94 protein-coding genes, 3 tRNA genes and 1 pseudogene are annotated in these 115,343 nt (G+C 40.0%); 53 read left to right on the top strand and 45 right to left on the bottom strand.

Annotated elements, in window-relative coordinates; translation table 11 throughout:
* Positions 1–587: 587 nt before the first annotated feature.
* Positions 588–905 (top strand): DUF167 domain-containing protein, encoded by a 318-nt coding sequence (locus BP861_RS07875; RefSeq protein WP_394339168.1) that lies wholly within the window; start codon positions 588–590, stop codon positions 903–905.
* 138 nt (positions 906–1,043) lie between these two features.
* Positions 1,044–1,475, top strand: a complete 432-nt coding sequence (locus tag BP861_RS07870; protein ID WP_292374170.1) for a toprim domain-containing protein — start codon at positions 1,044–1,046, stop codon at positions 1,473–1,475.
* Between the two features lie 104 nt (positions 1,476–1,579).
* On the opposite strand, the gene BP861_RS07865 is transcribed toward BP861_RS07870, so the two are convergent.
* Positions 1,580–1,996 (bottom strand): DUF356 domain-containing protein, encoded by a 417-nt coding sequence (locus BP861_RS07865; RefSeq protein WP_292374168.1) that lies wholly within the window; start codon positions 1,994–1,996, stop codon positions 1,580–1,582.
* Between the two features lie 1,075 nt (positions 1,997–3,071).
* On the opposite strand from BP861_RS07865, the gene BP861_RS07860 reads away from it, so the two are divergent.
* The 3 genes from BP861_RS07860 (at position 3,072) to proC (ending at position 6,755) form a co-directional block, all read left to right on the top strand.
* Positions 3,072–4,415, top strand: coding sequence for a glutamate-5-semialdehyde dehydrogenase (locus BP861_RS07860; RefSeq protein ID WP_292374166.1), 1,344 nt, complete (start codon positions 3,072–3,074; stop codon positions 4,413–4,415).
* A gap of 140 nt (positions 4,416–4,555) precedes the next feature.
* Positions 4,556–5,713, top strand: a complete 1,158-nt coding sequence (proB, locus tag BP861_RS07855) for a glutamate 5-kinase (RefSeq protein ID WP_292374164.1) — start codon at positions 4,556–4,558, stop codon at positions 5,711–5,713.
* 223 nt (positions 5,714–5,936) lie between these two features.
* Positions 5,937–6,755, top strand: coding sequence for a pyrroline-5-carboxylate reductase (gene proC / locus BP861_RS07850; protein ID WP_292374162.1), 819 nt, complete (start codon positions 5,937–5,939; stop codon positions 6,753–6,755).
* A gap of 851 nt (positions 6,756–7,606) precedes the next feature.
* Here the strand turns inward: proC and BP861_RS07845 are convergent.
* Positions 7,607–8,296, bottom strand: a complete 690-nt coding sequence (locus BP861_RS07845; protein ID WP_292374160.1) for a peroxiredoxin — start codon at positions 8,294–8,296, stop codon at positions 7,607–7,609.
* Positions 8,297–8,711: 415 nt separating this feature from the next.
* On the opposite strand from BP861_RS07845, the gene BP861_RS07840 reads away from it, so the two are divergent.
* The 4 genes from BP861_RS07840 to BP861_RS07825 all read left to right on the top strand — a co-directional run bounded on the left by BP861_RS07840 (position 8,712) and on the right by BP861_RS07825 (position 12,571).
* Complete coding sequence (locus BP861_RS07840) at positions 8,712–9,695, top strand: YbgA family protein (RefSeq protein ID WP_292374158.1); 984 nt, start codon at positions 8,712–8,714, stop codon at positions 9,693–9,695.
* A 35-nt stretch (positions 9,696–9,730) separates the two neighbouring features.
* Positions 9,731–10,822 (top strand): hypothetical protein, encoded by a 1,092-nt coding sequence (locus BP861_RS07835; RefSeq protein ID WP_292374156.1) that lies wholly within the window; start codon positions 9,731–9,733, stop codon positions 10,820–10,822.
* 605 nt (positions 10,823–11,427) lie between these two features.
* On the top strand, positions 11,428–12,069 hold the full coding sequence (locus tag BP861_RS07830; protein WP_292374154.1) for a serine O-acetyltransferase: 642 nt from the start codon (positions 11,428–11,430) through the stop codon (positions 12,067–12,069).
* Between the two features lie 313 nt (positions 12,070–12,382).
* A complete protein-coding gene (locus BP861_RS07825; RefSeq protein WP_292374153.1) occupies positions 12,383–12,571 on the top strand; it encodes a PspC domain-containing protein in 189 nt (62 codons plus the stop codon).
* A gap of 144 nt (positions 12,572–12,715) precedes the next feature.
* Here BP861_RS07825 and ftsY read toward each other — a convergent pair whose 3' ends face one another.
* The 9 genes from ftsY to BP861_RS07780 all read right to left on the bottom strand — a co-directional run bounded on the left by ftsY (position 12,716) and on the right by BP861_RS07780 (position 17,688).
* Positions 12,716–13,981, bottom strand: coding sequence for a signal recognition particle-docking protein FtsY (ftsY, locus tag BP861_RS07820; RefSeq protein WP_292374150.1), 1,266 nt, complete (start codon positions 13,979–13,981; stop codon positions 12,716–12,718).
* 109 nt (positions 13,982–14,090) lie between these two features.
* Entirely contained in the window at positions 14,091–14,522 is a 432-nt protein-coding gene (pfdA, locus tag BP861_RS07815; protein ID WP_292374148.1) for a prefoldin subunit alpha, read from the bottom strand.
* A 5-nt stretch (positions 14,523–14,527) separates the two neighbouring features.
* Positions 14,528–14,704 carry a 50S ribosomal protein L18Ae gene (rpl18a, locus tag BP861_RS07810; protein ID WP_349681008.1) on the bottom strand — a complete coding sequence of 59 codons (177 nt, stop codon included), beginning with the start codon at positions 14,702–14,704 and terminating at the stop codon, positions 14,528–14,530.
* Between the two features lie 48 nt (positions 14,705–14,752).
* Entirely contained in the window at positions 14,753–15,412 is a 660-nt protein-coding gene (locus BP861_RS07805) for a translation initiation factor IF-6 (RefSeq protein ID WP_292374146.1), read from the bottom strand.
* A 32-nt stretch (positions 15,413–15,444) separates the two neighbouring features.
* Positions 15,445–15,714 (bottom strand): 50S ribosomal protein L31e, encoded by a 270-nt coding sequence (locus tag BP861_RS07800; RefSeq protein WP_292374144.1) that lies wholly within the window; start codon positions 15,712–15,714, stop codon positions 15,445–15,447.
* Positions 15,715–15,732: 18 nt separating this feature from the next.
* A complete protein-coding gene (locus tag BP861_RS07795; RefSeq protein WP_082086800.1) occupies positions 15,733–15,888 on the bottom strand; it encodes a 50S ribosomal protein L39e in 156 nt (51 codons plus the stop codon).
* A 258-nt stretch (positions 15,889–16,146) separates the two neighbouring features.
* Positions 16,147–16,764, bottom strand: coding sequence for a DUF7411 family protein (locus BP861_RS07790; protein ID WP_292374140.1), 618 nt, complete (start codon positions 16,762–16,764; stop codon positions 16,147–16,149).
* A gap of 5 nt (positions 16,765–16,769) precedes the next feature.
* Positions 16,770–17,138, bottom strand: coding sequence for a DNA-binding protein (locus BP861_RS07785; RefSeq protein WP_292374138.1), 369 nt, complete (start codon positions 17,136–17,138; stop codon positions 16,770–16,772).
* 100 nt (positions 17,139–17,238) lie between these two features.
* The gene (locus BP861_RS07780) at positions 17,239–17,688 is read right to left on the bottom strand and encodes a 30S ribosomal protein S19e (RefSeq protein WP_292374136.1); all 450 of its coding nucleotides are present in this window, start codon (positions 17,686–17,688) and stop codon (positions 17,239–17,241) included.
* A 1,082-nt stretch (positions 17,689–18,770) separates the two neighbouring features.
* Between BP861_RS07780 and frhA the strand changes: the two genes are divergently transcribed.
* The 4 genes from frhA (at position 18,771) to frhB (ending at position 22,361) form a co-directional block, all read left to right on the top strand.
* Entirely contained in the window at positions 18,771–20,141 is a 1,371-nt protein-coding gene (gene frhA / locus BP861_RS07775) for a coenzyme F420 hydrogenase subunit alpha (protein ID WP_292374134.1), read from the top strand.
* Complete coding sequence (frhD, locus tag BP861_RS07770) at positions 20,135–20,626, top strand: coenzyme F420-reducing hydrogenase, FrhD protein (protein WP_292374132.1); 492 nt, start codon at positions 20,135–20,137, stop codon at positions 20,624–20,626. Before frhA ends, frhD begins: the two co-directional genes overlap by 7 nt.
* An 87-nt stretch (positions 20,627–20,713) precedes the next feature.
* A complete protein-coding gene (gene frhG / locus BP861_RS07765) occupies positions 20,714–21,493 on the top strand; it encodes a coenzyme F420 hydrogenase subunit gamma (RefSeq protein WP_292374130.1) in 780 nt (259 codons plus the stop codon).
* The gene (gene frhB / locus BP861_RS07760) at positions 21,483–22,361 is read left to right on the top strand and encodes a coenzyme F420 hydrogenase subunit beta (RefSeq protein WP_292374128.1); all 879 of its coding nucleotides are present in this window, start codon (positions 21,483–21,485) and stop codon (positions 22,359–22,361) included. The genes frhG and frhB overlap by 11 nt, the downstream gene beginning before the upstream one ends.
* A gap of 514 nt (positions 22,362–22,875) precedes the next feature.
* Here frhB and BP861_RS07755 read toward each other — a convergent pair.
* The 7 genes and pseudogenes from BP861_RS07755 to BP861_RS07730 form a co-directional block, all read right to left on the bottom strand.
* Complete coding sequence (locus BP861_RS07755) at positions 22,876–23,160, bottom strand: hypothetical protein (protein ID WP_292374126.1); 285 nt, start codon at positions 23,158–23,160, stop codon at positions 22,876–22,878.
* Positions 23,142–23,429 carry a TIR domain-containing protein gene (locus tag BP861_RS16105; RefSeq protein WP_394339167.1) on the bottom strand — a complete coding sequence of 96 codons (288 nt, stop codon included), beginning with the start codon at positions 23,427–23,429 and terminating at the stop codon, positions 23,142–23,144. The genes BP861_RS07755 and BP861_RS16105 overlap by 19 nt, the downstream gene beginning before the upstream one ends.
* Positions 23,430–23,434: 5 nt before the next feature.
* Positions 23,435–24,060, bottom strand: a pseudogene (locus BP861_RS07750) (macro domain-containing protein).
* Between the two features lie 976 nt (positions 24,061–25,036).
* Positions 25,037–25,228, bottom strand: a complete 192-nt coding sequence (locus tag BP861_RS07745) for a hypothetical protein (protein ID WP_292374122.1) — start codon at positions 25,226–25,228, stop codon at positions 25,037–25,039.
* Between the two features lie 1,247 nt (positions 25,229–26,475).
* Positions 26,476–26,844 (bottom strand): DUF2283 domain-containing protein, encoded by a 369-nt coding sequence (locus BP861_RS07740; protein WP_292374120.1) that lies wholly within the window; start codon positions 26,842–26,844, stop codon positions 26,476–26,478.
* On the bottom strand, positions 26,831–27,151 hold the full coding sequence (locus tag BP861_RS07735; RefSeq protein WP_292374118.1) for a hypothetical protein: 321 nt from the start codon (positions 27,149–27,151) through the stop codon (positions 26,831–26,833). The genes BP861_RS07740 and BP861_RS07735 overlap by 14 nt, the downstream gene beginning before the upstream one ends.
* 943 nt (positions 27,152–28,094) lie before the next feature.
* On the bottom strand, positions 28,095–28,505 hold the full coding sequence (locus tag BP861_RS07730) for a hypothetical protein (protein WP_292374116.1): 411 nt from the start codon (positions 28,503–28,505) through the stop codon (positions 28,095–28,097).
* A gap of 818 nt (positions 28,506–29,323) precedes the next feature.
* On the opposite strand from BP861_RS07730, the gene BP861_RS07725 reads away from it, so the two are divergent.
* Positions 29,324–29,581, top strand: a complete 258-nt coding sequence (locus BP861_RS07725; RefSeq protein ID WP_292374114.1) for a hypothetical protein — start codon at positions 29,324–29,326, stop codon at positions 29,579–29,581.
* Between the two features lie 578 nt (positions 29,582–30,159).
* Entirely contained in the window at positions 30,160–30,480 is a 321-nt protein-coding gene (locus BP861_RS07720; protein WP_292374112.1) for an antibiotic biosynthesis monooxygenase family protein, read from the top strand.
* Between the two features lie 272 nt (positions 30,481–30,752).
* Here the strand turns inward: BP861_RS07720 and BP861_RS07715 are convergent, their stop codons facing one another.
* From BP861_RS07715 to BP861_RS07690, 6 genes are all read right to left on the bottom strand, one after another.
* Positions 30,753–31,331 (bottom strand): HPP family protein, encoded by a 579-nt coding sequence (locus tag BP861_RS07715; protein ID WP_292374110.1) that lies wholly within the window; start codon positions 31,329–31,331, stop codon positions 30,753–30,755.
* Positions 31,332–31,611: 280 nt separating this feature from the next.
* Positions 31,612–32,703 carry an alkene reductase gene (locus BP861_RS07710; RefSeq protein WP_292374108.1) on the bottom strand — a complete coding sequence of 364 codons (1,092 nt, stop codon included), beginning with the start codon at positions 32,701–32,703 and terminating at the stop codon, positions 31,612–31,614.
* Between the two features lie 13 nt (positions 32,704–32,716).
* Positions 32,717–32,995, bottom strand: coding sequence for a glutaredoxin family protein (locus BP861_RS07705; RefSeq protein WP_292374106.1), 279 nt, complete (start codon positions 32,993–32,995; stop codon positions 32,717–32,719).
* Between the two features lie 66 nt (positions 32,996–33,061).
* Positions 33,062–35,245 (bottom strand): amylo-alpha-1,6-glucosidase, encoded by a 2,184-nt coding sequence (locus tag BP861_RS07700; protein WP_292374104.1) that lies wholly within the window; start codon positions 35,243–35,245, stop codon positions 33,062–33,064.
* 45 nt (positions 35,246–35,290) lie between these two features.
* Positions 35,291–36,307, bottom strand: a complete 1,017-nt coding sequence (locus BP861_RS07695; RefSeq protein WP_292374102.1) for a TIGR03557 family F420-dependent LLM class oxidoreductase — start codon at positions 36,305–36,307, stop codon at positions 35,291–35,293.
* Positions 36,308–36,735: 428 nt separating this feature from the next.
* Entirely contained in the window at positions 36,736–37,611 is an 876-nt protein-coding gene (locus BP861_RS07690; protein ID WP_292374100.1) for a hypothetical protein, read from the bottom strand.
* 669 nt (positions 37,612–38,280) lie between these two features.
* On the opposite strand from BP861_RS07690, the gene BP861_RS07685 reads away from it, so the two are divergent.
* The 5 genes from BP861_RS07685 (at position 38,281) to BP861_RS07665 (ending at position 46,587) form a co-directional block, all read left to right on the top strand.
* Positions 38,281–38,955 (top strand): nucleotidyltransferase domain-containing protein, encoded by a 675-nt coding sequence (locus BP861_RS07685; protein ID WP_292374098.1) that lies wholly within the window; start codon positions 38,281–38,283, stop codon positions 38,953–38,955.
* 1,013 nt (positions 38,956–39,968) lie between these two features.
* Positions 39,969–40,925, top strand: a complete 957-nt coding sequence (nadE, locus tag BP861_RS07680; protein WP_292374096.1) for an NAD(+) synthase — start codon at positions 39,969–39,971, stop codon at positions 40,923–40,925.
* A gap of 1,090 nt (positions 40,926–42,015) precedes the next feature.
* On the top strand, positions 42,016–42,180 hold the full coding sequence (locus BP861_RS07675; protein ID WP_349681007.1) for a cation transporting ATPase C-terminal domain-containing protein: 165 nt from the start codon (positions 42,016–42,018) through the stop codon (positions 42,178–42,180).
* 299 nt (positions 42,181–42,479) lie between these two features.
* Positions 42,480–42,608, top strand: a complete 129-nt coding sequence (locus BP861_RS07670; protein ID WP_292374091.1) for a hypothetical protein — start codon at positions 42,480–42,482, stop codon at positions 42,606–42,608.
* 325 nt (positions 42,609–42,933) lie between these two features.
* Positions 42,934–46,587, top strand: coding sequence for a PAS domain S-box protein (locus BP861_RS07665; RefSeq protein ID WP_292374089.1), 3,654 nt, complete (start codon positions 42,934–42,936; stop codon positions 46,585–46,587).
* A gap of 254 nt (positions 46,588–46,841) precedes the next feature.
* Here the strand turns inward: BP861_RS07665 and BP861_RS07660 are convergent, their stop codons facing one another.
* The 3 genes from BP861_RS07660 to BP861_RS07650 all read right to left on the bottom strand — a co-directional run bounded on the left by BP861_RS07660 (position 46,842) and on the right by BP861_RS07650 (position 49,234).
* Positions 46,842–48,116, bottom strand: coding sequence for an adenylosuccinate synthase (locus tag BP861_RS07660; protein WP_292374088.1), 1,275 nt, complete (start codon positions 48,114–48,116; stop codon positions 46,842–46,844).
* 507 nt (positions 48,117–48,623) lie between these two features.
* Positions 48,624–49,004, bottom strand: a complete 381-nt coding sequence (locus tag BP861_RS07655) for a TIGR00304 family membrane protein (protein WP_292374085.1) — start codon at positions 49,002–49,004, stop codon at positions 48,624–48,626.
* Positions 48,986–49,234 carry a TIGR00304 family membrane protein gene (locus BP861_RS07650; RefSeq protein WP_292374083.1) on the bottom strand — a complete coding sequence of 83 codons (249 nt, stop codon included), beginning with the start codon at positions 49,232–49,234 and terminating at the stop codon, positions 48,986–48,988. Before BP861_RS07650 ends, BP861_RS07655 begins: the two co-directional genes overlap by 19 nt.
* A 762-nt stretch (positions 49,235–49,996) precedes the next feature.
* Here BP861_RS07650 and BP861_RS07645 point away from each other — a divergent pair.
* Positions 49,997–51,238: a proteasome-activating nucleotidase gene (locus BP861_RS07645; protein ID WP_292374081.1), complete on the top strand. Its 1,242-nt coding sequence runs from the start codon at positions 49,997–49,999 to the stop codon at positions 51,236–51,238.
* Positions 51,239–51,453: 215 nt separating this feature from the next.
* Positions 51,454–51,528: transfer RNA gene (locus tag BP861_RS07640), tRNA-Glu, on the top strand.
* Positions 51,529–51,632: 104 nt separating this feature from the next.
* On the opposite strand, the gene BP861_RS07635 is transcribed toward BP861_RS07640, so the two are convergent.
* A complete protein-coding gene (locus BP861_RS07635) occupies positions 51,633–52,199 on the bottom strand; it encodes a hypothetical protein (RefSeq protein ID WP_292374079.1) in 567 nt (188 codons plus the stop codon).
* 371 nt (positions 52,200–52,570) lie between these two features.
* Between BP861_RS07635 and BP861_RS07630 the strand changes: the two genes are divergently transcribed.
* The 4 genes from BP861_RS07630 to BP861_RS07615 all read left to right on the top strand — a co-directional run bounded on the left by BP861_RS07630 (position 52,571) and on the right by BP861_RS07615 (position 59,997).
* Positions 52,571–56,545: an OmpA family protein gene (locus BP861_RS07630; RefSeq protein ID WP_292374077.1), complete on the top strand. Its 3,975-nt coding sequence runs from the start codon at positions 52,571–52,573 to the stop codon at positions 56,543–56,545.
* 217 nt (positions 56,546–56,762) lie between these two features.
* On the top strand, positions 56,763–57,731 hold the full coding sequence (locus BP861_RS07625; RefSeq protein ID WP_292374075.1) for an ADP-ribosylglycohydrolase family protein: 969 nt from the start codon (positions 56,763–56,765) through the stop codon (positions 57,729–57,731).
* 58 nt (positions 57,732–57,789) lie between these two features.
* Positions 57,790–58,314, top strand: coding sequence for a GIY-YIG nuclease family protein (locus BP861_RS07620; protein WP_292374073.1), 525 nt, complete (start codon positions 57,790–57,792; stop codon positions 58,312–58,314).
* Positions 58,315–58,449: 135 nt separating this feature from the next.
* The gene (locus tag BP861_RS07615) at positions 58,450–59,997 is read left to right on the top strand and encodes an MBL fold metallo-hydrolase (RefSeq protein ID WP_292374071.1); all 1,548 of its coding nucleotides are present in this window, start codon (positions 58,450–58,452) and stop codon (positions 59,995–59,997) included.
* A gap of 312 nt (positions 59,998–60,309) precedes the next feature.
* On the opposite strand, the gene BP861_RS07610 is transcribed toward BP861_RS07615, so the two are convergent.
* The gene (locus BP861_RS07610; RefSeq protein ID WP_292374069.1) at positions 60,310–60,645 is read right to left on the bottom strand and encodes a DUF2795 domain-containing protein; all 336 of its coding nucleotides are present in this window, start codon (positions 60,643–60,645) and stop codon (positions 60,310–60,312) included.
* A gap of 466 nt (positions 60,646–61,111) precedes the next feature.
* Here BP861_RS07610 and BP861_RS07605 point away from each other — a divergent pair, with 466 nt between their 5' ends.
* On the top strand, positions 61,112–61,345 hold the full coding sequence (locus tag BP861_RS07605; protein WP_292374067.1) for a DUF2795 domain-containing protein: 234 nt from the start codon (positions 61,112–61,114) through the stop codon (positions 61,343–61,345).
* Between the two features lie 431 nt (positions 61,346–61,776).
* Here BP861_RS07605 and hdhA (BP861_RS07600) read toward each other — a convergent pair whose 3' ends face one another.
* The 4 genes from hdhA (BP861_RS07600) to BP861_RS07585 all read right to left on the bottom strand — a co-directional run bounded on the left by hdhA (BP861_RS07600) (position 61,777) and on the right by BP861_RS07585 (position 64,575).
* Positions 61,777–62,544: a 7-alpha-hydroxysteroid dehydrogenase gene (gene hdhA, locus BP861_RS07600; RefSeq protein WP_292374065.1), complete on the bottom strand. Its 768-nt coding sequence runs from the start codon at positions 62,542–62,544 to the stop codon at positions 61,777–61,779.
* Between the two features lie 617 nt (positions 62,545–63,161).
* Complete coding sequence (gene hdhA / locus BP861_RS07595; protein WP_292374063.1) at positions 63,162–63,941, bottom strand: 7-alpha-hydroxysteroid dehydrogenase; 780 nt, start codon at positions 63,939–63,941, stop codon at positions 63,162–63,164.
* Between the two features lie 395 nt (positions 63,942–64,336).
* Positions 64,337–64,421 (bottom strand) — tRNA-Leu (locus BP861_RS07590).
* 82 nt (positions 64,422–64,503) lie between these two features.
* Positions 64,504–64,575: transfer RNA gene (locus BP861_RS07585), tRNA-Gly, on the bottom strand.
* 1,185 nt (positions 64,576–65,760) lie between these two features.
* On the opposite strand from BP861_RS07585, the gene BP861_RS07580 reads away from it, so the two are divergent.
* From BP861_RS07580 to BP861_RS07515, 14 genes are all read left to right on the top strand, one after another.
* Positions 65,761–66,648 (top strand): geranylfarnesyl diphosphate synthase, encoded by an 888-nt coding sequence (locus BP861_RS07580; RefSeq protein WP_292374060.1) that lies wholly within the window; start codon positions 65,761–65,763, stop codon positions 66,646–66,648.
* Positions 66,649–66,790: 142 nt separating this feature from the next.
* Positions 66,791–67,972 (top strand): radical SAM protein, encoded by a 1,182-nt coding sequence (locus tag BP861_RS07575; RefSeq protein WP_292374058.1) that lies wholly within the window; start codon positions 66,791–66,793, stop codon positions 67,970–67,972.
* Positions 67,973–68,726: 754 nt separating this feature from the next.
* Positions 68,727–69,056, top strand: coding sequence for an ATP synthase archaeal subunit H (ahaH, locus tag BP861_RS07570; protein ID WP_292374056.1), 330 nt, complete (start codon positions 68,727–68,729; stop codon positions 69,054–69,056).
* Positions 69,049–70,995, top strand: coding sequence for a V-type ATP synthase subunit I (locus BP861_RS07565; RefSeq protein WP_292374054.1), 1,947 nt, complete (start codon positions 69,049–69,051; stop codon positions 70,993–70,995). Before ahaH ends, BP861_RS07565 begins: the two co-directional genes overlap by 8 nt.
* Positions 70,996–70,999: 4 nt before the next feature.
* On the top strand, positions 71,000–71,245 hold the full coding sequence (locus tag BP861_RS07560) for a V-type ATP synthase subunit K (protein WP_292374052.1): 246 nt from the start codon (positions 71,000–71,002) through the stop codon (positions 71,243–71,245).
* A gap of 203 nt (positions 71,246–71,448) precedes the next feature.
* Positions 71,449–72,000 (top strand): V-type ATP synthase subunit E, encoded by a 552-nt coding sequence (locus BP861_RS07555; protein WP_292374050.1) that lies wholly within the window; start codon positions 71,449–71,451, stop codon positions 71,998–72,000.
* A gap of 6 nt (positions 72,001–72,006) precedes the next feature.
* Positions 72,007–73,089 (top strand): V-type ATP synthase subunit C, encoded by a 1,083-nt coding sequence (locus tag BP861_RS07550; protein ID WP_292374048.1) that lies wholly within the window; start codon positions 72,007–72,009, stop codon positions 73,087–73,089.
* Positions 73,089–73,391: a V-type ATP synthase subunit F gene (locus BP861_RS07545; RefSeq protein ID WP_292374046.1), complete on the top strand. Its 303-nt coding sequence runs from the start codon at positions 73,089–73,091 to the stop codon at positions 73,389–73,391. Before BP861_RS07550 ends, BP861_RS07545 begins: the two co-directional genes overlap by 1 nt.
* Complete coding sequence (locus BP861_RS07540) at positions 73,382–75,118, top strand: ATP synthase subunit A (RefSeq protein ID WP_292374045.1); 1,737 nt, start codon at positions 73,382–73,384, stop codon at positions 75,116–75,118. The genes BP861_RS07545 and BP861_RS07540 overlap by 10 nt, the downstream gene beginning before the upstream one ends.
* Positions 75,119–75,120: 2 nt before the next feature.
* Positions 75,121–76,503: an ATP synthase subunit B gene (locus tag BP861_RS07535; protein ID WP_292374043.1), complete on the top strand. Its 1,383-nt coding sequence runs from the start codon at positions 75,121–75,123 to the stop codon at positions 76,501–76,503.
* Between the two features lie 5 nt (positions 76,504–76,508).
* Complete coding sequence (locus BP861_RS07530) at positions 76,509–77,135, top strand: V-type ATP synthase subunit D (RefSeq protein WP_292374042.1); 627 nt, start codon at positions 76,509–76,511, stop codon at positions 77,133–77,135.
* A gap of 7 nt (positions 77,136–77,142) precedes the next feature.
* Positions 77,143–77,310 (top strand): hypothetical protein, encoded by a 168-nt coding sequence (locus BP861_RS07525; protein ID WP_292374040.1) that lies wholly within the window; start codon positions 77,143–77,145, stop codon positions 77,308–77,310.
* Positions 77,311–77,561: 251 nt separating this feature from the next.
* Positions 77,562–79,859, top strand: a complete 2,298-nt coding sequence (gene hypF, locus BP861_RS07520; RefSeq protein WP_292374038.1) for a carbamoyltransferase HypF — start codon at positions 77,562–77,564, stop codon at positions 79,857–79,859.
* 225 nt (positions 79,860–80,084) lie between these two features.
* Positions 80,085–80,540 (top strand): DUF1699 family protein, encoded by a 456-nt coding sequence (locus BP861_RS07515; protein WP_292374036.1) that lies wholly within the window; start codon positions 80,085–80,087, stop codon positions 80,538–80,540.
* Between the two features lie 33 nt (positions 80,541–80,573).
* Here BP861_RS07515 and BP861_RS07510 read toward each other — a convergent pair whose 3' ends face one another.
* Positions 80,574–81,848, bottom strand: coding sequence for a chromosome segregation ATPase (locus BP861_RS07510; protein WP_292374034.1), 1,275 nt, complete (start codon positions 81,846–81,848; stop codon positions 80,574–80,576).
* 561 nt (positions 81,849–82,409) lie between these two features.
* On the opposite strand from BP861_RS07510, the gene BP861_RS07505 reads away from it, so the two are divergent.
* From BP861_RS07505 to BP861_RS07485, 5 genes are all read left to right on the top strand, one after another.
* Entirely contained in the window at positions 82,410–83,204 is a 795-nt protein-coding gene (locus BP861_RS07505; protein ID WP_292374033.1) for a corrinoid protein, read from the top strand.
* Between the two features lie 75 nt (positions 83,205–83,279).
* Positions 83,280–84,314, top strand: coding sequence for a uroporphyrinogen decarboxylase family protein (locus BP861_RS07500; RefSeq protein ID WP_292374032.1), 1,035 nt, complete (start codon positions 83,280–83,282; stop codon positions 84,312–84,314).
* 176 nt (positions 84,315–84,490) lie between these two features.
* Positions 84,491–85,864: an MFS transporter gene (locus BP861_RS07495; RefSeq protein WP_292374030.1), complete on the top strand. Its 1,374-nt coding sequence runs from the start codon at positions 84,491–84,493 to the stop codon at positions 85,862–85,864.
* A gap of 868 nt (positions 85,865–86,732) precedes the next feature.
* On the top strand, positions 86,733–87,587 hold the full coding sequence (locus BP861_RS07490; protein WP_292374028.1) for a helix-turn-helix transcriptional regulator: 855 nt from the start codon (positions 86,733–86,735) through the stop codon (positions 87,585–87,587).
* A gap of 694 nt (positions 87,588–88,281) precedes the next feature.
* Positions 88,282–88,689: a DUF1699 family protein gene (locus tag BP861_RS07485; protein ID WP_292374026.1), complete on the top strand. Its 408-nt coding sequence runs from the start codon at positions 88,282–88,284 to the stop codon at positions 88,687–88,689.
* A gap of 459 nt (positions 88,690–89,148) precedes the next feature.
* Here the strand turns inward: BP861_RS07485 and BP861_RS16100 are convergent, their stop codons facing one another.
* From BP861_RS16100 to BP861_RS07450, 8 genes are all read right to left on the bottom strand, one after another.
* On the bottom strand, positions 89,149–90,243 hold the full coding sequence (locus BP861_RS16100; protein WP_394339166.1) for an acyltransferase: 1,095 nt from the start codon (positions 90,241–90,243) through the stop codon (positions 89,149–89,151).
* Positions 90,244–90,916: 673 nt separating this feature from the next.
* Positions 90,917–92,098, bottom strand: a complete 1,182-nt coding sequence (locus BP861_RS07480; RefSeq protein WP_292374024.1) for a glycosyltransferase family 4 protein — start codon at positions 92,096–92,098, stop codon at positions 90,917–90,919.
* Positions 92,098–93,147 carry a glycosyltransferase family 4 protein gene (locus BP861_RS07475; protein ID WP_292374022.1) on the bottom strand — a complete coding sequence of 350 codons (1,050 nt, stop codon included), beginning with the start codon at positions 93,145–93,147 and terminating at the stop codon, positions 92,098–92,100. Before BP861_RS07475 ends, BP861_RS07480 begins: the two co-directional genes overlap by 1 nt.
* A 2-nt stretch (positions 93,148–93,149) precedes the next feature.
* A complete protein-coding gene (locus BP861_RS07470) occupies positions 93,150–94,319 on the bottom strand; it encodes a glycosyltransferase family 4 protein (protein WP_292374020.1) in 1,170 nt (389 codons plus the stop codon).
* A gap of 64 nt (positions 94,320–94,383) precedes the next feature.
* Positions 94,384–95,736: a class I SAM-dependent methyltransferase gene (locus BP861_RS07465; RefSeq protein ID WP_292374018.1), complete on the bottom strand. Its 1,353-nt coding sequence runs from the start codon at positions 95,734–95,736 to the stop codon at positions 94,384–94,386.
* A 188-nt stretch (positions 95,737–95,924) separates the two neighbouring features.
* On the bottom strand, positions 95,925–97,178 hold the full coding sequence (locus BP861_RS07460; protein ID WP_292374017.1) for an ABC transporter ATP-binding protein: 1,254 nt from the start codon (positions 97,176–97,178) through the stop codon (positions 95,925–95,927).
* Between the two features lie 25 nt (positions 97,179–97,203).
* Positions 97,204–97,992: an ABC transporter permease gene (locus BP861_RS07455; protein ID WP_292374016.1), complete on the bottom strand. Its 789-nt coding sequence runs from the start codon at positions 97,990–97,992 to the stop codon at positions 97,204–97,206.
* 76 nt (positions 97,993–98,068) lie between these two features.
* On the bottom strand, positions 98,069–99,166 hold the full coding sequence (locus BP861_RS07450) for a glycosyltransferase (RefSeq protein WP_292374015.1): 1,098 nt from the start codon (positions 99,164–99,166) through the stop codon (positions 98,069–98,071).
* 794 nt (positions 99,167–99,960) lie between these two features.
* On the opposite strand from BP861_RS07450, the gene BP861_RS07445 reads away from it, so the two are divergent.
* Positions 99,961–102,450, top strand: coding sequence for an oligosaccharyl transferase, archaeosortase A system-associated (locus tag BP861_RS07445; RefSeq protein WP_292374013.1), 2,490 nt, complete (start codon positions 99,961–99,963; stop codon positions 102,448–102,450).
* Between the two features lie 238 nt (positions 102,451–102,688).
* Here the strand turns inward: BP861_RS07445 and BP861_RS07440 are convergent, their stop codons facing one another.
* Positions 102,689–104,155 carry a DHH family phosphoesterase gene (locus tag BP861_RS07440; protein ID WP_292374219.1) on the bottom strand — a complete coding sequence of 489 codons (1,467 nt, stop codon included), beginning with the start codon at positions 104,153–104,155 and terminating at the stop codon, positions 102,689–102,691.
* Between the two features lie 454 nt (positions 104,156–104,609).
* On the opposite strand from BP861_RS07440, the gene BP861_RS07435 reads away from it, so the two are divergent.
* The 6 genes from BP861_RS07435 to BP861_RS07410 all read left to right on the top strand — a co-directional run bounded on the left by BP861_RS07435 (position 104,610) and on the right by BP861_RS07410 (position 109,978).
* Complete coding sequence (locus BP861_RS07435; RefSeq protein WP_292374218.1) at positions 104,610–106,118, top strand: NAD(P)H-hydrate dehydratase; 1,509 nt, start codon at positions 104,610–104,612, stop codon at positions 106,116–106,118.
* Between the two features lie 22 nt (positions 106,119–106,140).
* On the top strand, positions 106,141–106,326 hold the full coding sequence (locus BP861_RS07430) for a hypothetical protein (protein ID WP_292374011.1): 186 nt from the start codon (positions 106,141–106,143) through the stop codon (positions 106,324–106,326).
* A gap of 186 nt (positions 106,327–106,512) precedes the next feature.
* Positions 106,513–106,980: a cyclic pyranopterin monophosphate synthase MoaC gene (gene moaC, locus BP861_RS07425; protein ID WP_292374009.1), complete on the top strand. Its 468-nt coding sequence runs from the start codon at positions 106,513–106,515 to the stop codon at positions 106,978–106,980.
* A 76-nt stretch (positions 106,981–107,056) separates the two neighbouring features.
* A complete protein-coding gene (locus BP861_RS07420) occupies positions 107,057–107,908 on the top strand; it encodes a ribose-phosphate diphosphokinase (RefSeq protein ID WP_292374007.1) in 852 nt (283 codons plus the stop codon).
* Between the two features lie 60 nt (positions 107,909–107,968).
* Positions 107,969–108,682, top strand: a complete 714-nt coding sequence (locus tag BP861_RS07415; protein WP_292374005.1) for a hypothetical protein — start codon at positions 107,969–107,971, stop codon at positions 108,680–108,682.
* Positions 108,683–109,189: 507 nt separating this feature from the next.
* Positions 109,190–109,978, top strand: a complete 789-nt coding sequence (locus tag BP861_RS07410) for a C15orf41 family protein (RefSeq protein ID WP_292374003.1) — start codon at positions 109,190–109,192, stop codon at positions 109,976–109,978.
* Positions 109,979–110,147: 169 nt separating this feature from the next.
* On the opposite strand, the gene BP861_RS07405 is transcribed toward BP861_RS07410, so the two are convergent.
* Together BP861_RS07405 and BP861_RS07400 are read right to left on the bottom strand one after the other, a co-directional pair.
* Positions 110,148–113,372, bottom strand: coding sequence for a DNA double-strand break repair ATPase Rad50 (locus BP861_RS07405; RefSeq protein WP_292374002.1), 3,225 nt, complete (start codon positions 113,370–113,372; stop codon positions 110,148–110,150).
* The gene (locus BP861_RS07400; RefSeq protein WP_292374001.1) at positions 113,369–115,294 is read right to left on the bottom strand and encodes a metallophosphoesterase family protein; all 1,926 of its coding nucleotides are present in this window, start codon (positions 115,292–115,294) and stop codon (positions 113,369–113,371) included. The genes BP861_RS07405 and BP861_RS07400 overlap by 4 nt, the downstream gene beginning before the upstream one ends.
* Positions 115,295–115,343: the final 49 nt, after the last annotated feature.

Below are 115,343 nucleotides of genomic sequence, written 5' to 3'. Positions count from 1 at the left end.
ACGTTCTCAGGTTGCTTTATGTTGCTCTTCGAGTTGAAACCATTATCTCTTGAGATAAATAGGTCTTTAATATAAATGCCTCCTTAAAAATATATGCAACATAGTAAATCCATAGTTCTCCGATATTTTTATATATTATTGTGTATATAATATAGTTTCGTCGCATTGTATAGGTCCTTGCACGAGGTAATGGAAAATCCTGACTGTGAGTGTACAGACAACCCCAATGCGGTACATCGATAGTGTGACACTGCGCCCGGCACGAGGGTAACTGAAAGTGACTGCGGAAAACCAGAGGATGAGCTTTCGGAGTTAGTGCGCCAGGGCTACAACACTATTTCTACCCGTTTTCTAATCTTTTCAGATATGCTTTGAGTAATGGAATCTAATTTTTATCTCAGCCTAATATTCCGCTAGCTTGTAGGAGGTGCACCAGCGTAATTTTGATTCCAGAGGACTTCTACAGAGCCAATTTTACCCGTCTGAAATCTTTTAATTTTATATCTTCCATTGTTTCCAGTTATTTCTTTACTTTAATGGGTCAATCCGTTATTGATTTATATAATACCTCCAGAAAGATAATAGATATGTCCTTTGAAGAGGCAATAACAGATCTGGGATCCGGTATAATTGTTGATATAGAGGTTACCCCCGGTTCTAAGTCGATTTCAGTTCCGAACGGTTATAATGAGTGGCGCAAGCGAATTGAAGTAAAGCTAACTAAAAATGCCCAGAAAGGAAAGGCAAACGAACAGCTTGTAGAATGCCTAGCTGAACTCTTTGGAATTAGCAGTTCGAATATTCTTATACACAGCGGGGCAACAAGCAGTAAGAAGTCCTTATTGTTAAAAGGAGTTTCATATCAACAGGCAATTTCAATTTTTGGAGCTTATTTAAAAAAATAACTCCGGATTCAAAAAGACAGTATTTAAAAAAGAACCGGATTTTAAGAGTAACTTTTCTATCTCCTACCAAGCAAAAGGAAGTTCTCTTTAAATTGCAGTTCTTTTACAGTTTTAATTAATAAAAAGGTTGCAGACAACGTGGCTGATGTTGAAACTTACCGAAAAAGGCTTGAAAGAATTGAAGAGATACTCTCCGAACTCTCCGAGTATTCAGAAAAGGGAGCAATTATTATTGTTGAAGGAAAAAGAGATGTCCTTTCACTAAAAAGGCTTGGAATTGAAGGCAATTTTGAACTTGCAACTCAACACTCTCTTTTTAATTTCTCCGAGAGAATTGCCCAGCTTGGTAGCGAAGTGATTATATTAACCGATTGGGACAGACGAGGTGACATACTGGCTATAAAGCTTTCAGGATATTTCCAAAGTTTTGGTTTGAAACCCGAGCTTGAAATCCGAAATAAACTCCGGTTCATCTCTCAGAAAGAAATCAAAGATGTAGAAAGCCTATACTCCTATGTTTCCAAACTGAGAATGAAAACTGGCTCCCGCTCAAATAAGGGTTTCAAATAATTTATATCTTAAAAAAGAAATTTAAGAGTCAAACTCAAAAATTAATATTAAACTTAGTATTTAAATTTGTATTTAAATTTATATCTATAACTGGCGAAGTTCTTTCATTCTTTATGCATGGGATTGGAAGTTTCTCCTTTTTCCTGAATCATTTCCATACTTTGTGGATTCTTCTGATGATTGAATGTTCGGTCAAATTCCGGATATTTTGGAAACTTGCCAGCCAGCTCTTCAAACATTTTGTGTCTTGGACTGATAATGATTATATGAGCAGGAGGATGAATTTTCTTTAACCTACTAATTGCCGCCCCTGCATGATTATTCAATTCCACAAGTGCTGCAGAATTACATTTTGACTTAAGGGATACACCCATTACACTAACAAGAAGTTCATCAGCATAGTTTGGTTCTATGCATTTTGGAGTAGCTGAAAATTGAATATGTCCGTATCGTTCTAGATCATGTAAGGCTATTTTTACCTTATCCGAGTCGTCTGCCCGGACTAATGCGAATGATTTCATTTTTTACACACCACCAATATACTGAAGTTATCCCCATTTCGATATGGATTTACCCCTATAATAATCTTTGTGTATGAGATATGCTGAACAGCCAGGGTTTCGGACATTACTGGTTTCCTATGACCTTTTTAGCGCTTTTACGGCGCTATAAATAGTCTGGGCTCCGGGCTGTAAAATTTATTTCTCTCATTTATGAGATTTTCAAAAATTATAAGGGTTCCTTGCAATTTCTTTTTTCAGATGTAGTATACGCTTCCAGTTATGGAGTCACGTATTCTATACTTATATTCCTCGTATATATATTCGTTTTGAAATAATATCGGCTCTTAGGTGTTTAGAATGAGTGAGTTATAGTTAATCTCTAGATATGGGCAACATAGAAAACAATTCGTTTACAAAAACATATCCAAGAGAGATGTTTTCCTATTTAGAGTGATCACTTTTTAACTGGGTAATTATTTCCAATCCTCCCAAGACAAGAAAACCAATAATATTTCTCAATAAGAAAGTTTTCACCTCCCGATAAGAAATATTTTTTTGAGTTTCTCCATTTCTGGGTTTCTATATATTATTACTTTTTAATTCTATATAATAAGATTCAATTTCACAAATTATATAATTATATTGATTTTACTAAAATTATCAGAGAGTAATTTTATTTGGTTCATCGAGCTACTTAGGGTTAATTGCCAACCTTACTAAAATTAAAAATAAACTTTAATAAGATAAAGCCCTACTTCAGATGAATTTAAAATATAGAACTTTCTTTACTCTCTTTTCTTCCATATCTATTCCTAAACGCAGCGGGAAGAATTAATACATCAACAGAATTATGAGTATATCATTAATATTTAAAGAAAAAAATTATCTTTAGTTTAATTACAATATTCATTACAATATTCAATCTAGTTCAACACTATTATTCAATAATGAATCTGTAATTCAATAATCAGATGTATTACTTATACGCAGTAGCACCAAATCTCCTGTGAGTTGACTGATACAATTGATATATTTGGCTGCTCAGCTTCCGAATTAGGGCATTCAGAAGTTATTATTATCAAATGGTGATTATATGGCTGAAGATATTAAAGCTAAAGTAATAAAGGCAAAAAAGGCATCGATTGAACTTTCTAGTGTCAGTACGGAAATAAAAAATAGAGCGCTTGAGGCCATGGCTCAGGCTCTTGACAATGAAAGGAAAGCTATTCTAGGCGCAAATTCAAAAGATCTTGAATATGCAGTGGAACTGAAAAAGAAAGGGAAGCTCACTCAGGCTCTTGTAGACAGGCTTAAAGTGAATGACTCAAAAATTGACGGAATGATAGCAGGAATCAGAGATGTAATTAAGCTCAAGGATCCTGTAGGCGATACCATTTCTACTCTTGAGCTGGACAAAGATCTTATTCTCTACCAGGTGAGCTGTCCAATCGGCCTTATAGGGGTTATTTTTGAATCCAGACCTGACGTGGTGCCTCAGGTCATGTCCCTTTGCCTTAAGAGTGGGAATGCGACCATCTTCAAAGGCGGAAGTGAAGCAAAAGAGTCCAACCGTACTATTTTTCAGATTCTTGTAAAAGCTATAGAATCTACCGACGGCATGCCGGCAGGGGCTTTCCAGCTTATGGAAACCAGAGAAGAGATAATGGATCTTTTGAGTCTTGATGCCTATGTAGATCTCCTTATTCCCAGAGGTTCAAATGAATTTGTCAAGTTTATCCAGGAAAATACGAAGATTCCGGTACTTGGGCATACCAGCGGGATCTGTCATATCTATGTGGATGAGTATGCAGATCTCGATACAGCCTGGAAGGTCTGCTTCGATGCGAAAGTACAGTATCCTGCAGTCTGCAATGCCATTGAAACCCTTCTGGTAAACCGTAAAATTGCGGATGCTTTCCTGCCGAAAATGGCAGAGATGTACCTTGGTGCAGGGGTTGAATTGCGCTGTGATGAAGACAGTTATACTCTGCTTGAAAAAAGAGGGCTTTCTCCTCTCTCAAGAGCTACGGAAGATGACTGGAGTCTTGAATACAATGATCTTATCCTTTCGATAAAACTCGTTGATACGATAAAGGAAGCCATTGATCACATAAACACGTTTGGTTCCCATCACACCGATGGAATAATAACCGAGAATGCTTCACGAAGAAAAGAGTTTACAGCGCTTGTTGATTCGTCAAGTGTTATGGTAAATGCCTCAACCCGTTTTGCAGACGGCTATCGTTATGGAAAAGGAGCCGAGGTCGGAATCAGTACAAACAAAATCCATTCCCGTGGGCCTGTAGGCATGGAAGGTCTACTGATCTATAAATATATCTTGCTCGGGAAAGGGCAGGTTGTTGCAGACTACGCAGGAGAAAATGCAAAGCCCTATACACACAGGAAACTTGATCTTAAGTTTGAAGATGTAAATTGAAAACCATATTGAAAATTATGATATATTTATATAGCTGAATTGAAATACCAGCGCAAATTGAGTGAAAGCGATGGAACTCCAGATTGCGGCTGTTACTTTATTTCAACTGCAGTTCCAAAATACTTTACGAGGCCTTGTGATTGACAGATAGAAATGAATTCCTCAATGATGTTAATAAAATCGTTCTCAAGATCGGTACTTCCTCAATTACAAAACAGAACTGTGATAGTACAAAAGAAAATTGCAGTATTGATCCTACCTTTATGGAAAGTATTGCAGCCCAGGTCTTTGAACTTCGAAAGCTCGGAAAAGAAGTTATTGTAGTAAGTTCGGGGGCAATAGGTGTAGGACTTTACGAACTAGGCATTGCCCCAAAGCCTCGTGAAATTCCTATCAGGCAGGCAGCGGCAGCGGTCGGACAGAGTATCCTGATGCAGTACTGGAGCGAAGCTTTCTCAAAATATGGGATAAAAGTAGCTCAGATCCTTCTTACTTACGAATTCTATTCTGATCGGGTATCTTACCTTAACCTCAGGAATAGTATCTCCACCCTTCTAGAATATGGGGTAGTTCCCATAATAAATGAAAACGACTGCACCTGTACAAACGAGATTGACGCGATCTTCGGAGATAATGACAGGCTCTCTGCGATGGTTGCAAGCAAAATCGATGCTGATCTCCTGATAATTCTCTCGGATATAGATGGCCTTTTTGACAAAAACCCAAAGACGCACAATGACGCCAGACTCATATCCCTTGTAGAAAAAATCACACCAGAAATCGAAAGTTATGGGGGTGACCCTACTAGCTTCAAGGGCGTAGGGGGAATGAGAACCAAAATAAAAGCTGCAAAGATCTGTAGCATGGCAGGTTGCTATGTCTTGATTGTAAATAGTGAAATTAATGATGTACTTTTGAAGGTTCTATCGGGAGAAGATATAGGCACTCTTTTTCTGGCTGAAAGGCATATCCAGAAGAACCGTGCACGTTGGATCATTCTTGCAAGGGCGTCAGGCACTGTCCGTGTAGACACAGGGGCAAAAGCCGCAATCCTCGAGAAAAATAGTCTTCTTCCTGCAGGAGTTGTCGAAGTTGAGGGAAATTTTGATAGAGGCGATGTGGTTAGGCTTGAGTGCGAAGGCATGATCTTTGCGAAAGGAATTACCGACTACACCTCTGAAGAACTTATGAAAATTAAAGGAGCCCATACCGATGAAATTGAGGGTATTCTGGGCTATAATAATTACAGTAATGTAATAAAAAAAGAGAATATTGGCATACTTAAAGAATTTAATTAACTTTCCAATGTATCCGAGGATTAAAATGATTTTATCGGGATTCTTGAAGGACTTGATGTAATTTCTTGTATTCTGGAATCCCTTATTAATCTGTTAAGTTCCTTTAAACTCTAAATTCCTTTGAATTACCAAATCTCTTGAGATTACTCGATATTATCTGCAGATAATTTTGGGGCAACCGCCTCGGTGTTTAAATTTATCTCTAAAATAGGAGAAATGATATATGACAGTTCAGAACCGAAAGATAGGATTTATCGGAGCAGGAAAAATGGGTTCTGCTCTCATGCAGGGAATTCTAAAGGCTGGAATTGTAAAGCCTGAGAATCTTGGTGCAAGCGATGTGTACGAACCTTTTTTGAACGATCTTAAGGCACAGCTGGGCATAAACGTATCGACTGACAATGCTGTTATTGCTCAGGCATCCGATGTTCTTATTCTTGCGGTAAAACCCCAGACTCTGGGCTCGGTACTCGAAAATCTTAAACCTTACATAACTTCCGATAAACTTATAATCTCAATTGCAGCCGGTGTGCCTCTTGCAACTTACGAGAGTGCCCTTCCCGAGGGCACAAGAGTTGTACGTGTAATGCCAAACATTGCAGCCACAGTTTCCGAAGCCGCTTCAGGAGTTTCTCCTGGGAAGAACGCTACTTCTGAAGATATGAAAACTGCTCTTGAGATCTTTTCTGCGGTAGGTACTGCAGTCCAAGAGCCTGAGTCCCTGATGGATGCCGTTACAGGTCTTTCAGGCAGTGGGCCGGCATTTATCTTTCCAGTAATTGAGGCAATGGCCGATGGAGCAGTTCTTGAAGGAATGGACAGGAAAAGTGCCCTTACTCTCGCAGCCCAGACTGTACTTGGGGCTGCAAAAATGATGCTTGAAACAGGCCTGCATCCCGGAGAACTCAAGGATATGGTTACTTCTCCTGCCGGAACCACCATTCAGGGCGTCCATGCCCTTGAAGAAGCCGGAATCAGGGCTGCATTTATGAATGCAGTTATAAAGGCAACAGAACGCTCAAAAGAGCTTGGAAAGAAGTAAATTTTCTTTTTTCCACTTTATTCTACTTTTTATTTCCTTTTATTTGCTTTTTGTCTACTTTCTTATTGATCTCATCCTAAAACTAATTTTATTCTCACTGTTTTTCAGTTCAAGTACGTATGTCCTACTTAGAAAATAACTATAATGGGCTTGAAATTTTTTACGTTAAACAATTTTTTGCTTGAATATAATTTTTAATATAATTTATTTTATATAATTTACGCTATTACTATGTGCTGGAATTGGGGAATAGAGCTGGGGTATCATCAAAAAGAAAAGAATTTCCTGGGGGTTGCTGATCCTTCTTCGAATCAATGTGCTTGGGGGAGCATAAATTCGGAGAGACTGTATTGGGGGATACAGTAGATACAGTACCTCTGGGATTCTTCTTGCATTAAATATTCAGAATAAATAAGTAGAAAATTCAATAGGTTTTATTCATGAAACATCTAAAAATATGTCCAAAATGCCACTCTAATCTGAAATTGCACTCAGATGGCGAGACCCAGTATTGTAGTGTTTGCAGTTACTGGACAAAAATAGGTACTGCAAGACTTGACTCAATAATGATTTATGGATAAAGATTCTTCAATTAAAGGATACTCAATTTTCTAAAATCTGAAAGAGTAAAAACTTATATTTATTTTTAGAATCTAAAGACTAAAATCAATCAAAAAATAGAAAAATGAACTGATCCCAGACTCAAAATATTCTTTCTTGAATTCTGTACTTTAAGCGACTAATTTAGTTTTTGATCATAAAAGTCGTTCTAAAAAATCCCGTTGATTAGGCTTGATCATGGGTTTGAGATCAGCATATTTACTCTTTTCTTTTTTGTAGTTTTTTCCGAATTATTCTTTGCTTTCCTTCTTCAGGCATAAAAACCAGTCAAGACAGTACATGTTATCTTTTGACTTACCAAGTCTTTCTTTTAAGGCTTCCATTGAGCTAGGAGCCGGAATTATGACATCATCTCCAGGCTGCCAGTTTGCAGGCGTTGCCACTTTCTCTGCTTCATTTTTCTGCAGAGCGGTCACAAGTCTCTTTATTTCTTGCATATTTCTTCCGGCTGACTGAGGATAATAAAGCATTGCTCTTATCTTTGCCTCGGGATCTATAATGAATACGGCTCTTACAGCCTGCGTGGTTGAAGCATTTGGTTGGATCATTCCGTATTTCTTTGCGACTTCCATTTTCAGGTCAGCAATTACCGGGAACTTGATCTCTATGTTTTTCATCCCTTTATATTCGATTTTTTCTTCAATCCTTTTAAGCCATGCAATATGGGAGAACACGCTGTCTATAGAAAGTCCTATAAGCTCAGTATTTATTTCTTGGAATTCATCCTGCATACTGGCAAAGGTCATGAATTCGGTAGTGCATACAGGTGTGAAATCTGCAGGATGGCTGAAAAGTATAACCCATTTGCCTTTGTAATCATCAGGAAAATTGATTTGTCCCTGAGTTGTCACTGCTGTAAATGAAGGTGCATCATCCCCAATCAGAGGCATGTGTATCTGTTCATACTCAGCTTCTACCATATTTTCACCTATTTTTTATCTCATGCAGTTTTCTTTCAGGATCGGAAACTGAGTGCAAGTTCAGAAGCTTACCCCTTAAAAGCCTTCCTTCCCTCAACCGTCCCCAAAATTACCTTATTATTACTTTCATTCTTATATATCTGTTCTGAAAAGATGACAAAAAATTTATTTTGTTAAAATTACTCTTTTTAAAATCTTATTCTCTTCTACATTTTATTTTTTTCCAAAATAAATACTATACACTTATTTTTGAGTCATTTTCTATTAATACTTTTTATTTTTCTTATTTATGTATTTTAACGCATCTTTTAAAAAATTCTGACCTCCTAACATCTTATTTTTAAAAAACAAGTCTTCTACTCCTTTCTTTTGGAAAATAATTTATCCTAGAACTTCTTTGTTATATGGGGGTTAAATGAGGAAGTTTGTTCGGCCAAAGGTTGTGGTTAGTAGGTGCCTTGGGTTTGACCACTGTAGATATAATGGGGGTATAATCAGCAGTCCGATAGTGGCGAACCTCATGGAGTATGTTGAGTTCCTGCCGGTCTGCCCGGAAGTGGAGATCGGGCTTGGTGTCCCAAGAGACCCGTTAAGAATTATTCTTGAGAACGGGGAACACAGGCTTATCCAGTCCACAAGCGGCAGGGATGTAACTGAAGCTATGGAGGCATTTTGTACTGATTTTCTCGGTTCCGCAGGAGAGATTGACGGTTTTATCCTGAAATACAGATCTCCTTCCTGCGGCATTAAGGACGTAAAAGTTTACCAAAGTGCAACGCTCAAATCAGCAGTAATTGGGAAATCTTCAGGGTACTTCGGAGGGGCAGTCCTAAAAGCGTTTCCTTACCTTCCTGTCGAGGATGAAGGAAGGCTAAGAAATTCTCGTATAAAAGAACATTTCATGACCAGGCTCTTTATGCTTGCCGCTTTCCGAAATGTAAAATCTGAAGGTCGCATGAGAGATCTTGTCACATTCCATTCAGAAAATAAGTATCTGCTCATGGTGTATAGCCAGGAGGAACTCCGGAAACTAGGAACTATTGTTGCAAATAAAGAGAAGAAGACATTTCAAGAATTGGTTTCTGAGTATGAAAAGCATCTTTACAGTGCCCTTTCCAGACCTCCGAAGTATACTTCAAGTATAAATGTGCTCATGCACGCCTTCGGGCATTTTTCAGAGAAGCTCTCAAGCCAGGAAAAAGCGCTATTTTTTGATTGGATCCAAAAATATAGGGATGGAAAAGCTTCTCTTTGCCCTGCAATTAGTACCATCAGGTCGTGGGCCGTGCGCTTTCAAGACCAGTACCTTACGAATCAAACTCTATTTGAACCCTATCCAGAAGGCCTGATGGAAGTCGACCACATAGACTCTCACCTCAGGGCAGACCTCTGGGAATGAACTTGCAGACTATGGAATTCTGGATGGGATAGTTTATGAAAAGTGTAACTGCTTTGCTTTATTTCTTTTTACTCTTTTATCTGGGAGAATCTCTCTTAAGCTGGACTTGCTCTGAAACTTCCGTGGATTCCTATATAGGCGATCCTGGGGAAAGTCTGATAGGAGTAGATATTGTAAATTCTGAACCTTACGGTGCTTCAATTACAGAGGAGTCAATTACTTCTGATACCTTTTCCCGAACTTATTCTTGGGACTACGAAGGTAGCCGCTGGCAGCTTACCCTGCCTCTTGACGATCAACTGTATGAAATGTATACATCTAAGACTAGAAACCGGGATTATGACCTATTCGCTTCGGATCCATATGATGACTGGCTAATTGAAGACATTGCAGAGGCTTTACTTTCTCTTTCAAAAGCTCACGGGCTTGAAAAATGGCAAATTCCGGGACTCTGCATTTCTTTTGTACAATCCCTGAACTATACCTCGGATCTAGAAAGTTCGGGTTACGCTCAGTATCCACGTTTCCCTTATGAAACTCTCTATGAGAACGGCGGGGACTGTGAAGATACCTCAATTCTCTCCGTGGCAATTCTTCAGGAGATGGGTTACGATGCTGTCCTTCTGGAACTTCCCGAGCATATGGCTCTCGGGATAAAGTGTGACACTGAGCAAAAAGGCAGGTGTTTTGAGTACGAAGGCAGTAATTATTACTATCTGGAAACTACAGGCAACGACTGGCAGATAGGGGAAATCCCTGAAGAATATGCAGACCAGCCTGTACAGGTTGTGCCTGTTTACAGAAGGCCTATGATTAAGCTTGATTTCAAAGCGCAATGCGAATACTCAAAAACAGAAGGAATTGTCGATGTTAACGTAACAATAAGAAACGTGGGTTCGGAAAGATCTGAAAATACAACCATCTACGTTTCCCTTCAGGCTGAAGACAAGCTCTCCTTATGGGATGAAATTGAAAGTTCTCCAGTTACCGTTGAACCGGAAGGGGTTTATAATTATACTGCAAAAGGCCTTACAGTTCCTGCAGGAAAAAAGTTCAGGGTATACGTGCAGGCATCTGGAGAGAACTCAGTACCTGAGAACATAAATAGCGAGTGGGCCATTGTCTGAGAATCCGGATCTCTGGAAAGAGTTGTATAAAAAAGAACGCACGTAACAATCTAACTTAGAAAGCTTTGTAAAAGCCTAAATTAATTAGAGACTTCTAACTTTTACGATGCCTTCGAAAAAAAGAGAATTCAAAAGAGAAAGATTGTTAAGAGTGAGGCTTTCTCGGTTGATGAGCATATTTCAATATTAGCGAATTATTCTTGAGATTGTAAACAAGAAGGAACCTGACATTACACGAAGACAAAGTTCCTCATATCCACATTCTGGATTCTGGCTTCAATTTAACTGGATAAAGATGTGATATTGGCTTCCAACATGAGGCGAAGTTTGAAAATAATGTTCAGAATACGAAGTGAGAGAGACTTTCCTGCCAATACGTACAAATCTAAAAACGCAACAATACAGATTTTTTATTGACATCTTTTTCCAGATGCGTATTTCTGGCATAAATATTAACAGTTTAAATAGAAAAATTGACTTATGTTTATTTAATATCCATTTGCTTGATAAACAGCTTTATATAATTATAACTAAAAAACTAGAAAAATATATATCCTAAAAAATTATTTTCAATGACTATCTAGGTAATTAATGGGCGAGTTTTTATGATTAAATCAAAGAAGGATTATATATTTCACTTAAAAGCAGATGAGATTGCACTTAGGAAAAAAAGAGGTACAATTCAGTATTATAGGGATTATTTTTTGGATGATATCTGGAAATTTGAGAGATTACTAAGGAAAAGAGAGTACTATATAAATTGTAAAAAAAGTATTATATATAAACCGTATCATCTGTATCTTTATTTTAAATTCCAAAGATTAAGCACGAAATTAGGATTTACTATACCTCCAAATGTATTCGGGCCTGGATTATCTATTGCTCATAAAGGTACTTTAATTGTAAATAGCAATGCAAAAATTGGTGAAAATTGTCGCATTCATACTGGCGTAAATATTGGAACAAATGTCTTTAGTAGGGAGTACAAATTAAGACCGGATTTTGTATTGCCTGTGCCAAAAATAGGAAATAATGTATATATTGGTCCCGGCGTTAAAATCTTTGGAGATATTGAAATTGCAGATAATATCGCAATAGGTGCGAATTCAGTAGTAAACAAATCCTTTAAAGAAGAAGGTATTACAATAGCAGGAGTTCCAGCAAAAAAAGTTAGTAATGAAGGATTTGATAAATGTTACTATAAAGCTACGGATATTTTAAGAGGATTCTATAAGCCTCCTCAGTAGTTTGCTTGTTATTACGTGAAGACGAAAGGTTTTAATGTCCACATTCCGTATCCTAGCTTTAATTCAACCGGACAAAAATGCAACATTGGCAGCATAACCGAGAGTTGGGAATAAGGTCAAGAATTAAAAATAAGAGCTACTTTCATGTCAACTAACTTATACCTGCAAAAGTATGGAGAACCTGCAAACGTATGAGTTTCTCAATAAATTTCTTATTTTCGGAGTTACTTATAAATCGAATATAAGCAATCTATTATTAGCTTACTAAAGCATTATTAGTTTATTAAAGCATTTTGCATTTAGGGGTGGTCAAATGAACAAAAAACTGTATAGATCAAAGAAGAACAGAATTATTGCAGGTGTATGTGGTGGGATAGGTGAATACTTTAACGTTGATCCTACGCTTATAAGGCTTTTATGGTTACTCATTTCTGTAATGAGTGTGGGAAGCGGTATAATCGCCTATGCAATAGCATGGATTATAATTCCTGAGGAGCCCTGAACTTTTGAGAAAAATCTAAGTACTCTTCTGGAATAACCAAAATTTTGGAAAAAGCCAAAATTTCTCTAGCATAGTCCGCAGAGTTTATGAAATAGTGCTCCCGAAGTAATTCGGGAGATTTATCATTTTCTGTTGTTTTGAAGCTTAAGCGGTTTGCTGGTTGAAAAGCTGGTCTATAAACCATTGGGGATCGAACTTTTTTAAGTCTTCATAGCCCTGTCCTATCCCGAAAAAGAGGATGGGTTTGCCTGTAATATAAGCAATGGATATCGCAGCTCCTCCTTTTGCATCAGCGTCTATTTTTGTCAGAATGGATCCATCAATTGGGACAGCTTCATTGAACTGTGCAGCCCTTTCAACTGCATCGTTTCCTGCTACGGCTTCATCTACAAAAATTATAAGGTCCGGAGTGCTTACCCTGCAGATTTTTTCCATCTGCGACATAAGGTTAAGATTTGTATGCATTCTACCTGCGGTGTCGGAAAGCACAAAATCAATTTTATGTGCTTTTGCATACTGCACAGCATCGTAAATAACTGCAGCAGGATCGGCTCCAGGCTGATGTTTAATCATCTTTACTCCAAGTCTGTCAGCATGGATTCCAAGCTGGTCAATGGCACCTGCTCTGAAAGTATCTCCTGCAGCGAGAACTACCGAATAATCTGATTTGAGCAGGTAGCGCGTCATTTTTGCAATAGATGTCGTTTTTCCTGTCCCGTTAATTCCTACAAAGACTATATGGACAGGTTTTTCCTTGTCCCTTACATATTCATCAAAATCAAAAGTATTAGCAGACACTACATCAAGGATAGCTTTTTTCAGGGCTTCCTCTACAATTTCTCCGGTATTGCTGCCAATGCGTTTTGTGGTTCCTGTGAGCTGTTTTTTTACGGACTCCACAATTGCCTCGGAAACTGAGAGGGCAAGGTCGCTTTCAAGAAGTCCCATTTCAAGTTCCCAGAGAGGCTCTTCCAGATCTTTACTGTCCAGATAGACTTCTCTATTAAAGACTAGAGCCTTTGCTTTTTGTGTAAATCCGATATTTGAGAATCTTTTAAAAAAGGACTTTTTTTCTTCAGGTAAGTTTTCTTCCTCAGGTTTGCTCTCTACCGTCTTTTTTCTGTCTTCAAGTTTCTTCCTGTATTCAGCTTTTTTTCTGTCTTCTATCCCGACAGTTGCAGGTGCAGTTGCTACAGGTTTAACTTCTACGGGTTCGGCTTCGTAACTATCCTCTTCCGTTAGCTTTTCAAGAGCTTCTTCCTCTGGAATGGGCTCAATATCCTCTTCAAAGCCTTCTTCGGCCTCAGGTACAGGCTCAACCACCGGTTCGATATCTACTGCTTTATCGTCAATAGTTTTGCTGAGCGCCTTTTTAAAATTCCCAAGTTTCTCTTTGAATTTGTTGAACACAGGATCCCATCCCAAAAAATTCAATAAAAAATAGTAATTTATTCAAAGTAAAAAGTTCGTCCTCAAATCTGGGTTTTGAGCCCATCCTTTTTTATTTGAGCCAGGTCTTTTAGGCCTGGCCAGGTTGCTGAAGCCTTGCAGCCTCAGATTCCAGGGCCTGCATACCCTGTACATAGTTAGTCAGTGAAGCATTCATCTGTTCGAGAATTTTCATAAGCTGCTCTTTGCGGCGGTTCAGGGTTTCAACGGCTTCATCAGCAGTCTTTTCAGCACTGAAGCCTGCTCCAAGGTCCACAACAACCTTATCTGCATTTTTTATTTCGGCATAAACGAATGAGCCAAATCCAACCGATACCATCGTTTCGGCAATCTTGTCTTCAGCTGAGGCGGTCTTAAGCTCGTCGATGGTTACGATTGTCTGGTCACAGCTTGTAATAGAAGCCTGAACCATGTTCATCTGCTGCCTCAAGGCTTCGGCCTGTCTCTGGAATTCCTGATGCCTGGCTGCTATATTTCTAATATCTTCACTGACTTCTGCCATATCCTTCACTCCTCAGCAATGCTTTCGATCTGGATCTGGCTTCTTTTAATTCCATGCTTGCTTCCGAAGACAGAATAGACCTTATCTGTTGCGTTCTTTTCATTCTGACTTTCGATTTGCTTTGTGAATTTTTCCCAGGAATGTCCTGCTTTAAATTTGCCTTTAACAATAAAACTCTTCATCTTGGTCACCACTCTTGCTGTAATTTTTACGAAACAGGTGGATTAATATCACTCTAAAAATCCGAGGGCTTCCTCGATTCTCCCAAGTTCGGGTCCTGTAGTGTCTGAACCTGCCAGATAGCTTTTTGAATTTGCAAGCAGGCCTGAGCCTAGCATCTGAGTCCCAAAGTTCGTAGTCCCTATATTTACTGGAAGCTCGAAAAGCTTTTCCAGAATTTCTATTTCTGAAGATGTTACTTTCGGGTGCACCAGAAGCCCTTTGTTGGTAACAACGCCTGCCATCCCTACATTCTTTATCCCGGCAATCGTTCCCCTGTAAACTTCTACTTTGAGGGTACTGGCAATTGTCTCAATAGCCTTGTCTGACAGTTCGGGATGGACAAGGGCCGCGGAATCATTTGCAAGTACAATGTTTCCGACTGCATTCAGCTTGTCCGGAAGGATCTCAGCCTTAACTCCTGTTAGCTCCTTCATCTTCTTGGTATCAGTTCCGTATGAAAAAAGGAAGCCATTTGAGTTTCCTCTGGAAAGGGCTCCGATAACAACGCTTCCGTTTACAAGAGTCTCAATGACATTTACATCGAGTGAATCCTCTAGTATGGCACAGGTTTCGGGTTTTGTTCCGGGAGGAACGAGAATAACATCTTCTGTGCAGGTTGCAAAGACCCCTATCATTGGGGTGTCGTAGATATCCACTGTTCTAATCATATTCTTTGAAGCTTCGCGTCTTCTAGTATATTTTACTGGGCGAGTTCTGCCTGTACCTCGCCATCAGCGAATTTTACAGCTCTGACCCGGATGGAGAGAGGAGGCTTTTCACAGCCTTTTTCCCAGAGGCGCTCATTAATTGATTTGTCCAGTTTGACCTGCACAGAATCAACCTTCATGTGCTTTACGAGAAAACCTCTTACTTCAGTAACTGCTCTGTTTGCTCTTTTCCATGCAGGTACGTTCTTTACCTTCCTAAGAGGGATTGTGTATATCTGTTCTTTTACCATGTCGTCGGCCATTTTTCCCACCTTCCTCGCTTACTTCACATCCAGGCTTCTTCTTCTCCAGTGCCTGCGTCTGGGATGACTCACGACCTTCCGGTTAGTTTTCACAATGACCCACACTGGAACGCGTGTGTTCTGTTTGTGCGCCTTTGCAAGACGCCTCTTCTGTCCTTTCATGTTATGACTCAAGTGGATCACACCTGTTGACCTGTAAATGACTTAATTTCGTTAATTTCCGGTTATATCCGATAATTAGCTGATTGTGATTTTAACCCTTGGATAATCGAGGTTTTTTTCCTGCCAGTTAAAAGGCAGTTTTTAAAACCATATCCGGTAAATTCTATGAGGGTCTCGGTTAATATGCAGCAGTATAAGGGTTGAATATAACTCGATTATTGTATAAATCTTTATTCCAGAATTTTTCCCCTTCCGGAAGACTTCCTGATTTCAAGACACACTTTCTTCAGGGCAGTTTTTCCTGGAAATCACATGGGACTGGATATGGGCAGGAAACAGTTCCTTTATTTTTTCCTCACCATCTCTCTGCCTGATTAGCTCCCTGAGTTCGGTTTCATAATCGGCTTTTTGAGTATTCTCACTCGGGCCCTCTTCAATTTTTAGATAATGCTCTACAAGAATACTCACGGTTTTTTTACCATATCCCTTTAAAGGGCATATATACTGAACTCCCAATCGATCTTCAATACTTCGTATCTGTGAGATCGAGAGTACAGGAACTCTATCATCCCTTCTGGTCCCATCAGCAATTAGTTTAACTTCCGGATCCAAAGCAAGAGTTTCTACGGCTTTTTCGTGGATATAATTAATTGCACTTTTTGGGAACCCGTCTTTCATTATTTTCTCGTAAGCTTTTTCAAGGATTTCCCATTCCAGAGATATAACTCTGTGAGGGAACCCTAAGTTTTTTGCAGTTTTTGCTGCCAGCTCGCCATTGGGGAGCAGACCGAAGCTGCAGGTTACGAGTTCAATCTCAAAAAACGGTTCCATTATAAGGGCAGAGAGCGAACTGTCCTTGCCTCCGCTAAATAGGACCGAAATTTTCATTGCTTTTAAACCCTGGTTATAGACGTCTTACGCTTTTTTGGCTGCATCCTCATCAGGAGTGTTTTAAGCTGTTCGTCACTGATTTGAGACGGGAGCCTTCCACTCTGAGCAAGCGAGATCAGCTGCATTTCAAGCTGTTCCCCAAGAGCCGGTCTTGACATTTTTAAGGTTGTAAGGCGTTCTCTAGCTTCTGGAGTCAGGATCTGTCTCAGGATGGACTGTTTCTGAGCTTCCATTTCAGCTTTGGCCTGTTCCTGCTGGTAAGCTGCCTGGATGTCAGATGGCTGGTTCTGTGCCTGCTGTCTCTGGATTTCTGCAAGCCGTCTCTTCCGAATTTCGTTGAGTTCGTCATCCATTGTAGACATGGCAATCATCTAATAAAACCGGTTTTCCGGAGCAATCGAGATTAAGATTAATAATATTTGAAAGGGAATCCTAAGTAATTTTCAGGCCCCCTTCAGATGGAAAATATTCTCAGTATTTTGCAAGTTCAGGGATTTTCTCAAGAAGTTCGTGCTTGAGATCATTGGCTGCATTATCAAGCATGGAACGTCCCTTTGCAGATACAGTTCTTCCGTCCTTTACTTTTTGCAGGTAACCTGCAGCCTCAAGCTGCTGTACTGCCTTTCTGGCAACCGAACCGCTGCCTTTTGCTTTGGTTCCTGGTTTTGATCCGTTATCCTTTTTTCCACCGTATACTGAGCGAAGCCTTTCAATTCCTACAGGCCCATCGGTATAGATTTTCCTCAGGATCGCAGCGGTTCTGATATACCACCAATCATCATTGTTCGGTGGGAGTTCCTTGTGAACCCCGGTCTTTACGTTCTTTGCCCATTCAGGGGGAACGATATTTTCATTTTCTTTAAGAATGCCTGCAACCTTTTCGATGAGTTCCATTGCAGGGACATCAAATACTGTTGTCATGCTCTCCACACCTTTTCTAAATTAGGTTTTCTTTGCAGATCCTGAGAGATAGTGCCGATTCTTCTCCCTGGCTGCCAGAAATCTACTTTTTCCCGAAACGAGGTAACTCATTCTCTTTCGAGAGGTCCTTTCTTATCCTTATAGCTGGATTTATGGACTCTAATGGTTTGGGCTTTCAGGCCCGATAAGCCGGTAAATGTGATTTTAGTTTAAACTGGAAGGAAGTTGACATATTTATCAATTACTGTGTTTAGATATCTATTAGATATCTGTATACAATCGATCAGGTAACTTATAGCGTGAAAAATTTCAAACTGAAAAACGATCTAATTGTATCGAATTGACTTTTGTCGATTGACGCAAGTGCGAACATCCAGCGTAATTATTTTCAAGATATAAAAGCATTTTGCGGATTCACAAAAACCTCAGTTGAACTTATTCTGGAATCTGAAAAGGGAATTACGTCTGGCTTATTGATGAGACAGAGTCGCATTAAAGTGCATATTATTAATTTTTAAAGATTTCTGCTTCGGTAAGACCTGCCTTTGACCTTTGGACAAAGGCATTACATTATTATCGTATTCTTTATTTTTATCCCTTATATTAACTTATTTTATTATGTCTTACCAGGAGTTTAGTAATTATACTACATGCTATACTACATGCCGTTTTATCGTATTTTTCAAGATAATATCTTCTTCTGTAGGCTTCAAGCTCTGACAAAGGCTCAATGCTGCAATATTATTTATTGCGTATATTTATAACTTTTATGTTTTCATAATTTTAAGGGCTTCCTTACCATAGAAAGGACAAATATTAATATGAAACTCATTTATGAATCAGAAAAAATATAATTTTTATTATATTTTCTTTCATTATATAGATAGAAGGATTTATGTAATATCATGTTTTCAACTATTTTTCATTGTAATTAAATATTAATTACTGAGGTACTACGCGCTAGAGAAAGAAAAGGGTTAACGTACTTTATGTATGGACAACTACTTTTACAATAATTGCACAGAGAGTGCCTTAATCAGGGTACAGCCTGAAGAATATCAAATAGAAAACGAGGCATACCATTGACGAAAGTTGTAGAAATCTCTCCAACCACGAGACATGAAGGCCACTCAAAGCTCACCCTGAAAGTAGATGATCAGGGTATTGTCGAGCGAGGAGATTGGCTCTCCATCACCCCGGTTAGGGGTATTGAGAAGCTCGCCATAGGTAAGACGATGGAACAGGTCCCGAAGATTGCTTCTAGGGTCTGCGGTATCTGTCCTATTGCCCACACCCTGGCAAGTACCGAGGCCATGGAGGCCTCTATCGGCTGCGAGATCCCTGAAGACGCAAAGCTTCTGCGGGTAATTCTCCATGCAGCGAACCGCCTCCACAGCATCGCCCTGCACAACATTTTGATCCTCCCAGACTTTTACATTCCTGGAACAGAGACAAAGTTCAACATGTTCACCAAGGAGGAGCCTGCCAGGAGCGTTATGGCAAGGATTTCCCGCATTCGCGAGATCGGACAGACAATTGGAGCCATCGCAGGCGGCGAGGCGATTCATCCCTCCAACCCTAGGATCGGCGGGATGTACCAAAATGTGAGCTCCCGGGCAAAGCAGAAAATGGCGGACTTGGCAAAGGAAGGTCTTGTCCTTGCCCACGAGCAGATGGAGTTCATGCTCGAGGTCATAAGGAACATGCAGAACCGGGGTTTCGTCGAGGTAGGGGGCAAGCAGATCCCTATTCCAAAGACACTCGGGTATCACAATCAGGGAGTCATGGCCACATCTCCTATGTACGGCTCATCTAGTCTGGATGAGAAACCCATGTGGGATATCGCCCGGTGGAAGGAAACCCGACCATGGGACTGGTACATGGGTGAAGTAACCATCGATCTTGAGGATCCGAGCTACCCATTCGGAGGCACAACTAAGGTCGGCACCAAGGCCAATCCCCGGATGGAGGCCTGCAACGGTGTTCCTATGTACGACGGCCAGCCAGTTGAGGTCGGTCCGAGGGCAAGGCTATCCACCTTCAAGAACTTCGACGAAAAGGGCACCTTCGCTCAGCACATCGCTAGGCAGATGGAGTACCCTGACTGCTGCTATACCATCCTCAAGTGCCTTGACGACCTGAATACCTCGGGCAAGGTACTCGCCGACAACATTCCCCTAGGAGACGGATCTTTGGGATGGGCTGCAAACGAGGCCCCACGCGGGACCGATGTCCACCTTGCAAAAGTGAAAGATGGACGGGTGCTGTGGTACGAAATGCTGGTGCCCACTACCTGGAACTTCCCTACCTGTAGCCGCGCTTTGGCTGGAGCGCCCTGGGAGATCGCCGAGATGGTCGTTCGGGCCTATGACCCGTGCGTCTCATGCGCAACCCACATGATCGTGCTAGACGAGGAGAACAAGATAGTCGCCCAGAAGCTCATGCAGTGGTGAAGGGAATGGAAACGCTGTACTCCGAGATCGTGGTGGCAGGCTGCGGGAACCCTCTTTTTGCGGATGATGGGTTCGGACCCGCAGTCGTGGAGAGTCTCAAGGATATTAAGCTCCCCGAGAACGTCACGGTAGTTGACGCAGGGCTCGGGGGCCCCCATTTTATCTTTACTCTCCTCAATCCTGAGTCCACAAAGACTCTTATCATCGTGGACATAGCGGACTTCGGGGGGGAACCTGGCGAGCTCAGGTGGCTCGATGTTGACGAGCTCCCCGTGGGGAGCTACCGGGATGCCCACTCATGGGATCTTACAGAGCCGCTCCAGCTTATCAAGGACAATATCCGGATCCGGATCCTTGCATGCCAGAAGAAATACGTTTCTGACCCTGAAATGGTCATCGGGATTACAGACGAGGTACAGAGAGCCATTCCCGGAGCCGTATCCGAGATACTGAAAGAAATCGGGATGAACTATGAAACTGCTTAACTCCATCAAGAAAACCATATGCGGGGGAGCAAATCCCGTTCAGGTTTCGATGGAGAAGAAGGTGGAAGCTACAAAGGAGACAAAACAGTGACAAATAAGATCAAGATCGGGCATGTGCACATGAGTGGCTGTACCGGCTGCCTCGTGTCCTTGGCCGACAACAACTTAGGACTCATCAAGATCCTGGACGACTACGCCGATCTCGTCTACAGTCTCACACTCGCCGACGTTCGTCATATCCCAGAGATGGATGTGGCGCTTGTCGAGGGGTCGGTCTGCATCCAGGACCATGAATCGGTAGAGGAGATCAAGGAGACACGGAAGAAGTCCAAGATCGTGGTGGCTCTCGGTTCCTGCTCGAGTTATGGGAACATCACGCGGTTCTGCCGCGGCGGGCAGCACAACCAGCCACAGCACGAGTCCTTCCTCCCTATTGGAGATCTCATCGATGTGGATGTCTACATCCCCGGATGCCCTCCGAGCCCGGAACTCATAAGGAACGTCGCTGTCATGGCATACCTGCTCCTTGAGGGGAACGAGGACCAGAAAGCCCTTGCAGGCAAGTACTTAAAGCCCCTCATGGACCTTGCGAAGCGCGGCACGACCGGATGCTTCTGCGACCTGATGGACGATGTGATTAACCAGGGACTCTGCATGGGCTGCGGCACCTGCGCTGCATCCTGCCCTGTGCGTGCGATCACCATCGAGTTTGGGAAGCCGCAGGGAGAACGTGACCTCTGCATCAAGTGCGGCTCCTGCTACGGCGCCTGCCCGAGGTCGTTCTTCAACTTCGAAGTGATTGATGAATTCGAAGGTATCAACGAGATTATCGCTGAAGCGCTTAAGTTAGGTGAGAATGATGATTGAAGATCCATATCTCGGTAGATACGTGACCTGCGTCTCAGCACGGAGCACGGACAAGGAGATTCTCAAGAAGGCACAGGACGGCGGTATCGCCACTGCTCTCATGGTCTATGCCCTCGAGCAGGGAATCATCGACGGGACCATTGTGGCAGGCGAGGGCGACCGACCCTGGCAGTCAAAGCCGGCCGTCGCGATGAGCCGTGAGGATATTCTCAAAGCACAAGGGACAAAGTACAACATCAGCCCGCAGATCTCCTGGCTCAAGGAGGCAACCCGGTCCTACGGTCTTGATAAGGTAGGGATCACCGGTGTCTGCTGCCAGATGCAGGCCGTCAGGAAGGCTCAGCTCTATCCCATCAACATGCGTGATATCCCGGGCAAGGTCGCCTTCACAGTAGGGCTCTTCTGCATGGAGAACTTCCCATATAAGTCTATGCAGAGCATTGTCGAGGACCACGCGGCTCAGAGCCTCAGCTCCGTGAAGAAGATGGAGATCACGAAGGGCAAGTTCTGGGTCTATACCGAGCGCGGAAACGTCGCTACCGTGCCGCTCAAGGATACCCACAAGTACGAGCAGCCCGGCTGCCACGTCTGCCTCGACTATGTCTCTAACCTAGGCGACATCTCGACCGGCTCGGTCGGAAGCCCAGATGGCTGGTCTACGGTCTTTATCCGCACCAAGGTAGGGAACGAGATTTGGTCCAGGGCGGTTGCAGACGGCATGTTCGAGACGAAGCCCATCGAGGAAGTTAAACCCGGCCTTGATCTCCTCAGGAAGCTTGCTAAAGAGAAGATCGACAAGAACCAGAAGACGATCGAGGAGCGCAAGACCTTCGGCGTCAACAAGGCGTTGCGGAACCCCTACGCCTAAAACTTTTTTCACCATCGAAAAAGTAATACGCGTTATCTACGCTGAATACGGGGATGGGACAGGTTCTCATCCCCAAATTATGATTCTAGAGAAACTCTTTTTTATTTCCTTGATATTATTTCGGCTCTTCGTCATTCCTTATGGATAAGATAATTTCAATTCAAGACCGCGTTGGTTTTTGTGAGAATATTATGAGAATATCCACACAAAACAACGAAGAGCCATTATTTTAAACTAAAAATCAACATCAATAAACATTGAAAAATGCGCCTATATATTTCTTACACTATTTTTGTATTTTATGAACGGTTATCGACCAAATATCTCCGATTCCATCTGGAAATAAGATATTATCAAAGAAAGCAGAAGGAATTAATCTGGAATTGACCTAATGAGAAAATAGCAACATTTTATGATAAAATATTGCTGTTTGTCTTTTATGCACAGGTTTTAAGACAAAATCTATGCGTAAATAATTTGGTATTACCAATATTCATTTTTTAGTATTCATATACTAGCCAGATGAGCCAAATGTACGATAATCTGCCTTGCTGTAAGTATCCATAGCAGTCGCAGGCATATTGTAAACATTAAATTGTTCGATAGATCTAAGAATAGTATCTTTGGTAAATAGGATGTGAATAGCTTTGGCAGTACCATCTTCTATTCTTGAGCGAAGAGCTTCAGGCCAGTATTTAGATAATTTGTTCGGCTTAGCAACAACCTGATAGTCAACATAAGTAATTATCAAAGGAATTTTGTAGCGATCAATAGCCTTCTCTATTTCGTATGAGAGCATACTTCTTGCTTTGCGGGTATCATAACTGAGAGTATAACTACCATATTTTTAGAGTTGGATAAACGCTCTCTTATCCTAGCCTCAAGGTTTGTTCTTAAGCTACTATCTCTTACTGCGCATGTTTTGTCGTGACTGTCAACATATTTGAAATCTATATTTTTGTTCTCATTCCAAGCCTGAATAGTTCCATAATACTTGAAATCAGATAGCGTTGGATTAGTTTGACCGAGACCATCAAATGCAATATATGTACCATTACAACATGACATTCATTTTATCTCCAGTCTCTTAATAAATTGCTTAAATATATATCTTCCTTCCTATTTTTAAGGAGAATTATTCTTATTTCATTAGTAATTTTACATATCCTACTTTCCTCGAAAATAGCTATTAAAATAAGATTAACAATGATGTTTGCCTTTACACCAGTTCTCGATAAACCTGTACCAAATAAAGGAATATTTAGCGGTGATCCGGAACATACCTCCCTTGATTTTCTAAGTAATCCAATAATAGACTGATATAATTCACAGGGGCCAGACGATGCCTGTAAAGTTGAGAGGTCTGTTTTTGATAATACAACACATAGGAAACACTCATTATTTTTTTAGTTATTGCTGTTGCTCCAATTTTATATTTTTTCGATTTTCCTGAATCCCGCGTGACACTTTCAATAAAATCGCAATCAGACAATGACCTGATTATCTGTTGATCCCAATCATTAATATTGTTACTCCAATATTTTTTTAAAATAGCACCATGAAGACTTTTAAAAGATACATGTCTTTCATCAACAACGCTATCAAAAAATTCATTTACAGGAATTGGTTTCCATCCATCTTGTTTGAAGAGATCACCAAATTTAATAATTATTTTCGTATCAAACGCATTGCTATTCAAAAATATTCTTTTCTTTAAGAATCCGTCTAAGAAAAGTCCATTAAATATAAACCAAAGGAACGCAATACAGCGGTATCCAAATAGAACAACTTATTTTTTGAGGCATTAATCCATTGTATATTTCAACAAAAAGCCATATGGTACCTAAACTAGAAAGAGAATTAGAAAAATATTTTTTGAATAAAAAAATAAATTCATGAAACGACATTTTTTACTTCAACTATCTACCTTACTGCATACTACATTTTGGATATAATTAAATAACCTCTTCAAATTTATGCAATAATAAAAAATCGTAACCAATTGTAACTAGTTATATACGATTAACAAAAATCTCAGCTTAAATCTTTTTTAATCCGTTTATTACTGATACACAACTGAATTAAAATCATGTACTAAATGAACTATCCAGAATAGCAACATTTCATGGTAAAATGTAACTATCTTGCTTCATTTGTATTGTTAGGACTTATACAGTTGAACTGAAAAATCGACAGCATCTGACCACACTGTCTAAAACGTGATTTTACTACACAGTCTTAACATGGTTGATTTCGTTCATCAAGTGCGTAAGTCCTAATTGTTTTCCTTTTATGTCATAGATCAAACTTCTAAGTACATAAACAGAATATTATCCAAAAGAAGTTTTTAAAGCTGTAATTTTCTTGTTACTCGTTCTATGAACGCTTTACTAAGCATCTCATCCCAGTTTTCAAAAGAAGTTTTTTCCTTAATTAGATGATTTAATTTTTCTTTATCTGAATCTATTTTTATTTTCACTTTCCATTTCCTTAGCTCTTGACGAAAGCTTTTCCAAGTTTTTAAGAACTTCATTCATTCCTTTTACTCGAACTTCTATATTTTCACCTATCCCAAAGAATTAGACATTTTTAAATTCAAAATAAGCATATGTGTCACACTTAATACTTTTCGTCGCTGTATTTAATGTGGACTTGGAAAAAAAAGAATAATGAATTTAAAATGTATCTTTTCCCTCTTCATAAAATACTTTACCATTGCCGTCACGGAATTCAAATCTCATATTATCTTTATTACACGGGATCATTTCCCCACCTACAGGGCAGGTTGTAAGGTTACCACTCGTGAATGCATTGCAAGTACAGTTGAGGTGTACCGAAGTAAATAGGGGAGTTAAACCAAATGCCATGTTCTTTACATTTTATCTGGCATCTTACGAATTCGAATTCAGTCATTAAGTTAAATTCCTCTTAATTTATTTTATGCAGAAACAATACAATATTTTGTATTATATTTCCAGTAAAATATACGCATTCATATTATATAAATTTTAGGGAGTTACAACGTTAGTATATACGTTCACTGGGGTATTATCAAGTCTACGGGCACTAAGGAGTTTTTCAAGATACGGTTGAGCCTATAAAGTGCCCATTATCCGTCAACTTTCTAGAACCCGTTCAAGAACCTCATTGAAAAAGTAACAACATATAAATACAAAGCTCAAAAAAGCCTCTCGTTATCGAATCCAAAAAATCAAAAAATCAAAAAATTCAATTCGGCAACGGGAGCCCACATTCAAAGAAAACTATTGTATACTTTAAAGTACTTTTGAAAATGTAAAAACGGATTCAAGAATAGTTCGGAAGACACGGCAATCCCCACCGCAGTGTCCACCGAACAAAACCAAATAAATATTAAAATTGATACCAATGGAAATACTGAGCATAAACTATAAAAAACTATCAGAAGGGTTCACCCTTATAGTTAAAGGAGACCGCCGCACAATGGCCGTAATGATGAGTTCACTGTTTGGATTCATCGGACTGATTTTAAAGACTCATTTTTAAAGTTGACAGCTTCGGTTGTTTTTCTTTTTTTATTAGAATTCATCAAGAAAGGCTTCAGAGATACTGAATTTTTAAAATATTCTAATTAAGTATAGAAATCAACAAACTATATTCTCAAAGCCTGTATTCCGTTAAAGGAAATAATAACCCTAAACGGTTTAGTTTGAGCAGAAGTTAACAACCGAAAAATGGAATTGATAGTATCCTCTTCAAATTGTATGGGTAAAAGTAAATTTCATGTATTTACTGAAAATTTGAAAATTTACCTAAGTTTAAGAAACAACTTCAAGCGATGCATTCAACTTTATAATTGTATGATAAAATTGTTGCACGTTTTTCTAGTTCGAAAATTCTCTATTGAATTTGAAGAGGATACAATTTTATAAACAAGTTATTCGGTATAGCTGCTTAAATCTGGATGTTATCTGAGAAATATTCTGCTTTTTTATATTCTTTGCTGCGAAACTAAAATTTTGCTTCAATATTAGGATTTTTTGCAACGGAAACGCCGATGTTGATTCTAATGCTTGAAAAGCCAAAATTGAAAACTGCTGGGTAATAAAGTAAAAAGAAGATAACATCGATTTATTTAACAAGCCATTGCGGTTTGCCCTGGCTGTAAATTTATATCGTTTACACCATGAGAAACACTTACTTTTTCAACTTTAGTGTTTCTGAGTTTAACAAATGCCGTTATTGTTACTTTTATCTCTGTTTCTGAAACGTCTATATTTGCATTAAAGCCTTCAATTCCTTTCATTACAATTTTTGAAACTTTAAAATTTTTTGAGGCATCGAGTAATTCTACGCCAATGGGAGTCCCATCTTCACCGATATCTATTATTAAATCTCCCATATCTATCGATGAATGGTACGGTATACTTTTATCACGGAAATAAAACGTATCTGTTTCGAAATCGTATTTCCATTTATCGATATTTTTTTTAAAGTGTGGCATCGTTACCCCTTCTCCTTTTTGCTTCTTGTTGGTGAACCGTTATTATAGAAATCTTATCAGGATTAAAACTTTTGTGAACTACTACTGTGATTAAATCGTACTTGTCATCTATGCTGTAAAAGAGTTTAAATTTAACGTTTGATTGTTTTTCTACATATACTGGTAATTGAGTTGACAACAAATTACGGAGTCCATCTTTATCTGGAACTATACGATTCTGGCGTAGCTCCAGCATGTCGATAGAATGTGATGTGAAAATTAAATTGTTACTTTTTGCACAAGACATTACTATATCAACGATACTCAAAAAAGCGCCCTCTTAGTTTCTTGTTTTTTGATTTGAAAACTCAATTTCTATGATTAAAACTTTTCGTTTAATTTAATTTTTAGCAGACTTAATTTCTTTTCCACGACATCTATTTTAGATTTATCTTTTCTCTGATGAATAAACGCCTTGATACTTGGAGATAATTTTGAAACCTTCGTAGTGACATCGGAATTTTGAAGCCATAGATTAGTTTGACCAAAAACGACAAAATACTAGATCAAAATGATCTAGCAAATTAAACAACTGGCAGTGTATCAAAAATTCTGTAAAATATGATTTCCCGTATCTAAACGCATGGGATCATAACTGCAGGACTAGACAGCAACCTTTATTGAAAATTATCTATCAAGATAAGAAAAAGAATACAGTATTTTAGTGGAAAATTATCGCTTTTCTTACCTGCTCTCTGGTAGCTCCTGATCTGATTTTCTACACGATTATTCTGTATGCAGAAGAATAGTTAATCAGGCGGATCTGGCCTGTCTCTGGTAGATTTTCTTCTACCAGGGAGTTTGCCACACAGACCAGATGCTCGCCTACCTTCTTTTGTGATTAGGCAAAACTGCAGAATTATTTTGGGTTCTGTCAAGTTGACGGGTTCTAGGCACTTTATAGGCTCAACCGTATCTTGAAAAACTCCTTAGTGCCCGTAGACTTGATAGTACCTTTTACTGCACTAATTTTAATTTCTGCAGAGAGCATGAAGAATTGACAAAAATAGATGAAAAAAGGTCAGATATAAGGTGACACCTGCACAGGAGTGCGGAATTACTCAAAAAAATGGACTTTAACAGAGTTATTGAATTACAGACCGTAAAAACATCAACCGCATAATGATGGACGACCTAAAAAGTTGTAGCCTTTTAAAAGGCTACTCACGTATTTCTTTTATTATGCTGTTAACTCAAGGCTTTTGAATTCTTTACTGGCTGACGTTTTGTGTGCCAGAACTCTTCTGGTGAGATTGTGCTATAGCCATTTTGCGCTGAGCGCTATTCATGTGAGTGACGTTTCCAGTTACATTTTCAGTAGTGTTGTTTGTCACTACAGGTGTTTCTGTAGATGTTTCAGCAATAACTGGTGATGTATTATTATCAATATTACTCACATTTGCAGCCGGGGTGGTATTATCAGTTATATTTGTATCAGTTGGAGCGTTAGCTACATTTTCGGATTCAGTCATATTTTCATTGGCTGCTGCGCCTTCATTATTCGCTTCTTCTGCAGCTCCCTTATCTGTACTATTAGTGTCAGCCTTCTCAGAACAGCCGGCTGCAAAAACAACAGTAGCAATAACAAGGAGCATTGCCATAATCTTTAACATTCTCTTCATAATAGTACCTCTAAAATTCTCTTCCTTTTTTCATTTAATTATATAAAATTAAAAAAAACTCTAATGTAATATCGACTGACTAATAAGATTAAAGATTTTCGATTTTGAATTCTGCTACGTTTTTAAGGTCAAGTCACTATAGAGATTTGATATACACTGAAAAGTGGTTTCAGTATGGAATAAGCCGATCCCAAAACTCAAGATTTGCTTCTTTGGATCTCATATCTTAAGTGATCAATCAGGCTTCTGATCATGAAAGCAATCCTGAGTAATTCAAATAATTAGGAATAAAACTAGGTTTTGGGATAAGTTTAATATCTGTAGATTATCTACTCCACATTTTTATTATTTTTTAATTTAATATTTTAAAATTATATTAATCTCTCAAAAATTATTACATAGTCAATATATATATAGCAGAGCATAACATAACAAATTGTTCGTAGTATATTTGGATCATCCTCTTACAGTAAACATGCCTCGGGTTTGTTCTCTTCCTTTTGCCCGGGGTTCCCTTCCCAGGTGCTGTTATGGACCTCTGTGCCTGGTTTTAATCCTTCTCATTTTTAATACCTTACTTTACGCCTTCTATTTTTGCAACGAAACCAGATTAAATGCCTGAGTTTTATCTGATGAATCTGATAAACTATGTGTATACACAAAAAATTGAAATTCCATTATATTTTTAGATCCTTAAACGTTAAATAGAGATCCGGAGAAACGATTTATCATTACCGAAGTTGTGCCATTCTCGGTATTTGAGGAGTAATCAAGGAGTGTTTAGCGGTTCAAAAGTTAAATTATAGAGTGGTGGGATTATGGTATCGGTGAGTAAGAGATGGATTTTAGATAATGTTCAAACGTTGTATTGTTCCAGTGGAATGTTTGACCTTGAAGATCTCAAGGATTTCGAGGACCCTAAAGAGGGTTTTGAAACAAATCTGAATCATATTGAAAAGCTGGAAGTAGAGAAAGGGGAAAGAAGGGAAACTTTCCATATTCTTATTCCTGGCGGATTTGGATGGGCTGAAGCGTTCCCTTTTACTGCACACCCCGAAGAAACTAGTGAATATTAAATATTGTAAAAATGTTGAAACCGAATGGCTGTGAAGAAAGAAAAGCAAATACTCCAAAAACGTATCCGTAATTTTTACAAATTTTTGGTGCATAACTTTTGAAGTAAAAACTATGCATATGCCCACATATTCCTACAATTTGCTCTGGAATTCACGCAGAACGTGCTAAAATGCATATATTTTATGAAAATAGTTGTTGCACAGAGGGTCATTGTTAACCTAAACATCAGGACGGCAAACAGGTCTATTTTTCACGAGTTCTCATTTCTAATAATAAAACGCTTTTTATGGCAGCTGACAATTCTCTTTTTCTTTTTTACCAGTGTCCGCCCGACATCTGCTCACTTGGTGAGCATGCGGTTGTGGAAGAAAGTTTGTCTATTTTATATACTGCCTATTATTAAATACAGAGGGAAAAATAATTTCCTTATAGGCTCTAAGTTTCAAACAGAAAAGGGATTATAACTAACATGGGAAACGCGAAATAACTTCTGGATAAAATAACAGCCATAAGTATATGTATGCGTATTTCACAAGCCTATATGGGGAAATGAAATTGCTGATGTGGGGAAAATGATATGGCTGACGAATTTACATATGCTGTTGAAATTTGGTCTGTAAAACAAGGGAAAGAAGAAGAATTTCTGAAAATTTGGACAGATTTGGCTAATTGGACTAAGGCTAATGAGATGTGTAGCATTAGCGTTATCTTGTTGCAAGATTTAGAGCAAAAGAATCTGTTTATGTCATTTGGTCCGTGGAAAACTTCAGCATGCGTGCAAGCATGGCGGCAACAACCAGAATTTAAAGCAGCCTTTATGAAACTAAAAGAAGTATGTGACGAGATAAAAACAAGCACGATGAAAAGTGTGTATAATATTCCACAAGACACTATGTGATGTAAAGCTGACGATGTATTTATGAAAAGAAAAATAAGGGCTAAAAAAGGATTTGTCCAAATCATTGATTTTATTTTATACAACTTTGGATCTATCATTACTTGGGGGCTTATTCTTTCGGAGCGTTGGAATCATTTATAGCACCTTATCTCTTCTAAGATTGCGTGAGACAACGCCGTTGAAATAATGCCATGAATTTAGATATCAACCTAAAACTCTATAGAATCTTTAGGTGTCAACGGAAGATTCTATAGAATCAATTGACATCATCCTTACCCACTCCCTATTACTTCTATAAGGCCGCGGCGCTCCATGGAAAGTATCATGTGCCTCGTAATTTCACCGGCGATGGCTATTATCACTATGCCTATCAGGATCGCAGACAGATCGTGCCACGTCGCCTTAAAACTACCAAGGGTAATCAGAAAGGTAGTGGCAACAGCCGGAGGGTGTGATGCTTTAAGAGGTATATGAATTAGTATTACAAGCGCTATGGCAATGCATGATGCCACAACATGCGATAGTTGTAGATGACCAACCGCGAATGGAGATTGAACGTAAGCAGCGCCGGTTATGATCGCAAGGGTGTAGCCGCTAATGATGCCGACCACGTGGCCTACAGTCATATTATATAAGCTGGATGACTTCAGATGGGGCGATTCAACCAACATGAAAATGGACGGGCCAAGGCTGGGGAAGAGCCACAGATTTCCGGTAATATATCCTAGCCCGCCGGCTAAGAGCACAAGCAAGCCAACCAACACTGACCTCAACAGAATGTTGAGGGCTCGCCGTGCTTTTTTCCTTAGGGGAAAGTTTTTAGCCTCATATCGGCCACTGGTCGGACTCATATATTAAAATTCCTCTATTCCATTACACTCCATTGGAAAGCTGCTTGATATCGGGATTACCAGATTATGAGGGGACTTAAGATGTAGATGCGCTCTTATCCAGCCTATCATTTAGAGATCACTTCCCCCTTAAAGATAATAAGGATAAAAACGAGGCACTATATAGTCTACTTAGTCTACTGGAGCTGTGATAAATTTTCAGTAATTTCTGAAGCCAGTCCGAAAGCCATCTTTCGTAAACTACACAGTACCCTTTTACAGTACCATGTTTTGAACCACATTATCTATTGACCAAGGCCGGATAGTCCGTGTAACCTTTCGCGCCGCCCGCATAAAAGGTAGCCATGTCCGGTTCGTTCAGGGGTGCATTCTGCCTGAGACGCTCTGGCAGATCAGGATTGGCCAGGAACGGCACTCCGAAGGCTATCAGGTCGGCCTCACCCCTGGCAATTGCCTCGTTTCCACTTTGAAGGCCATAGCCGCCGTTTAGTATGAATGTCCTTTCGAAGATCCTGCGCAGGGTAGGTCTAAGCCGTGCTTCAGGTGGCACGAACCCAGCCCGGCCTCCTATGGGCTCGATTAAATGAAGGTAGCCTAGGCCCGTTTTGTTCAGTTCTCTGGTGAAATAGGAAAAGGTCTCCCTGGGATTGACGTCCGACATAGAATGAGCGGTATTGTGCGGAGAGATGCGGTAGCCGACACGGTCGCCGCCCCATACCTCTATGACGGCTTTCGTAACCTCAAGCGGCAGACGGGCTCGGTTCTCAAGGCTACCTCCGTACTTATCGGTTCGTTTGTTCGATCCGCTCCGCAGGAATTGGTCCAGCAGGTAGCCGTTAGCGCCATGAATTTCTACACCATCGAAGCCGGCGGTTCTGGCATTCTCAGCCGCCTGTCGGAATTGCCTGACTATCTCAGGCACCTCGTCGGTCTTCAGGACCCTGGGCACAGGAATTGGCTTTTTTCCACTGGGTGTATGGACAAAGCCTTCGACGGGCAGCGCGGATGGTGCGACCGGCAGATTGCCGCCCAGGAAGTCGGCGTGGGATACCCGCCCTACGTGCCAGAGCTGGATAAAAATCCTGCCTCCAGCCCGGTGGACAGCATCCGTAACTTTCTTCCAGCCGGCGATTTGTGGCTCAGAGTATATGCCTGGCGTATGCACATAGCCTACCCCCTGTGGGCTAACCTGCGAGCCCTCTGTGATAATCATACCGGCCGAGACTCGCTGCACATAATAAGTAACCGTCAGTGAGACCGGGACGTCGGCTTCCCCTGCGCGGTTGCGGGTCATAGGCGCCATCACTATGCGATTTGGCAGCGTGAGATCGCCCATCCGATACTGTGAAAAAAGATCCATGTCTTCTGCCATGATGACTATCTCGTTAGGCTTGGCTGGTTGTTGGTTCGAGCTCCTCAGATTTCAAAAGTTGCTCAAACCTCTCTGGATTGAACCCGATGACCACAATATTGCCGATCCTGACAAACGGGAAACCGATATTGCCGGTACCCTTCATCATCTCGGCCGCTATCTTGTTTTGCTCGCTCTCACTGGCGAGGTCGTAATCGATAAAATCGAATGGTATGTTTCTGGCCCGGAAATATTCCTTTGTTTTCCGGCACACCGGGCAGGTGCTTATGGTGTACATTGATACTTTTGCCATATGCTCTCCTAATTCTATTGTTAATCCTGCTTCCTTCAATTTTTTTTCCGTTTAATTCCTGGCTAGTTAGTACTCGATGAGCGCATTGATGTCTCCGCTCTTCTTCGATACATTGACCAGCGTCTCCTCTTCGACGCGTTTGAAATTCAGATCGGTCAGCGTGTTGCCTACTTTGACGTTGTTAAATTGCACGTTGTCCAGCCATGAAGGCAGATGAGGCTTGTTGATGACAAGTCGGTTATTCAAGGCGTCGGGAGCTATTCCCAGGCTGGCGGTGAGCATAAACGGCATTGTCCCAGAAGCCCAAGCCTGCGGGCTACAGGCTACCGGGTATTTCACAGGGATGCCGTATTCCGAGCGAGTCAGCCCACCGAAGCACTCAGGTAGACGGTAGTCCTCAAACGACCTGGCCGCCTCATACATGCCCGTGAACAATAAGGACATCTCATTGATGAACCCATACTTTCTCAAGCCCATAGCAATTATCGCGTTGTCATGCGGCCAGACCGTACCGTTGTGGTACCCTAGCGGATTATACCGCTGCTCTTTAGAGGACAATGTGCGAATGCCCCATTCGGTGAACATGTCTTCTCTGAAGATCCTGTCTACCAGGTATTTTACGTATTTTTGATCGATGATTCCTGTCCACAGGCACTGTGCCGGGTTCGATGATATCACATCGCATATGCCCTCCGCATCCAGTGCCTGGGCGAAAAATTGCCTGTCTTTCATCCAGAAATCTCGGTTGAACCTCTCTTTCAGTTCTCCAGCCTCCTTTTTCAGCCTGGCCGCGTCGCTTTCCCGACCCAGCTGCCTGAACAGTGGCGCAAGGCTTCTTTTAGCCATGTAAACATATCCCTGTACTTCGGCAACGGCGATCGGTTGTTTTGCCAGCGTTCCATCTGAACGGCTGATCGAATCGGGCGAGTCCTTCCAGCCCTGGTTGTAAATGCCCAATGGAGATTTCACCGCATAGTAGGCAAAGCCATTTCCTTCCATGTTGGCGTGGATATCGATCCATTTCAGGGCCTGGTCCACATTGCCTTCTAGCTGCTTGACCAATTCGATATCCCCCGTCCAGTTCACATATTCGGTCAGGAGAATCAGGAACAGAGGTGTGGCGTCTACAGTGCCGTAGTAGGGTGTCTGTGGGATCAGGTTCAGGTTAGCCAGTTCGCCCAGCCTCAGCTCGTGAAGCACTTTTCCGGGCTCTTGGTCCCTCCAGTCATCTGATCTGTTGCTTTGGAACTTTGCATTTACCAGCAGCGTGCTTTTTGCCAGTTCAGCCTTGAGCGGCAATAGCTGAAGTGCCGAAATGATGCTATCTCGCCCGAATAATGTGTCATACCAGGGCACCCCTGCCGAATGGAATACGTCTCCGTTAAGGCTCATGCGCATTATGTTAAGGTCGGTAAGCGAGCGCACCATGATGCTGTTGAAAATGTTGTTGCTGGTCGGTATGTTGTCGCAGCATTCTAGGGTCGCGACGTAGGACCTCATAATCTGGTTCATTCGCTGATCGGGATTTTTCACTGGTCGCTCCGGTTCATGACCAGGATTAATCTCCTCGACGGAGATTTCCACGTTAACCGTCTGCAACCCGCGAGGGGCTATCTTCAGCTCGAAGATGCATACTTTCCCTTCCACCCTCATGGGTGATGGGTCAAATGCGATGATTGTGTTGCGATGATGCTTGTCCTCCCCCTCATAGGATAAGTAAAGGTTTTTACCATCGAACCTAGCCGGCAACACTTTCCCAGTTGTCGGAGGGGCAATGCCCCTGATGGTGAACGTATCTGCGAAATCTGCATCGAACTCATAAGTCAGGTTTAAGGTCACGGGGAATGCGTTGAAGTTTCGGATGATCTGGCTATGCCGGATGCAGCCCGGTATGACCATGGCCAGAGTGCCGAGGAGCGTTTCTTTAGGGATGGTGGTTCCCGTACAATCCTTTAGTGCTGGGTTGGTGACCATAAGTGTCGACCTGAAACCTCTCTCGTCACTGGACAGAACCCGCGTAGGAGGCGTATCCATGAGTCTTATGAGAAAACCGCTCAAGTACCTGCAATCACGGTAATAGAGACCATACCCGTAATTTTCTGTAATAGGTATCTCGCCATCCTCTTGCATTACGAGCGTCAGCTCGCCGTCCCGTATGACCATTTTGTTGATAATGCTATTGGACAGGGTATGCTTCTTGTATATGTCCCATGCTTCATGGATTTCCTCTTGTTTGGAAGGCTCGGGCACGCAAATTCCTCACAATCAAGTATCCAGTTTATACAATGATTTCGTTTATACAATGGCTGCAGCCCTCGGACGGTTCATTTTCCGGATGATCGGAAGCACATCTCGTCCGTATCCTTCGATGAACTCGTACTGATTCGGGCCCACCGAATGAAAGTAAAGCCGGTTAAAGCCCTCATCAATGAACCGTTGTGCAAACTTCGCGTGCACGTCGGGGTCACTGGATATGCATTGCCGGTTCTTGATCACGTCGCTTCCCACGACCGCTCCGTTCATGGCCACCATTTCCGGCGTATAGATGTTCTGGAGATGTGTCGCAAAGATCATTGTGCCGGCCCAGTACTGCTTAAATACCTTTGCAGTGGCATCCACGTCGTCGGTGTAAGCCACCCATATTTCTACCTGCTTTGGCATCTTCTCTGGATCCTTTCCAGCCTTCCGGGCACCAGCCTCGAAGTTATCGACAATTGCTTTCATTACCTCGGGCGGGTTAGCGACAGTGATCAGACCGTCGCTGTAGTATCCCGCGAAGAACGCGCTGTTTGGGACGAGCGACGAGATGTATATGGGGATGCGCCGCCGGGGCATCGTGTACAGTTTTGCTTTCTTCGTCACATAGTATTCCCCATTGAATGTCACCTCGTCCCCGCTCCAGAGCAATCGCATTAGCTCGATGGCTTCCCGCATCATATCCTGGCGTTTATCATAGCCAGGCCATAACCCAGTAGTCGGGTACTCGTTCATCGCTTCCCCGGTGCCGACTCCGAGATAAAAACCGCCTTTGTTCATCCTGTCGACGGTCGCTGTCGCCTGGGCGAGGATCGCCGGATTATAGCGCAATATGGGACAGGTGACGCCGGTTCCGATCTCGATGCCATTCAGCTTCGCAGCAGCCGCGCCCAGCCACGTCCAAATATTGCACGATTCTCCAGATGGGTCCCAGGGATGAAAGTGATCACTTGTGGAGATCGATTCAAAACCCGCCTTTTCGGCTGCTACTGCCTGATCAAGCATGTCGAGCGGGTCATACTGTTCCGAAGCCGCATTCCATCCTAATATAACCATTTATCATCACCTCTGTACACGTCTGGTTTATGTTAGACTATGAGACTATGCACATTGTTCGGGCCGCCCAGTGGCTCGTGTGTGATCGTGAAAATGAACTGTTAATTTATCTCTCAACAGCTCATTCTAGAAACCAGCTCATTCTGAAACCGGACAAAATTGATAACCATAAAAAATCTGCAAATCAGTGGCTACTTTTTTAATTGGATTCTTAGAATGTCATTGATCTCTTCAATGCTCCCACAATCATTAAACTGGTTCTGATTATTGTCTCAGCGCTTAGCACTATCCCCCATTATGCGGCGCTTATACAATTTAACCTTGAATCACTATATGAGCTCTGGGTAAAAACTTATAAGATAATTATTGTGGCATTTTTATTTAAATATTCGTAGCTTGCCTGATGTGTCGAGTATTTAAAAAAGGTCTCACCAGATACTTGGAGTGTAATTGAATTCTATTTCATCCAGCTTCTCGACAGGTAGGCCAACGTTTTCGAACATTTCCCTGAATACTGTTCTGTATTCTTCTTCAGAAATTTCTTTTCCGGCGCTGCCTATGGGCATCATAATATCTACACGTATAAATCCCGAACTGCTCACATAGATCTCGTATTTATTGAAATGATGTTTCTGAGTGATGGTAGTTTCGGGGATAACAAATCTTATGCACCCAAGTTTCGTATCGCTTCTGTAAAATTTGTCTTCAGACCCTATGAAAGTTGTTGTTTTGCTCTGGTTAAGATAAGCATAGACTGCCGGAAAATCCACATTTTCTTTTGTAGTCAGACTCACGACTCCTTTCTGAACCCCTTTCTGGGTTGATGCCTCATTCTTTAGCTTTTTAAGAAATTCCCCAGAATCAGTTTCGTTAAGTCCTAAACTCATTCCGAGCATCTTAAGCATCCAGGAGTCCTCCGGAAACATGGAAGGCATCTGTGGTGTAATATCACCGGCGTCATCATGATGAGAATAATTATAGAGTGTTACAAGCGTTTGATTTTTCTCATCTTTTGTAAATTCGAGGTATGTATTTAAGTTGTAGTAGAGAGCGATTCTTGATACCCTGTAGTCTGTTTTAAACCTGTCTTCAAGAGATTCAACATTTCCCGGTTCTATTAAATTTGCTTCATCCAGCTTGGTATAAGGTCCACTGAGATCATATCCGGCCTTTTCTGCTTTTGTGACAATGGAATTGTAATCAATTGGTCCGACATCAACAGTATCTCCAGAATAAGAGGCTTGATCATTAATAGTCATTAACATAAGAAACCCAAAGAAGCCCACAAAGAGAAGTACGGCCAAACCTGCAGTTACTAGTAACAAATATTCTAAAATTTTGAGAGATTTACTCATTTTAAAAACCTATGATTTCTCATTATTTTGCAGGATATGCCTTTCTTAAAGCCCAAAATGCCAGAAAAAATTACAAAATTTTTTATTCATTATAATATTTTTTATTTAACGGATGCTAAATATATTACTTAAAGATTATTAATTTCCAAAAAATTATAATTGTCTTCAAATGTGTAAATTAAAAGAAATGTATGATTATTTACTTATTGTTAAAATGTATGATTATTTACTTATTGTTATCTACTTATAAAATCGTTTTTCTTCTAAAAAGTTTATCAAATCTTATAAATTATTATAATTATTTTGGAACTTAAATAAGATTGAATTTTATCCAATATTATGACTTATAAAAGAGAAATAACGCCAAATTTAATTCACTAATTAATTCCTTTATGCCGACTTCGGTTAGTCTCAACTGAAATCTACACCAAGCGCGGGAATGTCGTCACCTTACCAATCAAAAAGAGTTATGAAATCATTTAGAGTTAGAATTTATAGTAATTTCGTTACATCACTATCTGGATTGTGCATACTTCCGTAAGTGTTATATTTTCATAACCCTTTCTAAATAAGCTCTAGGAGGGTTAAGAAACTATATCGGATTAGGAGATTGAGTAGATGAGAGTGTCTTTTGAAGAAGAAGACGGGAAGGTAATATTCAGGATTTCAGAGTTCCACCCAAAATACGAAGAAATCTTGCAAATGTGCTATTATGAAAACGATGGCAAGGGATACATTAAAATCTATCCAACGGATGCTAAATATTTAGATAAGATAAAAAAGCGATATTTTGATAATGCAAAGTTGATGTTTGATCAACTTGGTTATTTAGCTCCTGTTCCATGGGAAAAAGCATTAAAAGAGTTTTGCCAGAGAACTCAAGGGACAGATATTAACTGGTGGTTAACTGGAAGTTGTGCTGCGTGTATTCGCGGCATAAAAATGAATCCTCATGATGTAGACATTATGACTGATTCCAAGAGCATTGAAGAAATTACCGACGTTTTCTCAGACTATTTAATTGAACCCATTGTTGATACAAACGGATGGTTAACTAAGGATTTCGGGGTAATTTTTCTGCATGCAAGAATAGATATCGCATCTGACCCACAAGACATCTTGGACATTCCTGAGCCAGTAGACTGTGGTCCGTATGCAAAACAGAACCTTGAGACTATAGAGTGGAACGGATACGAGATAAAGGTCCCTCCTTTGGAGCTTCAAATAAACGTAAACAAAAGAAGGGAAAGGATGGATAGAGTAAAACTCATAGAAGATTTCATGAACAAATAATTTCAAAGATATATCTTTGGTAAAAACTGGTCGTCCATGATTATGCGGTTGATGTTTTCATGATTTATTTTCCAGTGCTAGAAATGCCTTATGTTTCGTGCATCAAGCATGTTATTGACCTTACTGAATTGCAAAAAAGGTATGATGCGCCACTAAATATGTTTTGGAACTAATATCAACTAACTACTAATGTCAACTAACTAATAGTGCACGACCAAAAAACCTTTTTAAAATATTTAAAAACTCTCTCCACGCCCGCATGCTGCGAAGCAGCAGATACCGGGCGGTCACTGGCAAAAAAGAAAAAGCAGAGAAGTAAAAGCTTTGGATATCAAAAACTTGATGAACTTGCAATTGTTGGGCCTGAGGATATCAAAATAATATAGGCTTTGGAAATGCTTGTTGGGAGTGTGTATAGTTCTCTCATTAAGCATCGTTTTCTTTTAAGACAATAATACTTACAGTGCGTTTTGAGGATTTTTTTCACTTATACAGGCTCAAAGACTATTTATTTGGACTTGGATATTTTGTGATGAATAGGACAGTCATCTAACTTCTCTTGGAATTTTTATAAAGGCAAGATATAAGATTGGCTGGTGTGGAGTTTAGTAAACTTAGATAAATAGACGAGAGGCAGATGCTTATTACGGATTTTGTAGACTGATCTTAGCCTGCTTGTTTATTCTCTCACTTTTCTTTTCATCCTGTAAGTAAATTAATGAATTACATCCTCTTAGTTAAAAGCCTTTCTTCCAAACCTGTAGACAAATCTTCAGGAAATCAGTCCATAATTTTATGGCAGCTGCCAATTCTTCTTTTCTTATTTTTGCCGGTGGCCGCCCGATATATAGGGTAAAATAAAGAGTTACATTGTAATATGATAAATATAAAATGACAGTGAGATAGCACAATTTCGAGAATTTCTACAGAGCCTAAATCTGCTCACCTTATTTATATTATCTGCGAAATAATAATGATGATAATGATAATAATAATATATTGAAGTGTTTTTTATGATGGGAGTGGAAAGAGAACAGTTAGGCTTTGCGGATTGTCTTGAATTTGATGTGGAAAAAGCCCGGCAGGACATCGTGGAGTTTGTGCGGAATGAGGTAATAAATTTTGGGAAGGACGGCGTGCTGGTAGGCTTATCGGGCGGGTTGGACTCGTCTACGGTTGCATACCTGTGTGCTGAGGCACTGGGCAAGGACAAAGTTATGGGCCTGATACTGCCTGAGCGGGACTCTGACCCGCAGAATACCGATGATGCTATGAACTTAGCTAAGAGTCTCGGCATACCCCACCAGAAGATCGACATCTCCCCCATTATAAGAGATCTGGGCGCGTACGACCTTATGTCCCACGAAGAGGTATCGGACAGGACAGCCATAGAGCATGCCGCAGAACGCGCTCGAATAATCGCTGGGAAGGAGCCTTCCACCGAGCTTTTCAGCCCAACGATTGTCCCCGGATCATCCTTGTCGGTGCCGATCAAGGACCAGTTCGTTGCTTTTGGGACAGCCAAAACACGCACGCGAATGATGGTATTGTACTTTCATGCCACCGTTATGAATTATCTGTTGGTGGGCACCACCGATCTATCCGAGTTCAGCATCGGCGTATACGACCGGTACGGCGACATCGCCAGCGACATTTCCATCCTGAAGCATCTGTACAAAACACAGATAAAGCAGCTGGCAAAGCACATTGGGGTACCTGATTATATCGTAAACAAGCCCTCTTCTGCTGACTTGTTCGGGATGAGTTTGCCCAACGAGGAGTTAATCGGTTTATCCTATCTAAAGTTGGATGACATCCTTTGCGGTATAAGAAGTGGCGTCACCGATGACGTTATTGCCAACAAGTCGGGCGTACAACCGGAAGTAGTGGAATCTGTCCGGAAGGCAATGAAAGATGCCAGTTTTGTTGCAAGTTTGCCGCTATCTCTGCCTCCACCTAAAAAGGATTGAATACTCTCCTATAGCGTACAAATAAGTAGTCGAATATTAATCGGGGGATCAGGTCCTGAGAGATTATACGGAGGATTTTCTGATAGTAGTAATGCTGCCCGCTGTTAAATAATAATGTCATTTTATATGTTTAAGAAATCCTTTGAAGGTATACGTAAAGTACTCTTCACTTATACTTTTTATTTAAAAGTAGACAAAGGAAAATCTCATTTTCAATCCTGGATTATGTAATTTCCAGTCGCCAGTAAGCCATCTATTGTTACAAAATAAAATCCCTTTTGCTGTAATTCCGGGATAGCTCTGCCTAGAGCCGATACAATCTCTAAAACGGTTTTGAGGTCAAGCACTTTTGCTACGTTATTTACTTGTTGTTAATGCTAGCATGGAGAGGAAGGAAATACACTGGGTTTTTTCCGACCAAATTGACGATTGTACTTTTGGTTCTGGACAATTCATTATTAAGAACTTCCTCATCAGTAAGTCCAAGAAGATCTAGATGATCTAAGAACGAACAACTATTAGATGAATTAGATGACCCTCAGCATTTTCATATTTGATAATTTCTCTGCATGTTATGTATTTGTCCGTATAATCCTGAGCAACAATATTTTTGTCAATACAAGTAACCAAGGCAAAAAAACGTGGCTTTAATTCCATACTTTCGAAGTACATCAGGATGTATGGGGTTACTCTGCCTAGAACGTCATAAAAGGTCAGAGCAATATTAGGGATGTTTGGTTTACGATTTCCATTTGACATCAGAAAAACCTATGTAGGCTTTTGTTAAGTTTTTTGCTTAAGTCAACCTTTAAACCTTAATAATGGCATTTGGGAAAAAATAAAGAGCGTTTGTCTCGGATCTAACGTAAAAGATAGAGAAAATACATGCCTTTTTCTAAAGTTTTCATTATTGTTTGTATATGTATAATTAATGCTTCTTATCGACTCTGTTTACACCATAAAATATCACTCATTTTCAAAACATCTGCCGTTCAGAATATCAGTCTGTGTTTCGAGTGCCTCTTAGGAATAGAATAATTACTTTCTGGTTATAGGTGTTGTTCTGATGTAGAGACTTCATATTTTTGCCATGCATATACCTTTTATGCATGAGCTTCTAAGTATAAATCCGGTTTCATTTGAAAACTGGTTAATTTCTTTCATAATAGTAAGTATGATTATATTTGTGATGGAGATTTTTAAAAGAATGTGTCTGCTGAAAACGACACTTCGAACCTATAGGGAAAGTCAATAATGGCATACTGAAAGTTATTGTGATCCAGCTTGATTGTGTATTGCTTACTTTAAAAATTACAATAGATTATAACATTTTTCGGATATGCTTTAAGGTCGTCTCGCTAGACATTCATTATCATAGTTAAAAATATCGATGAATTAGATTATTTAAGCAAAACCAAGAGTTGAAAAAATTAGTGCGAGAATGGAATTAGGCCGAAATGACAAAACAGATGTGGATTTTATTATTGGATTATACATTGAAACCTGTGACTGAGGGAAATAAATAAGGTGTTTGATCGTTGAAAATCGAACTACATGCCGGAAGAAGGAGACTATTACTCGAAAAAATGCATATTCCAGACTGAAAGTGTCTCTGATTCGGGCGACGGCCTTGTCTTCGTGATGGCCTATGCATGCGGTATCGCTGCTGCTATATTTTTATGAATCAAAAGCGAGTATTTAATGGTGTCAATTGCATGTTTTTATAAGTCCAAAAATATTATATTTTGGTTATACATTGTTAGGCAATATAAATGAAAGAAGACCTAACATAATAATACATATCAAGAGATACCACTATTGAGTTATTTTAAAGTTAAAAATTACTTCTTTAATTCTCTGATATTTTATTATATACAAAGAAATAATAAATAGTACAACAAAGAGTAGTATAACATCAAGAAACAGTTCGTAAGTAACAATTAGAATTTAGGTTAGGTATTTTGTCGCCTAAAATTTTGTCATTTAAGAGAGGGAGACCAAGGGGACAATGACAGCTAAAACGGAGCAATTTTCAGCAATAAATTCGAATCCTGTGCTCAGTGTGGCAAAGGATGGAGTTATTCTTTACTCCAATAAGGCGGGGGAGCCCTTATTGCATGACTGGGGTGTGAGTATCGGAGAAAAATTGCCTTTACATCTCGAAATTTTTGTTCAAAGGGCCATTTCCCGGAAAAGTATTGAAAAAATAGAAATTACTATGGGCAAAAAAATATACTTTATTGTTTTTCATTCCTTGCCTGAACAAGAATGCGTAAACATTTACGGATTTGACATAAGTGGCCGTAAAAAGCTTGAGGGAAAACTTCAGGAAAGTGAAACTCAAGAAAAGGCAAACTTGGAGCTTGCCAGGATTATTGATACTAAAGCGATTCAGTCCCTTATGAGTGACTTTTATACGCTTGCTCATGTTCCTATGGCCCTACTTGATCTTAAAGGCAATATTCTGGTAAGTGTTGGATGGCAGGAGATTTGTACAAAATTCCATAGGTTTTATCCTGAAGCCTGCAAGCATTGCTTAGAAAGTGACCTAAAGTTAACTGCGGGCGTTGCTCCAGGAGGATATAAGCTATATAAATGTAAAAACAATATGTGGGACGTAGTAACTCCAATTATGGTAGAAGGGCAGCACGTCGGAAATATCTTCTCAGGACAGTTCTTTTTTGATGACGAGCCTCTAAATTATGAGATCTTTCGGTCTCAAGCTAGACAATATGGCTTCGATGAGGAGGAATACATAAAAGCTCTTGAAAAAGTTCCTCGGCTTAGCAGGAAAGCTGTGGATACAAGCATGGCCTTCTTCATGACTTTTGCTAACATGATCTCACAACTAAGCTACAGCAATATCAAGCTATCTCAATCACTGGCCGAACGTGATGCAGTTGTGGATGCACTGCTAGAGAGCGAGAAGCGTGAGAGAGATCGTTCGGATGAGCTGGCAGTAGTATTGGATGCAGTTCCTGTATCCGTTTACATAGCACATGACCCTCAGGCGCTTCAGATAACAGGTAACAGGCTCTCCTGCGAATGGTTACAAGTTCCTGTAGGTACAAACTTTTCTAAGTCTGCCCCTGAGGGAGAGAAGCCCGAGATGTTTAAATTATTCAAGGACGGAGTAGAGATCCCACCTTCAAAAATGCCGTCTCAGTTGTCGGCTACGGGCATAGAGATAAATGACTGCGAATTGGATATCGTATCAGCTGACGGCAAGATACGGCATGTTTTGGGCAATGCAAGACCATTACGTGACGAACAGGGAAAACTACGTGGGTCCGTTTCTGCATTTATAGATATCACTGAACGCAAAAAAATTGAAGAAACTATCAGGTTGTCAAACCTTTATAACCGGAGCCTGATTGAAGCCAGTCTGGATCCCCTGGTAACTATTGGGCGTGATGGTAAGATTACCGATGTAAATAATGCTACAGAAAAGGTTACCGGATATTCCAGAAATGAGTTGATTGGGACTGATTTTTCAGATTACTTTACTGAACCTGGGAAAGCTCGTGCAGTCTATCAGCAAGTATTCATGCGTGGTGAGGTTCGGGATTATTCTCTAGAGATTCAACATAAAGATGGATACATAACTCCTGTTTTGTACAATGCTTCAGTTTATAGAGACGAGAATGGTAAGATTATTGGGGTTTTTGCAACCGCACGTGATATCACCGAGCTCAAGAGAGTGGAGGAAGAGCGTAAGACGGCGCTGGAAACGCTTCGCTATAGTGAAGATCAGTTTCGGAGTCTCCTCCAGAATGTGAAGGTCGGAGTTGCGCTCATCGATGAAACCGGCAGGTTTGCGGTAGTCAACCCGTCACTTATGCAGATGTTCGGCCTGAATAACGAACTCGACATTCTCAACATTAATAGTCGTGATTGGAGTCAATGGGAAGTCTATGGAGAGGATGGTAAACTTTTGGATGTCGACAATCATCCCGTTCGGAAAGCAGTAAGGACCGGCAAACCTGTGAAAGGCCAGCTTGTTGCCGTGAGAAATCCCGGGTCAAATGAGCTCACCTGGATGCTGATAAGTGCCGAACCTGTTCTGAAAGAAGACGGCCACATATACAGGGTAATTTGCACCTACCATGATATCACCGAACGAAAGCGGGCCGAAGAGGCGCTCCAAATGAGTGAGGCAGAGCTTGCTAGGGCGCAACAGATATCTCAGATTGGTAGCTGGACTTGGGACCTTATTATTAATGAGATCAGATGGTCTGAACAATCGTACCGGAACTATGGGCTGGTGCCGGGTGAAGTAAAGCCTTCGTATGAGCTGTTCTTGAGCTTCATCGTGCCCGATGACCGGGAAAGGGTCGACAGGGAGATCCAGAAGGCCATTGAGAGCGGTCATAAGTACAATATCACCTACAATATCATACGCAAGGATGGTACGCCGAGAATTTTGTTGAGTGAATGTGAAATCGTCAAGGATGAATCGGGAAAGGTAGTTTTGATGTATGGTACCAACCAGGACATCACTGAAAGGAAGCGGGCCGAGGATGCCCTTAAGAAAGCACGCGATACTTTAGAAGAAAAAGTTAAAGAGCGGACAGCTGAACTTCAAGAAGCTTATAATTCGTTGAAGGAAAGTGAAGAACGTCTTGCTGACTCTCAAAAAACAGCTCATATTGGAAATTGGGACTGGAATATTGTAACTAATGAGGAATACTGGTCTGATGAACTATATCATATTTTTGGGCTTGACCCCCAATTTGAACTGAACCACAACATATTTTTAAATCGTATACACCCAGATGGTTTAGATTATGTAAATAATGCTATTAACGAAGCATTAAACGGAAAGCCATATCACATTGATTATAGAATAATCTTACCTGATGGAGAAGAACGTATAATCTATTCTGAAGGCGAAGTTCTTTTTGATGAGAAACATAAGCCTGTTCGAATGAGAGGAATAGTTCAGGATATTACCGAACGCAAAAAGGCAGAAGAAAGTCTGGCAAACATTGAGATTGCCCGTAAAAAGGAAATCCATCATAGAATTAAGAATAATCTTCAGGTCATTTCCTCCCTGCTTGATCTTCAGGCTGAACAGTTCAGAAACCGCAACGATATTAGGGATTCGGAGGTTCTCAAAGCCTTTAGAGAAAGCCAGGATAGAGTGATATCTATGGCTCTTATCCATGAAGAATTGTACAAAGGTGAGAAATTCGAAACACTAAACTTTTCGCCGTACATTAAGGAACTCGCTAATACTCTTTTCCAGACATACAGCCTTGGATATACTGAGATCAGCTTAAAGATGGATCTGGAAGAAAATCTTTTCTTTGATATAGATACTGCTGTCCCATTAGGAATGATTGTCAATGAACTTGTCTCTAACTCTCTCAAGCATGCATTTCCTGACAGAGATAAAGGAGAAATCCGAATTAAACTCAATCGAGACAAAAACGAAGAATATGCAAAAAGCATAACTGGAGCTTGTAAAAGCACTAACTTCACTCTAACCGTTTCAGATAATGGCATAGGCATTCCTGAAAATCTTGAAATTGAAAATCTTGACAGTCTTGGATTTCAGCTTGTAACTTCTCTTGTAGATCAATTAGATGGGGAGTTTGAATTGAAAAGGAACAATGGCACAGAGTTCACTATGAGATTTACAGTGGTAGAAAAAAGATAATCTGGCTTAAGTTGGCTTAAAGGAATTGGAAAATGTATAAAAAACTCGATAATTGTTCCGCTATAAACTGAATTGGATATGTATATTATTACATATCCACTACAGCTTTATTACATATCCACTACAGCTTTATTACATATCCACTACAGCTAATATAGCCAATTTATAATCACAGTTGATTTCTAACCTTAATTTCTAACTATAGTTAATTTCTACTTTTTAGGTAATCGGCCTGGCAAGTCTACTATATAGACTCATTCTTTTCTAAAAGTTTGTGCCCTTCCAGGACCTACTGAAATGTAACTAATGGGTACCTTCATCAGTTCTTCCAGTCTTTTGACATAATTTCTGGCATTTTCCGGAAGCTCTTCGAAGGCTTTGACTTCAGTAAGGTCAGTTTCCCAGCCAGGAAGATCTTCGTAAACAGGCTTGCACTCAGCAAGATCCTCTGTAAGTTCAGGAGGATAGTCAAGATTTTCTCCTTTGCAGGTGTAGCTGGTACATATCCTGATCGGGTTAAGGCCTGTAAGTACATCCAGTTTGGTCAGGGAAATCTCGGTATATCCGTTAAGAGCAATAGCTTTCTTCAGAAGAGGCAAATCGAACCATCCACATCTTCTGCCTCTGCCGGTAGTTGTCCCAAATTCTCCTCCTGCTTTCTGTAGTCTTTCCCCCAATTCTCCTGATAGCTCAGTAGGAAGTGGACCTTCACCGACTCTTGTGATATACGCTTTTACTATGGCAATTACATTATTTACTCTTGTAGGGCCAACTCCGAGGTTGGCACAGGCAGAGCCTGCAATTGTGGAAGAAGAAGTTACGAATTTCTGAGTTCCGTGTATAACATCAAGATGTGTACCCTGGGCAGCTTCAGCCATTACATGTTTTCCTTCATCAAGAGCCTTATTGATTTCCCTAGAAACGTCTGTTACATAAGTAGCAAACTGCTTTCCTAGCTCAAGATATCTTTCTATTAGTGCAGGGTCTCTGACGATTTTAGGATCTCCTCCCAGTGCTGCTATTTCCTTTTCTTTCTGGGGAGCAAGTTCCTCAAGTCTTGCAAGAAAACGTTCCTTATCTACAAGCTCAGCCATACGGAATTCGTCTCTTGCCACTTTATCTATATAAGCATAGCCTATTCCGCGTTTTGTAGTTCCTATTTTCTTTTCCCTGGATGCTTCTCTTAGCCTGTCCAGTTCTATGTGGTAAGGCATGATTATGCTTGTCTTTGCATCGACTCCGAGTTTTTCAGCATTTACTTTTATGCCGTGTTTCTCAAACATCTCAATTTCTTCGGCAAGCACCTCAGGATTCAGGACAACCCCAGGCCCTATCAGAACTCTGGAATCAAGCAGAATACCTGAAGGAATCAGGTGCAATTTGTAAACCTCATTTCCTACCTTCACCGTATGGCCTGCGTTGTTCCCTCCCTGGAAACGGGCAACGATGTCAAAATCCTTTGAAAGAAGGTCAACAATTTTGCCTTTTCCCTCGTCACCGAACTGCGAGCCTGTGATTATCGTAAACATAAAGCCCTGATTCGGGCTTAACCATTAATAACTTTTTGTTTCCCGAGTCCCGTCTCGGGAGGACGGTTCCCTTTTCGCTCACTTCGTTCGCTCAAGAGGGCTAAATTATAATGAAGATATTTAGCTAAGCGAAGAGGACTAATTTAGGGCAAGAAATACTGATTTTCGACTAGCATAGGGTCTCATTTATTTGAATTTCTCTTTGGATCATGTGGTCACAACCCTTTTCAAAAAAGGCTTGAGCGAAAATCCTTAGCAATGTTTAAGCAATGTTTAATTTTGAGGAGCTTATCCCAAACCCTATCCGGCGTGATCAACCGGCGCAACGGTTGCGTCTCAGCGGTTGCAGCTCAACGATTGCGCTCAAGACGACTAAATTATAATGCAGAAGCTGAGAGACTATAATATAGGCCGCTTTAATCAGTCGAGGACTACTGAGAATTAATGTTTTTTCAGGCAGACTCAAAACAGCTTTTTTGAAACCGACAGAAAAGACGGCAATAGGATTTAGAAGAACGAGGCTCTGAGGATCAGTAGGCTAAGAAGCATGAGTATTATTGCAAGGATTGCAGCGGTTTTCGCACTTTCTTTGTCGCTTCCGAAAATGATTGGGATCGGGCCAAGCATGATAACTCCTCCGGCTTTGACTTCGGATTCGACTTTTCTTGAGGGGGGTTTTTCATGGAGAGAGCTCTCAGAATCTAAAGTGCTTTCAAAGCGGCGGGCTCTTCCGGATGTATCTGTCCGGCTTGAGTAGCTCTGCGTTGATCTGGATTCCTGGTACATGCTTAGAGCTATGCCAATTGTAATCACTAGAAATCCAATGAGTATTGTGAGAACTCCAATCGAAAAAAGCATGTTTCCATCAATCAATGTTTCGTTTTCCATAGGAATAATATATAGAGTATTGAGATTATTAACCCGAGTCCCAGCATATTTGTTGTTATTTCAGGAGAAGATCCAAAAACTATAGGAATTGGACCAATCATTATCAGTCCACCCATCTGGCTGCTTGCAGGATGATCTATAATGGTAAGAATTACACCTAATACTAATATAGTAAAACCAACAAATATGATTGCTGTGCCTACTTTTAGAAAATCCTGCGATGTACGCATGTAAAATGATATAATGCTTTTATTATTAAATCTATCTTTCTAACTTTTTACGTATATTTCTTGTTCTGTTCGTTTTTGATTTAGTCAAGTTTTTCTGCCTGGCTGCTTCTTGGATAATTTGCTGAAATCCAGAAAATACGACAGCACATATAATATAGAAAAAAGAAGTATGATGATTGAACGGAATACAAATATCGACAAATCTCAAGAGAGTTTTCAAAAGCGATTTAATCAAAGAATTGCATAAGTCCTTAATGAGGATACTAAACAGGTAGTAAGGATATTAAAATGGTTACAGGTGTTGCAGGAACTTATATATACCCTTTTTATATTTATATAAGTATTTAATTCCAACATCTTAACCTAATCTTAACCTATATTGTAAAAAGTAAAATTACCATTTTAAATGTCATTTTAACCTTTGACTTGTAAGTCATACTATAAACGGGGGATTTTATGAAAGAATTCTTGATTTTCCCGTTTCTCAGACTTTACTCTTGCTTTAATCCTTTAAAGGCCAGGATAAAATGTAATCACCCTGAGATAAACTATATAGGTGAATAACCTCTCTGGAAAATAAAAACGCTTAAAGTTTGATCGGATAACGGGTTACGACTAATTAACTGGTCATGAACCTGCGTTATATATCCGGCAGGCTAGTTTGCCTTCAAATCATTTTATTATAAATTAATAATTCCTGAATGAACCAATCTTTAGACTAGATATAAACTCAATTTCACGCGATAAAAAAGGTGGTTTCAAGTGTCAGAAGACAGTGCAATAAGATCTTCTCTGGAAGATATCAAAACGAGGGTAGAGTTCCAGCTTGAATGCGGGAAGATCAATGCTGAAGATGTGAAATCTCTCTTAACCGAAATAGAAATCATGAGGATCCAGAATGAGAATATGAAGGCTCGGCTTCTTGAAGCAAGTGTAGCAACGGGAAGGCACCTTCAGGAAATCAATAAATTGAAAGCTCATCTGGAACAACTTACCGAGCCTCCTCTCTTTATTGCTACTATTCTTGAGGTAAATGGGGAAATCGCGCTTATAAGGCAACATGGGAATAACCAGGAGGTTCTTACTCAGATTCCTGAAGAGTGCATTGGAAAGATTGAACCCGGTATGAGAGTTGCAGTAAACGGAGCATACTCAATTATCTCTATAGTCAGCAGGGCTGCCGATGTTCGGGCTCAGGTAATGGAACTCATTAACTCTCCTGGGGTGGATTACAGCATGATTGGCGGACTTGACGACGTACTTCAGGAAGTCCGGGAAAGCGTTGAATTGCCACTTACCGAGCCCGAGCTTTTTGAGGATCTCGGAATTGAACCCCCATCAGGTGTCCTTCTGCATGGCGCTCCGGGAACGGGCAAGACCCTTATTGCAAAGGCTATAGCCTCTCAGGCAAAAGCAACTTTCATCCGGATGTCAGGTTCGGACCTTGTCCAGAAATTCGTAGGTGAAGGCTCAAGGCTTGTAAAAGACATTTTCCAGCTTGCGCGGGATAAGTCTCCAAGCATTCTTTTTATAGATGAGATCGATGCTGTCGGCAGCATGAGGACTTATGACGGAACAAGCGGCTCGGCCGAAGTCAACAGGACAATGCTTCAGCTCCTTGCGGAAATGGACGGTTTTGATCCTAAAGGCAATGTAAAGGTCGTTGCTGCAACCAACAGGATTGACCTGCTTGATCCTGCGCTCCTCAGGCCTGGTAGGTTTGACAGATCTATCGAAGTTCCACTTCCTGACGAGAAAGGAAGGGCTGAAATCCTTAAGATTCACACCCGCAAGATGAACCTCGCAGATGATGTGGATTTCGAGAAACTCGCAAAAGTCACAACAGGCATGAGCGGGGCAGAAATCAGCGTTATCGTCAAGGAAGCCGGAATTTTTGTGCTTCGCAGGCGTGGTAAACAGATTACCATGGCAGACTTCCTGAAAGCACACGAAAAGGTCGTAAATACTGAGGAACCCACAATTCCCCAGGCTATGTTTGTATAAAGCTATCCTGATAGCCAAAATCTGAAGGTTGGAACCAAATAACCTTTAAGTTTAAGGAAATCTTTAAAAATATTTTCTTAAACTTGCCGGATGGGATAATATCCTCCCGGCAATTCCCTCTATTTTTTAAAAATTCAGACGAAAGGTTTATATTTTATAAATTACTTGAAGATATGCTGCCTTAGAGGCAACGCATAATTACAAGATAACAAGCTGCTCCGATAGTGTAGCTCGGCCAATCATTCAGGACTCTCACTCCTGCGACTGGGGTTCAAATCCCCATCGGAGCATTTTTCATTTTTATGACTTTTTTTGATGTTGTATATTTAGGACTTCCACAGTTAAACTTAAAAAAATCAACACATTGAATTTTAAAAATCTAAAAATCTAGTTGTTAATTCTTAAATATCTTCATAAAAATCGTTTTTTCAGAAATTGTACTCTCAACTCTGACTCCATAAGTTTCAAACATGCTTTCAATCCCCATTTTGTTTATTTTTGAATTATTAAGTCCCAAACTGTGAGTAATTAGCATCGTATAATGGTTTCCATCATCCGTATAATCTATCGTATCGAACCAGTTTGACATACCCCCCGTAATAACTACTCCATCAAGGAGCTCTTTTAGACTAATTTCCTTAAGAGGCTTCTGAAAGTAGTACTCCATTGTGTATTCCAGGGGTTTATATTTGTTCAAGTACTCATTAAACATCTCAATATTAGCAGTTTCCAATAGTACTTTTAAATTATCTTTCAGGATAGGACATATCGTTTTCATCGATTTTTGAGTCAGCCAAATTCTCTCTTCCCTTGATAACTCTGGACTCTGTTTTGAGCTGTTTTCCAGGCTTTCCAGCGCGAGTTCTAATACTTTTTGCTGCGTTCCAAATTCTTCCGTGTGCTTTTTCAACAATTCCCAGTGTTTTTGCGAGATAGTTGTAGAAATGCGATGCGTTTTCAAAGTACTACACCCATTTTTATACCTCTTCTTTAATTCAAAAATTTTCCTATACGTATACAAACTGAATTATGCGCATACCAAGCGCATGCCATCTGGATTACCTATTTTTAAATGAGTATTCTATTTTAGCGCGTTAACAGCAACAAATTGCTGTGGGACTTGCACAGTTATGTTGAAAAATCAATAGCATTAAACCTTTAATTGTTCAAATTGATAATTTTTACACACAGTCTTTTATTGTGCATGGTTTTGTGACTAAAGTACACAATTCTTACACGATTGAGAATAACTTTGAGTTTTAGAATGAACTCATTAAGAAAAAGTTGGGTTTTGGAATAAAATTGATAGAATTCAAAATATGAGGAATTAAGATGGGTGACAACTTTTTAATAAACAAAAATTCACAGATGTTACGTTCACTTGAGACATTAGCCCAACCAGTGACTTCACTTAACGGTGTCACCGCTGAGGCCGCAAAGGAGTTGGGCAAACTTGGAATCACTACCGTACAGGATCTTGCAGCATCAAGTATATTTACCACAGCCTCACGAATAGCTGAGGCAAGCAATCCGATTATTCGTCCAGGACAGAAGCGACAAATTTCAGCTTTGCCGACGGATATTCTAAAAAAAGAGGTTGTTGGTACCTCAATAGAAAAACTTGCTAATGAACCTATTAGCATTTTCACTATTTTTAGCGAAAAGGATGCGCAGAAAATTGAATCTACGTTGGGAACACTCACAGTTGGTGATCTGGCAAAGTGGCCTCCGTATCTATTAGCTAAGGACATTTTGACTGTCGAAACTGGTGGCGTTGAGCCTAGCCCCGTTGAAGATCCCGAAGCGCCATCAGATTTAGTTCCTGGAACAGGTAGATATCCGACAGAAAGAATTCAGTATGAGATCATTGTGCTGGATAAGGTCTTAAAAGGACCGCAAGGACAAACCACTAAATCTAGTGTCACCGATAGTATTTCCCAGCAAGTCGATGGAGTTAGCATCGGCAGCATAGATCATAATGTAGGAGATGAAATCCTTAGACCGCCACGTGACGTTACAACAGGACATTCAATAGAACAGGATTTTAGCCCTCTTGACGTTAGTCAATGTTCTGATGCAGGTTTCACTCGACCAGCTATTGGAGCAGTTCTCACATATTCTCAGTCCTGGTATACAATGGGACTTACACTGGGTCACCTCCTTCACAGTGTAGCTCTCTCACCAGGTGAAACTACTAGAATTGCTATTGTTGATTGGAACAGGAGAGATAAAGCCAGTGGTACAGAGCAAATTAACGAAATGGAGGCACTGAACGCATCATTAGAGCATAATCGCTCGATAAGTGAAATCACGCACGCCGTGGCTTCCGAGTCGCAGAATGGTTTCTCGAAAGCTGTCAATAAAGAGACAAACTTCTCTGGGGGATCAGGAACTGGAGTTGCAGGTCAGATTATGGGCTTTTTTGGTGTTGCTGGGGCATCGGTCGGTGGCAGTGCTGGATTAGCAGTTAGCACCAGTTTTGCAACATCACGTGGGACTCGTAATCTTAATGCCCAAATGACTCAGAATATTTGTGATTCTACACAACAGGCAGCTAACTCGGTTCGAAACCGACGTGCTTCGATTGTGCGTGAAGTATCTCAGAGCGAGAGTGAGACGCTCAGCACAAGGGCGATTACGAACTTCAACCATATGCATGCGCTTACAATTCAGTATTATGAAGTAGTCCAGCTATATAAGATAGTAGTCGAACTCAGTAAGGTAACTAGATGCCTTTTTCTTCCTATGAAGATTCTGGACTTTAGTAATTTAGATGTGATAAATCGTTTCCGTTCTATTTTGCAACAGGCTGCATTTAGTCAAGAGGCATATAATCTTCTCGCGGATGACTTCAGTTTGCAGGTACAAGGTTATCCAAATCCGAATGGTCTAAATGATAAACAGCGAGAGAAAGAGTCCGCTTGGCTGGAAGAAGCACAACTTCAGTCTCACTTGAGACTAGCCAGAGGATCTTTAGATAATAAAGAATGGTATGTTCCCAGGATAGTAGGCATCCAAGGGTATGAGCTCATTTGGCCCAAGGAGGTAAAAGTACTACAATGTCGCACATGCTATGACACCGGATATGTAAGTAATTTCACCCCCCTGAACCCCGGTGGTTCGTTGAGCAGATGGAATTTTAACACGCCGTTAAGTAAATTCACTTCTTTTGAGATTACACTTGACAAAAATCAGCCTGAAAAAGTGAAGTTGCCAATTGAGGTTGAAATCGGTCTTGAACTCCATTGTTCCGGAAGACAGTTTTCCTACCGGCATATCGTAGAAGTCTATGATTTAGGTAAGTCAATTCCTCTCGTGACCATCAAGCCAGCTCCTGGAGAGGATCTGGTGTCTTCACACCTTCAAGAAAATTCACTCTACTATAGCCAAGCTATTTGGAAGAATATTAGCGGTACCGCTCTTGTTGCTATGTTGGAGAGTTTTGGCTACACCTTCCAGGGACAGCCAATTACAGAAGTTATCGACCCAACACCGTTTGCCGTTACTGGCAACTATGTAGCTTACCGTTTTCATAATGAAAATGATGAACAGTGGGAAAAATTTTTAGGCACTCACCCAGATCTACGCTACAACAAAGAATATTATGATCAAGGAAAGGTAGACAAGATATACAAACAAGAAGAATATGTTCCTGTTCCAAGTGGCGGGGTCTGGGCTGAGGCTGTGCTGGGTCGGTTCAATTCGGCAGAGAAACTCGACGTCACCAGGTTCTGGAATTGGCAGGACTCTCCAATTCCGATTACAGCACCAGAGATCGCTCCGTTGCAGGCAAAAACGCCGACCGCTGACCAGCCAAATTTAACTGCAAGCCAGCTCGGACAGCCTGTGATTAACTTGGTCAATGCTCCAGCATTACCTGATCCAACAGGTATGAGCGCAGTACTTAATTCCGTCAGCAATGGAGCTATGTTCCGCGACATGAGCCATGCAGCAGAAACTATCGCTGCTGCAAATGCTGCACTTGCCTCAGGTTTCACGGCAGCAGGCCAGTCGCAACAAACTGCAAAGGACTATGCACAAATAGCGGCTGACTTGATGGCAAAAAAAGGACTTGGAGCTAGCAGTGGCGGTTCAAATGGTTCTTCTGCCATTGGTTCAAGTAATTCTTCTAACGGTTATAAGCCTTCTAACGTTTCTGAACTGGGTGCTAAATATAATGCAGCTGAGGCACTGGACAAAGAGTCAGCCAAATCGGGTGGTGCCACTGAAGGTAACTACAATAGCACATCTGGTAGCAATTCAAACGCGAGTTCAGGTACAATCTCCTCCGGCGAGTCTTCAAACATGACGTCAGATATGGGCAGCAGCCGTAGAGATCAGGTACTGGGCACAGGACCTTTGCAGATGCTTACAGACATGGCTTATGGTACTGTCAATTCTAACGACATATCTCAAATTGACAATGTTGAGATAGAGTGGGCTCGCCAGCATCCTGAAGGTCACGTTGAACCAGGAGTATTTGAAGGACGTGTTTATCAGGACATCCTGTCTCTTTGGAATTTTGACGTTGGAAGTGCTGACATTACAAAATTTGAAGCTGGTTTATGGGATTACATCAGGATGTTAAAAGAGTGGGATAACTTAGGAGATACTCTTATTATTACAGGGCATGCAAGTTCCAGCGGAAGCGAGGAAATAAATAGCACCTTAGCTCGAAAAAGAGCGTTAAACGTAAAAGATTGGCTCGTTAATAAAGGAGAACTAAATGAAATTTCGATCAGTATCGTACCATTAGGTACATCGTTCCCGATTCCCGATTCCCGGATCTTTGATCCCGAAGCGCGCGCAAGAGAAAGGCGTGTGGAGATTCGGCGCAATAGGCGATTATGGGCTCAGAATGATTATGATAGAGCTTTAAACATAGTTCAGAATATGCCAGATTCGGAGCGCAAAAGACGATTACAGGGCGTAATTCCAATATTAAAAAACCAATCCGGTGATGATAGATATATTGACAAAGCAGGTTTAGGGACAGCATACAGTTTTTATTCTAAACCTGGTTTCGAATGGCTTGATGATGTTGGACAATGGGATAAAAATTCTCCTAAAATTATATTTAGTGCACGTGATAACTGGATAAATAAAATTCATCCTGGATATTCAGATGGCGAAATCCTTAGCATACTTTTGTCAATGGATACAAGAATCTGGGAAGCTATACAATGGATAGCTGAACAGGAGGCCAGACATCAAGAAGGTGGCTTATCTACATTGATTGTTGAAGCTAAGAAATGGATCTCATTACAACAGTCCGATGCTAATAGCATTTACTTTTATTATCAGTGATTCACTTTAAATGATTAAGGATCAGGCTACAGAAAGTGCCATTTCTAGTGGTTGTAATTATCCTAAAAACTCAATACCTTTTTAATTTCATGTCTTGAGCAAACAATCGAGCTTTTGTTCTTTTAAACAATCCAATAGGTCTCATTGGTCTGAATAAGGCGAGTTTTGGGATAATCTCACCATAAAAGCTGGAATCAAAAGTAAAAAGTATTGGAATATGAGTAAAGGAAATATGCAAGACACTCGATATTTCGAAAAAAAACTCCGCGGTTACCTCTTCGGTACAGCCTGCGCAGACGCCCTCGGCTGCTCTGTAGAACTCCTTACTTTTGAGCAAATAAAACAGAAGTACGGGGAAAAAGGAATCCTTGAACTTCCGCCCAATTCTCCCTGGACTGATGATACTCAATTAATGCTTGTACTTGCCAGGGCTCTGCTTCGAGGAGCAGAACTTGAGCTTCCCGAGCTTATGAACAAGATAGCAGAGGAACTTGTACTCTGGCTGGACGAACCTGACCTGGGTGCAGGAGCGACTACAAGAGGCGCAGCCCTGAGTCTAAAGGACGGAATTCCCTGGAACAAATCCGGAATCAGCTCTAAAACCTGCGGAAGCCTTATGCGGGCTGGAATCCTCGGTTTTGTTTACCAAAACGACCCTATAAAATTGGTTAAAGTTGCTCAGGTTTCAGGCCGAATTACTCACTCTCATCCTGTTGCAGAAGCTGCATCGATTGCTGGAGCATACGCAGTGAAACTGGCTCTTGACGGGGTGGAACCCAGGGAAATGTTTGAACCACTTCTTGAGGTAACTCAGGGAATTTCTCAGGAATTCACTCAGGCACTGGAAAGTTCCTATAGAACGGCTTATAGTGACGTCGGAGATGAAGAAGGTTTGAAGAAACTCGGGCAGGGCTGGTATGCGGATGAGACTTTTGCTTTGGCATACTTCTGTATATTACGTTATCCGAACGATTATAAGAAAGCAATACAGACCGCAGTGAATATAACCGGAGACTCTGATTCGGTTGCAAGCGTAGCAGGAGGCATTCTTGGGGCCAGGCTGGGAATTGATGCGATACCTGTTTCCTGGATTGAAGCACTTAAGGAGAAAGAAAAACTGGAGAGAATGGTTGGGCCTTTGCTTGAAAAATATTTTCAGCTTTCAGGAAGTAAATTGAGGTCTTGAAATTAGATTGAACTATTGAGTTAAAATTGAGGTTTTGAAGTTAAATTGAGGTCTTGAAATGGATTTTTCCGAAAAAAATGGTTCTCCAGGAAGAATAATTTACTCTGAAAAAAATGACTGTTCTGAAAAAGATTTTTCTGAAAAAGATCTTTTTTTCGGAAAAGGCATCTACTGTTTGATATTTGAAAACCGAGCCTGCAAGCTTGAGATTGGTAAAAAAGGGGAGTTCTCTTTCAGTCCAGGGTTTCATATCTATGTGGGATCGGCTCTGGGGTCAGGAGGGCTTAAAAGAGTACAGAGGCACATCAATCTTTCCCGTAACCGGGACCGAAATCCCAGATGGCATGTGGATTATCTTCATCTGAATCCTGCTTTCAGGCTGGTTTCAGCAGTTTATGCTTTTACTTCTGAGCGGCTTGAATGTGAACTTGCCAGTAGAATAGGAGGAGATTCGGTGTATGGCTTCGGGTGCACGGATTGCACATGCAGTTCTCATCTATTTTATAGAATTAAAAATCCTCTTTCAGAGGTTATTGAAGCTTTTGAAGCCCTTGGACTTTCTGCCCTTGTACTGGAACTTTAATCTCTATCTCCTGTGCTGGAACTTTAACATCTATCTCTCTCGATTTTTTTCCTTTGTAATGGCAGGAAAGCTTAAGGTAAAGCAGGATTTATTATATTATCAAAAAAATAGAGTTGTTTAATCAGGGGATGTCCAATGGAACAATTCTCTTTTATTGCCTGCATGCCTGATATACCCGGGGCATTGCACAGGGCAGCCGAAATTGTTACACGGTACGAGGGAAACATTAACAGGATTCAGTATGACCGCAGGATAGATACACATACAGTTTTCTTTGAAGTGACGGCTCTTCCGCAGGCTTATGAAAAGATCCGCGAACAGCTTGAAAAAATAGGATATCTCCAGACTTCCCTTCAGTCAGTAGCGTTTCTGAAATTCAACGTTTACCTCCCGAATTGTCCTGGTGCTTTATTTGAATTCCTGAATTATATAACCTCATCGAGATCAAACATTACTTATCTTGATTTTGATGATCGGGGACAGCATCCTGAAAGGCTCGTTGTAGGTCTTCACATCGAGAACCCTAACATGATAGATGCCCTTCTGAATCAGCTTAAGTCCAGATACAGGCTAGAGATTTTAGAATATGATACAACCGGGGAGAAGCTTGATGATACGGTATTTTACCTTCGCTTGGCGCAGAAGCTCAGATCGTTTATCGGGAGCGCCGAAGATGCTTTTTTGATGCGATTCCTGCATGACATTAATCATATTACTCAGGAACTCTCAAACCATCAGAAAGACCCTATTGAGGTTTTTGAGAACATTTTGAAAGTAGGGGAATGCCTTAACCAGACGTCAGGAGACAATTTTTATGCCGACGTGCAGAGAGTCAGAATAAAGGATGATATTGAACTTTTCTGTTTTCAACTTCCCTGTGGGGGAAACATCTATCTCTTTGATACTCCTTCCGAAAGGGTCATGATTGACACTGGTTATGGAATTTATTTTCAGGACATTATGAATATGTTCCAGCACTACGGACTTGGGGATTTGAGCCGGCTTAAAAGGATTTATATTACTCACGCCGATGCTGATCATTGTGGAGCTGCAGGTTTTTTTCCCGCGCCATCCTATCTTAATCGCGAAACTTTTTTGATCACGCGGAAAACCAGCAGAGCTTATGGATCAAGCAACCAGGATTGTATTCTGGAAGAGGTTTATACGAAGATAATTAACCTTTTTTCAAAATTTACTCCTCCTACAAATACAGTTCTCTTTCCAGAAGTCTCCTTATTAGATGAAACAATCGAAAAAAGGGGTGAATTTCCTATTGTTGCTCGTTTTCTTATTGGTGACTTGGAGTTCGAAGCCCTTGCAGGGATGGGCGGACATATGCATGGAGAAATCTTCTATCTCTGTCCTGAAGAGGGGCTGCTCTTTCCTGAAGACGCAGTGATCAATTTCAAAAGCTTGAGTCCTGAGAGAACGGAATATAATGTTCTGGCTGATTATCTTATGACATCAGTGAACGTTGACAGCAAGCTTGCGCGAGAGGAAAGACAGGCTCTTCTTTCCCTCATTTCAGAGATTGATAATAAGCTCTCCAGAAAAAACCGAAAATGCATGATCTGCTGCGGACATGGTTCGATATCCGTACTGGATAATGGAAAACTTTTCGAGTACATAGGCTCAGAGAGATATTTTGCAGGGCAAAAATATATCTCTCTAGAATATTTGTGAATATTTAGACAAAGAAATCCTGAAATCATCAAAAGTTGAGTATCATAGATCTAATGTCAAAATCGAATAATCAAAAATAATATTATTAAACATAAAAAATCAAAGATTGAGATCAAAGATTGAATAATCATAATCAAAAAACTAGAGGTCTGCAGACCAAAAATCCATGTTCTGTTAATTTTTATTCAGAATTAATCTAGATTATAACTTTGCAAGACCGGCCGTTATTATTGACTGGGGGTAAGTCCAATCTCCTTTATACTCCAAATCCGATGCAAATAATCTGTCAATGACTATTCTGGAGGAATTTGCTTATTCTCCTCCTCTCCCTCCGAAACCCTGACTACTTCCTCCTGACGAGGGACCACCTTCTCCAGTTTCACCAACTCCGGTTCCACCGAATGACTGGCTTTTTCCTCCTCCACCCCCACCGATTTTTTGGCTGGCTGCATCTATCGCTTGCATAAGGGAGTCAGCTGACTTGTATTCCTCGTCGGGAATCATTTCTATCTGTTTAATTACCTCTTCGGAAAGATTTTGCTTTCTAGCATGCTCTAAAACTTGTTCTTTTCTAATTGGAAAATGTACATTTCTTAATATATCCTGCATACTGCTGGCACTTGCTCTCATACCTTTCACCTTCCGCATGTTTTATGGATTTACCCCCAAATCGTATATATATTAATTATATAAATAAATACTTAATTATATTATTTGAAAACATTTCTTTTGATGCTGGAAATTCTTCTCAAGAATTTAAGCTCAAAAAGAGAAAAATTAATTATTTTTTCAGAATATGTAACTTTTTTACAAAAATATACTATATATTAATACTAACATTTTGTTATTTGCTAATTTTTAACATAATTTTATAAATAAATGTTAACATTCATATAGTAAATCAACATATATTCATACTGACAAGTTCGGCTTCCTTCAGAAAGCTTTAATAAGTATTGATTTTGCTGCAAAGAAGGAAGATTTTGTTAAGTGCTAAGGAAAATAGCGCGACGATATTCTGTGGAGTATAAATAACTCCAGAGAAGGAGTATACAAAAGCTACGGATATTGTCAAGGAGTTTAAAGGAAACTAAACAAAAGCAAAGGGGATATCGTGGAAACTGATAGTAAGGATGGAAGTATTAAAGAACTTCCAATGGAAATTCAGAAAATATTAGCAAATATAGATTTTCCTGTAAACAGGAAAGACATTATTGAACAAGAAAGGAAGAGTGGAGCGATCCCGGACATACTGCAGGAACTTGGCATGCTTCCAGACAGAAAATATGATAGCGCTGAGGATGTCGCCAAGGAACTTCACAATATTTACATCGGGATCTCATCCTAAAAAGCAACTTATTGGCTCTTCGATTTTCATGGGTTGAGAATAATCACTTAGTTAAAAAATTGGCCGGTCTAAATGAGAATTATCGAGATTGAATGTGATTTTTAACAACACATGGATCAATTTTATGCATGCTATTTCCATATGGGGAATTGATGTAATTACTCACTCAAAATAACGAAGAGCCAATTATTAATACTATAATAGATCCAATTATTTTGTGAATTGTTGTATCCTAAAATGATTTCGCAGATTCAAAACTATTTGAAAGTTCAATAGGCGATACAATAGCAATTCAACATCCATTTTTTTCAAATTGAAGAAAAGTTGAGACTATTTTGAGCAGTCATTTGCAAAAGTAAGCGTGAAAATTCTGAGATAATCTATCCCTAAAGGATGTGATTGATTGTTTTCACATTAATATTTTCTTTTTATTAGTCCAGTTCTTGAGTTCCTCCACCGCTGACAGTTAGAATTTGTCCGCTTATCCAGGAAGCTGCAGGGGAACATAAGAACAAAGCCGCCTGGGCAATATCATCAGGATAACCTAATCTGCCAAGTGGAGTTTTTTTGAGCATATTATTCTCAATCTCAGGTGTTAAAACTGTTTCAAGTGCTTGAGTCATAATGGCTCCAGGAGCTACTGCATTAACGCGTATGCCCTTAGGGCCAAGCTCAAAAGCCATATTTCGAGTAAGATGGTTGACAGCGGCTTTTGATGAGGAATATGAGGTCATATTTACATTTATATTTTCGGCAGCCATAGAACTAATATTCAAAATGGATCCATGCCTTATCTTTTCCATATAAGGAACACATAATTGGCTCAATCTGAATCCCGAAAAGACATTTAGTTTATATGCCCATATAAAATCATCCATAGGCATATCAAAAGGTTTAGGACCTCCACCACCAACGTTATTAACAAGAATAGTTATTTTCCCAAATTTTTCAATGGTTTCATCAACAAGATTTGCAAGCTCTTCTTCTTTTGTAACATCACAGGATTTTCCAAAGGCTTTGTCACCATTTGCTTTGATCTCATCAGCTACTTTGTATGCTGCCTCAGTATCCAAATCACTTACAATAACAGAGGCACCAGCTTTTGCAAATAAACGGCATATAGCTCGTCCAATTCCAGCTCCACCGCCTGTCACAATGGCAACTTCGTCCTTCAATCCAAATAAATCTTCAAATTTCATTTTTTCCCCCTCCCCAACAGATATTATCTTCTACTTATTTTTTGTTTAGAGATCTGTATAGTTACTTTTTTGTTAATCCGTAATTATAGTAATCTCTACTTAAAAGTAAGGCAAAGAAAGTACTTCAAGGCAGACTTCAAGGCAGAATGCTTCTTACAACTAAGCAAATCCCCCCATTAAGGTATGTTTTCTCCACCAATCCGAATATCCCTAACATGAAGAAGGTTCGTTCTGTTCGGAATCCATTCTCATTTTATGACTTTGAAAGAAACTGTACTTTCATTAGTTATTCTGCATACTGTTTGCACTGGAAAATGAACATTTCTCAACATATTCTGCATACCACTTTGGAATAATAACTGTAGATTTTCCAATAGTTTTCCAAAAAAGATAACAAGAAAAATGTTATTTTTCGAATATATCTGTGGAAGGTCGGATAAAAAACCTCAACTATTTATTTTACAAATATGCTTTCTGCTGCTGAAAAAGTACATGAGTAAGAGTATAACATTCTGAGCAAGAGTATAACATTTATTCCATTATTAGTAACAGATCTGTTCAATGTATCACTTTGTATATTGACAGTCATAGTTTTAAACTAAACATTACAAAAATAATTAACTCTTCCAGTCTTGAACATTCCCACCACTTCCACCGCCGACGGTTAGAACTTGTCCGCTTATCCAGGAAGCCGCAGGAGAACATAAAAACAAAGCAGCCTGAGCAATATCCTCAGGATAGCCTAATCTACCAAGCGGAATTCTTTTGAGCATATTTTTTTCAATTTCAGGTGTTAAAATCGCTTTAAGTCCTTCAGTCATAGTGACTCCAGGAGCTATTGCATTGACCCTTATACCCTTATGGCCAAGCTCAAAAGCCATGTTTCTAGTAAGATGATTGACAGCGGCTTTTGCTGATGAATATGAGGTCATATTATAATTTATGCCTTCGGAGGCCATAGAACTAATATTCAAAATGCACCCATGCCTTATCTTTTCCATATAAGGAACACACAATTGACTCAATCTGAAATTCGCAAAAACATTTATTTTATATGCCAATATAAAATCATCCATAGGCATATCAAAAGGTTTAGGACCTCCGCCAGAGGCATTATTAACAAGAATAGTTATTTTTCCAAATTTTTCAATGGTTTCATCAACAAGATCTACAAGATCTTCTTCTTTTCCAACATCACAGGATTTTCCAAAGGCTTTTCCGCCATCTGCTTTGATCTCATCAGCTACTTTGTATGCTGCCTCAGTATTTATATCACTTACAGCAACAGAAGCACCAGCTTTTGCAAATAAATGACATATAGCTCGTCCAATTCCAGCCCCGCCGCCTGTTACAATGACAACTTCGTCCTTCAATCCAAATAAATCTTCAAATTTCATTATCTCCCCTCCTCAACAGATATTATCTTCTACTTATTTTTTGTTTAGAGATCTGTATAGTTACTTTTTTGTTAATCCGTAATTATAGTAATCTCTACTTAAAAGTAAGGCAAAGAAAGTACTTCAAGGCAGACTTCAAGGCAGAATGCTTCCTACAACTAAGCAAATCCCCCATTAAGGTATGTTTTCTCCACCAATTTAAATATATCTTACGATTTAAATATATCTTCCAATTTTAATATATCTTCTACGGTTGATACTACTAAAACCGACTCTTTCCATTTTTCTTAAAAACTCTTTAATATATAACATAAGTGATACATGTATGAGAAGAACAACATCATAGTAGGAGAAGACGATATTTTTTAGAAATCGTATCTATCCCTGAAAATATATGCGAGGGGTGCGATTCGAACGCACGGATTCCTACGAAAATGGGTCCTAAGCCCATCGCCTTTGACCTGGCTGGGCAACCCTCGCACTAATGCTCGATTTCATTTAATGTATTTAGTTTAATATAAAAAATAAAAAGAGCAATTTAGATTTTTAAAGAAAAATTAAATGCGCCGACCGGGATTCGAACCCGGGTTTTGGGCTTGGAAGGCCCAAGTCATAGCCGCTAGACCATCAACGCAAACTGCAACACATCTAGAGGTATTTGTTATATATATTCTTTTCGCTACTCAAGCTCCACAAGCCTTTTTAATAGAGCTCTACGGAAAATTTATCTCTACATATTCTCTGGCTTAGTGGCGTCCGCAGTTGAAAATATTATAATGACCTCCTCTACACATGCATTTTTTAAATATAATAGCTGGACGAATTAATCACAGTCCTTTGCTTCAAATTGTCTGATAGAGGGATAGAATAAGATATAATTATAAAATCTGCCATTAATGGGTATAAACTCCCGTTTATATCATTGATCTGTTATATATCTTAATTTTATATGCTTAGTTATATCTTATTGTCAACCTCCCTTTTGTGTAAGAAGGACTTTTTGAACACATATATTTAAGAGTATATTCAAAAAAATATACTCTTAATAATCTTATTTTATTACTCTGATTCCTTGTTAAATTCTCTATTTTTTATAATTTTTTAATAAACGCACATTTTTTCCTGTGTCTATCTTTCAAAAAATTATTATTTAACATTTGAAGATACGCGACAGTATAAATGTGAAAGTAATTTTATTATCTTAGTGGAAAAACAAACATTATTTTTTTATACACTCTTGGATGGGTATTTTTCTTTCAGTTTTCTATCAGGATGTTTCTCCGATATCTTTTGAATATATCTTCTATAAGCATAATGTAAATTTTTGCGTGACCTAAAGTGGTTCTACTATGGGCATAGTTTACTTGGTCTTTATTTAGAGATCTTTGGTCAAGTTTTCTTCCAATATTTTGCATACCCATTTTGTAACTTATAAATATTCAGAGCTTAACAAAAAGTTAATGTAATGATCGCGTTATACGGAGTTTTAAACGAATACAAAAGAAAATACTGCTCGCACTTTTTCTTACTGCTGGTCTTTTCTGGCGTGTGTGTTTTGGTGTGTCGGGCAAAAGTAAAGTTTCATAATTAATTACAAAATCCCAGAAAATAAAAGTAAATTCTAGAAAATTATTTAATATGGAATCTTGAGATGGCCCCACAATGACAGTTTTTGAACTAAGGGACGAAAACAATGATAACTTGAAGGTTCATCTAGAATATACAGGCAGCTTCCTTCTTACCTTGTTGAAGGAAATAGTAGATATTTACTAAGCGGTGTTTCTGAACTTAAGTTTGAGTCGTATAAGACCGTTATCGGATGCCCGTCCAAGTACACGGAGTAATATTGATGAATATTGAAGAGTGGGAAGAATACAGATATGTCGAATCAGGAATAAATAACTTCATTGCTCAAATGAATGAGTCCAGCTTAAATAAAATGGTCGAGCATGTCTGTAATACCGGAGGAAAGAGAATCAGACCAATTATTCTCCTTCTATCCAGTGAGATCTGCTCGGGTTCGTACCGTCAGAGCCTCGATGCAGCTCTTGCTATTGAAATGATGCACTCGGCTTCCCTCATCCATGATGACCTGCTGGATCAGGGGCTTGTTAGAAGAAATCTGCCTTCAGCCCCTGAAAAATTTGGCCCTTCTAAGGCGCTTCTTTGTGGTGACTATTTAATTGCAAAATGTTTTGAGTTTATTTCTCCTTATGGGGAAAAAGTAGTCAGAGATTTTGGAAAAGCAGGAATGGACATGGCTGAAGGAGAAGTTCTCGATCTGAGACTCGATAAGAACAATTTCGAGGAAAGCAATTATTTTGAATGCATTTACAAGAAAACGGCCTCTCTATTTGCGATCAGCGCTTCTATTGGGGCATATATTGGAGGGGCTGATGAAGTCCTGGCCGGGCGTTTTAATTTCTTCGGAAATTGCTTGGGAACTGCATACCAGATTGTTGACGATATTCTTGAATTTCTGGAAGTAGTCGAAGGCAAAGAATCGAAATTTACATCTGAAACTCTGCCTCATGTATACATGAAGAGTATGTCAAAGGAAGAAGCAGTACAAAAGTCCATAGATGCCGTAAAACTTCGTGTTAATGCCGCAAAAGAAACCCTTGTGACAGTCAAAGCATGTCCGGCAAGGGATAAACTCTTTCAGATTACAGATTATATAACTGTCGATATGCTTGAGAATGTTTAATTACTCAGCTCTTCCTGAAAAATGAATTGTAGCTCTATTGAATTCACTGTATATAATGAAAATAATATTACTATCTTCTATCCAATTTAATAAGTCTCTAATAAGTCTTCCATTTTTGCTAACAACTTTACCAGGTGTATCCATGCGAGTATATGAAAGTCCGTTGATTAAGGTAAATGCCAGTACAGAAAACGAAAAAATAGTGCTTGATGCAGAAGGTCCTCTTTCCCAGCTTGCAAAACCCATCCTCAAGCGTATAAACAACATTTTTGCGGAAGAAAAACCCATTTCAATGGATGAAAATGAGATTATTTTCTCTACATGGATCCCGCCTATTCCTGGGCCTGTTTTCAGCCGTGTGATAAGTGCTGAGATTGCAGCTATCCGGAAAAAAAGAGTTCCTGACCAGCTCTCAATAGGAATCACTGCTCGCTGTCCCAACCGCTGTATCCATTGCGGAGCAGCTGGTATCAAGCCAGAAAGGGAATTGACCCTTGATGAAATCTCAGGAGCTGTAGACCAAAGCCTGGATCTTGGTTCTTATCTTATTTCTTTCGATGGCGGGGAGACAATGCTCCGGAATGATCTTGTTGAAATGGTAGCCAGAGTAGATAAATCCAGGGCAATTGCCACCTGTTTCACATCAGGTTTCAGGCTTTCCGAAGAAAGGGCAAGAGAGCTTAAAGCCGCAGGTCTATACGCTTCAAGAATTAGTATAGACAGCCCGTTTGAAGCCGAACATGACCGTATTCGGGGTCGAGAGGGGGCATACAAAGACGCAATCATTGGAATCAAGAATGCGAAAACTGCCGGGATCCTCACTGATATGTTTGTGGTCGTTTCCCCTCACAATATTGACGACCTTGAGGAATTTTATAACCTTGCAGTTAATCTTGGAATGCATGAACTCTCTATCTATGAGATTATTGCAGTAGGACGTTGGCTTGATCACGAGGATGAGGTAATAGGGGAAAAGGATGTCTCTCGGCTCGAGAAATTCCAGAAAAAGATGAATGCTAAACCTGAGGGTCCCAGAGTCACCGCATTCCCGTACTTTATGGGTCCGAGTCTTTTTGGGTGTTTTGCAGGCAGAAGATGGATACATGTTGCTTCGGATGGAGAAGTAATGCCGTGTGCCTACACTCCGCTCTCCTTCGGAAATATCTGTGAAGAATCCCTGGAAGCTATCTGGAAGCATATGGGTAAGCATAATGCCTACAAAAAGGATAATTCCGCTTATTGCATGATGCGCAACCCTGATTTCCGGAAGGAATATATTCATACAATACCTCAGGGCGCAAAGATCCCTTACAGGATAAAATAACATTCTTTATGTTATTTTTTATTTTATTTTTTAATTGTCAGTGTGGAGAATAAGTATTTTCAGGGATTATTTTCTTAAAACTCTCCTTTTTCTCTGATAATGAGTTTATTTTCCTAATCTAAATATTTACTACTGATATCTGCATACCAGATCCATACTTCTTCAGAGCTTGGATAGAAGTCAATTTTAGAAAGTTAGCTTTTGAATTGCTTGATTTTTCTCGAAAATGGATTTATTTATTAAAAAATTTTATAGCGTTAACCAAACGAAATAACTTTCATTTCGTGCTTAAAAAATCCTTGATATCCTTTTATTTGGAAAAAAAGAAGCTAAACTGGCTTGTGTAATATGATCCATTTATAATTTTTCAACTGATTTTAATAGAATTTTGAATATACTCTACAGATTTTACTCAACTCATTCGGGTTGCGCTTCACATTTTATTTTTGAGCATTTTATCTGAAATTTTTCAGTACTTAATTATATTTCACTGTCAGTATCCAATTATTTTTTACTGTTATATTTAATCTTTTTCATTTTACTCATATATCTTGCTATTTATAATTATTTTCTTCTTAAAAAATTCTTATACTCTATATACATCATGATTTTTCGTTATAGTTCTTACACTCTTCTTTGATAAAACCGAAGCTGTTATATAGTTCTTTTGCGAAGGATTTGTTAACTATCTCCATTGGAGTAGGGATTTTTAATTATTAATTTATATATTAAATTTTGAGAGACGGAGATTCACATGGCTAAAAATGAAATCTTATCTGAAATAAAAAAAGCAGAGGGAAGCGCTAAATCAATGGTTGACGAAGCCATTGAAGCTAAAAACAGGCGTATCTCCGAAGCTCGGGCTGAAGCCAGGGAAATCCTGAAACAGGCCGAAATCGATGCACATAAAGCTGCACAAGACTCTTTTAAAGAGGGTGAAAAAAAGATCCTGGAGGAAAGAGATAAGATCATAAACGATGGTGAAAAAAACGCATTAGCCATGTCCCAAAAAGCTCAAGCTAACATCGACAAATCCGTCAATTACCTTGTACAGGAGTTTGAGAGGGCGGTCCTTAATGAGTAGACCTAAAGAGATGACAAGGGCCGTTATTGTCGGGCACAAAAGCATTCTAAAAGAAACCATCGATGCATTGCATGATACAAATCTTTTTCATATCGAAGATTTTGTCGAAGACGAGTCTGGTTTTAAGATCAGCAAGCCATTTAAAAACGGAGAAGAAGTCTCTAAAAAGCTTGTGAAGATCCGCTCTATCGCCAATTATTTGGGGATTGAAAGCAAAAAACCGGTAGTTCAGAAATCTGACGCTGTTCTGCGTGAACTTGACTCGAAGTTAAATGAACTGGACAGGACAATTTCAGCTAAAACGGAATCTATTTCCCAGCTTGAAAATGAATTAAAAGATATGGACTCCCAGAAAAGGGAAATCCTGCCTTATCTGTCCATTGATCTTGACTTTGAATATTACCGTGGCTACGAAAGCCTCAAGGTTTTCGCGGGCACTTTAAAAAGTAACCTGGAAGCAAGTCAGATTTCAAGTATCACCCAAGCTTACGAACTGTACTTTGACCCTCAATCAAAAGCAGTGGTACTGTTTGTAGCTAAAAATGATGCCGACAAAGTTTACGAATTACTTCAGGGTCTTGGATTCAAAGAGCTTAGAGTTCCGGAAAGAGGTGGTGTCCCAAGCGAACTTTTAAGATCCATTGAACAGAGAGAAGCCGAAGTCACCAGAAGGATCGAATCCTTTAAGGGCGAGATCGAGTCCTTGAAAACAAGGTACGCCGATTTTATCCTTGCAAGCGACGAGGTTCTGAGTATCGAGAGTCAGAAAGCAGAGCTGCCTCTTAGAATAGCTACATCTGAAAACGCGTTCATAATTGATGGATGGACTCCCACCGAGAGTTATGACAAACTTGTCAGTGTAGTTAATAGTGCCACTAAAGGCAAGGCATACGTCACTAGCCTCGAAGTCCACGAGGAAGAAGAAGAAAGTGCCCCTGTCGAGTACAACAACTCAAAAGTTGTGGCACCGTTGCAGCAGGTTATGGATCTGTACTCTAGGCCTAAATATACTGAAATTGATCCATCCTCAGCGATTTTCATTACCTTCCCGCTGATTTATGGAATGATTCTCGGAGACATCGGATACGCATTGATACTGGGAACAATTGCACTGGCTATCAAGAAGGCAATGAAGTCAGATGCAGTTAGCGATCTCATGAATATTCTTATCTATTGTCAGATCTCAGCAATTATCTTTGGAGTTCTTTATGGTGAGTTCCTTGGATTCTCGCTTGCGAGCTTACATACAGCACATGGAGTAACGCCGGGCTTGATTCCAGGTTGGGAAACTATCACTCTCTTTGAGAGTATTGGAGGAGAAGAATTTACTTTCCCGATTCACAGGTCTCACATGGTAATGACTATGATTGGACTAAGCGTTTTTGTCGGACTGCTTCACTTAAATCTTGGGTACCTGTTCGGATTTTCAAACATCTTAAGGCACCACGGGATGAAACACGCTATTCTTGAAAAAGGCAGTTGGATGATTATTGAGCTTGGTGCAATCCTTGCAGCAGCTGGTTATCTTGGCGGTTCAGCATTGATGTATGTCGGTGCTATTGTTCTTGTTCTGGGAATTGTGATGCTCGCCATGGGCGAGGGTATCGCTGGTGTGGTCGAATTGCCATCTCTTATGGGTAACGCTCTCTCGTATGCCCGTATTATCGCAGTCGGTCTATCTTCGATTTATATCGCAGGTACAGTCAATGACATCGCCTTCGGAATGATCTGGTCTGATCATTCTCAGATTGGTTTCGCAGCCGTAGCTGCAATTCTCGTATTTATACTCGGACATGGCCTTAACACTGTTCTGAGTATTATCGCTCCCGGACTGCATGCACTCAGGTTGCAGTATGTAGAATTCTTTGGAAAATTCTATCAAGGCGGGGGCAGAAAATTCAACCCATTCGGATATATAAGAAAATACACGGAGGAATAAAAACATGGTAGATGGAGCAACAACAGGTCTTTTTCTTGACGCAGCAGGAATGAAAGCACTCGGTGCAGCAATCGCAATCGCAATTACTGGATATGCATCTGCAATAGCTGAGAAAGATATTGGTACAGCAGCAATCGGCGCAATGGCAGAAAACGAAGGATTATTCGGTAAGGGTCTGATCCTTACTGTCATTCCAGAAACCATTGTTATCTTCGGTCTCGTCGTTGCACTGCTTATCAACTCTGCTTAAATTTAAGAGCTCCCGCTCTTAAATTTCTTAGAGCATTGCTTTTAAGTCTTTAAGTCTACCTGGACTTTTTTCTCGCTAGGCAGACTTAAAGCGGTTGTATGCTCTAAGTTCCCCCTTAAGTATCGTTGCACTCTAAGCAGCTTAGAGTTTTTCTCTAGGCTTTAGAGCACTTTTTTGCTCTAAATTTATTTGGAGGTGTAAGCATGGGACTAGAGATCGTTGTAAAAGACATCCAAGAGGGTGCAAGAGCTGAGGTTTCCCGTATAAAAGCCGAAGGCGATGCAAAGGCCTCCGAGATCATAAATGAAGCTAAAGAAATACAGAAAAAAATGCTCGGGGATAGCCTAGCTAAAGCGGAAGAGGACCTCCAAAATCTGCACCAGCAGGTCATATCAAGTGCAAATCTGGAAGTGAAAAGAATTACGCTTAACAAGCGTAAGGATCTTCTAGATAAGGTTTATATCCAGACAGTTGAAAAAATCAAGTCAATGCCGGCATCCAAAAAAGAAGAGCTGTTGAAATATATTCTCAACAAGCACGAAGCTAGTGGTGCTAGAGTTTACTCTTCTAAGGATTCAGAAGATATTGTCAAGAAGTTAACTTCTCTATCTTACGCTGGCAATATTGATTCGATTGGCGGAGTTGTTCTGGAAAACGAAGATGGGACAGTCAGGTTAGATTTCACATACGATTCAATCCTGAAAAACGTGTATGAGCGTTCATTGAAGCAGATATCTGATCTATTATACGGGTGATGTTCGATGCGGCTTTTGGAGAGACTCTGGGGACAAAAACCCTCACGAAAATCCGATAAGAAAAAAAAAGGCACTTCTAACTATCCTTATGCCGTAACCCGTGTCCGCGCTATGAAGAGCAAGCTGCTCCCTAAAGAATCATATCCCCGGCTTCTTAATATGGGGATTGATGAAATTACCCGCTTTATCCAAGAGTCTGAATATAAAAACGACGTTGACGAACTGGCAATGAAATATAGTGGTGGCGATCTGGCAGAACATGCATTGAACAGGAATCTTGCGCTCACCTATGATAAGTTGGTAAGAATCACCTCCGGAGAGTTGAATTACCTGATTGTCGCATATCTGAAAAGATATGACATCTGGAACATAAAGACACTTCTTCGTGGTAAAATCTACAACGCATCTGCTGAAGATATCATGGAGTCTCTGATTGCTGCCGGGGAGTTTACTTACACTTCTATGTCAGAACTTGCAGCAAAGGCCACATATCAAGAAGTTATTGAGGGCTTAAAATATACCGAGTATTACCCCTTGCTGCAGAAGTTTGACGGAACTAACCTGGCATACGTAGAAAACGAGCTTGATAAGTTATATTATACAATCTTGTTTGAAGCGATCGGAAAACCAAGATCTAAGGATCGTAAGCTCTTTGTTAAAGTTGTCAGATTGGAAGTAGACGTTAAGAATTTAATTAACCTTTTCAGGCTGAAAAAAGCAGGAGTTACGCAGCTCGACGAAATCATGCCTCTCATGATTGAAGGCGGTCTTGAGTTAAAGCCCGAGAAACTGGCGTCTCTCTCATATGACGAATTTGTCAATGAGCTTCAAAGAACTCAGTACTGGGATGCAATTTCGGGCGTTACGGGTCCGGATATAACTTCTTTGACTACTCTTGAAAGCAGGCTCACAAGATATTATCTTGAATCTTCAACCATTCTTTCGCATGTATCTCCGATCTCAGTTGTACCTATTCTGGACTATATTATTCATAAAAATAATGAGGCTACTAATCTCCGGATCATTTTCAGGAGTAAAGAAGTTGGCCTCAATGATGAGTTAATCAAAGACCAGTTGGTGGTTATCTAATGGAATTAGCGGTGATCGGAAAGAGCGAGTTTGTTACAGGATTCAGACTGGCTGGTGTCAGGAAGGTTTATGAAGCCGCGGATATCGCGGCCACTGAGTCCATTGTAAAATCTGTGCTTGAAGATAAGAGTATCGGGATTCTTGTAATGCATAATGATGACATTGGTAATCTGCCGGAAATTCTAAGGAAAAACTTGAATGAGTCTGTCCAGCCTACAGTAGTAGCCCTGGGAGGCAGTGGATCAGGCTCGAGTTTAAGAGATAAGATAAAACAAGCGGTAGGTGTTGATCTGTGGAAGTAAAAGGTGAAATTTATCGTGTGGCTGGGCCTGTCGTCACCGCTATCGGCTTGCAGGCAAAAATGTATGACCTGGTCAAAGTCGGTAATGAAGGTTTAATGGGTGAAGTCATCCAGATATTGGGGCCCAAGACCATCATCCAGGTATACGAAGAAACCGCAGGCATCAAGCCAGGAGAACCCTGTGTATCTACAGGTATGTCTCTGTCCGTGGAGCTTGGTCCGGGTCTTCTTTCCAGTATTTATGACGGTGTTCAAAGGCCTCTACACGTTCTGCTTGAGAAGATGGGTAACTTCATTCAGAGAGGTGTCAGCGCAGATGGGCTTGATCACAAGAAACTCTGGGAGTTTAAACCCATTGTCAAGAAAGGCGACATCGTAAAAGGCGGAGAAGTAATCGGTGTTGTACAGGAAACCGTGAATATTGAACATAAGATCATGGTGCCTCCTGACATCTCAGGTACAATTGCCGACATTAAGAGCGGAAGCTTTACGGTAATAGATACAGTCTGTACCCTTACTGATGGGACCGAATTGCAGATGATGCAGAAGTGGCCTGTCAGGAGACCCAGGCCTGTAAGGGCAAAACTTACTCCAGAAAGGCCTCTGGTTACAGGACAGAGAATCCTTGACGGTCTTTTCCCTGTAGCAAAAGGCGGAACTGCTGCAATTCCCGGACCTTTCGGATCTGGAAAGACTGTTACTCAGCAGCAGCTTGCAAAGTGGAGTGACACTGAAATTGTGGTTTACATCGGTTGTGGTGAGCGCGGAAACGAAATGGCAGACGTTCTTAGTGAATTCCCAGAACTCGAAGACCCGCAGACCGGCCGCCCACTGATGGAGCGTACTGTTCTTATCGCTAACACTTCAAACATGCCTGTGGCTGCAAGAGAAGCATCTGTGTACACCGGAATTACCATTGCAGAATACTTCCGTGACATGGGATTAGATGTCTCCCTTATGGCAGACTCCACCTCAAGGTGGGCAGAAGCTATGAGAGAAATTTCCTCCCGTCTGGAAGAAATGCCTGGTGAAGAAGGTTACCCAGCATACCTGTCTGCAAGGCTTGCCGAATTCTACGAGCGTTCCGGTGTTGCAGAATCACTTTGCGGTGAGAAAGGTTCCATTACTGTCATTGGAGCAGTATCTCCACCTGGCGGTGACTTCTCAGAGCCTGTTACGCAGAACACCCTGCGTATCGTGAAAGTGTTCTGGGCTCTCGATGCCAAGCTATCTCAGAGGCGTCACTTCCCGGCTATCAACTGGCTGAACAGTTACAGTCTGTACAAGGAAAGCCTTAACGACTGGTTTACAGACAATGTGGCTCCTGACTATGTGGCTCTGAGAGAAAGAGCAATGGAAATGCTTCAGACAGAATCCGAACTGCAGGAAATCGTGCAGCTCGTAGGTTCCGACGCTCTGCCAGACGATCAGCAGCTTCTGCTTGAAATTTGCCGTATGATAAGGGAAATCTTCCTGCAGCAGAATGCATTCCACCCGATAGATACCTACAGCCCCTTCTCTGAGCAGTACAGGATCATGCAGGCAATAATGAAGTACGGAGATGCTGCACAGGAAGCTTTGAAATCAGGTGTTCCAGTCTCGGAAATTGTCAAGATGTCGTCCAAGGATGAGCTTCCGAAGGTTAAGTTCGAGGAGAACTTCGATGCTGCTATGAATGCTGTACTGGCAAAGATGGATAAAGAGTTTGCATCCCTGAGAGGTAGGTAAGCATGGTAAAAGAGTATAAGACAATCACTCAGATTGCAGGACCTCTTGTCTTTGTTGAAAAAACAGAGCCTGTAGGCTATAAAGAAATCGTTACTATCAACCTTCCTGACGGAACAACCCGAAGAGGCGAGGTGCTGGACTCATCTACAGATATTGTCGTTATCCAGATTTTTGAAGGTACTGGTAGTCTGGACAAGGAATGTGGTGTAGTCTTCACAGGGGAAACCCTGAAGCTCCCTGCATCCATCGATCTCCTTGGAAGGATCCTTTCAGGTTCAGGAGAACCTCTTGACGGCGGGCCCAGGATTGTGCCTGACCAGCTTCTGGATATCAACGGAGCGGCAATGAACCCATACGCCAGGCTGCCTCCAAAGGATTTCATTCAGACTGGTATCTCCACAATCGACGGAACAAACACCCTTGTCCGTGGACAGAAACTGCCTATTTTCTCAGCTTCAGGTCTCCCACACAACGAAATTGCTCTGCAGATTGCAAGACAGGCGGCTGTGCCTGGATCAGAAGCGGCTTTCGCAGTAGTTTTCGCAGCAATGGGTATTACCAATGAAGAAGCCCAGTACTTCATGAGCGACTTCGAAAAGACCGGCGCTCTTGAAAGGGCTGTGGTGTTCCTGAATCTGGCAGATGACCCTGCTGTCGAACGTATTGTCACTCCTCGTATGGCTCTGACTGCAGCTGAATATCTGGCATACGAACACGGCATGCACGTTCTTGTTATTCTGACCGACATTACTAACTATGCAGAAGCTCTCCGTCAGATGGGTGCCGCCCGTAACGAAGTTCCTGGCCGTCGTGGGTATCCTGGTTACATGTACACTGACCTTGCAACTCTCTACGAGCGCGCAGGTATTGTAAAGGGAGCAAAGGGATCAGTTACGCAGATTCCAATTCTTTCGATGCCTGGTGACGATATTACCCACCCGATTCCTGACCTGTCCGGGTATATTACTGAAGGACAGATTGTGGTTTCAAGAGAATTGCATAGGAAAGGTATCTACCCGCCAATTAATGTGTTGCCATCCCTATCAAGGCTGATGAACTCCGGTATCGGAGCAGGCAAGACCAGGGAAGACCACAAGGCAGTTTCTGACCAGATGTACGCAGGTTATGCAGAAGGGCGTGACCTGAGAGGTCTAGTGGCTATCGTCGGTAAAGAAGCTCTGTCTGAGAGAGATATCAAGTTCCTTGAGTTTGCCGACCTCTTCGAACAGAAGTTCGTTACACAGGGCAGAAACGAAAACAGGACAATTGCAGATACACTGGATATTGGATGGAATATTCTTGCACACCTGCCTGAAAACCAGCTGGGTAGGATTGACAACAAGTACATCCAGAAATACCATCCTGCACACAGAAAGGGTCAGTGATTACCATGGCTCAAGACGTAAAACCAACTCGATCGGAGCTAATCGAGCTCAAGAAAAAAATCAAGCTCTCTGAAAGTGGCCACAAGCTCCTTAAGATGAAGAGAGATGGTCTTATTCTTGAGTTCTTTAAGATCCTTAACGAGGCAAGGAACGTCAGAACCGAACTGGATGCTGCCTATCTAAGCGCTGCAGAAAAAATCAATCTCGCCTCTGCTGTAAACGGAATGGTTGCGGTCAAATCAACCGCTTTTACAGCGAAGGAATCTCCCGAAATCCAGCTTTCAGGCCACAACATCATGGGTGTCGTGGTGCCAAAAATCAGTTCTACAGGCGTCCACAAATCTCTCATTGAGAGAGGTTACGGTATCGTTGGGACAAATTCATATATTGATGAGTCTGCAGATGCCTATGAGGTCCTGGTAGAAAAGATTATAACGGCAGCAGAGCTGGAAACTACAATGAAGAGACTTCTTGATGAAATCGAGAAGACAAAAAGGCGTGTAAACGCTCTTGAATTCAAAGTGATTCCAGACCTCATTGCAACCATGAAGTTTATCCGCTTTACTCTTGAAGAGATGGAAAGGGAGAATACGTTCCGGTTGAAGAGAATCAAAGCAAGAACTAAATCTTGATTTGAATATGGCAGCGTGTGATGATCAACCTAATCTGGTTGAAAGAGCAGTATTTAAATTAGCTGAACCCAAAAACCAGGCCCGCCTATTGCAGGTGGCCTGGAGAATTTCTCTTCTTATGATGGTTCTGGGGTTCATCATTATAATAAGAACAATTAATCCAGACTTTCTGTGACCTGAATTTCAGGATGATTCATATCCTGAATTCAGCCACAGACTTCTGTTTTTAGTCGAAATTATCTCATTTAAGATATCATTTCTATGTTTATTTTTAACAAATGTTCTTTTTTGGTGTAGTTAGATTGAGGTTTGCATGTCTTCTATGCTTACAATCCGCAGTTCAAATCTTAATCCACTTCTGATATTGTTGGACATTTTTATTATTTAGAAAGCTATTTTAACGACAAACAGTAATCTCTAATTTATATGCAAAACGAAGCAAGGCTTCTCCATATTACTGGTACTGTACAGGGAGTAGGTTTTCGCCCTTTTATATATCAGCTTGCAAAATCTTATGGGCTTTTCGGATACGTGAAAAATCTGGGAAATTATGTGGAAATCCTCATAGAAGGGAATCAGGAAAGCCTTGACAATTTTGTTGGAGATCTTCCGAAAAAAAAACCTCCTCTTGCCAAAATTACAGAAATAAAAACAAAAAATGTTCCTTTTTCCGGATATTCCAAATTTATTATCGTGCCCAGCGAATCCGGAGTTTTTGAAAACTCAATAATTCCTCCTGATACGGCAATTTGCGAACAGTGCAGGTCTGAGATTTTTGATCCTTCTTCCAGATATTACCATTATCCCTTTACAGTCTGCACAAACTGCGGGCCCAGATATACGACAGTCCGAACTCTTCCTTATGACCGGGAAAATACGACGATGGTTGATTTTCCTCTTTGCCCTGAGTGCAAAGCCGAGTATACCGACCCTCTCAACCGTAGATACCATGCCCAGCCTGTATGCTGCCCAAAATGCGGGCCAGAGATCTGGCTTTCGGATTCCAAAAGAAATATCCTGGCAAAAGGGTATAAAGCAATTACTGAAGCCTCGGAGCTCCTACAGCAGGGATCAATTCTTGCTATAAAAGGATTTGGGGGCTTCCATATTGCCTGTAATGCACGAAAGGAGGAACCTGTAAAGGAACTTAGAAGACGGTTAAGCCGTCCGGAACAACCTTTTGCGGTTATGGTAAAAAATGATGCTGTTGCAGAAACCTTTGCAGAACTTGAAGGCGCAGGCAGGGAATATTTAACTTCTCACCGCAGGCCTATTACCGTGCTTCCAAGGTCAAAGGAATCCAGTCTGCCAGAATCGGTTACCCCTGGCCTGCACAATATAGGGATTATGCTTCCCTATACAGGCACGCAGAATCTGCTTTTTGACTGCGTACATGATGCTGTATATGTTATGACTTCAGCAAACCTTCCCGGAAGGCCTATGGTTGTCGAAAATAACGAGGCTCTTGAGAAACTTAAAGGGATTGCCGATTATCACCTGCTGCACAACAGGGTTATTGCAAATAGAAACGATGATACCGTTATTCGTATTGTGAATGGAAGAGCAGCGTTTATTCGGCGTTCCCGGGGCTTTGTGCCTGAACCTATAGAGTTACCTTTTGAAGTCGAAGCTTCTATAGGGGTGGGGGCTGAAATGAATTCTACGGTTACTGTGTCGAAAGGAAAGCTTGCCTATATCTCTCAGTATATAGGAAATACCAGTCATGTGGAAACTTTCAGGTATCACTCCGAAGTTGTCAGGCACCTTATCCGACTTACCGGAATCGAGCCCCTTTATTGGGGATGTGACCTTCATCCTTCATTTAACACAACTCGCTTTGCACTAAAAATGGGAGGGGAGAATACCCTTCAGGTTCAACATCATCAAGCCCACATGTTGGCTCTTATGGCTGACAACTCGCTACCTATCGATTCTCGAATTCTTGGAATTGCTCTTGACGGAGTAGGATATGGCGCTGACGGTACAATTTGGGGAGGGGAACTCTTTGAATCCTCTTACTTTGGATATGAGCGCATCGGGAATTTACTCCCTCAGCCGATGCCAGGGGGAGATCTTGCCTCTAGGGTACCTTCAAGAATGGTTCTGGGAATCCTTTTTGAGAAACTTGGAAGAGCCGAGCTGGAAAAACTCCCTCTTGAGTTCCCTCAAGGATCCATGGAGTTTTCAACAGTAATGAAACAACTTGAGACTGGAGTCAATGTTGTCCGAAGCAGCAGTACAGGACGAGTACTAGATTCAGCGGCTGCCTTGCTTGGTATATGCAAGATGAGAACCTATGAAGGGGAACCGGCAATGAAACTCGAATCTGCCGCAACGAAGAGTACCCATGTCGTAGATCTTCCTGTAGTCTTCAGAAATGAAAAAACCTCCGAAGTTCCTGTACTCGATACCACCGAACTTCTTTTGGGGGTATATGAGCTTTCCGGCAAGTATTCTCCTGCTGATCTTGCTTTTGCAGTTGAAGAGAACCTTGCTAGGGGAATTTCTGAACTTGCCATCTCGCTTGCCACAAAAAAGGGGCTTGTAAAGATAGGTCTGAGTGGTGGAGTTGCTTACAATAATCACATCACTTCATGCATTGCAGGAACTGTTACAGAAGCAGGTTTTGAATTCCTAGCCCACCGCCAAGTTCCTTGTGGAGACGGATGTATTTCATTTGGGCAGGCTCTTGCGGCAGGATTGAACATAAATACCAGAGAGTAAGTTTTAAAAGCTTTCCTATCCACTTCTCTCTCTATTTCTTAGTAACTATGTTTATCTTTTCATTAGAAAGCTTGGATTTAGAAACTTTCCAGTATTCCTCTACTCATTTATTCTTTTTTCGTAAATCCCGTGTATTAATATAATGATTATACTGAAATTTGATCAGAATAACTGAAATACAAAATTAAATAAATGATACATGCTTAGATAAGAAAGGGAGCATAAATGGGGCTAGGTAGTGTACGCATCAGAGTCGTAACAAGCAGGGATGAGATTCCCGGCCTGGAGGCAGAGGAAAAGGCAGTACATCTTGCTTTTAGGCCTTCGGACCGAGATCTGTTTAGTCTGGTAAAGACATGTCCCGAGATAGAATTGCTTCAGCTTCCCGCATCTTCCTACGAAGGACTTTCTAAATTTATCAAGATGTACCTCACTTCTTCAGGTATTCATCTGATAAAAGGAGATGTCAGCGGGCACTGGCACGATCTTAATAATTATTTCGTAATACCTGCTTACGTGCTTGAAAAAATAAACGAATTAAAAGTTCAAGGAAGAACCGAGGAAGAAATAATTGGTGAAATTATAAATATAAGAAAAATTAGCCCTGATATGATTCTGCACTTGCTACATAGCTCTTTTCTGCCTTCAGGCCCGGAGCGGCCACGAATGAACAAAGTTTAAATAGAATAATTCTGGCTTACTTCTTCAGGTGGCTTACAGGCGTTTCCACCATTTCCTTGAGGCTTTCTGTTCTTCTATCTGTCTTAACCCCTCAGATGCTAACTTCTGCTGCATCCGATATTTTCGGTTTTCCTCACTAACTTTTGAAAATGCTTCTTCTTTGCTTGCTAGGGTTCCTTTTAATTGTTTTATAAATTCTTCCTTTTCTCTTAGCTGGACTGCCAGTTTTTCTTCTCCTTCAGTGGCTGAGAGCTGCTTCTCAAGCTTTTTTACTTTTTCTCCAGCTGTAGCAAGCATACTTTCCATAGTGTTTATTTTTCTTTCCTTCAAGGCAAGTTTCTCTTCAATTTTTCTCATCTCCCCGGCCTTTGTAATAACCTCTTCAGCCAGGGTCTTAAGATCTTTATCTTTTATGGAGATACTTACCTCAAGTTCTTCTATTTCTCTTTCTTTTGCTGAAAGTTCTTCTGTAAGGGTCTTTATATTTTCCACTTTTTCCCTTAGTTTTTCAGTAAAGCCCTCGATCTCCTCTCCTTTTTCTATGAGCCTGGACTCAAGACGTTGGGCTTCTTCACTCTTATCAGTAAACTTTTCTTGAAGGACTTGCAGTTCCGAATCCTTTTCGAGAAGAAAGTTTTCACGTGCTTTAAGCTCTATTTTTAGTCTGCCTATTTCTTCGTCCCTACCTGCAACCTGTTCTTCAAGTTCTTTTATTTTCTGGATTTTTACTTCAATCTCTATTTCCAGGTTTCTCGGTTCGGTCTGCTTGCTGTCAGGATGAAGATAAAATGAGTTTATTCCTGGGCTTTCTTTATTCTCTTCTGCGCTAAAAGCCGGAGAAATTTCGTTTTCACTTTCACAAGTCTGCAGTTCTTTTTCCTCTGTCTGCAGTTCTTTTTCCTCTGAAAGGAGACTGATCTGCCCTCGTGTGTTTTCACAAATCTCAGCCCAGGCAAGTACGGAAGCTACCGTATTTATTCTCTTAAAAACCGCATCGCCTACCCTGCAGCCGTAAACTTTGCTGGCAATATAACCCTCAAGGGTATCCAGACCAAGGTTTGGATCTCCTAATCTCGAATTTGTTGCGTTTCCCTTCTTTACTTTCCCGCCATTTTCCTTTATACAGTTGACGGATTCTGAAAAAATATTCCAGGGTAAGAATGGATCTTTTTTTAGATTGTCAACATAGACTCCATCCGCTTCGGATCGGGCTTCAAAAAATTGCTTCCCGCTCATCAGCGGAATCTTTGCCGGATTTCCTTTCTTATCAAATTGATTTTTTATTTTTGAGATAACAGGATCTTCCATGCATGAGCCTCTTCAAAATGATACCTGAAGTATATTGAATATGTCATTTTATAAAAGTTGTGTGATTTTACGCTTTACAGAATAAGGAAAATTAAAAAAATAATCTCTTCTTTTTCTTTTTCAAAATCAATGCCTTATTGAAAAATCAACTACGTTGATTCTGTAAACGACCTGATAAAGAATCAGTAGTTCAGCTTTTTTAAGGGGCTGTTCGCAGAATTCACGAGTTCTCTATTCAAAGGATCTTTCTCTTTTCTCTATCCTTTCTTTTTTATTCTGGGCTCTTTTGAAAAACAGCTCTTTAATTTTATGCCTATTACTTGATTTATTAAATAATAGTGATTTTTTAATACCTTTTTTATTTTAGTAGGTAACTTTCATTTTATTAAAGATCTGCGCTTTTTCGATGACGGTTACTATATCTATTTTTGAATCTTATACTAAATTGCTTTTATGAGAACCCAGGAAGATCCGGATCGTTTCCCAATTATTTTTCGTACGCATTGTAAGTTCTTGAATCTTTAAATGTGGAGTATTAGTATAATTTTATGAGGTGTCGAAATGGAGGATTTGCCGGAAGAAGTCCAAGGATTAATCGAAGAACTAGATGAAGCAGCAGAAGATGAGGATCTGGATAAAATCGAAGATCTTACTCAGAAGCTTTTGAAAACGGGAGTTGATCTGGAAGCAATCACTCTTAAAAAACTCTCTTTTCTCGTGATGGAAGGTGAGGAAGAAATGGCTCAGGGTTGGACAAGGGTGGCAATTCAGGTTGGTCTCGATCCCTTTAAGACCCTTATCGAGGGACTTGCTGAGGGCATGAACCTCATTGGTAAGAAATACGAACAAGGAGAAGCTTTCGTTCCTCAACTTCTGATAGCTTCAAGTGCAATGTATGGTGGTATGGATCTTCTTGAACCTTATCTGAAACGGGAAGAAGACCATACTTCAAAGCCTGTGACTGTTGTTATCGGTACTGTTGAGGGTGACGTCCATGATATAGGGAAAAGCCTTGTAAAAACCCTGCTAAGTGCAAACGGCTTCAACTGTGTTGATCTTGGAAATGACGTCCCTGCTTCAAAGTTTATTGAAGCTGCAAAGGAAAATAGGGCAACAGCGATCTCCATGAGCACCTTGATGACCACTACTATGGCTGAGATGCCAAGGGTTATTAAAATGCTTAAAGAAGAAGGCATAAGGGATAAAGTAATGGTGATGGTTGGCGGTGCTCCGGTAACAACAGAATATGCTTCTCAGGTAGGGGCAGATGTTTCCCCCCATGATGCAGCTAGTGCAGCAACCTGGTTAAAGTCATCTGTCAATGATTTCCCGCCTGAATGTGCAAGATGGAATTGAGTACTTATATGTTTTGTTTTCAGGAATACTTATTCTTGCTTCAAATATTAACACAAAAAGAAAAGGAGATAATAAATGGTAGCTGAGATGACCTCAAAAGAAAGGGTCCTTGCAATGCTTAACAGAAAACAGGTTGACAGGATTCCTGCGATTACAGGTTCTACCATGGTCAAGGAATATATCGAGAAAAGCGGAGGTTCCTGGCCTGATTACCACTCGAATGCAGAGATGATGGTCAATACTGCAGGTCTCATGCATACAGATGCCGGGCTTGACAACGTTGTCGTGCCTTTTGGTATGTTTATAGAGTCTCATGCTCTTGGCCTTGATGTAAAAATGGGAAGAATCGATATCCAGCCCTCAGTAAGGAGCTTTTTCAGTAAGCCAGAAGAGGTAAAATACGACAACTTCCTCGAAGATAAGTATGTGAAGACTACCCTTGATGCTATTAAGCTGGCAAAAGAAAAATTCCCAGATGCAGCTATCACTGCTTTTCTCGTTGCTCCCGTAACACTTGCAGGCGACCTTATGGGAGCTGAGAATCTTTCCATGCTTAGCATCAAATGTCTTCAGAAGGAAAAACAGATGCAGAAGATGAAGGAATGGATCTCTGTTGCCCTCGAGATTAACAAGATTTATGCCAGAGCTTGTATTGAAGCCGGTGCAGATGCTCTTTATTATTCCGATGCATCCGCGTCCCCTAATCTCGTAATGCCTGAGTTCTACTATGAAATAGGCGTTCCAGCAGAAAAGGAGCTTGGAGATTTTGTTCACTCCCTTGGCTGCCCCTGGGAACTTCATATTTGTGGGGATACTACTCCTATTGTTGAAGGAATGTCAGCTACGGGTGCAAATTGTCTCAGTGTTGAGCAGGCAGTCAACATGAGTGAAGTTACAAAGATTGCAGGTGAAGTTCCTGTTGTTGGAAATCTTACTCCTCTACTTATGGTAGAAGGCACGGAAGAACAGATCACAGGAGCAGTTAGGAAAGCCCTTGATGGTGGAGCAAAGGGAAGTATGCTTGGTTGTGGAACTCCCCCTCTCAGCACTTCTGACAGGCTCAAAACCTGGGTCAAAGCTGTAGCTGACTGGTCAGCAGAAAAACTCTGATCAGGTTCTATAAAATTTGAAAACGGCTGTTTCAAAGATAATAATTATCAAAGTATTATCGGGTTTCATCCTAAAAAAGTGTCTAAAAATCTGGCTTTTCCTTTAAAGGATGCCTGAAATTTAGATGCCTTTATCTTATTTATTATTTTTATTTATAGCTCTAGGGAGCGATAGCTATGGGAATAAATCAAGATCAAGTGAGCAAAGTAATGAAATATCGCTGGGTAGTATTTGTCATTTTGGCTCTCGCATATTTCTTCGTATATTTCCACCGTGTTTCTACTTCAGTAGTTGCATCTGATATTATGAGTACATTCGGAGTCGGAGCTGCATCTATAGGGCTTCTTGGTTCTGCTTACTTCTATGCATATACTGCAATGCAACTTCCAAGTGGTATTCTTACTGATATCTGGGGTGTCAAAAAGACTGCAGGCGTTTTTACGCTTTTGGCTGCCCTGGGAGCTATCCTTACAGGTGTTGCATCTAGCTTCACAATGGTTCTTCTTGGAAGGGTACTCATCGGAATCGGTGTGGGAATGGTCTACATTCCCGTAATGAAGGTTCTTGCAATCTGGTTTAAGAAAAATGAGTTTGCCTCTATGTCAGGAGTTTTACTTGCAGTCGGAAACATCGGTGCTTTGAGTGCTGCAGGTCCTCTTGCAATGATGGCTGCTTTCTTTGGAGACTGGCAAAAGGTCTTCTTGATGCTTGGGATCTTTTCAGTACTACTTGCAATTGGTATTTTCACGCTTGTAAAAGAAAAGCCTGAGGATATGGGCTGTCCTTCTATTGCCGAGATTGAAGCACAAGAAAAAGGGGAAAACTATGTTGCTCCAAAGGGTGTTTCAAAGGTCCCCATGGGAGAAGCTCTCAGGCAGACTTTCAGCGCTGGAATGAAGTTCTGGCCCATTTCAATCTGGTTCTTCTTCATGTATGGGAGCCTTATGGTCTACCAGGGACTTTGGGGAGGGCCCTTTTTAAGGGACGTACTTGGTTGGGACAATGCAACTTCTGCAGGTATCCTTTCCTTAATTGCAGTTGGTATGATCTTTGGCTGCCCGATTGCCGGTTACCTTTCGGACAAGGTGCTTAAGTCCAGAAAAAAAGTCTTGATTGCAGGTACAGCCGTTTATATTGTACTCTGGGGCGTAATCTGGTCTCAGGCAGGAAACATTACAAGTACCACTGCTTATATCCTTATTCACTTCCTTTTCGGGTTCTTCGGTGGTTTCTTTGTTGTCTCCTATGCCCAGGTTAAGGAATGGTTCCCTGCATCGATTGTAGGAACCTCAACAGGTGCATATAATATTTTCCCCTTCCTTGGTGGGGCTATCTTCATGACCATAACAGGGAAGATGATGGAAGTTCCTAGCGGGACTACCGCTTCCGTAGCCCAGTATAAGTCTGTTTGGCTTCTTATGTTCGCATGCATGATTTTTGCATTCCTCTGTCTTCTGGTCTCTAAAGAGAAAGGTTCAGAAGAAGCTGCAGTACCAGTAAAAGTTACTGATATAAACGAAGCATCTGCAAGTACGCAGAGATATAGGTGAAAGTTAAATGACTTTAAATCTTCAGTACTTAAACAAAGTCTCCAGTACTTAAACAGGTCTTCCAATAATGTAAAAACTCAAAACTCAAGGTAAATTGCTCTTCGCTCAATTTGTAGAAATGGATACTTTCCCAAAAGTATAAAATTGAAGTAAAGGAATGGTTCCTTATTACAGATACTATATCCGTGTAATAAATAAATCCAGTCCTGTAAAATAAGTGTGAATTCAATCCTGCAAAAAAGCGAAGAGTTTTATTTACACTTTATCCTTTCAGGATAAGGTTGATTCTTCCTCCTAAGAAGAAAATGAACTTAACTATGTAAAGATGGATACAAAATTAAACGCTGGTGACAGTTTCTATAATTTTATTTTACAGGAACTGTCATTATATTTCCTATTTTATTCTCCAAAAATTAGTCATAATATCTATTGTTTTTTGCAGCATTTATTTTTCTATTTTCAAGTGCCTATCTAAGTGTCTACGTAAGTATTTGTCATTTTGAGGTTTCGCCATTCTGGACTAATTATCTGTCCATCTCTGATTATTTTTTTCATAAAAGACCTCTTTACAAATTCGGATATCAAAAATTTCAATTTGGTTTCTAAGTTGAAGGAAAGTTTTTAAGTTTTACTTAATATAAAAAAGATACTATCTTCTGTCTTAATGTTTTATATTATTTTTGATCACACAAAAATAATAATCTTTTTAATATAAGATCTCCATATTAATTTGTAAATATTGGATCTGTATATATATTCTTTATTATTAAAATTCTTGACTATTTTGTTATAGAAATTCATGCCTTTGCTTTATTACGTTTGAAGCTATTTCGATTTGAAGGTCATTTATAAACTCTGGTGATTGAGATTGGACCCTTCATGCCTAATAAAAACAATCTTCTTCTCTGAAAAAAGAAAAAATGTACTGGTTCTATTGTTAAGGGAAGGACCTAAGAAAATAGATGAAATCAAGGATGCACTTGATGTTAGTTCAAGCGCATTGATGCCCCAGATTAAGAAGCTTCTTAAATGGGACCTAGTTACTTACGATTCCGCAGAGGATATATATAAACTTTCAGATATGGGAGCTCTTATTGTTGAAAAAATTGAAGAGTTCCTCAATATTGTAAATATTTATGCGGAAAATCATGAATACTGGGAGACACGTGACCTTAGTGAAATCCCCTATCATATGAGGAAGCGGATTGGGAATCTGACGCACTGCGAACTTCTGGTAGCTGATCGCGATTGTCTTTTCGAATTCCATCCTACTTTTGTTGACAATCTCATTAATTCTAAACACGTTATGATGACCAGTTCTACCTTCCAACCTCAGACTGTAAGTCTGTTTTCAAAACTTCTCAAAAATAATTGCAAAATATCGGTTGTATTTACTGAGTTGATTTTTTATAAATTTCTAGATGATTTCCCTGAACAGTTTAAATGTTTCTTGTCTCATGAACATATGAGCATTTCCATTCGTAGTGGGCATATTGGACCGCTTACTCTTGTTGTCACAGATACCTTTATGGCCCTCTGGCTTTTTGACAAGAAAGGAAGGTTTGATGGGACTACTTTAATAAGCTACGAAAAAAGTGCTCTTAAATGGGGCCAGGAACTTTTTACTTATTATTCCAGTATCTCAAACATGGTTTATATCGACCATGATACCGAAAAAATGGAAGTCACCGGATACAATATTACAAAGACCAATATGTTTTGATCGGTTAGCTTTTGAAGTTTTATCGGGGCATTCTGGAGTCGATTCATTTTTTGGATTCTCTATTTTGTTCCAATCACTCCTGGGTCCTTTGTTCTTTTTCCTTTTCCTGAATTCCTTTTCCTTCTTTTTCTTAAGTTTCTACCTCATGGTAGTAGACCTATCTATTTACAAGCTTAAAGAAAATTTTAACTTTGGGTATAATTTCTAATGCAGATTAATATTAACTTACTTATAATGTTTATATCATTAATAAAAGCTTACTTATTTGACAAATGGTAAATCCTTAAACCAAAGTTAAATTATTTAATAAAAGTTAACTTATTTAATAAAAGTTAAATTATTTAATAAATGTCAAATTATTGATACATACTAATTTATTTTACAAAAGTTAATCTATTGGATATTAAACTTGCCCTGACCTGCGTAAAATAAATTATCTCCTAACAAAATTCTGATTTTTCTGCTAATTCCTTCTTCAAGTTACCTGCAAAATATTCTTAAATATTTCGTTAAGTTTCACTAAAAATACTGTTCCACATATTGATTTTTATTGCCTAGATTGAAATCTTGCAAGATTCCTGAAAGAACAAAAATAGATGTTCTTTTTAAATGATTCCGGTAATTATAGAAAAATATTTAATGAAGAATTTTTTACTATCAAGTGAAAAAAATAGATAAATCTGGAGGTTAAACTTTGAAAATAAGGGTTGTGAGTTCAAGAGAAGAAATCTTTACACTGAATCCAAATGAGAGAATAGTGCATCTGGCCTTCAGGCCTTCAAACAAGGATATTTTTTCACTGGTTGAGAACTGTCCTAAGATTGAGGTCATACAGCTTCCGAAATCTTACAGGCGCACCGTCTCAAAGTCCATAGAAATGTTCCTTGAAATGCAGCGTATCCAGCTCATAGAAGGCGATGTTTGGGGCCATAGGAAGGACATAAACGAGTACTACCGTATTCCTTCGTCAATAATTGAAGAAATAAGAGAACTGAAAATTGAAGGAAAATCCACTGAGGCTATTGAGGAAAAGGTCTCAAGGGAAAGCAAACTTAATCCTGAGATGGTTGCTTACATTATTAAAAAGGATGTTACAGCCTGAAAAGATGAAGCAGTAGCTTTAACTTTTCCTCATTTTTATTTCTTTTTACGTTTAGTTTCCTCATTTTTATTTTTTTACGTTTAGTTTCCTCATTTTTATTTTTTTACGTTTAGTTTCCTTTATTCTATGTTTATGTTCTTATTATGATCCCACTTCTTCTGTAATCTAATCTTCTTTAAAATATTTGCCTTTTTATAATCCCGCTCTTCCGTATTTTTTTACTTCATTAGCTTCCCAAATTTTGTTATTCTATTCTTTTTAATACTTCAAAATTTTTATTATCCTTTTATTTATTTCACTCCTTTATTTTCTAGGGAAATACTTTCCACTCTTTTGTGTACGTTCATGGTACAAACCAAATCGAATAGGATAAACTCTATGTTGAGTAATCTATAATATATTGTGTAAAGTAGGTTATAATTATTTATAGTAGTTAAATTTTTGAAGATTGGAGAGACACTAGTGCCGATAGGAATATAACTTTCCCGTGATGATATAAGTTGTGAGATTGTTAGTTAGCATTAGTTTTACTATGTAATAACTCGCTACTAACATTACTGGGAATAAAATAATGTAGTACAACAGGTTCATAGGCAAAATGGAAAATTTAGGAAATACATCTATAATGAGGAAATTATGAAAAATCGCATGAACTAAATATATTCCGTAAGAGTATTCTCCTGTTCTTTGAAGTACTGGAATTCTGGGCTTAAATAGTAGTATTAGGTACAAACAAAGCATAAACACACATATATGAAGTATGTGTGTACTTATCAATGTCAGCTGGTAATAATAAGGAATAGACTGTGAGAACTGTGTATTACATCTTGGATCTACACAAAGAAACATAGAAAAAAACGGCAGGCTGATGATTAAAACGCTTATTAATATAACTTTTTTCAACGACAATCTCTCTAAACTTTGGCATACTTGCTTATAATTATCATTTATATATATTCCGAATATGAAATATATCAAATACTTAAACGGAGTGTCGAGTGCAAATCCGAATGAAGGTATAAAAGATCCTAAAAAATACATTATCAGTATGGACGAAAAAAGTGCTGGGAGTGTATGTCTTTTAAAATTTTCTTTTATTATTTCGTAATAAGCAATAATTGCAGGATAAAAAATATAAAATGTCAATATCATCTTAATATACCAAAAATGACCTGCTGCGTCGAAATTAAAAATACTAGTAATTAATAAATCTAATGTTATAGTTGGAAGTAAACCTAAGTGTGAATTTACTACATAGTAGATTACTGAGAAAATGAGATAAGGAATAAGTATAACCATAAATCTTTTTTTATAAAAATCCTTCATTGGCAATTCTAATTTATATTTATTGTATAGAACAAAACCAGATACGAACACAAACATTGGTACAGCAAATCTGACTAATTCTTCGATATACATAAGAGAAAATGTCAATCCTGTAAGTTGTTTTACTCCAAGAGTATCGTCAGTGGTATGTATAATGAGTACTGCTATAATTGCAATAGCTCGTAAATAATCAATTTCTGTGAACCAATTCTGATTGTTTTTATTCACAACGAATTCTCCTTCTGGACTAGTTATAATCTCCTGTGAAAATCCTATAGATTCTGACTTTGAAACCTAGCGAAAAATAGGCTTTTTTTGCTTTGCACTACCTAACATATAATTAAAAACACATAAAAATCTTTATAACTTTCGACAAGAGCCTATATTTTGTCGGGTTAAGTCTTAACACTATATTTTTTGAAAACTCAACTGTCGTAATATCTGGCTAGCATTACAGCAAGAGCCTTGATCTCGATAGGTATTGATTGGACTGGTATTGATAGGATTAATTAACCATAAGTTCACCAATAAGTTTAATTTTAAAGGAGCTGGCAAATTTTACTCAATGAATAAATTTTATCAGAACAAAGTCCTAGATCTCTTAAGCCTTGAGCTATTCTTGGAAGAGTCTTTTGTAGAACTCTTGGAATACAATAAAAATGTATCTATTTTGAATGTTTTGAGCAATCTCTCTTCTGTTTGTGACTACAAAAAGATAAGACTAAGTATCAGTCTTCCACGAAACTGAATATAAATTGGGATAATACTCTATAAGATCTTTATAGAAAAACCGCTGAAATAATAAATCTCAAGAAAGTGCAAAGAACACAAATTATTACATTAAGTAACATCAAGTATCTGTGTTTCTCTAAATTTTACATCTCCTTGAAATATCAATGGATTAATGCTTGTTTTCAATCTGCTGCAATATTGAAATATACTTTTTCTCTATATTTTCCCATGAATAATTCTGCAAAACAAATTTCATCCCGTTTTTACCCATAGCATTCCTCATTTCGTCACTTGCCAGGAGAATATCCAGGCATGCCTCAAACTCCTCATAGTTTTCATAGTACAGGCCTGCATTGCCTCTGATACACTGACCTTTTAATACGTCACATTTTCCATTTACAAGTACAGGAGTATTACATAGCCAGGATTCCAGCAGGACCATAGACAAACTTTCGTACTTTGAGGGCATTATTAATAATTTCGCCGATTTGATCCCATTAAATTTATCCTGTTCCGTGACAAAACCTAAGGAAATAATATCGGGATTTTGAGGAATTTTCATTATCTGTTTTCCCATTAATGCGAGTTTAATAGAAGACTTCTTTTCCTTTTTATACCGAAGGAAATAATCAAATAGTTCTTGACAACCTTTAGACTCTTCTACTCTTCCAACATATACAATGAAATTATCCAGGTTATACTTCTGGACAAATGAAGCTGTATCAATTTTATCCGGAATATCTATACCTACACCCACAACATCAGAAGGTATATTTGAGACACGGAATTTTGAGATGACAAAATTTTTCTCTTCCTCTGTGTTGTAAATAAACTTTCTTGGGCAATTAAAGAGAGAATTGAATATTGACAAATAGATAGGAGGCTCATCATGCGCTGTAGGAACAAGCAGAGCTTTTTCTTTTACCAGTGGAAGACCGAAAAAGGTAGTACAGTAAAGATAAGTAAAAAATATAAAACAAGTATAATCATCTTTAGTATTTTTTATGTAATTTAAGAATTTTGTTGAATAAGGACCCTGCAATTTCATCCATTCAATTTCGTCTTCATAATTGTGAATCTTACCGAAAATTTTCTCAGAGAATTTATTAAATTTCAGTACATCTCTTTCATAATCAACAGGAAATCTCCTTATCTGCACTCCATTTAAGGTTTCAACCCCTTCAGGGTAGTCATTTTTCCACGTTGTGTAATCTATTGCACAGGTAGTTAATACCTCTACTTCACAGTATTTTGATAAATGTTCAGCGATTAGTCTGCAATGGAATTCAGCCCCTCCGTTAACTTCCAGACCGTATCTCTGGGCTACGAGCGCTACCTTATTTGCAGGCATTATTTCACCTTAGATAAGATGCTTTCGAGCTGAGAGATTATTTTTTCTCTTTTGAAATTCTCCAATCTATCTTTCTGCTTCTTAACAAAATTTGATCGCAATTCTTCATCCTCTATTAATACATTTACCATCTCGGCAATTTCACAATAATTCTTTTCTTTAACCAGAATTCCAGTATCCTCAAGAGTGAAGGGGATAGCTGTAGATTTGTATGCTATTATCGGAACTTCAAAATACATACTTTCGAGTATAGGAACACAAAAACCTTCATGCTCGCTCATACAGATAAAAATATCAGCTAATTTATAGTAAGAAATCAGGTCATTAAAACTTATTTTACCTAATAAATGAACATCTTTCAGATTTAATTCCTGAATTAGCTTTTTCAAATAATCTGAATAAATTTCACAGCCTTCATAACTGCCAGCTAGGAAGAGCCTTGATTTTGGATTAATAAGTTTATAATAATAAAATACTTTTATTACGTCTTCCTGCCTTTTATGTGGGGTTACTCTTCCCACAAATAAGAAATTTACAAAATCATCATCATATTTCGACAGCAATTTTTTATTCGGGCTACTATACTCATGAAAGTTTATTATTATGGGCAAAACATCTGTATTTTTAAAGCCCATTTCTTGAAGTTCCAACCTGTTGTATTCGGAGACTCCAACAGCAAGGTCTATATGATCAACAAGTGATCTAAGTTCCTTTTTTCCATTTTCTAGTAAGTTTACAAGAGTTTCATTGACCCCACAAAAATATTCCGGAGGGGTAATGTTATGGTAAATCATTATTTTTTTGTCGGGAAGTTTTTTAACAAACTCCGAGACTTCTGAACCAATAGAAAAGTGAAAGATTAATATATTCTCTTTTGAAGAGATCTTTTTATACTCGGTGTATTTTTTTGCATTAATTTTGGGATGTATGTTTTGAGCATATATTTCTGATTTGTATCCCCATTCATTCAGGACTCTTTTAATTTCTTGGGCTTCATTGCCTATGGCGTCCCCCGGAGAAATTGTTGGCAAGATCTGGTGAATCTCCATTTTCAAAGTCCCCCTAAAAACTCAATGTATTTTTCTACAACTTTATTCCAGCTAAAATTTCCAACAACGTAAGACATCCCGTTCTCAGCCATAATCTTTCTGGTTTCAGGATTTTCCAGATAAAAATCGAGGCACCCTTCAAATTCATAGTAGTCATTAAAATAAAGACCACCATTACATTTGATGCAGTGGTCTTTAGTTACAGCACAATCCCCATGCACCAGTACAGGGGATTTACATAACCACGACTCCATTATTACAATAGAAAAACTTTCATTTAGAGACGGCTGACATAAAAAGGTGGCCGCCGCATATGCATCATACTTGTCCTGAAGCGGTACAAAACCAAGATCAATAATATCATTTTTATTTTCAGAGGGTATTTTTATTGTTCCACTTCCAATAAGAACAAGCTTCAATTCATTCTTCTTGTGCTTTTTATATCTACAGAAAAAATCAATCAGAAGAGGGACATTTTTACCGGCTTCCTTTCTGCCTGCATAAAGAATAAAGTCATTTTTTATACCATATTTTTCTCTGAACCTGTCCGGTTCATATGCAAAATTCATATCAATTCCCTCTCCTAAAACAGTTTGCTTATTACTTAGATTATAAAGCCTGTTTGCCAAAACTTTTTCAGGGGATGCATGAAAAATGATGCCTTTAACGTTCTCAAACATTGTCTTATAAATCTCTAAGTAAGCATAGCTCTCATCATGAAGGCATGGAATTAGGATTGACTTTTCAGGGTATATGCGAGATCCATAATAAGTAGTACCAAACATATATGGAATAAATAAAAAGTAATCATAATCTGTACCGTGTTCAGAAATATAAGAATAGAGATTGGGACTGTTAACCATTTCCCGCATAAAAATTTGCTCTTCCTCTGCAGATATCTTAAGATTACGCATAAGTTTGTAGTTTATTTTATCAAAGCGAACAGTATCTCTCTTACGAACCATGAACCTGCGTATAGTAACCCCATTTAGATCATAAGTTCCTTCTTTATAGAAGTTGGTACTCCAATTACTCAAAAATTCTTTGACGCAAGTAGTAAGTATTTCAACTTCAACACCATGTTTTTTTAGGTTTTCAACTGTTCTTCTACATTCACTTTCTGCTCCACCAGGAATATTCCCGTACCAAGGAGTTACAAATGCCAGTTTCATACTAACGTATCCCGATCACGCAGCATAAAATTATGATAATAAGTCAAATATTGATACTCGTATCTCACTTTTTTCCGATGATTGCATAATCCTGCGCACCGTATAAGATATTATTTAACATATCGATATTTTGATTATAAGTTTCAAACATAATCTTTTCTTTGTTTTCTAAATCATCGCATTCCGGCAACTTCTTTAATCTCATACTGTCCGGAACGGGAGAAATAAATTTTGTTTCTATTTCGCGGAAACCAACTGCGCTCAATAAAAACTTGAGAGTCTCAGGATGTACCGGTTTTATGTGAGTAAGGTCTATGTAAAAATTGACAAAAGAGAAGAATGACAAAGGATTTACAGTTTCTACTACTATATGAAAACCGTATTTAAGTTTTTTATTGCAAAGATTTAGCATTTTAACAAGATAATCAGGAGCAAGATGCTCAACTACCTGACTGATGAAAATTCCATCTAAACTTTTGTCTTTCATGCCTTCAAGAATTTCAATCGCGTCTTTTAACTCTACATTAAAACCTTTAGATTTGCAGAAATTTATCATGTCTTCATCAATATCTATTCCTCTTGCAACAATGTCATTCTGCCTGGCTAATTCTAAAAATTCTCCTCTTCCACAACCGATATCCAATACATTTTTACAGCCTTTGAAATAATCTAAAAATACCTCTTGATGTTGTTGAATATTATCCCTTGGGCCTCTAAAATGTTCTTCAAAGGCATAATAATTTATTTCAGATTCATTGTCTTCTGGTTTCTTTACTTCGTGGTTTCGCAGGTTTTCTTTTAAATGATTTTTAAGTACACTATTGAGCCAGCCCTTTTTATCAAGGTCCATATCGATTGCAGAAATAACACTATTAACTTCATATCTTATGTTTTTCAGAGAATCGCTTTTAAAAGATTCAACGTTCGATTTTAAACATTTGACGTCGTTACTCAAATTTCCTACATCAGTGTTTAAATGTACGATGTCAGTTTTTGATTTTTCAGCATCAATTTTTAAAGAGTTGAAACCCGCATTTAAATCTTCAACGTTATTTTTCAAATTTTTAGCTAAGTCTGCCGTATTAAAGTTAAACTCTCTTTGTTTTTGAAACACTGGATCGACATATCTACGGACTTCTCCATGAACGATTTTTCTTCCCTCTATTAGAAATTTCCCGATTACCGGGCGGTGAGAACTTATGGTATAACTTTCATTAGAAATATCACAGTTATTTGTAAATTCGAGACCCTCAGGAACATCTCCTTTGGAAGATATTGCGGAAAATGTCTTATTCATTATTTCGGGTTCATTTTCCGTATAAACGCCTTCTTCTTTTCTCTTTTTTATATTTTCACGGATTTTTTCCATGATTTTCTCAACATTTATTTCTTCATCTTTAATTTCGAATGTATCCAATTTCGATCCCTCATTGAATCCGATTTTCACAAACAATCCATTTCCAAAGTATATGACTTATTATTATATGGGATGAAGTCTTGTTAATCCGAAGCTACTTTCTTTTTTTGAACATTTACTCCTTAGAATATCATGTCCGTCTTCCGCGATTATTAATTAGAGAAAAATTTTCATAACCCAAAATTGGTTTAACAACTGCTGTCGATCCCTTCTTGAATTGTTACTTTGGGTTTCATATTGAAAACTCCGGTATAGATTATTGAACTGCTATTAGGTATTACTTTTAGAACTTCTATATCATGAGCCATAAGTAAGTATTCTTCAAAAGCATCTCTTCCATAACCCTTGTTTGCCACACCGACAGAAAACGAATAATCTCCTGCTGAAAGTGGAAAAAAGAACTCCCATTTTAATTCTGCAATTTGTCCTTTTTTTAAACTAAAAGTTTTAGCACCAATACAATATGTATTTGTTTCAAACACTGAGACACCAAGATTATTCCGTACGTGAAGGCCAAAATGAGGATCTGATAACTCTTTTAGGGCTTTGACTTGATATATAACTTTAATTACCTGCTCGCTCTCTATGTGTAATATTTCTTCGTCCTTTGAGTTCAGAACTTTAAAAGAAAGCAGTTCAACTTCCCCAGTTGAGACGTTTGGAGTTTTATGATCTGTACGATCTTTTACTTCATTCACTATTACCTCTGCGTCTCCCATATGTGCTTTTTGCAAGATCATTCCATGATAATAATCAATTATATCTTTTGGGTCGCCGGAACTAATTATATGACCGTGGTCTAATAATATTGCTGAATCACATATAGTTTTCACAGCATTCATGTCGTGAGATACAAAAATAATAGATCCACCATTGTTTTTAAATTCCAGAATCTTTCTCATGCATTTTTGCTGAAAATATGCGTCTCCTACAGAGAGCGCTTCATCGACCAAAAAGCACTTTGGTTCTGCATGCATTGCTATTGAGAATGCAAGCCTCATAAGCATACCCGAAGAATATGTTTTGATCGGGTCATAAATAAAATCCCCAAGCTCTGTGAAATCAATAATAGCGTCTTTTTTCCTTTCAATTTCGTTTTTATCCATTCCTAAAAATGTCCCATTCATGAATATATTTTCAATGCCTGTAAGTTCTTGATCAAAACCTGTTCCCAATTCAAGTAAGCCGGTGATTTTTCCGTCAACTTCTATCAAGCCATCGTCAGGGAGCATGACACCAGAAAGTACCTTTAATATTGTAGATTTGCCAGCTCCGTTTTGCCCTACTATCCCGAGGGTTTGTCCTTCCTTCACTTCAAAAGAAATATTTTCTAATGCAGTGATCTCTCTATGGTATTTTTTCCTTAAGATTTTCTCTTTTAATCTGTCAGTGGGTGTATGATACAACTTGAACTTTTTTGAGACACCTGATACTTTGATCATATTGAGTCACAACTCGTGATTTTAATTACATGAAATCTCGAATATCTTTTTCTAGCTTTTTGAAGATAATTCCTGCAAAGAACAGAATTACAAGACTTAACAAGAGCAGATATAAAATAGGCTTTAAACTCGGGATTTCTTTGTATATAAATATAGTTTGATATAAGTGAATGAATGAAAACGCCGGATTATAAACCATAAGTTTTTTGACAATATCTGGGAGTACATCATAAAGATACACAATTGGAGTAAACCAAAACCAGATCTTAAACATAATTCCTACAATTTCTTTTAAGTCCCTTACAAAGACAACAAATACTCCAACAAAAAATCCAAGGGAATAAGCGAAGATTTGCTGTATAATATATATAAATGGAACGAATAAAATTACACGGCTGACTCCATAACCACTGATAAGAAGTAAGAATAGGAATATTCCCATTGTCACAACATAAGTAATACTCTCCGAGACAGCAATATAGAGAGGAAATGAGGAAAGATCAACCTTGACTTTGGATATGATGTATTTTTTATCTAAAAAAACAGTAGATGTTCTTGTGACAGTATTTGAAAAAGCATTCCATGCAATTACACCAGAAGTCAGATAAAATCCGTATGCGTAGACCGAAGATGAACCCGGCAGACGCGATCCCATAAGATTAGCAAATATGACAGTAAAGATAAAAATATCTACAAGTGGATAAATAAAGTTCCACAAAGCTCCTAAAGTAGACCCAGAGTACTTTTCAGTAATATCTCTTTTTGCTAATTCGAGAATTAAACCTAGATTCAAATTAATATCTCCTATTGCCACTTGCCAAAAATGGAAGAAAATTATATTCTATTGTCAAGGATCTAATTATTACAGGCTTACCTGCTTTATTACGTGATTATTTATTTTTATACCAATTTTCGCGAGCAACACTTTTTTTCATAGCATTTTCAAAATTCGAGAGGTCGAACATAGCTGCTCTCTTAAAGCATTCGTTTCCATATCTTGATGGATTTTTCGAGATATTCTTTACTTCCCTGATTATATTTTGAATGTCTGCTTCCACAAGCATTCCGGTTTTCCCGCCGATTACAGTTTCTTTAAATCCACCTTCGTTTACGGCTACTACAGGTTTTCCACTTGCCATAGCTTCTACAGGTGTCATCCCGAAGTCCTCATCCATGGCAGTGCAGATAAACCCTTTACAGCGAGAATAAAGATCAAGTAATTCAGTCTCAGAGACTTCTCCAAGAACCTTTATGTTTTCCGGTAAATTGTCAAGAATATTTTTTGCGTAACCTTTTGCATGGTCTCCTTTTGAATATCCTCCAACAATGACAAGCTTTTCTTCGGGCATTTTTTTGAATGCTTCAATTTGAATTTCTACTCTTTTTTCAGGATAGAGGCGGTTTACTGAGAGCCAGAAGTCTCCATACTCTTTACAGGTGAATTTTGAAGTTTCTACAGGGGGGTAGATAACTTCAGCATCCCTGTGGAAATACTTTTTGATTCTTGTTGAGGTATTTCTAGAGTTAGTTACGATTTTACAGACATGGGAAAGGTAATATTCGGAAACTGGCCTGTGAAGCCTTACCCAGATCCGAAAGAAGATCGAGATCAAGAAGGGTTGTCTACTAATGAAGGTCTCGTAAAGGTCATAAAAAGCTCTTGTGGGAGTATGGCAGTAATACAGGTTAGGCTTATGTTTCTTTGCCGCGAAATGTGCCCAGTTACCTGAAAAAATGAAGAAATCATATTCTTTTGAAAAGTCACAGGCTGCAAAGTAAAAAGATGCTGCTATCTGCTTCAGAGGAGGCACTTTTGGGGTTTTTCCCAGGCTGATTATACGTATATCGGAATAGCCCATCTTTTTTATTGATTCCATGTTTAAGTCAGTAGTAATAACATCTGCTTTGAAGTATTTTGCGAGCATGAGTACAAGTTTTTCACCGCCGCCAATGGCTCCAAAATAATCATGAAATATGGCTACTTTCATCGATTTCTCACTTTTTTCAGGGGTTTAAACAAAATGCAATAAGAGGCTAAAAAATTATAAATATAACTCTTGAGTTCCCCAGGAGTGGGAAGAGTAAAGTATATGATTTTTATATTCTGAGATTCCGAATTTGTCTTTTAATTAGGAGTACGAAATTTGTCAGTAGTACTGAATTTTCGATTAAGAATTCCATATTTTCTTCAGGATTTCAACAATCCATTAAACTCAACGGTTATAAATATATTGAAAATCGTATCTCAACATTAGGAGATATATAATACTTGCTAAACGAAATGGTTCATTAGATATATATAATACTTGCCAGATGAAATTGTTCGCTAGATCACTAGATGGTTCGTCAGATAGCGAGAAAGTCCATTCGATATTTATAACAGTTAACCCTCAATTTATCTAAAAATAGTCCAACATCACTTTATTTTAGAAGAATAGCTTTTATTTTATTTTAATCAAGTAACATCCACTTTAAGCGTCACTTTAGCGACATTTACTCAAAAATGAAAAAAACTTTACTCTGGATTGTTTGGCCCTTTAAGCATCACTTCAGTTACTTCAGTGATATTTACTCTCATTTACTCTCATTTATTTGATCGATCTAAATAGAACAAGTTTAATACTTCGGCTAATATTACAGTCTACGTTTTATATTTATTAAGAATACTCACGTTATCACCTCGATCTTATAACAACCTTAAAGTTATTATATTATCTCGACTACTATCAAAGACTAATATACTTAAATATGCAATAAATTTAAGAGTTAAAAACTGAAAGAGATGGTTACTACGAACAAAGGCATGGGATGTCCGATGGCAAAACGGCCCGCTCATAGATTAAAATTCGGTATTATTTCTTTGACCGCAATTGTATTAGTTGCTTTTCTCATGCGCATGATTTCATACTCCATGGTTACTGCAAACGGAAGCATAAACTTCAGTGGATATGACAGCTTCTACCATATGCGGCGCATTTTATATACAGCTTCCAACTTTCCTCATTCCCTTAATTTTGATTCTTACATCAATTATCCTAATGGTTTTGAAGTCGGGTGGCCGCCTCTTTTTGACTTCCTGGGTGCGTTGCTTGCAAAAATCCTGGGAGGAGGCCAGCCGGATTTATATACTATCGAATTTGCAGGAGCCCTACTTCCGGTGCTTTTGGGAGTTCTGACAATAGTTCCATTGTATATAGCAGCGGTCTCGCTATTTGACCGAAAAACTGCACTTCTTGGAGCCTTGATTTTTGCAGTGCTTCCGGCTCATCTCTACATCTCGAGGTTTGGAGCAGTTGACCATCACGTAGCAGAGACCCTCCTCTCAACCTCAGCTTATGCATGTTTCATTCTTGCTTTAAAGTGGGCAAGAGAAGGCTCTCTCTCCCTTACTTCTCTGAAAACTATCTCTTCCAATAAGAAACTAATAAAATCACTAGCTTTAGCAGGAGCATCTGGACTATTCTTTGCACTCCTTATTTTCACATGGATAGGAGCCCTTGCCTTTGTAAGCTTTATTTTACTTTACGCATTCATACAGACCACAATCGACCTTAAGGCTGGAAAAAACTCCGACTATAATCTTATATGTTCTGTAGCCCTTCTTGCAACACTTATCTTTACCATTCCCCTGTCCGCAGGGTCCTTACGCCCGGGTCTGGAGATGAGTGCGATGTATCTTTCATGGTTCCAGGTCTTCTATGTGCTCAGCATGTTAGCCGGAACCTTAATCCTCTGGGGCTTTTCCTTATATATCTCGAAAAAAGATCTGGATTGGAAGTACTATCCAGCCATCTTAATACTGGTTTCTGTGGCAGGGCTTCTGTCCCTCAAGATTCTTTCCGCCGAATCCTATGCTTTTGTAGTTGAAGGAATGAGGTTCTTTCTCGGAAAAGGTGAATACATAGGCACGATTTCTGAAGCACTGCCAATATTTTTAACTACAGAGGGAAAACTTACTTTTTCGCAGGTATTTGGAAGTCTCGGGCTTTGCTTCCTTGCTGCTCTGGGAGGGTTTTTCCTTCTCAGCCTTGAGTGGAAAGGGGAAAAATCAAAACCTGAAGGGGTGTTTTTCCTCTTATGGTCAGTCTTTTTTGCATATTTAATGATTTCTCAGAGGCGCTTTTCATACCTGTTTGCAGTAAACGTCTCAATCCTTACCGCATACTTCCTCTGGGTTTTACTTGAGTCTTTTAACTTTGAGACTGAAGTAAGAAAGCTGGTGAAATCCGGCCAGATTCCCAGGAAAAACTCTGAACCTGCACTTAAGGCAGGGAAAGAAACAAAGTCAAAAGCAAAATCAAAGTCGAAAAATACTATATCAAGCTCAAAAAAGGATCTTCAGCCCGACTACTTCAAAATCGTCTCATCCATAGTACTGATAGGGCTTGTGTTTATACCCTGCCTGTGGGCAGATTTTGCTTTTGCAAAAGAAGAAGGTTCGATTGATCCTGGATGGAAGGACTCACTTACCTGGCTTGAAGCCTCAAGCCCTAAAACTTCTTACTACCTTGAGCCATCCGAGACTCCTGAATATGGGGTTTTAAGTTGGTGGGACTATGGAAATTGGATAACCTACGTGGCCAAAAGACCTGCAGTTTCAAACAATTTCCAGACCGGCATAGAGGATTCTTCACTCTTCTTCACAACTAGCTCTGAGGAAGAAGCAAAGACAATTTTGGAAAAGCTCAACGTAAAGTATGTAATAACCGATAAAATGATGGCAAGCGGCAAGTTTGGAGCTATTGTTAAGCTTGCAGGCGAGGATATAAGCAAGTACCTAAATATTGAAACCGTCAATGGAAAAAGAGGGCTTGAAACCGTTGCAACTGCTAAAAAAGAGTTTACAGAAACCGAGGTATACAAACTTCATGAACTTGACGGATCAAATCTTGGAAACCTGAGGCTTGTCCATGAAAGTGATGCCCTTAAGGAAAAGAACGGTATAAAGAATAACGTAAAGGTATTCGAATTTGTTCCCGGAGCCAGGCTTTCAGGTACTGCAGGCCCGGAGCAAAATATTACTGCTACCCTTGAGCTCAGTTCGAACACAGGCAGAAAATTCACATATCAGAACAAAATCGTGTCAGATAAAAACGGTTCATTTGAAATAATCGTGCCTTACTCGACCGAAAATATGGAAGGTGGAGTTGATGCTCTGTCGGCTTATTCCCTGAATGCAGGAGAAAATGTTACAGTATCAGATATCCAAGTAACGGAAAATGATATCTTGGAAGGGAAAACGGTAGAGGTGAAAGTCCCAGATGCGAACTGAGGCATTCTCCTCAATTTATTTTTAAATGTGAAAACAGAAACTAAAGTAAAACATGAATATAAAAATTAGAATTTCAGATAAATTGGGATCTTTAAAAAAATAAGGGAGAAAGAAAATACCTTTTTCCCTTCTTTCTCTTTTACCTTTTTCCTGTTCTATTTTTCTTGCTACTTCCTGAAAATACTTTATTCAATATTTTATAAAAATAATTTCAATCCTTGGAATATCACCGAAGATTTCATTCTACAGCACTTTCGACTCCTACTGCGCTCAGGAACCTTTTTACCACGGCTTCATTAACCAGCCTAAGTAGTGTCTGCCGGTCTTTTGTAGCGCTGAAAACTCCAAGGGGAATCTGGGCTCCTGCTGCGTTTGCGTGTCCACCTGCATCTTCGCCGAAAGCCTGGCGCATAACTTCTCCAAGGTTAATTCTTATATCGTTACTTCGCCCGGAAATATAAATGCGATCTTCAGTAACTCCAAAAACCACAGTTGTAGAAATCCCCTCAAGGCTCAAAAGATAATCTGCAGCCTGCGGGAGCGTATCTCTATCTCGTATGTTCCCGACATTTGATAGAAGATAACTTCCTATCACCTGCCGATTCCGGATAGCTTCTCCAAGCACTTCAAGGGTTTCTATCGCCATTGAAGGTTGTTCAAGCTGATCTAGGATCCCGTGGTTCGAAAGGGGGTACAGGTACGAAGCAGCTGAGAGGTCTGCAGGGTCGGTCTTTCTCTTGAAATCCTGCGTGTCAGTCCGTATCCCATAAAGCAGGGCCGTTGCCAGCGTCTTGGAGATATTGATATTAAGTTGCTGCAGGTACTTTGTCATTATGGTAGCCGTCGCCCCGAAGTTAGGCCTAATATCTATGTACTCAGCCTTTATTTCAGCTTCTCCGGGTGGGTGATGGTCAATTACAACCCCAACATATGAGTTAGGGGGAACCATATTATTAACGCCAGGAATAGAACAGTCTATCAGGGCGATTTCATCGAAGCCTTTGAGGCCATTCTCTTCCATCTTGCCGAGGTCAATCCCGAGCAGGTTTACAAAGGCTTTATTTTCTTGATGCCCTATTCTGCCATGGTAGAGGATGTTTGCTTCAACCCCTATGCTCTTTGCAATCTCTTTCAGGGCCAGCCCGCTAGAAATAGCATCAGGATCAGGGTTATCGTGAATTACAATAGCAAGTCTTTTATCCCTTATTCCCTTCAACCACCGTGCAAGCCGGTTGCCCCTGTGAACCGACTCAGCTCTCTCAAGGGAACGGGAAAGGGAAGTCGCAACAAGTTTGGAAGGCATAAATACATAATCTGCCCCAAGATCTTCCATTTTTTCTTTATTGATAATGTCTGAGGCCCGGGAAAAGAGCTGAACATCAGGGTTAATCGCTTTCTTGAAATTTTCAATGCCTTTTCTGTTAGCTTCGTTATTGGAAGTCAGGAAAAGTATAACAACAACATTTTTAAGGTCAATCTTATCGACAAGCTCAGGATCGGCAATATCACCTACAATCGCTTCAAAGCCTTCCTCCCTGAGAGTTTCAACCTTAGCTTCGTCTTTATCTACAATGATTACGAGCTTATTGCTTTCCCTGAGCTCTTTTGCAAGCGCAAAACCTACACTTCCACTGCCCAGAACAAGGTATCTGGGTTTGACTGTACTTTTAAGATTGCCATCCGCATCTTTTGAAAAATTAATCAGAAATAGTCCTCCCTGTTTTATTTAGTCCAGACACGTGCAAAGGAAAGCAAACATTTGATCAGAATCCTGCCTATTCACATTTTATCGCAGTTAGCTAATTGTAATGCTGGCTATATTTTTTTGACTGTTTTTTGCTGATTAAATTTTGCTGATTAAATATTCTTACAAAATACATTTTATGAATCATAGTCTTAAAGAATTAATGCCTTTTTTACGGAAAATTAAATAATTCCGGTATATTAAGTTATATTGAAATGTAACGTATATACTTAATAACCTCAAATAAGTTTTCCTCGGTGTAAATATATAATAAATAAAGCATCTCATTTACTCTGGAGATATATAACAATTTCTGCGACAATCTATAAACTGTAGAATTCAGACTTGCAGAAACATTTGAATGATTAAAACAGTCAACAGGAAACCAAACGAGATAGACCGGCAGGTAATTATTATGAAGTGTATAAGTTCTTTGAGGATGAAGGCAATAGACAAAAATTGCGAATGCCTGGGGCTTCTACCTGTCCAGTTAATGGAAAACGCAGGAGCTATTATTGCACAGAACGTGCGGGAAAAGCTTGAAAGCGGCAGGGTACTTTTTATCGCAGGTAGGGGAAACAATGGGGGAGATGCTTTTGTAGCCGCCAGGCACCTTGCAGGCTCTTCAGGATACACTGTAAAGGTAATTCTGCTGGGAAAAGTCAGGGACATAGGAACTAAAGAAGCTTTCCACAACTTTTCTCTACTGAAGTTCAGCCGTGTGGATATGCTTGAAATAACGGACTCAAGCCAGCTTGAAGCTGAGGCTTCGGACTGGTTCCTGGAAGCTGATCTACTCGTAGATGCAATATTCGGAACCGGAATAAATGGAAAAATCAGAGAGCCAGAATTGACAGCTATTGACCTTATAAACCAAGAAGGAAAAGCCGGAAAAACCGTAATCTCGGTTGACATTCCCTCAGGACTTGATCCTGACGGCGGAGATTTCGAAAAAGCTGTGCATGCAGGGCTTACGGTCACTTTTCACCATATGAAGATAGGGCTTTTGAGCGAGAAGGCAAAAGAATACACTGGCATGATAAAGGTTGCAGATATTGGAATCTGTGCCGATGCCGAACAGTACGTTGGTCCCGGAGATCTTATGATGCTACACAGGCGGAAGTCTGAGGGACACAAGGGCGATTCCGGAAAAATTCTTGTTATAGGGGGCGGCCCGTATTCAGGAGCTCCGGCCCTTGCAGCCCTTGCAGCCCTAAAAGCCGGGGCAGACCTTGTAAGTGTAGCAGTCCCTGTCCCTGTAGCCGAAATCGTGGCATCATATTCTCCTAACCTGATCGTCCGAAAACTCTCTTCGAGTGTTCTCTGCCCGGATGATCTTTCCATCCTTCTGGATCTTATAAATTCTCATGATGTAGTCGTGATGGGCATGGGGTTGGGGAGAGCTGCAGAAACCCTGGAAGCCGTCCGGAAAATACTGCCCTTTTGCAGGAAAGCCGTTCTTGATGCCGATGCCCTTTCAGCTCTCTCAGGTGCTATCTTTGAAAGCCTTGCAGGCAACTGCGAACTCATAGTAACTCCGCATTCAGGAGAATTTGCTCGCCTGAGAAATATGGAAACTCCTGAGAGCCAGGAGTCCCGTATTAAAGCTGTCAGAGATTTTTCGGAGGAAAAAGGGGTTGTAACGCTTCTCAAAGGAAAAATCGATATTATTTCGGACGGAAAAAAGACCCTGTTGAACAGGACAGGAAACCCAGGCATGACCGTGGGAGGGACAGGAGACGTTCTTGCAGGGCTTACTGGATCGCTTTTTTCCAGAAATCCAGCGTTCCTCGCGGCAGCTTGTGCTGCACATATCAATGGGGCAGCCGGTGATCTGGCTTTTGAGAAGGCAGGAAATGGGCTGCTTGCAACGGATGTTCTCGAAAAAATTCCTGAAATAATTAAAGAGTTCAATATCGGGTAAAATAAATGGGGAGGAAATTCGCATGGTACATGAAATTGAAAGGAAAATCGAGCTTGAAATTGAAAGAAATCGAATAAGAATTACGATTTTTCACGGGGAAGATGAACAGGTCATAAAGCTCAACCTTGAAGAAGCCAGAGAACTTAGGAAAGATCTGGATAAAGCACTTGAAGACTATTCACAAAGAAAGCAAATCAGGATCGATTGATAAGAGAATAGATGCGTTGAAATCCCAAATAAGCATAAAGTGCCAAGAAAAAACTAAAATGTTAGAAAAAAGCATTGAAATGCTAGAATAAGGCACTGAAATTCTAGAAAAAGGAAATTGAAAATTAGATTGGCTTGAATCAGATAGATCAAACTCAATATAAAATACGAAAAACGCGGTGGTTTTGTGGAAAAGCGATTTACTCATATTGAGTCCGGCAGAGCGCATATGGTAGACATCAGCGAAAAGCGTGAGGTCCCAAGATTGGCGCGAGCTGTAGGGGAGATTATACTTTCCGGGGAGACTATAGAGAAGATAAAAACCGGAAATGTGGAAAAAGGCAATGTGCTTGCAACTGCGCGGGTTGCGGCCGTGCTTGCGATTAAAAAGACCCCTGAGATAATCCCAATGTGCCACCAGATCCCGATCACTGCCATAGATGTAGATTTCAAAATCGGCAAAGGGATGATTTCAGCGGAGGTAGAAGTCCGGACTGTCGGAAAAACGGGGGTTGAAATGGAAGCTCTCACAGGAGTTTCAGCAGCGTTGCTGACTATCTGGGATATGGTGAAATCTGTGGAAAAAGATGAGAGCGGGAATTATCCAAATACTTCAATACAAAATATCAGGGTACTTGAAAAGCTCAAAGGATAAAGCCCAGAATAAGCCCATAAAAAATAAGCTTTTTAAAGGATGGGATATATCAAGACGGCAGACTGAGGTATATATCTTGAAGATAATAGGTGGACCAGCATCACAGTTACTTGCCAGCCGCACTGCCCGGGCTTTAGGGACAGAGCCTGTACTTTCCGAGTTTAATCGTTTTCCTGATGGGGAACTTTATCTCAGAATCGCAGAAGAGACCGAAAACGAGCGTGTGACCCTTATCCAGAGCACGCCTACTGATTCTGACCTTGTTTCCCTGATCCAACTTATCGATGCCTGTGAAGGGTCAAAAGAGCTCAATGTCGTGATTCCTTACATGGGATATGCCAGACAAGACAAAAAGTTTAAGTCCGGAGAGCCGATTAGTGCCCGCGCAGTTGCTCGCTGTATCAGGGCTGACCGCGTTTTTACGATAAATATCCACGAAAAAAGCGTGCTTGAACATTTCCATGGCCCTGCGGAAAACCTTGATGCAGCTAAACTTGTTGGGGAGTATATTGCAGGGCTTAACCTGGAAAATCCACTTTTGATTGCCCCGGATTCGGGAGCTGAAGAACTTATAAAGCATGTCTCGTCAAGTCTGGGCTTTGATTATGATCACCTGGAGAAAACAAGACTTAGCGGGGATACAGTTGTAATCAAGACAAAGAATCTTGATGTAACGGGCAGGCATGTTGTCCTTGTAGATGATATGATTGCAACGGGCGGGACAATGGCCGAATCTATCCGTATGCTCAGAGCCCAGGGAGCATTAGACGTTCACATTGCCTGTGTACATCCTGTACTTGCACGGAACGCAGCTTTAAGGCTCTTCAATGCGGGCGTAAAGGACATTATCGGAACTGACACCCTTGAAAAAGCAGAAAGCAGGCTGAGCGTTGCCCCTCTTATTGCCGGGGCCCTAAAAGACCTCTGATTAAAATAGTTTAATTTTATTACCGTTAACTATTTTTTATGTTCTGTTGTTCTTAGTATTATGACTCTTCCAGAAGCCTGTCCACTTGATGAAAGCCAGACGTGTAAAGGGCGGGAATGTCACCTCTTCTGCCTTGAGTGGAGAACGAGGGAACCTACCTGCCTTATAGGCTACAGCACAACGAGTAAAGTCAAATCCGGAAAAGCTGACCGTAACAGGGATACCTATGCTGAAGAGACTTTCCGGAAACTAGGCAGGCAGCCCCTCTCCAAAAGAAAAGAAGTCTCTGAAAAAGGAGACTGGATTCCTTCAAGGCTCACAAAAAGACCTCCGGAAAGACTCGTTGAAAGGAAGGAGGAAAGCTTTACTCAGAGCCGGAATTCCCAGGAAACATCTGTAAAGATATCTGAGATGAAGCCTGAGGAAAACCATGACAAAAGGCTGAGAGAAAGGTATGCTGCCAGTGATGCAGAGAAAGCTTCCATACGTCTGGAATCCAGATTGAAAACTGAGTCGGCTGAACAGAATCCAGTTATATATGCAAAAACTCAGCCCAAAATTCCGGAAAAGCCAAAGGGCCCGGAAAAAGTCATTTCAAGAGATAGGCACACTACAATCTTTGCACCTTATACCGATAAAAAAGATAACTCGAACCGACCAGGGAAAGAAGAAAAAGCAGAAAACTCTCCTGAAAATAGGGAAAAACGTAAAAAGCTTGATAAAGAGATGGAAATAGACCTTCCTGAAACTTATGATGAGGATTTCTGGAGTTAAACCCCCCTCAACCCGAAAAAGACTGTTTCGCAGTCAAGCATTGCGGCTCAACAGTCGCAGCTTAACAATTGTCTTTGAGCCGCTTTATCACGTCGTCAAGTCGTTTTCGTTCAAGCCTTTTTGAAAAGGCTTGCAGTCAAGCAATTTTCTCAAAAAGGTTTTCGCTCAAGCCTTTTTTGAAAAGGCTTGGTTAACAGCCCTCAGCCCGAGAAAGCAGCTCAGACACACAGGCAGACATTCTGGAAAGGATTCACTTCCTTTGATGGAAAAATTATTTTCTTCATTTAGGAGTTCCTGATGCAGACCTGCTTGAGTTCTTTAAGATGCCTATTGTTTCGGGTTTTAAGACATTGATATGATTATAAACCATGAGCATAGAAAGAATTATAAAGAAAGCAAGTACGTCTGAGAGATACTTTTGCTACCTTAAGATTCTTGTTTTTCATGTTGCTTGACTTTCATTTTGCATGCCTTGGAAGGAAACAAAAAAGGATATGATGATTCAGGATGGACCGCCAGACATACCAGATAATCTACAGCTCACTGCATGACTTTAAAGATGTTTTCCGCCTTTCGGAGGAATATTCTAAACCAGTAGGCGTGCTTGCAACAATACTCAACCAGAAAGTCGTAAAAAAAACTCGATTCAAACACAGGAGAATTTATTCCCGAGAGAATGAACTTTTTTTAAAATGGAAACAAGGACGTCCGATCCTTGATCTTGCAGAATACACAGGTTTTCCTCCTACCCTTATGGCATCACTTATTATGAAAAACTGTCAAATTTCCAAGAAAAGTATAAACTGGCTTTTCAAAAATGTGGATTTAATCGAAAACCGCCGTCTTCGAAGGGAAGTCAAAAAAGCTCTTGAAGCCGATCACTTCTTTTCTCCTCACGCCCATGAAATGCAGTGTAAGAAAGGCGAAATGGGAGAAGTAATTATCCAGAAATGGCTTGATGATAGGGAAATCCCTTACTGTACCGAAGCAGACATTCGGGCTAAGGGAGAAGGCAAGACTCCAGATTTTGTCCTGGAAAACCCTGTATGCATAGACAATCTCATGGTCAACTGGATTGAAAGCAAAGCACTCTTCGGAGACGACTTCGAACACGAGCATTATTCTAAGAAGCAGTTTCGGGAGTATGCAGAGATTTTCGGAGAAGGCATGGTTGTCTACTGGTACGGCTATCTTGAAGATCTTCCTACCGAGGGCTATCTTGTAAAGAACTACAGCTTTTTTAATGAGTATAAAGAGGAAATTGACGAGCTATTTAATTATCTGGTGTACTGGTAATCTCTCTCACAAGCCTTTTCAAAAAAAGACTTGCGCGCAAATCGTTTCAAAAAAACTGTTTGCCTGCAAGCCTTTTCAAAAAAGGCTTGAGCGAAAATCCCTCTGGCGACCTTTGAGTTTGATATCCTTATTCCAAACCCTATCGCGTGATCAACCGGCGCAACGGTTGTTAAAGCTTTACAATAGACGACATATTTGTAATGGGATCTTTTTCTACCTGGAAAACATGGTCTGCCGAGTCTATAAGGGATTCGTCATGGGAGACCACAATTATCTGGCCTACGCCTATTCCGCGCATCATGTCTATGAGTTTCAAAAGCTGGTTTATATGCCCTCGGTCCAGGAAAACCGTGGGCTCATCAAGGATCATTGGTGGAAGCCCGTCTGCCCTATCTCCGCCGAAACCCATAGCTAGAAGTCTGTAGATTGCACAGCGCAGGACAAGGTTAAAGATCGCCCGTTCTCCTCCGCTAAGGAGTTTCGGTTCAAGGGGAGTGCCGTCTTTTCTGTAAACCGTGAGATTGTATTCCGGGTCGAGTTCGATATGGGAATAGGCATTGTTTGTGTACATGAGGCTGAACATTTCATTTAAAAGGGTAGAAAGGGACCCTATATTTCTTGCTCGCATATCAGCCCGCACGCGCATATACATGCTCTCAAGCTCCTCAGCATTGCTATATACGGCTTCGAGATACTGCTGCCTGTTTTCAAGAGCTTTGAGTTCATCTCTCAGCTCATTGCGGCGTTTTAGGCTGTTTTCGGCCATACCTACCTCTTTTAAAAGCGCGTCTTTTGCAGCCGTTATTTGTCGGATTTTTTCGTTAAGATTTGCCTGATACTCTTCAAGCTGTGTACGTTTTAACTGAAGATCCTCGAGCCTGCTTCCCTGCAGTTTTTCTTCAAGCTGTTTTACTCTCTCCTTTCTTTCAAGGATTTCCCGGTCAAAGAAGCCGACTTTTTCGGCAAGGTTCCTGATTGAAGCCTCAAGCTCGGAGATCTTGTATTTTACGTTGTCCATGCGGATCAGATTTGCCCCGAGTTTTTTTGTCTGCAAGAGGCGCTTTTCACTTTCTTCATGATTTTTCTTTGCCAGGTCTTCTTTTTTCCGCAGAGCCTCAAGCTCAACCCCAAGAGCTTTAAGTTTTTCCTTTTCCAGAATCTCCCGTTCGGCAAGCCCTTTTATTTTCTCATTGAGCTCTCCAAGTCTCTGCCCATAATTTTCGATCAGCGCAAGGGAAGTCCTTATTTTTCCATTCAGGCTCTCAATTTCTGAGGCATTCTCAGCAATTTTATTCTCAAAGGCTTTTGCCTCTCGAAGCGCTTTTTCGCTCTCACTATGGGCTTTTTGAGCTGCCTCCTCCCAGCCCTGCAGAGCTTTAATATCCGGAAGGAGCTTGCCCATTTTAGCCTCAAGTTCCTCCTTTTGTTTATTAAGACCTTCGAGTTTAAGTGAATCTTCCTCAATCCGGGTTCTATGGATCCCTATCCTTTCTTGCAGGTCCCTTGCCTTATTTCTGAGCTTTTCAGTTTCCAGGTCGTAATCCGAAATCCGTTTCTCCAGCTTTTTTGCATCCTTGAGCCGGTTGATTTTTTTCTCTATCTCAGCTTGCTGGACCTTTATCTCGAGAAGTTCTGCTGCAAGTTTTTCTTTCTTCTGTTCTGATTCTCCGGTTGTACACGCAATCTCAGAGCCTTTAAGTTCCTGCCCGCAGGTAGGGCATTTTCCTTCGGCAAGTAGCTGCCGGTTTTTACTGAGGACTTTCTCAAGCTCCCTGAGGGTAGTTTCAAGCTCTTTTTCCCGCCCATGCAGCCTGTTTTTATTTTCCAGCAGAAGTTCGCTGAGATATTCCAGATCTTCAAGTTGTTCTCCGGTAAAGCCAAGTCCTTTTAACCCTGCAGAAGCTTCGGATTTTTGCTCCTGAACTCCCAGAGATGCCTTTTCATTCTCCCTGAGCTCCTCTTCAAGAATTTCAATCTCGGTTTTACCTTTACGAATTGCGACCTTATAATTTTGAAGTTCCTTATCAAGCGTGAGAAGATTTATGTCTCCTGTTTCTTTTTCTTTGAAAGCAAGCGCAAGCTTTGTTGAGACTTCGTTTTTCCGTTCACGCAGAAGACTTTCTTTTTCTTCCAGCTCCTTTATAAACAAAGGAATCTCATAAGTGTCTGTAAAACCTATAGTTTCTTTTGCAGCTTCTTTTAGCTTTTTGTTCTCGTCCTCGATTCTCAGTATATTTTTCCTGTTTTCTTCAATTTCCCCATTTGTAACCCCGATATCTACCCTGCACTGCGTCAAAATATGTTCAGTTTCAGACTTTTCGTTTTCGAGGTCATATAGAGCCTGAGTGTGAACTTCTTCTTCCCTGAGAAGAAGAGCAAGTTCTTTTGAGATGGTATTTACTTTTTCCCTGGCAAGAAACTCCTCTCTTTCCTGTTGCAAGCTCAGAGTCTCAATATCTAGGTCTCCAAAGCCGCATTTTTCCCTAATAATGTTATTTTCTTCTCCTAATGAAAGCAGAGACTGCCTTTGCTCGTGGGCTTCTCCGGCGAAGGCTTCTTTTTCCCGGATACATCCAGCTTTGTTTTCCTGGGATTTAACTAGTGCCTGCTTTAGGGTCTGGATTTCCTGGAGGCGTTCCCTGTGCTCTTTAATCATCAGGTCTAGTTTTTCCTTCTGGGCAGTGGCAGCCTCCTTATTTCCATTAAGCTTTTTTAAGACCGTATCGCTTTCCTTTATCTTCTGCCTGAGCCCATTAAGTACGGCATGCGGTTCTGTATTTTCTATTTCCTCTATTTTGGTATTTATGCCTGAAAGGTTGTTACTTGTGTCCCTTTGAAGCCTTCTGACAGCCGTTTTTGCGCTGCCTGCCCTTTCTCTGTATTCTTCGAGCTTTCCAAGCTGCAGCAGGCCGTCTATCATTCGTTGCCTATCTTTTGGTTTTGCATTAATGAGTACGTCAATTTCGCCCTGTCTGATGTAAGCGCAGTTCCTGTACGCCTCTTCATCCATATTTAGAAGGAAGCAGATCTCTTCATAAGTCCGTGTAGCCTGGTCGACAATACTTTCCCCATTGGCATAGAGTACGCATTTCGAATTCGAAGCGTTCTCACTTTTAGGGGAATACCTGAAAGCCTGTTCGATAAGGTAATCCTGCCCTAGATGCTCAAAACCCAGGCTTATTTTTGCATTTTCAGCTCCTTTGAAGATTACATCCGCAAGCACAAAATCCTTTGAAAGAATTTTGCTCCCGAAAAGCCCCATAAAACAGGCTTCAAGCAGACTGGACTTCCCGCTCCCGTTTACCCCAGAAATAACTGTAACTCCATCTTCAAATGTAAAATCCAGTTTTTTATAACTCCGGATGTTTTCAATATACAGGTTTTTGAGCTTCACAGGTAATCACCAAGATTATACTGTCGAGGTACAGCAGTCTTTCTTTTTCCTTTTTTTTGCCCTGCCTTCTCAGTTTTTCCGGTTAGATCCGTAGCCTGGGCAGGTTCCTCTTCAGGCAGCTTTCTGGCTTTGCCTGGTTTGCCCTTAACCTTGAGCTCAGACAGCTTTCTAATTTTCTTCTCAGATCCCTTCTCAGGAAGTTTACTTTCGGCTTGACTTTCAGGTTTAACTTCGGGTTCACTTTCTTTGTCTTTCCGAGACTCTATTCCTGCTTCTTGAGTTTTTCCCGGAGTCCTGGAACTTTCCTGTGGGAAATTCAATTCTGGAGTGACTATCGATTCGCTGGATAGCTCTATTAATCCCGAATCCGGCGGTATCAGAGACTCCGAATTAGATAGCCATTGAGAGCTTGATTCTGATTCCAATCCCGAACTATCTGGACTCACGGCTGAAGTCTCAATGCTTTTTGAGACTTCCATGCTCTTTGAAGCTTCAGTACTCTTTTTTTCAGTATTATTTATTTTGTCTGAAGTCCTCAGAATTCCTGAGAGTTCAGTAATTTCAAGCTTTCCGGTAACTATCCCCGCTGGCCTTTTTTTTCCTGCAAACCCTGCCTCTCCCGCATCATCGGCGTTTATTTCCTCAAATTCCAGAAATCTAGCAGTGGTGGCAGAGCTGGCAGAACCGGAAGTGTAAGCAGGCTCATCTGAGCTGGTCGTATTGGAGGGGATCTCTATCCTAAAATCAGGGCTTTTGAAGTCCATAACTTTGGCTTCAATAAGATTAGAAAGTCGGCCTTCCGTCTCTTCATCTACCCTTGACCTTGAGATGTTCGGGCTCCGGACAATTTCATCAATAATCAGCCCGCCGTCATTTAAGTTCATTCTTTTGATCTCGTTTGCAACGGCATGGTCAGGGTCAGAAAAGGTTACTTTTAAAACTTCCTCTGGGAAGGATTCTTTTATCCTCCGGTCTTTAACATTTGACACAAGAGCTCCTTTATTAAGTAGGTATTCCTCAAGCTCGCTCTGTGACAGGACTGTGCTCGAATCCCCGAATATTTCCAGAAAGACCACGGATTCAGGGATTTCTTCAAGATGCTCATTTACTGCAGAAAAAATCTGTTCATAAGGCTCATCTTCCCCGGTCAAATTTACTTGAATTGAAAGGAAATTCCGGGTAGGAATCGTGCGTTTGCTAATTTCAAGACCTTTTTCGGAAAGTGTAATAATATTATAGGAACGGGCTTCATTTTCGGACAAGCTGTTTCGTTCCGTACTGCCAGGGTAGGTTATCCAGGTCTCACCTGTCTTATTTTTAACTATTGCATGTTCATGGTAGTCGCCAAGAAGAACTGCATCAACCTTGAAAGGAAGGTTCTCAAGAACCTCATCACAATCCCATTCAGCATATGGAAAAGGACTCATTATCTGGTGCATTACAAGCAGTTTCCAGCCGTTTTCCTCAGGGGCAAAACCGGCGGGAGAATCAGGCGCTTCAAACACTGAATAGTCGAATATAGGAATTTTTGATTTCGGGACACTGTCGATCCCATAGATTGCCACATTGCCTACCATATGCGGATTTTTCCCGAGCCTTGCCGCAAGCCCCATCTCCTCAAAAAGGTCAAGCCATTGGGTATTCTGCTTGCTCTCATGGTTTCCGACAATTCCGAAAAAAGGTATGTCAGCCGCCTTCAGCCTGGAAAGGATATTCATTGTCTCAAGAAGATCTTCAAGGATCGGGTTTCTCGAATCAAAAAGGTCTCCCGCATGCACTACGGCATCAACCTGCATCTCAACAGCATCGTTTACAACAAGCTCGAAAGCTTCAAAAAAATCCTTTCTCCGGACTTCGTTGTGGTATTGCCTGTATCCCAGATGCGTGTCTGCAGTGTGGAGTATCCTTATTTCCCTGGCCATGGTTTTATCAGTCTCTAATTTTTACCCTATAAGGGTTTCTATATTAGTA

It is taken from the genome of Methanosarcina sp. UBA411 (genome assembly GCF_002495725.1).
GTDB lineage: Archaea > Halobacteriota > Methanosarcinia > Methanosarcinales > Methanosarcinaceae > Methanosarcina.
This window is presented reverse-complemented; position numbering and strand designations above follow the sequence as displayed.

Bases quoted from the DNA above. Each gene is read 5' to 3' on its own strand.
- BP861_RS07875 (WP_394339168.1), top strand. From the start codon at position 588: ATGTCCTTTGAAGAGGCAATAACAGATCTGGGATCCGGTATAATTGTT.
- BP861_RS07865 (WP_292374168.1), bottom strand. From the start codon at position 1,996: ATGAAATCATTCGCATTAGTCCGGGCAGACGACTCGGATAAGGTAAAA.
- BP861_RS07860 (WP_292374166.1), top strand. From the start codon at position 3,072: ATGGCTGAAGATATTAAAGCTAAAGTAATAAAGGCAAAAAAGGCATCG.
- proC (WP_292374162.1), top strand. From the start codon at position 5,937: ATGACAGTTCAGAACCGAAAGATAGGATTTATCGGAGCAGGAAAAATG.
- BP861_RS07845 (WP_292374160.1), bottom strand. From the start codon at position 8,296: ATGGTAGAAGCTGAGTATGAACAGATACACATGCCTCTGATTGGGGAT.
- BP861_RS07840 (WP_292374158.1), top strand. From the start codon at position 8,712: ATGAGGAAGTTTGTTCGGCCAAAGGTTGTGGTTAGTAGGTGCCTTGGG.
- BP861_RS07835 (WP_292374156.1), top strand. From the start codon at position 9,731: ATGAAAAGTGTAACTGCTTTGCTTTATTTCTTTTTACTCTTTTATCTG.
- BP861_RS07830 (WP_292374154.1), top strand. From the start codon at position 11,428: ATGATTAAATCAAAGAAGGATTATATATTTCACTTAAAAGCAGATGAG.
- BP861_RS07825 (WP_292374153.1), top strand. From the start codon at position 12,383: ATGAACAAAAAACTGTATAGATCAAAGAAGAACAGAATTATTGCAGGT.
- pfdA (WP_292374148.1), bottom strand. From the start codon at position 14,522: ATGGCAGAAGTCAGTGAAGATATTAGAAATATAGCAGCCAGGCATCAG.
- rpl18a (WP_349681008.1), bottom strand. From the start codon at position 14,704: ATGAAGAGTTTTATTGTTAAAGGCAAATTTAAAGCAGGACATTCCTGG.
- BP861_RS07805 (WP_292374146.1), bottom strand. From the start codon at position 15,412: ATGATTAGAACAGTGGATATCTACGACACCCCAATGATAGGGGTCTTT.
- BP861_RS07800 (WP_292374144.1), bottom strand. From the start codon at position 15,714: ATGGCCGACGACATGGTAAAAGAACAGATATACACAATCCCTCTTAGG.
- BP861_RS07790 (WP_292374140.1), bottom strand. From the start codon at position 16,764: ATGAAAATTTCGGTCCTATTTAGCGGAGGCAAGGACAGTTCGCTCTCT.
- BP861_RS07785 (WP_292374138.1), bottom strand. From the start codon at position 17,138: ATGATTGCCATGTCTACAATGGATGACGAACTCAACGAAATTCGGAAG.
- BP861_RS07780 (WP_292374136.1), bottom strand. From the start codon at position 17,688: ATGACAACAGTATTTGATGTCCCTGCAATGGAACTCATCGAAAAGGTT.
- frhB (WP_292374128.1), top strand. From the start codon at position 21,483: ATGATGATTGAAGATCCATATCTCGGTAGATACGTGACCTGCGTCTCA.
- BP861_RS07755 (WP_292374126.1), bottom strand. From the start codon at position 23,160: ATGCTCTCATACGAAATAGAGAAGGCTATTGATCGCTACAAAATTCCT.
- BP861_RS16105 (WP_394339167.1), bottom strand. From the start codon at position 23,429: ATGTCATGTTGTAATGGTACATATATTGCATTTGATGGTCTCGGTCAA.
- BP861_RS07745 (WP_292374122.1), bottom strand. From the start codon at position 25,228: ATGGCATTTGGTTTAACTCCCCTATTTACTTCGGTACACCTCAACTGT.
- BP861_RS07740 (WP_292374120.1), bottom strand. From the start codon at position 26,844: ATGCCACACTTTAAAAAAAATATCGATAAATGGAAATACGATTTCGAA.
- BP861_RS07730 (WP_292374116.1), bottom strand. From the start codon at position 28,505: ATGAAGAGAATGTTAAAGATTATGGCAATGCTCCTTGTTATTGCTACT.
- BP861_RS07725 (WP_292374114.1), top strand. From the start codon at position 29,324: ATGGTATCGGTGAGTAAGAGATGGATTTTAGATAATGTTCAAACGTTG.
- BP861_RS07720 (WP_292374112.1), top strand. From the start codon at position 30,160: ATGGCTGACGAATTTACATATGCTGTTGAAATTTGGTCTGTAAAACAA.
- BP861_RS07715 (WP_292374110.1), bottom strand. From the start codon at position 31,331: ATGAGTCCGACCAGTGGCCGATATGAGGCTAAAAACTTTCCCCTAAGG.
- BP861_RS07710 (WP_292374108.1), bottom strand. From the start codon at position 32,703: ATGGCAGAAGACATGGATCTTTTTTCACAGTATCGGATGGGCGATCTC.
- BP861_RS07705 (WP_292374106.1), bottom strand. From the start codon at position 32,995: ATGGCAAAAGTATCAATGTACACCATAAGCACCTGCCCGGTGTGCCGG.
- BP861_RS07695 (WP_292374102.1), bottom strand. From the start codon at position 36,307: ATGGTTATATTAGGATGGAATGCGGCTTCGGAACAGTATGACCCGCTC.
- BP861_RS07685 (WP_292374098.1), top strand. From the start codon at position 38,281: ATGAGAGTGTCTTTTGAAGAAGAAGACGGGAAGGTAATATTCAGGATT.
- nadE (WP_292374096.1), top strand. From the start codon at position 39,969: ATGATGGGAGTGGAAAGAGAACAGTTAGGCTTTGCGGATTGTCTTGAA.
- BP861_RS07675 (WP_349681007.1), top strand. From the start codon at position 42,016: ATGCATATACCTTTTATGCATGAGCTTCTAAGTATAAATCCGGTTTCA.
- BP861_RS07670 (WP_292374091.1), top strand. From the start codon at position 42,480: ATGCCGGAAGAAGGAGACTATTACTCGAAAAAATGCATATTCCAGACT.
- BP861_RS07665 (WP_292374089.1), top strand. From the start codon at position 42,934: ATGACAGCTAAAACGGAGCAATTTTCAGCAATAAATTCGAATCCTGTG.
- BP861_RS07660 (WP_292374088.1), bottom strand. From the start codon at position 48,116: ATGTTTACGATAATCACAGGCTCGCAGTTCGGTGACGAGGGAAAAGGC.
- BP861_RS07655 (WP_292374085.1), bottom strand. From the start codon at position 49,004: ATGGAAAACGAAACATTGATTGATGGAAACATGCTTTTTTCGATTGGA.
- BP861_RS07650 (WP_292374083.1), bottom strand. From the start codon at position 49,234: ATGCGTACATCGCAGGATTTTCTAAAAGTAGGCACAGCAATCATATTT.
- BP861_RS07630 (WP_292374077.1), top strand. From the start codon at position 52,571: ATGGGTGACAACTTTTTAATAAACAAAAATTCACAGATGTTACGTTCA.
- BP861_RS07625 (WP_292374075.1), top strand. From the start codon at position 56,763: ATGAGTAAAGGAAATATGCAAGACACTCGATATTTCGAAAAAAAACTC.
- BP861_RS07620 (WP_292374073.1), top strand. From the start codon at position 57,790: ATGGATTTTTCCGAAAAAAATGGTTCTCCAGGAAGAATAATTTACTCT.
- BP861_RS07615 (WP_292374071.1), top strand. From the start codon at position 58,450: ATGGAACAATTCTCTTTTATTGCCTGCATGCCTGATATACCCGGGGCA.
- BP861_RS07610 (WP_292374069.1), bottom strand. From the start codon at position 60,645: ATGCGGAAGGTGAAAGGTATGAGAGCAAGTGCCAGCAGTATGCAGGAT.
- hdhA (WP_292374065.1), bottom strand. From the start codon at position 62,544: ATGAAATTTGAAGATTTATTTGGATTGAAGGACGAAGTTGCCATTGTG.
- hdhA (WP_292374063.1), bottom strand. From the start codon at position 63,941: ATGAAATTTGAAGATTTATTTGGATTGAAGGACGAAGTTGTCATTGTA.
- BP861_RS07580 (WP_292374060.1), top strand. From the start codon at position 65,761: ATGCCCGTCCAAGTACACGGAGTAATATTGATGAATATTGAAGAGTGG.
- BP861_RS07575 (WP_292374058.1), top strand. From the start codon at position 66,791: ATGCGAGTATATGAAAGTCCGTTGATTAAGGTAAATGCCAGTACAGAA.
- ahaH (WP_292374056.1), top strand. From the start codon at position 68,727: ATGGCTAAAAATGAAATCTTATCTGAAATAAAAAAAGCAGAGGGAAGC.
- BP861_RS07565 (WP_292374054.1), top strand. From the start codon at position 69,049: ATGAGTAGACCTAAAGAGATGACAAGGGCCGTTATTGTCGGGCACAAA.
- BP861_RS07560 (WP_292374052.1), top strand. From the start codon at position 71,000: ATGGTAGATGGAGCAACAACAGGTCTTTTTCTTGACGCAGCAGGAATG.
- BP861_RS07555 (WP_292374050.1), top strand. From the start codon at position 71,449: ATGGGACTAGAGATCGTTGTAAAAGACATCCAAGAGGGTGCAAGAGCT.
- BP861_RS07550 (WP_292374048.1), top strand. From the start codon at position 72,007: ATGCGGCTTTTGGAGAGACTCTGGGGACAAAAACCCTCACGAAAATCC.
- BP861_RS07545 (WP_292374046.1), top strand. From the start codon at position 73,089: ATGGAATTAGCGGTGATCGGAAAGAGCGAGTTTGTTACAGGATTCAGA.
- BP861_RS07535 (WP_292374043.1), top strand. From the start codon at position 75,121: ATGGTAAAAGAGTATAAGACAATCACTCAGATTGCAGGACCTCTTGTC.
- BP861_RS07530 (WP_292374042.1), top strand. From the start codon at position 76,509: ATGGCTCAAGACGTAAAACCAACTCGATCGGAGCTAATCGAGCTCAAG.
- BP861_RS07525 (WP_292374040.1), top strand. From the start codon at position 77,143: ATGGCAGCGTGTGATGATCAACCTAATCTGGTTGAAAGAGCAGTATTT.
- hypF (WP_292374038.1), top strand. From the start codon at position 77,562: ATGCAAAACGAAGCAAGGCTTCTCCATATTACTGGTACTGTACAGGGA.
- BP861_RS07515 (WP_292374036.1), top strand. From the start codon at position 80,085: ATGGGGCTAGGTAGTGTACGCATCAGAGTCGTAACAAGCAGGGATGAG.
- BP861_RS07510 (WP_292374034.1), bottom strand. From the start codon at position 81,848: ATGGAAGATCCTGTTATCTCAAAAATAAAAAATCAATTTGATAAGAAA.
- BP861_RS07505 (WP_292374033.1), top strand. From the start codon at position 82,410: ATGGAGGATTTGCCGGAAGAAGTCCAAGGATTAATCGAAGAACTAGAT.
- BP861_RS07500 (WP_292374032.1), top strand. From the start codon at position 83,280: ATGGTAGCTGAGATGACCTCAAAAGAAAGGGTCCTTGCAATGCTTAAC.
- BP861_RS07495 (WP_292374030.1), top strand. From the start codon at position 84,491: ATGGGAATAAATCAAGATCAAGTGAGCAAAGTAATGAAATATCGCTGG.
- BP861_RS07480 (WP_292374024.1), bottom strand. From the start codon at position 92,098: ATGCCTGCAAATAAGGTAGCGCTCGTAGCCCAGAGATACGGTCTGGAA.
- BP861_RS07475 (WP_292374022.1), bottom strand. From the start codon at position 93,147: ATGGAGATTCACCAGATCTTGCCAACAATTTCTCCGGGGGACGCCATA.
- BP861_RS07470 (WP_292374020.1), bottom strand. From the start codon at position 94,319: ATGAAACTGGCATTTGTAACTCCTTGGTACGGGAATATTCCTGGTGGA.
- BP861_RS07460 (WP_292374017.1), bottom strand. From the start codon at position 97,178: ATGATCAAAGTATCAGGTGTCTCAAAAAAGTTCAAGTTGTATCATACA.
- BP861_RS07450 (WP_292374015.1), bottom strand. From the start codon at position 99,166: ATGAAAGTAGCCATATTTCATGATTATTTTGGAGCCATTGGCGGCGGT.
- BP861_RS07445 (WP_292374013.1), top strand. From the start codon at position 99,961: ATGGTTACTACGAACAAAGGCATGGGATGTCCGATGGCAAAACGGCCC.
- BP861_RS07435 (WP_292374218.1), top strand. From the start codon at position 104,610: ATGAAGTGTATAAGTTCTTTGAGGATGAAGGCAATAGACAAAAATTGC.
- BP861_RS07430 (WP_292374011.1), top strand. From the start codon at position 106,141: ATGGTACATGAAATTGAAAGGAAAATCGAGCTTGAAATTGAAAGAAAT.
- BP861_RS07415 (WP_292374005.1), top strand. From the start codon at position 107,969: ATGACTCTTCCAGAAGCCTGTCCACTTGATGAAAGCCAGACGTGTAAA.
- BP861_RS07410 (WP_292374003.1), top strand. From the start codon at position 109,190: ATGGACCGCCAGACATACCAGATAATCTACAGCTCACTGCATGACTTT.
- BP861_RS07400 (WP_292374001.1), bottom strand. From the start codon at position 115,294: ATGGCCAGGGAAATAAGGATACTCCACACTGCAGACACGCATCTGGGA.